Raw genomic sequence first — 115,343 nt, 5'->3', positions numbered from 1 at the left:
GTTCGCCTGGGCCTCCATGCTGTTCGCGGCCGGCATCGGGACCGACCTCATGTTCTTCGCGGTGGCCGAGCCGGTCACCCAGTACCTGGCGCCGCCCTCGGGCGAGCCCGAGACCGTCGACGCCGCCCGCGAGGCCACGGTGTGGACGCTCTTCCACTACGGGATCAGCGGCTGGGGCATGTACGCCCTCATGGGCGTGGCCCTCGGGTACTTCGCGTACCGGATGAACCTGCCCCTCGCGGTTCGCTCGGCGCTGCAGCCGCTCATCGGTCGTCGCACCGAGGGCTGGATGGGAGACACGGTCGACCTCGCCGCCGTGCTCGGCACGATCTTCGGCGTCGCCACCACGCTCGGGATCGCGGTCGTGCAGCTGAACTTCGGCCTGAACATGCTCTTCGACGTGCCGATGGGTCTCACGGCGCAGATCACCTTGATCGTGGTCGGGATCTCGATGGCGACGCTGTCGGCTGTCTCGGGCGTCGACAAGGGCATCAAGTGGCTCTCGCAGGCGAACGTCCTGCTCGCCGTCGGCCTGGCCGTGTGGATCCTGGTGACCGGCCGCACGGCCTACCTCCTCAACGCACTCGTGCTGAACGTGGGCGACTTCGTGCGCCTGTTCCCCGACATGACCCTTCAGACCTTCGCGCACGAGGACACCGGGTCGTGGATGGCCGACTGGACGCTGTTCTTCTGGGCGTGGTGGATCGCGTGGGCGTCGTTCGTGGGGCTCTTCCTGGCGCGCATCTCGCGTGGGCGCACCATCCGTCAGTTCGTGCTCGGCACGCTCATCATCCCGTTCCTCTACATCCTCATGTGGATCTCGATCTTCGGGAACGCATCGATCGACCTGGTGCGGCAGGGGAACCAGACGTTCGGCGAGCTGACCATGAACACGCCGGAGCAGGGCTTCTACACGATGCTCGCCGAGTACCCCGGCTTCACGTTCCTCGCCTCGATCGCGACGTTCACCGGCCTGCTGTTCTACGTGACGTCGGCCGACTCGGGCGCACTCATCATGGCCAACCTGTCGTCGCGGATGCGCGACGTCCACGCCGACGCCGGCGCGCCGCTGCGCATCTTCTGGGCCGTGGCCACAGGAGCGCTCACCATCGCCCTGCTGGCGGTCGGCGGCATCGCCACCCTGCAGTCGGCGACGATCATCATGGGCATCCCGTTCGCGCTCGTCATGGTGGCGGTGATGGTCGGTCTGCACCGAGCACTGCAGGCCGAGGCCTGGATCGTCGACTCCCGCGACGGCGCCCTCCACGGGGTGCTCTCCGGGCGCAGCGGCAGCTCGGACCGGTCGCAGGGCGGTCACTGGAAGGCGCGCCTGCGCCGGGTGATGTCGTTCCCCAGCGCGACGAAGGCAGACGAGTTCCTCGACCGAGTCGTGGCCCCGGCGCTCGAGGAGGTCGCGAGCGAGCTCACGACGTCCGGGGCGAACGCCTCCACGCGACGCTGCGTCGACGAGGACGGCAGGCCCGGCGTCGAGCTGCTCGCGGAGGTGGCCGACGGCACGACACCGTTCTGCTACCGCGTCACCCGGCGCGACGTGCCCATCCCGGTGTACAGCTCCTCGCTCGTGCCGAAGGGCGACGACTACTACGCCCGGCTCGAGGTGCACCTGCGCCACGGCGGCCAGGGCTACGACGTCATGGGGTACACGCACGGTCAGCTGATCGACGACGTGCTCGACGCCTACGAGGGACACCTGGAGTTCCTGCGGCTCGAGGACGGCACCACGCTGTAGCCGGGACGGGAACGACGGAGCCGGCCCAGGGGAAGTGATCCGGCCCCGTCGTCCATCCCGAGAGAAGGTCGTTCTCCCATCGCCCGGGCGGTGAGGTGCCCGAGCGTCCCTCCATCAGAACCGAAGGTCAACGACAGGTCAAGGGTTGACGGGCGTCGATGCCTCGTCGGTGGGCCAGCGGTTCTCGCCGAGCAACGCGGCGAGCGGCCGCGGCGACGTCCAGTGCTCCTGCTCGAGCATCGGACGCTCGTAGAAGGCCTGGACCGGGCCCAGGCAGAGGATCGCGATGGGCTCCGCACCGACGGGCATCCCGATCTCGGCGGCAACGACCTCCGGGTCGAACAGCGAGACCCAGCCCATGCCGTAGCCCTCGGCCCGCGCGGCCAGCCAGAGGTTCTGGATCGCGCAGGAGGCGGAGGCGAGGTCCATGTGCGGCATCGTGCGTCGACCGAACACGTGTCGGTCACGGTCGTCGGTCAGGGCCACCACCAGCAGCTCCGCGCAGTCGAGCACGCCCTCGACCTTGAGCCGCATGAACTCCTCGGAGCGCTCCCCCATCGCCTCGGCGGTGAGGCGTCGCTCGGTCTCGACGTGGGCGTGCAGCCGCAGCCTCAACGAGCGGTCCGTGACCCGGACGAACCGCCACGGCTGCATCAGGCCGACGCTGGGAGCGCGGTGCGCGGCCTCGAGCAGCCGGGCCAGCACGTCCGAAGGAACCTCACCTCCGGCGAAGTGGCGCATGTCGCGACGTTCGGCGATCACCCGGTGCACGGTCGCCCGCTCGTGGTCCGGATAGGCGTGCTCGGTCACGGCCGCGACGCTAGCAAGCCCCTGGCACGATGAACCCATGGGGCGAGAGCGGGTGCTGGCCGACGCGGAGCGCCGTGGGCTGGAGGTCGAGCTCGTCGAGCGCCCTGCGGCCGGGAGCCTCGAGGAGGCCGCCGCCCTGCTCGGCGTGCCGCCCGCCGACATCGTCAAGACGCTCGTGGTGCAGCACGGCGACGCGTTCGTGCTCGTCCTCGTGCCCGGCGACCGACAGATCTCCTGGCCGCTCCTGCGCACCGCCCTCGGCGTGAACCGGGCGCGGATGCCCGACGCCGGCGCCGCGTTCGACGCCACCGGGTACGAACGCGGGACCATCACACCGCTCGGCACCACCTCCGCTCTGCCGGTCGTGGCCGACGCCTCGGTGCTCGGACGGCGCATCGCCCTCGGCGCCGGTGAGCACGGGTGGAGCGTCTGGGTCGACGCCGACGCCCTCGTGACCGCCCTCGACGCCCAGGTCGCCGACGTCACGACGACCTGACCGGCGCGGGTGCCTCCGCCCAGCGAGCCTTCCACGGCGGATCGTGCACGAAAGCGACCACGCCGACCGTCACCCGCCCGTAGGATCTCGCCCGTGGAGGGAGCCACGCGACGTCTCAGGCTGCCCGCGACCGCCCGGTCCGGGCTGCTCGCGGTGCTGCTATGCGCCGTCCTGGCCGCGCTCGTCGCCGCGACTCCGGCGTCCGCGACCAAGGCCGACCCACGCCTCACCCGCCCGGTCTACGTGGACCCGACGGGCGCGGCCGCGAAGGCGGCGGCGAAGGACAGGCGCTTCGCGAAGATCGGCTCACGGGCCCAGGCGTTCTGGGTCACCGACGGGTACTCCGCGTCGACCGTGCGGTCGAAGGTCGAGGCCTACGCGAAGCGCGCGGTCAAGGCCCGCCGCACCCCGCTCGTGGCCGTCTACGCGATCCCCGGCCGCGACTGCGGCCAGCACTCGGCAGGTGGCCTGAGCCCCGCGCGCTACAAGGCCTGGGTCACGCAGGTGGCGGCGGGCCTGAAGGGCCGCCAGGCCATGGTCGTGCTCGAGCCCGACGCCGTCGCGCTCATGGGCGCGTGCGGTGGTCAGGGCGACCGAGCCGCGCTCCTGCGCCACGCCGTCTCGAGACTGACGTCGGCCGGCGCGTGGGTGTACCTCGACGCCGGGCACAGCAGCTGGCAGTCCCCCGACGTGATGGCCGACCGCCTCGTCTCCTCCGGTGTCCGGACCGCGCGCGGGCTCGCCGTCAACGTGTCGAACTTCCGACCGACGAAGGACGAGACCGCGTACGCCTCCCAGGTGCTGACCGCGCTGCGCAAGCGCGGCGTGACCGGGAAGCGCTACGTCCTCGACACGTCCCGCAACGGTGCCACGACGCCTCCTGACGCATGGGACTTCTGCAATCCCCGGGCTGCTCGGATCGGGCGGGCTCCGGCCGTCGTCAACCGGTCCGGACTCGACGCGTACCTGTGGGTGAAGCGGCCGGGCGAGTCCGACGGCACGTGCCAGGGTGGCCCGACCGCGGGCCGGTGGTGGGCCACCGGCGCGCTCCGGCTGCTCGCACGCTGAGGTCCGAGCCCTCAGACCACGAAGGTGGCGGCGAGCACGAAGTAGACCGCCGCGCCGGCCGCAATCATCAGGCACAGGAACGACACCGTGATGGCCCCCAGACGCATCCGCATGCCCGTGACGCTGCGCACCCCGAGCACGACCGCGACGAGCGGCGCGAGCACCCACAGCGTCGTCCAGACGTCCGCGTAGGGGTCGTCGGGGGCACCGAAGCCGCTCGCGGTCAGCAGGGCGAGCAGCCCGAGGACGTACCACGGAAGCAGCAGCGGGAGGCTGCCCTTCACCGCCGCTCCGAACGCCATCGCGATGCCACCTCGGGCGCTCGGTGCGAGCGGACCGTCGGGCAGGGGCGCTCCGACCGGAGGGCCCGCCAGCCGGGGGAAGAACCGCTTGCGCCTCAGGACCAGGAGCACGAGAGCGATGCCGACCGAGATCATCCACCACGCGTCGGCCGAGAGGTCGTCCATCGCGCGGGGCCGGGTGGACGACGGGACGAGGTCGAGGCTCGCCCACGCGACCATCGGCACCACGGCGAGCACCGCAGCACTGGCGCCGAGACCGAGCAGCAGCGACACGAGACGGGTCCAGCGCGTGACCGACGGTCCGGCGTGCCCGAGCGCCTCCGGCGCGGCTTCCTGCTCCGGAGGACGCCGCCGGTCCCCCAGCTCACCCGGACGCGACAACGGTCGGATCATCGGCTCGGCCACGGGGTCCGCGGCGGGTCGCGGTGCCGGGCCGGTGGGCAGCACCGCGGCGGGCTGGGCCACGGGTTGGGGGAGGGAGCGAGCCGCTGCGTCGGTGTCGACGTCCGCGGCCGCGGCCGACAACGCGGCCGCCATGGAACCGACCCCGTCGTACCGGTCGGCCGGGTCGATCGCCATGGCCTTCTGGACGACCGCCGCCAGCGAGGCACCCACCCAGGGGGCACTCGCACGCGGGTCGGGCCGGGCCTGCGTGCGGTGCGCCATCAGCTGGGTGGCCATCGTGCCCTCGAACGGCGCCCGGCCCGTCAGGCACTCGAACAGCAGGCAGCCGACGGAGTAGACGTCGCTGCGCTCGTCCGCACGGCCGTCGTACTGCTCCGGCGCCATGTAGTGCGGCGTGCCGGCGACGGTGGCCGTCGCGTCGGAGGCCGCGCGGGCGATGCCGAAGTCGACGATCTTGATGCCGCCGGCGGGGGTGACCAGCACGTTGGCCGGCTTGATGTCGAGGTGCAGGATGCCGGCTCGGTGGCAGGCCGCGAGCCCGTCGAGCACGCCCAGGACCACGACCACGGACCTCGGGCTCGGCCCGCGCTGGGCCAGGAGGTCGCGCAACGAGGTGCCCTCGACGAGCTCCATCACCAGGTGCGGGACCACCTCGCCGTCGCCGTCGGGCATGCGCACCAGGTCGTGCACGGTGACCACGTTCGGGTGCGACACCCGCGCCAGCGTCTCGACCTCGCGGGTGATGCGCCGCATGGCGCGGGGGTCGTCGGCGAGGAAGTGCGAGAACCGCTTGATCGCGACCTGGCGGCCGAGGTGGCGGTCGACGGCGCGGAAGACGACCCCGTGGTTCCCCGCCCCGATGCGTCCCTGGAGCGTGAAGCGGCCGGCGTCCACCTGGGGCTCCACCGTGTCGCGGCCGTCCGTGCCCGACGACGGTGACGACGACACGGGACCGTTCGGCGCCGGCACCACCGGCGCCACGACGGGGACCTCGGCGGTGACGGCGTCGTCCCGCGGGACCGTGCGGCCGTGGCTGGACCCGTGCGGGCGGTGGTGCCCCGGGACGTGCCCGTGCGCGTGCCCCTCGGCGGACGGCACGAACCAGCTCGTCCACCGTCGGCGACGGCTCCGCTGATCAGCCATGGGCACCATTGTCACGTGGCCCGCGAAACGCCACCGAGCGCCACGGTCCCGTGCGAGTCCGAGCCGACCGTGACGCGCACGCCTGCCAGGGCCAGGACCACGCCGTCCCGCAGCGGCGACCAGGTGTCACCGATGCGTTCGCCGTCGACCGTGGTGCCGTTCGTGCTGCCCACGTCCATCACCTGCCAGGTGGCACCGTCGAGCCGGATGGCGGCGTGACGGTAGGAGATCTCGGGCTCGTCGAGGCGCAGTGGTGAGTCGGGGAGGCGTCCGAGCGTCGTCACGCCGTCACGGGGCACCCGCACCGTTTCGCCACCGCGGTGCAGGAACAGGTCGCCGGCCACGTTGACCGTGGGCATGGGGTCGTGCGGCACGAGGACCGGGAAGGCCATGGTCTCCTGGCTCGCGACGGCGGGGTGGGAGGGCCGCGAGCCCGAGCCCCCGGCGCGGCCGTCGGACGCCGTACGGGCCGGGTCGACCAGCACGTCCCAGTCGAGTCCGGTGTCGGGCTCCTCGCGGTCGGAGCCGCCGGCGCTCGGTGTCTGCTCGAGCGGTCGGCGCAGGGAGGACCCAGAGCGGCTGCCGCGGGCCGGCGGGACCCAGCCGGACCGCAGACCGGGGTCGACCTCGACCTCGACGTCGACGTGGTCGGGAACGGCCCATCCCTCGCGCTCGGCGTGCGTGCGGTAGAGCTTGGCAGCGTCGTCACCCAGCCGATCGGTGTCGCCGTCGGGATCGAGGCGCTCGAGGTCCTCGGGCGCGATCCGCACGACCAGCTCGCTGAAGGCCACGCGGTCACCGCTCGGCATGACCACGTGCTGGCTGGTGAGCGCCTTCACGAAGCGACGGCGCAGCACCGCGGCCGAACCGGTCGGGTAGGCGACCAGACGGGCGGCCGCCTCGGTGGCGGCGGCCTTCTTCGAGCCGGTGCCGAAGATGCTCTGCGCGACCCGCAGGGCGACCACGACGACGCCGACGAAGGCGGCGAGGATCAACAGGTTGGTGGTGAGCGAGCCGAGGGTGGTCATGCTCGCCATCGTCGTTGCGGAGGCACGAAAGAGTCGAGCCGCGGTGGAACATGTTCCACCGCGGCTCCTCCCAAGGCAGGACGCACCAGCGACAGCGCGGCCTGCGGGCTCTCAGTCGTCGGTGACGACGATCGTGACCTCGATGTTGCCGCGCGTCGCGTTGGAGTACGGGCACACCTGGTGGGCCTTGTCGGCGAGGGCCTGGGCCTCGTCGTGCGGCAGGGTCGGGACGGTGACCTCGAGGGTCACGGCGAGGTCGAAGCCGCCCTGGCCGTTCGACCCGATGTCGACCTTCGCGCCGACGGTGGAGTCGCTGACGTCGGCCTTGGCCTGGCGAGCGACCAGCTGGAAGGCGCCGTGGAAGCAGGCCGCGTAGCCGGAGGCGAACAGCTGCTCGGGGTTGGTGCCCTCGCCGTTGCCGCCCATGGTCTTCGGCAGTGCCGTGCGCACGTCGAGCTGGCCGTCCGAGGTGACGACGTGACCGCCGTCGCGCCCTCCGCCGGTGGCGAGTGCCTCTGCCGTGTAGATCGCGTCCATGCGTCCTCCTGAAGTCGTGGGTGCGGCGCCGTCTCGCGCCTCGTCGATCATTGCACACGATTACATCGTGCACAATGCTTCGGTTGTGTCGGGTCCTCCTCCGGGTTTGGCATGATCGTCCTCGACCGACCTCCTCGGCCGCTCCCCTCACCCGCTCAGACCCATCGACCCAGCGAAGGACGTCCCGTGCTGCGCATCGCCTGGTCCGTCGGCCCCGACGTCGGCGGCAGCACGGTCGTGGAGCCAGGCGGCAAGCTGGTCCTCGCCCGGCGCATGACGCTGCCGGAGCAGCGGCCGGTGGCCGTCGAGGAGATCGGGGGGTCGGCGTACGTGCTCGTCCGACTCCCCTACCTGAGCGACCCTGCCGTGGTGGTGCAGTCCGGGCCCGGCCATCCGGTGCTCCACCGCGGCCAGCGCGCGAACGGCGTGGTCATGGAGGTGGTCACCCCCGACGGCGACGCGTCGACGCCGGTGCCCGGCCAGCGGATGTCACTCACCGCCCCCGGCACGCGCATCTCGCTGCGCTTCCCCGACCAGACCCTGGAGCTGGTGGTCGACTTCGATCCCCCGACGCTCCGTCCGTCGGGCACCGGCACGGTGCAGCTCGACGTCGATGCCCTGCAGCACGACGACGCCTGGCTCGTGGCGGCGATCGCCGTGGCGATCTCGCCCGACAACGGGGTCGTGGCACACGCCCAGCTGAAGGAAGCGTTCGCGCGATGGCGCGACGAGCCCGAGCGCAGCGACGGAGCCTTCGACCGCAACGTGCTCCGTCCGGCCCTGGAGGCCCGCGGCGTGGAGCTTCCCGGCCCCCGGCTCAACAAGATCCTCTACCTGGTGGAGCGCTGCCGACGCACCCACGAGTTCCCCCCGCGCGTGCTCGAGCAGGTCCGCTCCCGCCTCGGCGCCTGACCGCCGCTCTCCCCCTCATCGGTGGATCCTCGACATCAGTGGTCGAACAACCCCCTCATCGGTGGATCCTCAACCGCAGCAGACGCGCTGCGGTTGAGGATCCACCGATGGGGGCTCGGGGCCGGACCGGGACCGTGTGACCCGGCGTGAAGCCGGCGGTCAGCTCTTGTCGTCGGGTCCCGTGGTGAAGACGACCTCGTCCTCGGGCTCGGCGATGTGCTCGTCGGGGTGCGGGGGCCAGGTCTCGCCGTCGGCGTCCGCGCCACCGGACTCGCCGCGCGCCTCGTCGGCCGCCGCCTTGATCTTCCGCGTCGCCTCCGAGGCCGACTCCTCGGCGACCTTCTTCGCGTCGCCGGCTGCGTCCTTGGCCGTGCCGACCGCGTCCTCGATCGCACCGTCGTCGGCTGCATCCTTGACGCTCTCGCCGACGTCCTTCGCCGCGTGCTTGGCCGTGTCGACGACGTTCTTCACTCCGCCGCCGTCGGCCGCGGCCTTCGCGCTGTCGGCGACGTCCTTCGCTGCACCCTTGGCGGTGTCGACGACGTCACCCACGACGTCGTCGTCCTCCACGCTCTGGCGCACCGACGAGACGACGCCGACGGCCTGCTCGCGCACCTTCTGCGCCGAGTCCTTCACGCTGTGCGCGAGGTCGGCGAGGCGCTCGTCGTCCTGGGCCAGGGTGACCGCGTCCTGCGCCATGCCCTCGGCCTTGCGGACCGCGTCCTGCACGCGCGGGTCGGTCTGGACCTTCTCGGCGGCCTGGCGGATCTGCTCGTACCGCTCACGGCCGGCCCGGGTGCCGAGCACGTAGCCGATGCCGAAGGCCGTCGCGTAGATGAGCTTCTTCATGGGGGTGTCCTCCCGGGTCGTTGATCGGTCCCGGCCAGCCTGTCAGGGACACCCTCACCCTGCATCTTCGAGGACGGTCTAGGTGCGCACCGGCGTGACGGTCTCGCGCTCGCGCTCCCGCTCGCGGACCACCGCGCGTCGGTTCTCGTCGAACCCCTCGATGCGTGCCACGAGCTCCGTGGCGGTCTTCTGCGAGATCGTCTCGGCCTCGAGGCGGGCGAGCCAGGTGCGGAAGCCCGATCCGCGGACGATGGCCACGCCGTCGACGACCTCGTCGTCGCGCACCGACGACTGCGCGGCACCCCACACGACCACGACCGGCGTCACCGTCAGGGCCTTGCGCGGGGCGCTGTGCCGACCGTGGCTGCGTCGAGTGACGGTGTTGACCAGAGCCTGACCTCGCTTGGCTGCCCGACGTGCTGTGAAGGCAAAGACCGCACGCTTCTCGTCGTCGAGGTCGCTGCACCACTTGGAGTCGACCACGACGATGCCGCCGCGACGGGTGACGACGAGGTGGTCGATGTCACCGTTCTCGAGCGCGATGCTGTCGACGGAACGCCAGATGAGTCCCTGACGCTTCGCGGCCTGCAGTTCGGTGCTCGTGTTGTCCTCGCCCCACGCACCTCGAAGCTGGTGGATGGCGCCACCCTCGTGGGTCAAGAAGGCGGTGTGGACGATCCAGCAGAACACGACGAAGGTCGCCGGCAGGAGCGCCCATACGGCTGTCGTGGCGTAGTCGTGCGACGGCAGCAGGCGCAGCAGCGCAATCTCGAGTGCCACGACCCCGGCGAAGATCGCCGCCACCGTGGCCACCGCGCGCTTGTTCCGCATGAGCCATCTCCGCAAAAGCTGGCGGTACTGCTTCCTCGGGTACGACGTCTTCTTCCACATCGAACGCTCCCTCGTCCTCGTGCTCCCAGCACGAGGGTGCCCGAACGTCGGCGCGGACGGGTGGAAACGGACGAACTACCCAGAATTCCTGAGCGCAGCCAGCCGGCGGGCGACGCCGCTGGCGCGTGCGGTGCGGCGCTCGACGGCCGCGCGCACGACCTCGGGCGTGGCCACGACCGTGAGGCTGGTGCGGGCGCGAGTGACCGCGGTGTAGAGCAGCTCGCGGGTCAGCACGAGGGAGTCCTCGTCAGGGAGCACGAGGGTGACGTGCTCGAACTCGCTGCCCTGGCTGCGGTGCACGGTGCTCGCGTAGGCGCTCTGCACCGACGACAGCCGCGACGACGACACCTCGACCTGCGTGTCGAGGTGGACGACGAGCCGGTGTCCGTCGTCGACGACCACCCCGACGTCGCCGTTGTTGACCCGCAGCGAGGGGTCGTTGCGCGTGACGAGAACGGGACGGCCGGCGAACCACGGTCGCGACGGGTCGGGGAAGGTGCGGACCTCGCGCTCGAGCCGTTCGTTCCAGTGGCTCACCCCGAACGGGCCGTCGCGGTGGGCGCACAGCAGCCGATGCTCGGCCAGGGCCGCGAGGGCAACGTCGACGTCGCCCTCGAGCGCGGCCCGGGCGACGACGCGGGCCTGGTCGGCCGGTCGTTCTGCCACCACGGCGTCGATCTCGTCGGGAGCGCGCAGGGTCAGGCCCTCTACTCCCCCGGTGAGCACGTGGAGGGCGGCGTCGGCGGCGCCCTCGACCACGGCGGCGGCCAGGTCGCCGATGCCCCCGTCGAAGCGGTGCCCCTGCGTCAGGTGGGTGACGGCCGAGTGGCCAGGGCCACCCAGTCCGTCGACGACGTCGCGCAGCACCGCTCCGGCCTCGACGGAGGCGAGCTGCTCGGAGTCGCCGACGAGCACCAGGCGGCAGGTGGGGGGCACGGCCTGGACCAGCCGCTCCATCATGAGCAGCGAGACCATGGAGGTCTCGTCGACGACGACCACGTCGTAGGGCAGCTTCTGGCCCGCGTGGTGGCGGAACGCGGTGCGGTGGTCGGGTCGGGCGCCGAGGAGCCGGTGCAGCGTTACGGCGCGCAGCGACTCCAGCCAGGTGCGTTCGTCGGCCGTGAACACGGTGCCGGAGGCGGCGCCGACGATGGCCTCGCGCATGCGGGCGGCCGCCTTGCCGGTGGGTGCGGCGAGGCCGACGTTCAACGGTCGGGCGTGACCGGCCGATGCGTGCTGGGCCGCGAGCGCGGCCAGCAGGCGGGCGATCGTGGTGGTCTTGCCGGTGCCCGGTCCGCCGGTGAGGATGCTCGTCCAGGAGCGCGCGGCGCGCTCGGCCGCCGCTCGCTGCTCGTCGAAGCCGGGCTCACCGAACAACCGGTCGAGGTCGCTGCCGAGCGCCTCGTCGTCCGTGGCGGGAGCCGGCAGGGCCAGGCGGGTGGCGAGCCGGTCGCAGAGGGAGACCTCGAGGGCGTGGTAGCGGGCGAGGTGCAGCAGCGGCTCCTCCGCGACGAGCACCCGGTCGCGGCCGGTTGCCAGCGGACTGGCCACGATGCGCGCCCACCAGGCGGGGACGTCGTCGGCGAAGGACGGCCACGACAGGTCGGGCGCCTCGACCCGCAGGTCGGCCACCACCGGCGCGAGCTCGATGCACGACGACCCCAGACGCACGCCGCGCACGGCCAGGGCGACGGCCAGCAGCACCGCCTCGTCGTCCTCGCTGCCGAGACGGCCGACGGTGCGGGCCACGTGCAGGTCGGCCGCCGCGAGCAGCCCGGCGCGGTTGAGCACTGCCAGGACGCCATCGTCGGACGTCTGGACGACCTGGCGGTCGAACGGGTCGAGCCTGTCGTCGCCCACGACGATCGGCTGTTCGCTCATCGTGCGAGCCTCCCGTCGAGCAGGTCGCTGAGCCCGAGCACGAGCGACGTGGGCGGGCGCCACGCGAACACGCCGTAGGGCGCCCCGTCGGTGCCACGCGGGACGTCGGGACCGGTCATGCCGCGCACGAAGAGGTACAGGACGCCCGCCAGGTGCTCGTCGGGGTCGTACCCGCGCAGCCGCCACCGCAGGAACCGGTGCTGCGCGACGGCGTAGAGCAGGGCCTGCAGCGGGTAGGTGGTGTGCAGCATCGCGCCGGCGAGACGGTCGGGGGCGTAGGCCTCGAGTCCTCCCCCGGCCTCGGTGAGGTCGGGGCCCTCGAGCCGGTTGGTCTTGTGGTCGACCACGAGCGAGCGGTCGCCGTCGAGTCGCAGCAGCAGGTCGATGGACCCGGTGAGGTAGCCGCGCAGGGTGCGGCCGCGCAGGGACGCGTCGCGCAGCTCGGCCGCGAAGGGCCGCAGCGGGTCGGCCGCCGCGAGATGCTGCTCCATCAGGTCGGCGACGTCGGCGAGGGTGCCGGGTCGGTCCACCCGACCGCGACGGTCACCGCCGGCGAGCGGCAGCTCGAAGTCCATCTCGCGGAACGGGCGTCGGGCGAGCGCCTCGGCGAGGGTCAGGTCGTCCGCGAGCGCGCCGAGCGGGGTGCGCAGCGCGCCGACGAGGGCGGGCACGAGTGCCTCGACGTCGACCGCGATCGGTCGGCGGGCCAGCTGCTCCTCGACTCGGAGCCTCACCTCGCGCTCCATGGCATCGGTGCTGGTGGCCATGACGTCGGCGTCGACGTCCTCGAGCACCCCGTGCACGAGGGTGCCGAGCGCAGCGCCTCCCACGAGGTCGGCCCAGGGCGACGGGCCGAGCGTGGGCGCGACCCCGACGTCGGCGACCACGTCGACCTCGTCGTCGGGGCCGACGGTCTCGGGCTCGCTGGCCACCGACCGTCCGTCGTCGCGGCGCACGAGCGACGTGTAGGAGGTGCGCGTCCAGGTGGTGTCGACCTCGCGCCCGAGCCGGCGGAGCACGAGCTCGGTGCCGTCGGCGGGTGCGGGGTCGAGCGGCAGCGTCTGGGTGACCATCTGCTCCACGACCGGACCTCCGCGGTCCTGCCAAGCGCGCAGCCGCGCGACGGCGTCGTGGTCGGACGCGACCGGTTGCGTGTCGGGCACGACCGGGTCGTCGGGGTCGGGACGGAACAGGGCCCGGTGCAGGGCGGCGTGCTTGCCGTTGAACGTGGGCGCCCAGTGCATGACCAGACGGGACTGCGCGCGGGTCATGGCGACGTACAGCAGGCGGAGGGCCTCGCCGGCCCGCTCGGCGTCGGAGCGGGCGGCATGGATGCGCCACGAGGGTCCGTCACCGCCGACGTCGAGGCAGCGGCGGCCGTCGGCGTCGTGCAGGCGCACCATCGTGGGCGTGGGGACGTAGCGGTCGAACAGGAACGGCACGTAGACGACGGGGTACTGCAGCCCCTTGCTCACGAAGGTGGTGACGATCTGCACGGCGTCGGCGTCGGTGTCGAGCCGACGGGTGCGGTCGGCTGACGGAGCGCTCTCGGACCGTCGGTCGAGCAGCCAGCGCAGCAGGCCCGAGAGGCCGAGCCCGTGCTCGCGAGACGCGCCGGCGAGCACGTGGCCCACGTGCTCGAGGTCGGTGAGCTGACGTCGGCCGCCCTCGTGGCGCAGCAGCCGCTCCACGACCGCCGGGTCGCCGGTGAGCGCCTCGACCATGCCGGCGGTGCCGCGCTCGCGCTGCAGGTCGGCGAGGTCGCGCAGCTGGGCGGAGACCCGGTCGGTGAGGCCGTCGCCATCGGGGTCCGCTCCCCCGGTGGCGAGGTCGGCGGCCGTGAGGCCGAGGAACGGTCCGAGGGCCGCAGCCCGCACGTAGCCGCTGCGGTGCGGGGACTCCAGCGCCGTGAGCAGCGTGACCCACTGCAGCCCGGCGTCGCTCTGCAGCACGTCGGGGCCGCCGCTGCGCACGGCGGGAACACCCAGTCGGGCGAGGGCCTCGTGCAGCAGGTCGGCCTCGAGGTGACGCTCGACGAGGATCGCGACGTCGCCGGCGGTGAGGGGGACGGGTCCCGCACCGTGGTCGTAGGTGGCGCCGCTGCGCAGGAGGGCGGCGATGTCGCCGGCCACGTCGGCGGCCACCCGCGGGCGCACGTCGCCGATCTTGAGGGGCGCGTCGGACTCGTGCTGGGCGTCGCTCCGCAGCAGGGCACGGAGCCGGAACGGCGCCTCGTGCTCGGGGTCGTGCAGGCGTGAGCCGGTGAGCGCGGCGCGGGCGGGGCGCACGAGGATCTCGGGGTCGCCCAGTGCCGCTCCGCGCAGCACGGTGTCGACGGCGGCCACGAGCGGTGCGTCGCTGCGGTGGTTCTCGACGAGGGTGCGGCGGGTGTCGGCCTGGGCGGCGGCGCGCAGGTAGGTGTCGACGTCGCCGCCGCGGAAGCCGTAGATGGCCTGCTTGGGGTCTCCGACGAGCACCATCGTGGCGTGGCCGAGGAAGGCCCGCTCCAGGATCTGCCACTGCACCGGATCGGTGTCCTGGAACTCGTCGACGAGCACGAACCGCCAGCGGTCGCGCATGACGGTGCGGGCGGGTGAGGCCGCGGGCTCGAGCGCCTCGGCGAGTCGCTGCAGCAGGTCGTCGTAGGACAGGGTGCGGGCGGCGAGTCGACGTCGGGCCGACTCGTCGCGGACGGCCCCGGCGAAGCGACGGCGCAGGTCGGGCGGTGACCCCTGCGGGGCGTCGGTGGGCAGCAGGTGGGCGGACGGGTCCTCCACGGCGCGACGACCGAGCTGCCCGGCCTCGGCGTGGTCGAACGGCGGTGTGGCGCCCATGCCGACGGCGCGCAGGTAGAGGTCCGCGACGACCTGGTCGACGATCTCGGTGTCGTCCTCGATGAGCGCCGACCCGGGCTCGACGTCGCCGGTGGTGCCGAGGCTGCGCAGCACGGCGTGGCAGAAGCCGTGGGTGGTGGTGATGGTGGCCTCGTCGAAGCGTGCGACGGCGCGCCGGAGCCGACGTCGGCGCTGGGCGCGCTCGGCCTCGGGCGCGTCGAGCAGGAGGGTCAGGAGCGCGTCGGACTCGGGCGCGCTCCCCGTGGTGAGGGTGGTGTCGGCCTCCACGAGGCGCTCGCGCACGCGGTCCTTCAGCTCGGCGCTCGCGGCGCGGCCGAAGGTGACGACCAGGAGGTCGTCGAGCTCGGCGTGACCTTCGGCGACCAGTCGGGTGACGAGCGCGGCGATGGCCCACGTCTTGCCGGTGCCGGCGCTGGCCTCGAGCAGCGTGGTGCCGGTGGGCAGCGGGTCGGTGATGTCGAACTCGGCGACGTCGACGACGGCAGGGCGGCGCTCGCTCATCAGGCACCGTCCAGCCGGTCGAGCAGCGGCGTCCAGAGGGTGACGGCGTGCTGGTCGAGCCCGCGCGTGACGAGCGCGGAGAACGGAAGTGAGGGCCCGTAGACCAGCCGGTGGTAGGCGTCGGCGTCCTCACCGGGGATGTCGCGGCTGCCGACCCACTCGCGCTCGGCGAAGACCTCGGCGATCTGCGGCTTCCCACGACGGATGCCTGAGGCGTAGGCCTGCGACGTCTTGACCGGGAGGGGCAGCGGGCGCTTCGTCCCGAGCGTGTGGAGGTCGAGGACCTCGGCGAGGATCGCGCGCGCCTCGTCGGCGGTGGGCGGCGCGATGGTGGCGACGCCGGGCGCCTTGCCGCGTCCGGCCGACACCCGACCGACGAGGTGCATCGGCAGCCCCTGGCCTGCGGCGGCGAGCGCGAGCACGTCGACCCAGGCCTCCACCAGCTGGCGTCCCTGCACGGTCGAGGGCGTGACCCGCAGGGCGTGCGCGGGGTGCACGTCGGCGACGGTGCCGACCACGCGACGCCCGTCGGCCAGCTCGACGTCGACGTCGACGCTGTGGGCGGCCTCGGTGCGCAGCGGTGCGGCGAAGGCGAAGAGGTCGCCCACGAGCCTGCGGCTCTTCTGCAGGGTGGCGGCGGCGAGCGGTCCGGGAGGGAGCAGACCGCGACGCAGCTCGTCGGCCTCGGCCTCCTCGCCCGGGGCGCCGGCCAGCACGGCCTCGAGCACCCGTCGGCTGACGCCCCACTGCTCGAGGTGGCCGACGTCGAGCGGGATCGCGTCGTCGACCGGGTCGTCCTCGTAGGGCAGGCGGACGTCGAGCCTCCCGGTGACGAAGGCCTTGACGGGGTGTCGCACGAGCTCGCGCAGCTGGTCGAGGGTGACCACGTCGGCGCGCTGCTCGGGCAGGCTGTCGGGCAGGAAGAGCGCTGCCGGCTCTGGCTCGCGGGTGGTGGCGCGGGCACCGGCGTAGGCGGCGGCGTCGAAGCTGAACGCCGTGCCGGGCAGCAGGGCGCCGGGCGTGAAGGACCGCACGTCGAACGACTGCAGGGGGTGGTGGACGGTCACGTGGGCGCGGACGTCGGCGCCCGGGACGGTCCGGTCGAGCTGATCGAGCAGCTCGCCGACGGGCGTGGCGGGCGGCAGCGGACGGCCGGTGTGCTCGCTGGCGCCGGTGTAGGTGATGACCAGGTGCTCGGTGGCCGAGAGCACGGCGTCGAGGAAGAGCTGCCGGTCCTCACCGGCGGCGTCGCGCTCACCGACGAGCGGGGTGCGGGCGAGCACGTCGTCGCCGAGCGGCGTGGGGGTGCGCGGGAAGGCGTCGGCGTCGACGCCCAGCAGGCAGACGACCCGGTGCGGCACCGAGCGCATCGGCACCATCGTGCAGACGGTCAGCGACCCGGTGCGGAAGCTCGTGCGGGTGGGGCGGGGCGCGAACGCGTCGGCCAGGAAGGCCCCGACCTCGACGACGGTGAGCGTGCCACCTGCTCCGTTCTCGCCTCCCACCTCGGCGGCACCGACGGCCGGCGCGGCGAGCTCGGCGAGGATGCGCAGCACCTGCTCCTTCTGCCAGGCGTCGCGCGGGGGCACGTCGGTGAGCATGTGCACGGTGCGGGCGAGCAGGTCGGACCAGTCGGCGATGGGCTGCGGCTCGGCGTCGGCGAGGACGGAGCCGAGCCGGGCGACGGCCTCGTCGAGGCGTCCGACCAGGTCGACGGCGGTGCTGCCGAGGTCGTCGAGCGGAAGCACGCCGCCGAGCCGGTTTCCGGGCTGCCCGTCGTGCCGCTGGCCGTCGGTGGCGACGCCGAGTGCGAGTCGGTCGAGCCCGGACCGCCAGGTGTTCTGGGCGAGACCGGCGAGGTTCCAGGCGCCGCGGGCGTCGGCGTCGACGCCCCAGCGGATGGCGGTCTGGGCTGTCCAGGTGTCGACCTGCTCGAGGTCGTCGTCGCTGAGGCCGAAGCGCCGGCGCACGGGAGCGAGGCCGAGCAGGTCGCGCACCTCGGTGGCGGTGGTGCGGCGGGCGGCGGCGATGTCGACCACGCGTTGGAGCACCTCGGCCACGGGGTTCACGGCGCCGGTCGCGCGGTCGGCGAGCCGCACCCGCAGGCGGTGGCCGGGGTGGTCGACGCCTGCCACGTCGTCGAGCCCGAAGGCGGCCTCGACGAGCGGGGCGAAGGTCTCGACGTCGGGGCACATGACGAGCACGTCGCGCGGCTCGAGGGTGGGGTCGTCGGCGAGCAGGCCGACGACGACCTCGCGCAGCACGTCGACCTGGCGGGCAGGTCCGTGGCAGGCGTGCACCTGGACGGAGCGGTCGAGCGGGTCGAGGGTGCGCGCTCCCCCGTCGGCGGGCTCGTCGGTGGGTCCGTCGTGGTCGGCGGCGAGGTCACGCTGGAGTGCGCCGAGCAGGGTGGTGGGGCGTTCGGGCGCGGGCAGGTGCTCGACGTGCGCGTCGCCGGGCAGGGCGAGCAGGGCGTGCTGCAGCTCGCTGACGTCGCGTGCGCAGGCGGTGAGGAAGGTGCTGCCGGTCTCGAGCGTCTCGACCTCGTCGCGCCGGGGCGCGTGACCGTCGCGAGAGCTCCCGGCGGTGGCGGCGACGGCGTCCCAGCGGGCGCGCGAGGGGTGCGGAAGCCAGAGGTGCACGTCGCGCACCTGGGCGAGCGCGTCGACGACGTCGAGCTCGGCGTGCGGCATGCGGGTGTGGCCGAAGAACGAGAGCCGTTGCGGCAGGTCGGGGTCGAGGTCGCCGCTGCGCAGGCGGGCGGCGGTCTCGGCGAGCCGTCGGTCGGGCGAGGGATGGCCGTCGAGCCGGGCAGCGACGCGCCGCCACACCTCGGCCTGCCAGCGGCTCTCGGGGCGCAGCGGAGCACCCAGCCCGTCGACGTCGTCACCTGCGCCCCAGGCCTGCACCATCCACGGGCGCTGGACCGCGTAGCCGTGCAGGAACGACGCGACCCGACGTGCGGTCGGATAGCGCCGGCTGCGGCGCAAGGCCTCGTCGGCGGGCGCCATGCCCCGCCCCACGTGGCGGGCGACGATCTCGAGCCACGGCTCGTCGAGGTGCGCGTCGAGGACGTCGAGCACGGTCCACGCAAGCCGGCCGCTGGCCCACGGGTCGTCGCGGTCCTTCTCGGTGAGCTCGGACAACAGTTGGACGGGACGGACGAACTCCACACCGGCACAGATGCCGTCGTCGCGCCCGCCACTGGCACCGAGCGAGTGGCTGATGGTCTGCGCGAGCCACCGCTCCACCCCGTTGGCGGCGACCACGACCACGTCGCGCTCGAACGGGTCCGCGGGCGGCTCCGCGAGCAGCCGCGCCAGCCCATTTGCGAGCACGTCAGCTCGCTCCGCGCGATGGATCGTCAAGGCCACGCCCCGAACCTAGCCGCCCACCCGGACACCCCGCTCCCACCCGTCCCCACCCGTCCCCCAAGAGGTAGGTGGCCCGCGGAACGGCGCGTCGCGGTAGGTGGCCCGCGGAACCCGAGCCCCGGAGGTAGGTGAGCCGCGCTTAGCGGACCCGTATCCGCGGCAGACCTACCGCTTGTCCAGGAATTGCGCGCGTCACCTACCTCGGACGTCCCACCGGAGCTGGGGACAACGGTCTTCACGTCCCCGAGCGATTTCGCTAGGTTCGGACCGTCAGATCGGGGGATCCACGTTGTCAGCCATCACCAGAACCGCCGCCATCGCGGCCCTTCTCCTCGCCTCCGCCTGCTCAGGCCAGCCCGAGGTCCTCGAGCCTGACCCAAGGGCGACTGCCGCGCCCTCGTCCTCCTCTAGCCCTCCTCCGATATCTGGGCAAGCATCCGAGGCCACACCCGAGGGCGCAGTGGCCTTCGCAAACAGTTGGGTCGCCTCTCTGAATTACGCAATGGAAACCGGCGACACCACGCAGCTGAGTGACATGTCATCCGATGGGTGCGGCGGCTGCGACTCCTACATCGGGAAGGTCGACGGGATATACGGAGCAGGGGGTCGTCTGACTGGGGGTGGCTGGAGCGCCTCGGATTTCGAAGTCGAGGTCAAGCAGTCGCGTGCGATTGTCTACTTCAAAGCATCTTGGGACGAAGGGAAGTTCACAGAGGAGCGCGGAGCGGCGGAGCAAGTAAGTCCGTCCGGCAGTGACCAACTGTTCCTGGAGCTTGGCTTCGCTGACACCAAGTGGGAAGCGCTGGCCCTTGAGCGGACGGCAGACTGATGCATGCCGTCGCACTACTCGCAGCGTTCCTACTGCCAGCCGCCTTCCCCGGTGACACCTCTGTGAGGCCGGGGGGCCCGCTTGACCCAAAGGTCGTCATCGACCAGAGCGATCGTTCCCGTCCCTCGACGCGGCCAGGCAGCGATGTCAAGAAGACCAGCTCGCAAGACGGTCCCGACCGGACTGGATGGGTGGTGCTCAACTGTGTGATCACCCAAGACGAAGTGAATTGTCCCGACGCCCAACCTGCCGCCGCCCCTCAAGTCACCGAGGGCGACATCCGCCGCGCCGTCAGCGAGATCCCGATGCCGTCATTGCAGATCCAGGTGCAGCCGGGCGAGCGGACCCTCGTGAACGTCCCGACGATCTTCCACACCGACCCGCGGACGCTGCGCGAGAGCGTGACGCTCCTGGGCTTCGACATCGACGTCGAAGCCACTCCCACTCGCTACACCTGGCACCCGGGCGATGGGACCTCGAAGACCACCACCAAGCCCGGCCGCCCCTACCCGGCGAAGGACGTCACCCACACCTACCGCCGTGTGGCCGACGAGGTCCGGCCTCGCGTCGACACCACCTATTCGGTCCGGTACCGCGTCGACGGCGGCGCCTGGACTCCCCTCGGCCAGACCCTGACCGCGACCGGCGAGTCCACGTCGCTCGAGGTCGAGGAGGCCGCCCCCGTCCTCGTCGCCCGTTGAACGCGCGAGACCGTCCCGGTCGACGGAGACTAGGACGGTGCCACCCGAACCGAAGACCTGCGCCTCCTGCGGACGGACGATCGAGTGGCGCAAGAAGTGGGAGCGCGACTGGGACCAGGTGCGCTACTGCTCCACCGCCTGCCGCAAGCGCGGGGTGACCAAGACCGATCAGGCATTGCAGGACGCGATCCTCGAGCTGCTCGACCAGCGGGCCGCCACCTCGACAATCTGCCCCTCCGAGGCCGCGAAGCAGGTCGACTCCGAGGGCTGGCGCGACCTCATGGAGCCCGCCCGGCGCGCCGCCCGGCGTCTGGTCGACGAGGGCATCGTCGAGATCACGCAGGGCGGTCACGTCGTCGATCCGTCGACCGCGAAGGGGCCGATCCGGGTGCGAAAGACGCGCGGCTAGTCATCTCGCTGGCACCAGCCGACGCCCCGTCAGGACCGATCGTCTAACGTCGGCAGACGTGGCCAAGATCCTCCCCCAGTTCGCCCGGTGGACCCCCGTAGCACTCGACGTCCTGCGCGAGACCGCGTCGCGCTACGGCGCCGTGATCACCGTCTCCGACCTCGCCGACGAGGTACTCAAGCGCACCCGCGTCGAGAGCCCGACGTCGCGCCGCACCTGGCTCGGTGACCTCATGGAGATCACCGCCCTCGCAGCCGCCCGCGCGGGCGACCCGCCCCTCACGTCGCTCGCCGTCCAGCGCGACGGCACGGTGGGCGACGTCTACGGTCGCGCCGTGCTGGCCGCGACCGGCGACGTCGTGAAGAACGTCGAGCAGCGCGCCGCCGAGGACCGCCTGCTCTGCTACCAGGCCCTCGCCACCGACCTGCCCGCCGACGGCGGCACTCCCCGACCGGCCCGCGTTCGCACGACGCGCGCAGCGTCCGGATCCACCACCACCGTCAAGCGTGCAGTGAAGCCGGAGGACCGGCCCGCGAAGATTTGCCCCACCTGCTTCATGGCGCTGCCTGCGACGGGCATCTGCGACAACTGCGACTAGCTCAGGGCGTCTTCTTCTCGAAGGTCAGGTGTGTGACACCGCTCGGCGACGCGACGACCTCGACGTCGTAGTCGGCCTCGAGTCCCTCGAGGCCGCTCCACAAGTGCGCGCCGCGGCCAAGCACGATCGGCACCTGCACCACGTGCATGTGGTCGACGAGTCGCGCGGCGAGGAATTGCCGGACCACGTCGGCACCGCCGCCGATCCTGACGTCGAGGTCGCCGGCCGCCTCCTTCGCGAGAGCGAGAACCTCCGCAGCTGACGCGTCGACGAAGTGGAACGTCGTGCCGCCGTCCATCTCGATCGAGGCCCGCGGCCGGTGCGTGAGCACGTAGACCGGCGTGTGGAAGGGCGGGTTGCCGCCCCACCACCCACGCCAGTCCGCGTCGTCCTGCCAGCCGGGTGACCCGAACTTGTTGGCACCCATGATCTCCGCACCGAAGCCATGCTCGTGCTGCTGCGCGAAGGCGTCGTCAATCCCCGTGCTGCCGGAATCGCCGCCCATCATCGCGGCACCGAACCGAGTGGCGAACATCCACGCGTGCAGCCGCTGACCGGCGTGCCCCATCGGCGTCTCGAGCGACTGCGGCTCCCCCGCGGCGAACCCGTCGAGGGAGATGGACAGGTTGTGGATGCGGACGCGGGTCATGGCGTGATCATGGCCGCATCTCGTCGTGGGGCGCCACCCTCGACAGCTGCACCTGGGTGCCCCGTCGCCAGAAGTGCAGACGCCGCGCACTCGGGGTGTGCTGCTGCAGCGCCACTCGCCAGCAGTACTCCCCCGGGTGCCGCTCCACCCACGGGTCGTCGCCGCCGGGCCCCATTCGCAGACGATGCATGTCGCGGCCGGGCATCGAGTCGGCGAGTCCGGTGAGCACGTGGACCACGACCTCAGCGACCTTCGATCGCGCCACTCCGTCGACTGACGCCAGGGAGGCGAGGAAGTCGGGCCCGAGCGTCCAGTCGTCCGGGAGTGGGCGCTGCGCCTTCTCCGCGGCCGGTATTACCTCGACCCAGGCGACGTAGACGTCGTGACGGAACGCCGACTCGGCGTCGACGAAGCGTCCTTCGCTGCCGGAGTCGCTGCGCGACGCCGGACGGGACCTCTGCAGCTTCTTGCGCAGCTCCCTGGTCTCCGTGCGCTTGCGCTCGACGTCGGCGACGGCGCGATCCCGCTCCTGCTCCAGTCGCCCGAGCCGCGAGACCAGCTGGGCCATCTCGTGCCTGAGGGCCTCGGCCTTCCGCTGGATGTCGGCACGTGCCGCTCGCTCCAGGTGAAGCTCCTTGACCGACGCCGGCGTGGCGACAGGGTCGACGACCGTGGGTGAAGGCTGGACCGTGCGCGCGCCATCGCCGGTCTCTCGCCGCCGAGGGTCGAGATCCAGAGGTGAGGGCCGCGCCGGCCTGGGTGACTCCGTCGTCGCGGCCACAGGGGCCCTGACGACTGGGGCGTCCGCATCGTCCACCAGCGCCGGAACCGTCATCTCGGCGGCATCGACCTGCGGCGGTGACCACGGCGGAACCGGTACGTGCGCCGGCGTGGACTCCGCCTCCACCACGAGCCAGGCCGGCCCACCTGGAAGCAACGCGGGCACCTCCCGCACCGGTTCGTCGTCGTCGACGTCGACGAGCGAGAGGAGCCACCTTCCGGCGCGCACCACATGCGCCACCACCACCTCACCGACCGTCATCAGGTCGCGCGGGTCGTCCAAGGGATTGCCGGTGATGCCGTGGACCCCGATCTCGACGCGCACGCCCGGGTACGGCTCGACGACGGCGCGGTCGCGCCCCACGTCAGCAACGCGGACCAGCACTGCGTCTCCGGGCGCATAGTGCTCGAGCGCTTCGATGGCGGGGCGCACCTGGTTGCGCACGTCGAGCAGACCGTCGGCCGTGACCCACTCTCCCGTGACCTCCTGACCAGTTCGCACGACCCGTTCGATCGGGACCCCTGGGACTGCGAGCTCCTCGCGCAGCGCTGCTCGGCCGAAGTCGCCCTCGACGATGCCTCGACCAGCCAGCACCCCGACGACACGTCCCGTGACGGTTCTGCGCTGCACGGCGCGCCGTTCGAGCAGACCGGCCTCGAGTGCAGCCTGCATGGCGTCGGCCTCGAGCAGAGCCTCGATCCGTGCGCCCTGGTCCGGGCCGAAGCACAGGTAGAGCCGGGACGAGCGAGGTCGCGACATCCACGTGAGATCGGTGGAGTAGACCCGTGCTGCGTCACCGTAGACCTGCGTCTCGGGCGGCAACGACGAGCTCAGCGCCCAGGTGACCTCACCCGTGGGCACGACGTGGACCTCGGCGTAGTCACCGACGCCGGCAGCGACCTGTTCGGCATCGATCCACGGCTGGTCGCCACGTCCGACCCCGTGGGACACGACCACCACAGGATGCGTGCGACGCGCGTCGAGCAGGTGGGAGGCGAGGAGCTGCGCGGCCTCACGTGTCTCGACGAACGTCACCGCGCCCACGGCTGCTCCTCTCGGTCGTTCCGGCCACCTTGCCACCGAGGGGTGACAAGGGTGGCCGGAACGGTTGACTCGGTCAGAGTCCGAGGTCGACGTACGCTTCGCCGCGACCGAACAGGTCGCTCACCTCGAGCTGTCCACCCTCCACGGCGGCCTCCGGGACGTCGAACACGAGGATGCCGGTCTTCGGGACGTCAGGCTGCATGTCCTCGAAGATCAAGGTCTCACCGTCGTCGCCGCTCGCCGCGATGGTGCCGTCGCTGTCGGTCGAGTACTTCTTGCCGTTGGATCCCACGAAGACCGCCGCGGAGTCGAGGAAGGTCTTCGTCTCGTCCTTCGTGTTCTCGATCGTGACCTCGACGATGACGTAGGTGCCGCCGGCCTCCTCGGAGAAGAACTCGCTGCCGACCGACCCCTGCGTCTTCGCGCTGTTGACCGTGTAGGTCGTTCCCTCGAGCTCGACCGACTCGCCGATGGCCACGGGGTTCGCCTGCGTCACCTTCGCGCCGTCGTCCGAGCCGCCGGACCCGCCACCGCGGGTGGCTCCTTCCTCACCGCCGCTGCCGAGCGCCGCGGCCACGATGATCACGCCGACGACGATCGCGGCGATCCAGCGCTTCTTCTTGTACCAGGGCCGCGAGGCCTTCGCATAGGCCTTCGCCGCCTTGGCTGCGGCCTTCGGGTTCTGCTGCTCGTGCTGAGTCTCGGACATGGTCGATCCCCCGTCTTCGGTGATGTGGAGTCGTCACCGTAGGGCGGATCGGCCTGTGCTCTCAGCGATTCCCGTGGCTCGATGTGACCACTCGACCTGACTCGGGAGCATGGCTTCCCCTGTGCTCGTCCGTGACCGCTGGACGTCGGACCCGTAACCACGAAGTCGCACCCTGCACAGACGCTCCAGGGAATGTCAGCGCGGCTGTCCAGCGACGATCCGCCCAGGTCCCGTCCCCAGGAATGCGCTCAGTCTGGCGGGCGCGGAGTGCCGGCGGAGTACGTTCAACGAGCTCAGGCCCGTCGCGAGATCGACTGGGCCCACGGTCACCAGGCGATCGCCAAGGAGCATCTCCGGTTCTGCGGCGACGAGGTCGAGGTGCGGGACGCCCACGACGACGGCCGTCCGGCGAGCACGGGCACGGTGACGGACGGCCGTGAGCCAGTCATCCCGGTGGTCCACCAGACCGTCCGCTCCGTCGATCACCAGGAGGTCCAGGACCTCGAGATCCGATTCTCTCGGCTCCGTCAGCAGCGCCCCGAGGCCGTCTCCCGCCCCCATGACTCGGAACGTGCCCTCCACGCCACCGGCATCGCACACCGCGATCCCCAACGTGTTCCCATCGACGTGCCGTGACGCCACGAGCGTGGAGCGGCCGGCAGCGGACGCTCGGGCGGCGATGTCCGTCATCACGACGCCTCGTTCGATCAAAGGGCCGCAGACGACCCACACGCAACCGAGCCCGAGCTCGCCGGCCAGCTCGCCGATCACCCCGTCGAGCTTCACGGAACGACTTTCGTAGAAGTCCCGCGCCCCCATGGCGTCAGCGAGGCGAAAGGGCGGAAGACCCGACGGTGCGGTACTCACAAGGATCGCTGAAGCTTCCAGATCGCGTGGTCGAGCTCGGTGACGTCGTCGAAGGGGTGCGTCGACGCGATCAACAGGTCGCGAACGTACTCGCTGCTGAACCGATCGCCCGATCCATCGCTCCTGGCGGCTCGACCCGCGTACCTGATGACGTGCACGTCGGCCTTCACGTCCGGATGACCGAGCAGCATCGAGAAGTAGGACCAGGTCACCGGGCCCAATCCCTTCGTCCCGATGTAGGCCCACTTCGCCGCGAGTCGACGCTCGGGATCAGCGAGGTCGATGGCGTGCACGACACCTTCCTCCACCAACCGACCGGCAGCTTCGTCGACCACGTCCACCTTGGGTCGGCCACCCGTGGTGGACCGGTTCGAGGCGACTGCGCCGAGGCTTGGGCCGGCCTGGCCCGCCAGGAACGTCAGGTCGTCGGGCCGGTCCACCCCTCGCGCCTCGCGCCAACGTGCGACGACACGTCGAACTCCGACGTCGGGAGTGGCGCCGTACTTCGCGCGGATCGAGAACACGGCATCGATGAGCGCTGACTCGATCTCCTCCGGGTAGCCCCCAGGCCAGCCCGGGTCCTCCCTGGTGGGGAAGTCCTTCAGTATCGCAGCGTTCAGCGCTGCGAGGTCGTCACGAAATCCGGGCACGGTCACGCTCCCCTGATCTTCCTCAGAACCGCAGGTCCCCCGACCGCCTCGATGTGCTCCGGGTCCCCGCACACGACGAGCAGGTCTCGTGCCCGGGACAGGCCGACGTAGAGCCGCTCCATGGCGCGCTCACGGTCGGGCTGCTCGTTGAGCGCGAGCACGACGGCGGGGCGCTCGAGGCCCTTGAAGCCCATGACGTGCCCGTAGAACACCTGGTCCTTGTCCCAGAAGGAGTCCCAGTAGGCCTGCCAGCCGTCCTCCTGCCGTGCCTTCTGCTCGGGGTGGCGCGGGCCGGTGGCGACGAGCGCGAGATCCGAGGGCTGCCAGCCCTCCTCGAGCAGCTGCTCGACGACGTCGTCGGCGTGCTCGATGGCCTGCTCCCAGTCGCACGGGACGAACCGCACCTCGGGACCGTCGTGCTGCGAGATGCGCATCTTGTTGGGCGCCATGGACGAGAACGTCGACGAGATCTGCTTGGTGTTGCGCAGGTTCTGGTCGAGCACGAGCGTCACGAGGTCGGCGGGCGGGCCGCCGAAGCGGGAGAACACCCGCTGGCCCTCGTCGGAGAAGACGTAGAGCCCGTCGTCCTCGTACTTCAGCGCCTCCATGACCACCGGCCACCAGAGGTCGGCGAAGTCCTGCGCCTCGTCGATGACGATGGCGTCGTAGAGGTCCCCCGTCGCCTGCTTGCAGGCGAGGTCGAGCATGATCTCCGGAAGCTCGACCTCCCAGAAGTTCGAGTCGTCGTCGCTGCCCTCGGGCGCGCCCCACTCCTGACCGATGCCGTGGAAGGTGCCGACGTAGGCAGGCTGCTCGCGGTGGTCGAAGGTGGCCACGCGCCGCTGCATCCACTGGGAGAGACCCCGGGAGTAGCAGATGAGGGCGACGCGCTTGCCCTGCCGCGCAAGACGACGCGCCTGCTCCACGGCCAGCCACGTCTTGCCGCTGCCGGCTCCCCCACGCACCTCCACGCGCGTGATGAGGCTCGTGACGTCGAGGATCCGACCTTGCTCGGCGCTGAGCCGCTCGACAACGTCGTCGCGCTCGGCGATCCGCGCCTCGATGGACAGTTGCCCCTCGCGCTGCGGGAGGAACCGACCGCTGAGTGCCGCGTGGATCGCGACGGCGTCGTCGGCGTCGCTGGCCCGCTTGTCGTTGTCCTGCACGTCGAGCAGGGTCCGCAGCCGATTGCCGATGTCGGCGAGGTCGCCTGCGTCGACGACCATCGACCGCTCGCACTCGGGGTGGGAGAACTTGGGGTCGACCTCGCTCACCGGCAGCACGATCGCGTGCGCCCAGCGGATGGGCGTGCGTCCGGCCCAGGCCATCGACTCCTCGACCCACTCCTTGAGGACGTACTTGTTGTTGAGTGCCTGCTCGACGGGACGGATCTTCTTCGGCGCCGGGTTCCACTCCTGCCACCACGTCTCGCCGTCGTGCCAGACCTTGTTGCCCTTGACCTCCAGGACGACGACGCCGTGCCCGTGCAACACCACGGCGAAGTCGAGCTCGTGGTCGGCGCCGCGCTTGGTGAAGCGCTGGTTGGCGATGATCAGGTCGCGCTCCCCCAGCTGCGCGACGAGGGCGGCCCACACCCGCCGTTCAGAGGCGTTGACGAACGACGGCTCGGACGGCCAGGTCATGGGGGAAGTCGACGACATGGGTCGGATCCTCTCAGCGTCCTGGATCATCGTCCAGGTCTTCCGGCGTGTCGATCCAGCGGAACTGACGCAGGTCCTCGGCGTCGAGCACGACGTCGCTCATCACCCGTGCACCCCACAGGTCGCGCAGCACCCGAACGATGCGGTCGACGCCCGCCTCCGCCCAGACCATCTCGACGTCGAGGCACCAGTTCGGAGAGGCGGTGGGATCGTCCGGATCCGGGCGCAGCCAGCCCATCGCGACGAGGAGGTGCTCCTCGGACGCGGTCCAGTGGTGCCCCTCGGGCAGGTAGGTGTTCGAGACAACCTCGCAGCGCAGCATCGCCGCGTCCCAACGGCACACCTGCACGTACTTCGGTGTCCTTGGAAGGTCGAAGTCGTCTCGCTCCCCCTCGTCGCGGTGGAGGATGAACGACCCGTCGGCCGGCAGCCGCCGCGCCATGTCGGCCAGAGAGGCCGCGAAGGACGCCCACGGGATCGCGGCGGAACGCCCCGTGGTCATGAGGCCTCCTGGCGCCGAGCCCCGTCCGCGGACTCGCCGAGGACGGTCTTCAGTGCGGTCACCGTCCGACGCCAGCGGCGCCAGTCGTGCATGTGCACCGCACGCATGGAGCCCTCGCTAGCTCGAGCAGCGACGAGCGCAGCGTCCCGTGTGAGCCTGGCAGTGCCCAGCCACGTCACCGCCACCGCGCGTGGCCCTGCAGCCTTCTCCAGCAGGGTCACGAGGTCCTCGAAGGGCAGGCGCGCTGCGTCCGCGACCAGCGCGGAGAGCACGGGGTCGACGGGCTTGAGCTTCGCCTCGGGCTGAGGGAGACGGCGACGCTTCAGCTCGTCGTCGAGGTGAGCGAGCCGACCACGCAGGGTCGACAGGTGGCCGACGGCCTCGTGGAGGTGCTTCGCCACGAACGGATCGGCGTGGACCGCGACGACGGCGAGCAGCGAGTCGCGCTCGAGGAAGAAGCGGACCCGACGGTGCCGACGGCTCAACCGGTCGATCTCGCGGTGTGCCTTCTTGAAGCGCACCTCGGTCGCCAGGACGGTGTAGACCTCGACGAGCCCTCGATCCCGCGCCGACACGACCACCACCCCGCGGCGGTCCCGGATGCGGATGGATCCGTCGGGGGCCACCTTGAGCGGAGCGGTCACCCGCTCCTGCATCGTCACCTCGACGAGCTCCTGGAGGTGCTCGACCGACGTGGGCTCGGCGACGTCCGGGAGCGGCGGCGGGGCGAAGTGGACGTCGACGTCCTCGACGGGGTGGAGGTCGGTCCACTCGAGCAGCTCGGCCTCCTCGTCCTCCGCGAACGTGTCGAGGCCGAGGAACGCGGGCGACACCACGCCCCACAGCTCGTGCAGCACCACGGCTGCGGCGTGGGCCAGCCGATCGACCTCGCTCTCCTCGACCGTGAGCACCGGGTTCCCCCCGCCCTTAAGGGGCGCGAAGCCCAGCTCCGTCAGGCGTGCGGCGCCCGCCGGGCTCAGGGCGTAGGGAGGGCGGAGGTCGACGGCGTCGTCCTCCGCGTCCATCACGCTCTGCACCAGACCGAGGAACCGGACGCCGAGGTCGACGCTGACCTGCAGCGTGGGCGCGCGGGGGTCGTCGAGGTCGGGGTCGATGACGAGCACGTTGTCGTCGGGAGCCTCGATCATCCACTCGGCGAGGTCCAGCCGGAATCCCATCCAGGCGTTCTCGACCCACTGGTCGACCACCTGCTCCTCGTCACTGCTCATGGTCACGACCTCCGTCCCGCCGGCCTGTCGCCGACAGGCCCCACGCTAGGAGCGGACACCGACAGAAACCAATGCACCATGCATAGACAATCGATCAGGCCTCGCGCGAATGCTCCTCCAGCATGCGCTTCAGCACGAGCTTCTGCACCTCGCCGAGAGCGTCGAGACGCTCCTCCGGTGGCAGCTCCTCGATGAGGTCGACGGCCTGGCCGACGAGGTCGTCGCGGCCGGTGCGCCGGGGTGCTGACCGACGGGTCAGAGCTCCCCCCATCGGCACGTCGTCGAGAGGCTCCATGGCAGAGACGATCTGACCCTCCCCCGACAACAGTGCAGCCTGAGCAGCCAGCGAGCGCTGAAACGACGGAGAACTGATGTCATCGGGCGGAAGTGCAGCCTCGAGCGCCAACGGCTCGATGCCCAGCGCCTCCGCCAGCTGCGCCGCGGCCTTGCGCGACGGCTTGCGCAGGCCCGTCTCCAGCTGTGACACGTAGGGGTAGGACAACCCCGACCTCTCAGCCAGCTGGGACCGCGACATGCCTTGCCGCTTGCGGAACTCCGCCAGCACTCGTCCAAAAGAGGAATCCGTCGACATCTCAATGCTCCTTGCATAATCTGTCTGCAGTCTGCATTATGCTCATTGCACACCCTACCTGAGAGGAGATGATCATGAAGCTCTCGACACACCTGAGCCGCGATCGCTTCGACTGGATGCAGGACTCCCTGCGCCGTCGCGACCACGCCGTCATGCTCGTCCGCGTCGCCGGCACCCTGCCCGAGGGATACGCCGTCCGCCCCACCGACCGCGCCGCGTCGCACCTGGTGGTGGTGCTCGACCGCAGCGGCTCCATGTCCGGCGGACGTCTCGAGCACGCCAAGCGGGCGCTGGTCGACGTCGTCGGCAGGCTCTCCCCCGACGACTCGTTCGGGCTCGTCACCTTCGACAACCGGGTCGAGGTGGTGGTGCCCGCCGGACCGGTCACCGACCCCGCCGCCGTCATCCGGCACATCGAAGGGGTGCACGCCGGCGGCAGCACCGACCTCGGCGCCGGGCTGGTGCGGGGGCTGGAGGAGGCACGCCGGATCGACGTCGGTGCGGGTGTGCGGGTACTGCTGGTCAGCGACGGCCACGCCAATGTCGGCGTCACGGACCCCGAGGCGCTCGGGGGGCGCGTCGGGGCCATGCGGGCACGCGGCATCACGACGTCCACGCTCGGCGTGGGGCTCGGGTACGACGAGACGCTGCTCTCGACCATCGCCCGGGCCGGTGCCGGCAACGAGCACTTCGCCGCCGAGGCCGACGCCGCAGCAGCAGCGATCGGCGAGGAGTGCGGGGAGCTGGCCGCCCAGCGGTTCCTTTCGGTCCGCCTCACCATCGCGGCTGCGTCCGGCATCCGCGGACTCGACGTGGTCAACGACCTGCCCGTGGTGCCGGTGCCCGGTGGGATCCAGGTCGACCTCGGCAGCATGCGGGTCGACGAGACCCGCTCGCTCGTGGTCGAGTGCGCACCGCACCCGGCCACCCGGCCGGGGCGGCGCAAGATCGGAAAGCTCCGCGTCGACTACGTGCTCGCCGACGACCTGAGCGACCAGCACACGTCCACCACGGTGTGGACGCACGTGAGCCGGCCCGACGAGCGCGAGGCGGGATCGGACCGCCAGGTGCTGGGTGAGTGGTACGTGCAGCGGGTGCTGCGACGCCGGCGCAAGGCCCTGGCGCTGCTGGCCCGCGGCGACGACATCCGCGCGGCTCGCGAGTTCGCGAAGCTGGCGACGCTGGCGCACTCTGCGGCGTCGAAGGTGCCGGCGGCGTTCCGCGCCGAGCTGCTCCGCGAGGCCCAGGAGGCCGAGCGGATGGCCGAGCCCGAGCTGTTCCTGGCGATGGCGCCGGACGACCGGCAGTTCATCAGCAAGAACATGACGGCCGATGGTGGTCGCCGTTCCCGGAGGCGCTCGTGAGCGCCGAGCAGACCGGCCCCGAGGGGCAGGAGGAGAGCCGCATGAGGCGAAAGGTGATCGTCGTGCTCGTCACGACGCTGGTGGTGGCTCTCGGCGCCACGGGGACGGTGCTGTTCGTGCAGCACCGCGCCGAGGCCGAGCGCGTGGCGGCAGCTGCCGCCGAGGAGCGCGCAGCCGAGAAGGAGCGGCGCGAGGCGATCGCCGCGGCCCAGGCCGCGCACGAGGAGTGCGTGACCGCCACGGCCGACTACCTCGCGGCGGTGCAGGACATCGACGCCGTGGTCTCCGTCGGCGTCAACTACGAGGACTACAGCGACCTCGTGCGCGACGCTGCCATCTCCCAGCGGCGTCTCGGCGACGTCTCGGCGCGATGCGCCGGCGGTGTCGTCGAGCCGCTCGACGAGGCGCTCGGCGAGTACACGGACGCCTCGACGAAGTGGGACGACTGCATCTTCGACGACACGTTCTCCTGCGACGTCGACGACCTCGACCTCTCCAGCGGATGGCTGCTCGCCGGTGCGTCACTGATGACTGCAGAGGAGTTCGTCGACGGTGCCGGCGGTGACGCGGCGTGAACACCTCGCACTCGGGGCAGCTCTGTCGGAGCCCGTGGCTAGCGTCGGGGCAGGTCAAGAGAGCCACCCACGCCTTCGGACAGTGGTGGCCGGCAACCGCGTCGCCCGACACGGTGCCTTCCGGAGAAGACCTGGGCTGCACCGTCCGGTGCGGTCAAGCGGGCACTCGCGGTGCCCCTGAACCCTCAGGAGGGCCCATGGACGTCGATCTCGCTGCGTACGCGCACCACCTCGACCCGGACGACCTGCGGAAGCTGTTCCACCACGGTCACTGGATCCCCGTCCTTCGGGGCATCACCCAGGCGTACGTCGAGCGCCACTACCCGGGCTGGTCGTGGAATGCCCGCACGGCCGTCCTGGAAGAAGCCGGCGTCGCGCACCGCCTCGGTACGCGCAACATGCACCCGCACTTCGTCCCGGACCGGTTCGTCGAGAGCGTGCACCTCAACAGCCCAGACGATCTCTGCATCGTGTGGATCGACGGGTCGGTGACCGTGCGATGAGCTTCCAGATCGTGCCCGGCGACCCTCGGTCGACCGTCATCGTCCACGTGCCGCACGCCTCCCGCGAGATCCCGGACGAGGTCCGTGCCGGTCTCCTCCTGGACGACGAGGCCCTCGAGCGAGAGCTCGACGCCATGACGGACGCCTTCACCGACGTCGTCGCTCAGCTCGCCGCGGACTCCGCAGGGGTGCGCCCTTGGCTGTTCGTCAACAGGTTGTCGCGCCTCGTCGTCGACCCTGAGCGTTTCCCGGACGAGCGGGAGGAGATGAACGCGGCTGGCATGGGTGCGGCCTACATTCGCACCTGCGAGGGATTCAACCTCCGGCACGACCCGACCAGACTCGTCGAGACGTACTTCGACCCGTACTCCCGCGCGTTCGCGGAGCTGCTCGACGAGCGCATGGACGCCGTGGTCTCGGTGACGATCATCGACCTGCACTCGTTCCCCGTCGAGGCGCTCTCCTACGAGCTGCACCGCGACGGCCACCGACCCGAGATCTGCCTCGGCACGGACCCCTTCCACACTCCGCGTGCGCTCCTCGACGAGGCCCGCCGAGCCCTGTGGCCAGTGGGCATCGAGGGCGACATCGCCGTCGACACGCCGTTCTCGGGCAGCTACGTGCCCCTGCACGTCTACCGCGTCGACCGCATGGTGCAGGCGATCATGGTCGAGGTTCGGCGGGACCTGATCACGCTCTCGCCTGCGGAGCGCGACGACCGAGGCATCGGCCGCGTCGCGCGCGGCCTGGCCACGCTGATCGACCGTGCCGCCACCTTGGCACCGACCTTCGAGCACCCGCACGGGGTGAGCCTCGCCCGCGCGGTCGGCGTGTCCGACCCGTCGATGCTCAGCGACACGTTCCGCGTCCGCTTCGGAGGCGACCTGGCAGCGCCGCTCGAGGTCGTCGACCAGGGCGACCATCTGCTGCTGCGCTACGACGACATGACGTCGCGCCACCCGTACCCCATCAGCGTCCACGAGATCGAGAACGCCATCGAGCTCCTCGACGACCCCACGCTTCACACCGACTGAACCGGAGGTCCGCCATGAATGCCATCCTTGATCCCTCGTCCCTGTCCGACGAGTACGCCGCCGTCCTCGCCCGTCTCGACGCGCTCGCCGCCATCACGGCCGAGTACACCGAGCGCCGCCTCCTGCTGGAGGGGCTGCTCGACGACGAGCGCCTCCCCGCGTTCATGGCGCACCCCTACGCCCTGCTCTCCGCCGAAGAGGAGGTCGAGCTGGCCGGCTACGTCGTCGCCGGGCTGGCCGCCGCAGGTGACGTCGGCCCCGATGCCACCCGCGCCGTGCGGCTCGGCTCGCTGGCGCGCGAGCGGTTCGTCCTCGCCAATGTGCGCCTCGTGATCTCGATCGTGCGGGTGACGAACCGGGAAGGTCTCCCGTTCGACGACTGCATGCAGGCCGGGCTGATGGGGGTCATGCGCGCCGCCGAGAAGTTCGATCCCTCGTTCGGCACGAAGTTCTCCACCTACGCCACCTGGTGGATCCGCCAGCACGTGCAGCGCTCGATCGCCGACACGGCGCGCGTGGTCCGACTCCCAGTGCACGTCCACGAGGACCTGCGACCGGTCCGGGCGGCGCGGAGGGCGCTGCGCGAGTCCCTCGACCGCCTCCCCACCCTCACGGAGATCTCCGACGCGACCGGCCGCCCCGTCGCCAGGGTGGAGCAGGTGCTCGCGTTCGACCGCGACGTCATCGATCTCGACGCCGCCGCCGAGATCACCGGCGACGACGTCCGCTGGGCCCACCGCCCAGACGTCGACGTCGAGGAGTCGCTGGACCGCGCACGCCTGTGCGACCAGGTGCTCTCGCTCCTCACCGACCGCGAATCGGCAGTCCTGCGCCGCCGCTGCGGCTACGACACCGGTCGCGAAGAGACGCTCGAGGAGATCGGCCAGTCGTTCGGCGTGACGCGCGAACGGATCCGCCAGATCGAGGCGAAGGCGAAGCGCAAGATCGTCGAGGCGCTCGCCGAGCAGGCGGGCTGACGTGGCGGACACCGCGAAGCCTCTCTGGTTCCTCGACATCGACGGCGTGGTCAACGCGCTGCGGCCCCGCGACGGACTCTCTGCGACGAAGGCCCGCACCAGCGGCGAGACGTGGCCGATCCACTGGTCGGTCGAGGTGGTCCAGCTGATCAACACCTGTCACCGGTCCGGGTTGGCCGAGGTGCGATGGCTGACCACCTGGGAGCAGGACGCCCACCTCTCTCTCGCCCCGGCAGTCGGCCTCGACCCGTTCCCGTCCTACAACATCCCGCTCGAAGGCTCGCGACACGGCTGGTGGAAGGCCGACATCGTGGCCGACGTCATCGGCGCCGAACCACGTCCGTTCGTCTGGGCCGACGACGATCTCGCGGTCCAGGACGTGGAGGAGATGGTCGACCGTCTCGGGGTCGACCATCTCCTCGTCGCGCCGGATTCGGAGCTGGGACTCACGTCGGGGGATCTTCGGGGAGTGGTCGACTTCCTCTCGGCGTTCGCACCCGGTCGCCCCCCGGGAGAGGCATCATGACCATCGTGGGCAGAACGTCCAAATCCAGTTCTAGGGGGCTCTCATGGTGATGCTCGTCGACGACGGCTCGTTCGTCCTGAGCCCGTCTGACCTGACGGCGTCGGCCGGCTGCGAGTTCGGCTGGCTCCGCGCGCTCGACGTTCGTCGCGGCCTTGTGTCGCCACCGAAGAGCGAACCCGACCTCATGATGGACCGGTTGGCCGAGCTCGGGGACGAGCACGAGCGTCGCTACGTCGAGCTTCTCCGTTCCGAGGGCAAGAACGTCATCGAGATCGAGCGTCCGGACCCGTACAACCCCGCGACCCTCGCTGCCGCGATGGAGGAGACGCTGGACGCGCTGCGGGCAGGTGTCGACGTCGTCGCCCAGGCGGTGCTGACCGACGGAGGTTTCGGCGGCCAGGCCGACTTCCTCGTCCGCGACACCGACGGCCGATACGAGGTCTGGGATGCCAAGCTGGCCCGGCACGCGAAGGTGACGGCTCTGCTGCAGATCGCCGGCTACGCCGACCTGCTCGACCAGCAGGACATCCCCCGGTCCCCCGTCGGACGCCTCATCCTCGGCAACGGCGAGCTTCACGACCAGGAGCTCGACGACGTCGTCGCCGTGTACCGGCACCGCCGCAGCCACCTCGAGGCGCTGCTGCGAAGCCACCTCGACTCGAAGTCTCCTGCCGAGTGGAACGCAGCAGGCACCACGCAATGCGGATCCTGCGAGCACTGCGCCGCCGAGGTCGAAAGTCGTCGCGACCTGCTGCTCGTCGCGGGGATGCGTCGGTCGCAGCGTGAGCTCCTGCGCGCGGCAGGCGTCGAGACCATCGACCAGCTCGCCGCGACGACGATCACCGTCCCTGGACTAGCCGAACGCTCTTGGCAGAAGCTCCAGGCACAAGCCGCTCTGCAAGTCGCGCCGGCGACTGCAGATGGCGTGGTGCACCAGGTCTTCGACTCCACGCCGATCCGCCAGCTGCCAGCACCCAGCGCGGGGGACATCTTCTTCGACTTCGAGGGAGACCCGCTCTGGGTCGACGGCACCAGCCACGATGCCGGACTCGAGTACCTCTTCGGGTGGGTCGAGGACGACGGGACCGCCGACGGTGCGTTCACAGGCCTGTGGGCGGACGACCGTGCAGAGGAGAAGGCGGCGCTCATCGCGTTCCTCGACTTCCTCGAAGACCGGTGGACACAGCACCCCGACCTGCACGTCTATCACTACGCGCCGTACGAGGTGACCGCGCTGAAGCGACTGACCGTGCGGCACACCGTCGGTGAGGACTTCCTCGACGAGCTGCTCCGGGCGGGAGTCTTCATCGACCTCTACGCGACCGTCCGGCAGTCGGTGCGCGTCTCCCAGCCGTCGTACAGCATCAAGTATCTCGAGCCGCTCTACATGGGGGCCTCGCTGCGGAGCGGAGTCACCAGTGCGACCGACTCGATCGTCCAGTACGAGCGCTACCGCGTACTGACCGAAGGCGGCCAGGACGATGAGGCCGCACTCGTCCGCGCGAGCATCGAGGACTACAACGCCTACGACTGCATGTCGACGATGCGGCTGCTCGGGTGGCTGCGTGACGTGGGCGGATGGTCGCCGGCAGCACACGACCAGGCCTCCCGGACGACCGACGACGAGTCCGCCGCACGGGAGACGACTCTCGGCGACGCTGCAGTCGTCGCGGCGGAGCTCCTGGCCCACCTGCCCGATGCCGACCGCACCGCCGAGGAACAGGCCGTCGCGCTGCTCGCTGCGGCCTTGGGCTATCACCGCCGCGAGAAGAAGCCGTCCTGGTGGGTGTACTACTCCCGACTCTCCGAGCCGGTCGACGAGTGGATGGATCTGCGCAGCACGCTCGTGGCCGAGGGACCGGTCGAGCTGGTCGAGGACTGGGCACCGGTCAAGAACAGCGTCGGGCGGGTGCTGCGCATGCGCGGACGGCTAGAGCCGGGAAGCACGATCGTCGAGGGCGCCTCCGTCGCTCTGTTGTTCGACGAGCTTCCTCCTGGCGTCGAGTTGGGCCCGGGCGCCGTGCGCGCGTATTGCGGGAAGGCGGACGTCCTGTCTGTCGAGGCGGACCTCGACGGCGTTGTCGACGTGATGCTGCTGCACAAGCACGGCAAGTCGGTGCCGACGTTCTCCCAGCTCCCGATGGCTGCCGTAGAGCAGGGCTTCGTTCCCGACGGGCCACTGGAGAAGGTCATCCAGGCCTTGGCGACGTCCATCGATGCGTCCGATCCAGTCCCTCTGCCCGCGACGGCCGCTCTGGACGTGCTGGTGAGGCGCTCGCCTCGACTCGTCGTCGGGACGTTCGTCGGCGGCCAGGCGACGTCCAGCGACATCGACCTCGTGCTCGAGTCCATCCGTCGTCTCGACCATTCCTACCTGGCCGTCCAGGGCCCTCCCGGCACGGGGAAGACCTACCTCGGCTCACAAGTCGTGCGTCAGCTCGTCGAGAGCGGGTGGAAGGTCGGCGTCGTGGCACAGGGCCACACCACGGTCGAGACCTTCTTGCAGAAGACGATCGATGCGGGACTGCATCCTTCCTTCATCGCGAAGGAGAACAAGAACGCTGACACGTCAGACAAGCCCTGGACCGTGCTGAAGGACAAGCCTGGGCACGCCAAGTTCGCCGCCGAACAGGATGCCGGGTTCCTCGTCGGAGGCACCGCCTGGGCCTTCGCCAACGACAAGGCGTTCGACGCCGCAGAGCTCGACCTGCTCGTCATCGACGAGGCCGGCCAGTTCTCTCTCGCCAACACGATCGTCGTCGGTCGAGCCGCCAAGTGCCTGCTGCTGCTCGGCGACCCTCAGCAGCTCCCACAGGTGAGCCAGGGCACTCACCCCGAACCCGTCGACGGCTCCGCCCTTGCGTGGCTCACGGAGGGTTTGGCGACGATGCCGCCGGAACGCGGCTTCTTCCTGGCGCAGACCCGGCGGATGCACCCGGTTCTCACGACCGCCGTCTCACGTCTGTCGTACGCGGGTCGTCTGACGTCGGTCGCCGAGGTCACGACCGACCGCGACCTGCCGGGTCTTCACCCAGGCATCCACCCGATCCAGGTCGAGCATGTCGGTAACAGCGTTCACGCGGTCGAGGAGGCCGATGCGATCCTGGCCAGCGTCTGCGAGCTGATGCGGCTCCGGTGGCGGCCCAGCGGATGGCCGGGCGCGAGGCCCATGGTCCCGCAAGACGTCATCGTCGTCGCGCCCTACAACAGCCAGGTCGCGATCATCCGACAGCGGCTCGACTCCGTGCAGCTCTTCGATACTCGCGTCGGCACCGTGGACAAGTTCCAGGGTCAGGAGGCACCCGTCGTCATGGTCTCGATGACTGCGTCGTCGCCTGCAGATGCACCGCGCGGCATGGACTTCCTCCTGAACCGCAACCGCCTCAACGTCGCCGTGTCTCGAGGTCAGTGGGCGGCCTACGTCTTCCACTCTCCTCGTCTGGCCGACCACCTGCCGACCACACCTGCCGGCCTCGCCGAGCTCGGCTCGTACCTCCGCCTCATTGCCGACTGAAGGACCACATCGTGCTCACCGTCGAACAGCTCACCTCGGCCACGCCCGAGCAACTCCTTGCCGGCTACGCGGCAGTTCTACGAGAGCTACGCTCACGCGAGATCGTCCGGACCAACAACGCGCCTGCAGGTGACTACGCCGAGTGGCTCGCTCAACGTGCTCTCGGCGGCGTACTCGCTCCCAACTCGGTCAAGTCCTACGACCTGACGCTCGACGACGGTACGCGGGTTCAGGTCAAGGCACGTGTGGTCGGTCATCCGATCTTGAATTCCCAACGACAGATGTCGCCGTTTCGGTCTTGGGACTTCGGCCTCGGCGCCCTCGTGCAACTGTCGTCTGTCGACTACAGCGTGCTTCGAGCGACACTCGTTCCGACTTCGGAGATCCGCAGCCGTGCCACATATCGTTCACACGTCAGCGGAGACGTGGCCTTCATGACGGACGACCTACTCGGCGCTCCGGGCGCGCGGGACGTGACGGCTGCGTTCCGAGCGGCGGCGCAGGACGGCCCTCGAGCTCCTGACTCGGAGAGGTTGAAGCACGTGTGACAACGAGTCCGAGACCATCCGAGCACCAAGATCTACCCAGCAACCCTCTACCCGCGATATCGGACCAAGGATCGTCGAGTCGACGATCGGGAGGAACCTCCATGACGCTGTCCATCACCGTTCAGGCCAACGACTGGGCGAGTTACGCGCTCGTCTACAACCGCATCCCCTTCGTGCACTCCGTGCGTGTGGACGGGATCGGCCACGAGGTGCCGGCGGTGTTGAAGATCCGATTGGACGATCGAGGGACATCGTTGACTCATCCTTTCGCGGTCGAGCTCGAGCCCGAGGCCGACGGCAGCGCGGCAATCGACCCTGTCTCGCTCCAGGTCGATCTGGCAGCCATGAGCCAGCTGAGCGAGGACACCACGGCCGAGCTCGTCCTCGAGGTTCACCAGAACGACGAGGTCACCAGCCTCCGCCAGGATGTCCTGCTCGGCTCGGCACGGACGTGGCGGACCATCTTCTCGACCGATGGCTCTGGTCGCTCCGCACTCAACCCGCTCGCGACCGAGACACTCGCGGCCTTCGTCCAGCCCAACGATCCCAGCATCGGATCGTTCCTCGACGCGGTCCGGGTGCGCCTCGAGAGGACCACTGGCTCCGGTTCGACCCAGGGGTACCAGGCCGGACCGGAACGTGCCGACGCCATCGTGCAGGCGATCTGGGACGAGGCACGGGGACGCAACATCACCTACAGCAACCCACCCGCTAGCTGGGCAGCCGGGCAGAAGGTCCGCACACCGAGCGAAGTCCTCGAAGGAAGAGTCGGCACCTGCCTGGACACGACGGTCGTCCTGGCGGCCGCGATCGAGCACGCCGGACTTCACCCCGTGCTGTTCGTCGTCGAGGGGCACGCCTTCCTCGGCTACTGGCGAGACGAGGACCTGGGCATCGCGTCGGTCGAGTCGATGGAGCTCGCTGCCAACGCCGTCGACAGCGGCAGGCTTCGGGTGCTGGAAACGACTCGTGTCGCCGGCGGCGACGCGTCTGCCGCCTTCGACGACGACGCGCACGAGAGCACGCGCGGTAGTTACCTCACGGGGACTCTCTCGCGCTTCGAGGGCGTCGTGGACGTTCGAGTCGTCCGGCGCCAGAGTCAGGTGCTCCCGCTCCCGGCCATGCGCGTCAGCAGCACTGGTGACACCACGCTCGTCGAGTACGTCCCGACCGTGCACTCCGGCCACACGGTCGTGTCGACGACTCCGCAGGTCGACGGTCGCTCTGGTCAGGCCGCGCCGTCCGTCCCGCCGCGCGTCCAGTCCTGGAAGAACTCGCTGCTGGACCTGAGCCTGCGCAACAAGCTCATCAACTTCACCGGGCGGTCCGCCATCCAGCTCGCCGTGCCGCCGGGGAGCATCGCCCACGTGGAGGATCTGCTGAACGCAGGGCAGTCGCTCACGCTGCTGCCGGGCGACCAGATTCCCTCGACCAGCGAAGCGCAGGGTGTGCGCTTCGGCGCGGATCTCCCCGTGTCCCAGCTCAAGGAGATCCTCGACGCCAAGCGCATCTTCACCGACGTCCGGACCGGTCAGACCCTGGACTCCTACCTCCGGAAGATGCGCAACTTCGCCTACAAGGCGCGGACCATCGAGGAGGAGACCGGTGCCAACAACCTCTACCTGGCCCTGGGATCGTTGCACTGGGAGGTCGACGGCCGCGCGCTCAAGTCACCGTTGATCCTGCTCCCGGTCACGCTCGTGCCCGGGTCACGCCGCGGTCTGTACCGCCTGCAGCTGGACGAGTCTGGTGCCAGCACGCCGAACTACTGCCTGATCGAGAAGCTCCGGCAGGCGGAGGGGATCACGATCCCTGGGCTGGAGAACCCCCTAGAGGACGAGCACGGCATCGACCTCGCTGCCACCTTCGCCGCCGTGCGCGACGCTCTCGCCGAGAAGGAGATCCCCTATCGGGTCGACGAGTCCGCCGACATCGCCGTGCTGCAGTTCGCCAAGTTCAGGCTCTGGAAGGACCTCGACGACGACTGGCAGGGTCTGATGAGCGCTCCCCTGGTCCGGCACCTGGTCGAGGACCCGACGGGCGAGTTCCGCGATCCCCTCATCGACGAGTCGATGGACGACCTCGACGACCTCGACGCTCACTGCCCGATCCCGGCCGACGCATCCCAGCTCGAGGCGGTGGCCGCCGCGGTGGCCGGCCACACCTTCGTGCTCGAGGGCCCGCCTGGCACCGGCAAGTCGCAGACCATCACGAACCTGTTGGCACGGGCCATCGCGGCAGGCAAGCGGGTGCTCTTCGTGGCGGAGAAGCGCGCCGCTCTCGACGTGGTCTCGTCCCGCCTCGAGTCGGTGGGCATGGGGCCGTTCTCGCTGGACCTGCACGACAAGTCCAGCAAGCCTGCGATGGTCCGAGACCAGATCAAGCAAGCGCTCGACCTGCACCTGGAGTTCGACCGGCAAGGCCTCACAGCCGAGCAGGAGGCGGTGAGCAGTGCGCGGCGGGCCCTGCAGAGGTACGCGACTCGACTTCACGAGACGAACGCGGCAGGCCTCTCCTTCTACTCGGCCCGAACCCAGGTCCTTGCCTATCCTGACGAGCTGCCGGCACTGCCGATCACTACGGAGGAGCTCATCTCGCTCGACGCCGAGGCACTGTCGAGGCTTCGCACGTCGCTGAGGAACTTCGAGGATCCTGCCGACCTCGCCCGCCCTCAGCCTCACCATCCCTGGGGCTTCATCCGCGGGGTCATCGATGACCGTCGAGGCGTCCTCGCTGCCGCCGCAGAGCTGGACAGAGCCGTGGCTGACCTGCCACCGGCCGGACCGTTGAGGGACGCTGTCGACCAGGCGACGACCCCGGAGGACGTGACGGCCCTGGTGGCCCTGACACACGGTCCAGCCGTCACGACTGCCGAGCTGGACCAGGTGCGAACTCGTTCCTGGACCGAGCGGCGCGACGCCTACGTCAACTCCCTCAACGCTCTCAGCAGCGCGAGCCCCGCCGTGCTCGAGCGAGCGAAGCCATCGGCGCTCGACCAGCCATTGTCGAGCATCCGCGAGGCCGTGGCCGCTGCCTCGACCTCCGGATTCTTCGGTCGCAAGAAGCGGATCCTGGCGGCGCTCTCACCCCTGGACGAGCACCTGACGAGTCCGGTGCGCCCGAAGGAGGCCGTGTCCGTGCTCGACCAGCTCGTCGAGCTTCGCACGAACGCGGATGCGATCGCCCCCGACCGCTCCGGCATCCCAGGGACCCGCCCAGTGCTGGGGTGGAACCCCTACACGGATGCCTCACTGGAAGCTGCGGAATCCCAGCTCGAGTGGCTGGAGAACCAGGCGGCCCGCATCGCGCCATCGTCGGACGGAACCTTCGACGCCTTCGGCCAGGCGCTGCGGGCACTGATCGACGCAGACCTGGTGCTGAGCGAGCGCGAGAGCACGGCGCTGCGAGCGGTAGACACGGCCTCGCAGGCACTCTGGACGGCGTCCAGGGCCAGTTCTGACGATCTCAGCGACTGGCTCGACGGGGCTCCCCTCGTGCCCACCTGGGCGTCCGGGACGGCCGCGCGCGGTGCCCCGGCCCAGGCGGAGCGGACACTCGACCGGTGGCTCGACTTCGTGTCCGCAGCTCGAGTGCTGCGCGACCTCCACCTCGAGTCCGCCTTCGACGCTGTTCTCGAGGGCCGCGTGGGAAGCACCTCCGCCGTGGCATCGATGGAGAAGGGCTTGGCGCTCGCCTCGATGGAGGAGCGAATGCTGGCCTCTGGTCTCGACGGCTTCGATCCAGAGGCCCACGACAAGGTCGTCCAGCGCTTCGCGACGTCCATGTCCGACCTGCGCGCGCATCTTCAGTCCTCCGTCGCCGCCGACGTGCTCGCTGCCCGACCCTTCCGATCCGGATCGGAGAGGGGCCAGGTGGGAGAGCTTCGACGTCAGCTCGAACGACGCCGCGGCGGGATGAAGGTCCGCGAGCTGCTCGCGACCTACGGCGACCTGATCACGCAGGTGATGCCGTGCGTCCTCGTCAGTCCGGACTCGATCGCTCGATTCTTCCCCGTCGGCTCGATCACGTTCGATCTGGTCGTGTTCGACGAGGCCTCCCAGATCCGTGTGGCGGACGCCGTGGGTGCCATGGGTCGTGCAACGTCGGCCGTGGTGGTCGGTGACAGCAAGCAGATGCCGCCCACGTCCTTCGCGGAGCCGTCTGTCGATGACTCCGGGCAGACCGACGAGCTGCTGGTCCAGCCCGACGAGGAGAGCATCCTCACCGAGGTCGCTCAGGCGGGCGTCGGCCGTCGGGCTCTCACCTGGCATTACCGGAGCAAGGACGAGTCCCTCATCGCCTTCAGCAACGAGCACTACTACGAGAGCCGACTCTCATCCTTCCCAGCACCCGACCCCGGAGTGGACGACGAAGGCCACCCCGTTGCCGGCGTCAGCCTCGTCAAGCTCGACGGCACCTTCGTCCGGACACCCGGACGGGACAAGGGGACCAACCGTGTCGAGGCCGAAGCCATCGTCGCCGAGATTCGACGGCGCTTCACCGCCTCACCCGAAGTCCTTCCGTCCGTCGGCGTCGTGACCTTCAACATGCCGCAACGGACCCTGGTGGAGTCGATGCTCCGCGACCTCGACGACGCTCGAATCCTCGAGGCCATGGACGGGACGAACGGCGAGGGACTCTTCGTCAAGAACCTGGAGAACGTGCAAGGCGACGAGCGGGATGTCATCCTTTTCTCCACCGCCTTCAGCAAGCAGAACGGCAAGCTACCACTGAATTTCGGGCCGCTCACCAATCGCGGAGGCGAACGCAGGTTGAACGTTGCCATTACCCGGGCCCGAACCCAGGTGATCATCTTCACCTCCTTCGACCCGAGCGAACTACGCGTGGAGGAAACGTCATCCGTTGGCATCAAGGATCTTGCCGCATATATGAAGTCGGCTGCTGCCCGAGGGGCCGGAAGTGGACCGACCTCCGCCCGACCGGTGGTCGACCGCCACCGCGACGAGATCGCCGAGGCGTGCCGTGAGGCCGGTCTGGTCGTGACGACGGACCTCGGTCTGTCCGACTTCAAGATCGACCTCGCGCTGGCGCACCCGTCGGCACCCGACTCGCCTCTGGTCGCCGTGCTCCTCGACGGGGAGGGGTGGGCTTCCCGCCGCACGGTGGGTGACCGTGACGGCCTGCCCGTGTCGGTCCTCGAGAACCTCATGGGCTGGCGGTCGGTGGAGCGGGTCTGGATGCCCGAGTGGCTGAAGGACCGGGGGTCCGTGTTGCGACGGCTTGTCGATGAGGTCGACACCGCGCGCAACGCACCGCGAGTCTCCCATGCCTCGCAGCCCGCATCGTCGACGTCTGCTGACGTTAAGCCGGACCATCCGCAGCAGGGCGTCTCCGGGCAACCCGAGCGTGCAGCATCCGCAGCCGCTGGCGTCGTGACAGACCCGCACCCCGCGTCCCACTCGTTCGCCTCGGCGGCCCCGGCGAGCTCCCTGGCTGACCAGCAACTGACCGACTCAGAACCCTTCCGTCCCTGGGCACCGCGCAAGGCCGGTGCCAGGTCTACCCTCGACGCACTCCCGGGGCACCAGGCCACGCAGAAGGTCGCACAGGTGCTCCGTGGCATCGCCCAGCAGGAAGGTCCGGTGTCGTCCGAGCGAGCCGCTCGGCTCGCCGCGGGAGCGTTCGACCTGACGCGCCTCAATGCAGCGAGAATCGAGTCCATCGTGCGCTGCATCCCGCGGGAGATGCGCGACGACGAGGGCTTCGCCTGGCCGGTGGGCGTCGACCGCACGTCGTGGACCACCTTCCGGACGGCGACGCTCGACGATCCGCGACCCATCGCCGACATCCACCCGGTCGAGATCGGCAACGCCATCGTCGCCCTATGCCGCGATGCGCACGGCATGACCGAGGACGAGCTCCTCAAGGAGACGCTGCTGCTCTTCGGCTGGCGCCGGCGCACCGACGCCCTGACGGCCCCGGTCCTCGCTGCACTTCGACGTGCACAGGACGCAGGACGCGTCGTCGTCGGGGCGGACGAGATGGTCCGGGCGGTCCACTGACGACCCTTCAACCACAGGCCCACGTCGGGAGCAGACACGACGCCTGTTGGTTCGGTGAACGTCGCCCCGAACCAACAGGGCGCCGTCGACGTCGCCCCGCAACCCCGGGTGTCTCGGGTCAGGCGTTGCCTCGCCCGTCTGCGGCACCCGGCTCGGCCTCGGCAACCCGGAGCTCGGCGAACTTCGCAGCCATCGTGGGATTTCTCTTCGTCAGACGCTTGATCGTGACATCCTGCGCCTTGTCGTTCGCTAGGCGAAGGTTGTTCTCCGACCCCAGCAGCGCTTCCTTGGTCTTCTCCAGGGACTTGATGGTCTTGTCGATCTCGTTGATGGCCGTGTCGAACTTGCGCTTCGCCAGGTCGTAGTTGCGCGCGAATCCGGTCTTGAACGTTTCGAGCTCTACCTCGAACGTCGTGACGTCGACGTTCTGCGCTTTGACGAGCGCGAGCTCGGACTTGTACTCCAACGTTCGCTGCCCAGCGTTCCGCAGCAGTGTGATGATCGGGATGAAGAACTGCGGGCGGACCACGTACATCTTCGGGTAGCGATGCGAGACGTCCACGATTCCCCCGTTGTACAGCTCGCTTTCCGGCTCCAGCAGCGAGACCAGCACGGCGTACTCGCACCCCTTCTCGCGACGATCCTTGTCGAGCTGCTTGAAGAAGTCCTCGTTCCTCTTCGCGGTTGTGGTGCCGTCGGACTCGTTCTTCATCTCGAACATGATGGAGATGAATTCGGTCCCGGCGGCGTCGCACTCCTTGAAGATGTAGTCGCCCTTGCTCCCGGTGCTCGCGTCGTTGTCCTTCTCGAAGTACGCGGTGGGGAACGCTGTGGCGCGAAGCTTGTCGAACTCGATCTCGCAGTGCCTCTCAAGGGTCTCGCCCACCATCTTCGTGGACAGCCGTGCCTTCAGGTCCTTGAGCCGCTCGATCGCCTCGTCGCGGTCCCTCAGCTGCGTCTCGTACTTCTCCTTCAGGGAGGTCTCTCGGACGAACAGCTCCTGTCTCGACGCCTCTAGGTCGCGGCGCAGGTCGTCCCGCTCCTTGGCCACCGGCGCCAGGGCTTCACCCAGCTCGAGTTTCTGGCCGATCGCGGCTCGCTCCAGGTCGGCCTTGAGCTTCGCGATCTCGGCTTCCCTCTTGACGAGCTCGGCTTGCGCGGCGGCGGCCGACTTCGCCTCGGCGAGCGCTCCAGCGTCCTTCGCCTGCTGGGTCAGCCGCTCGACCTCGGCCTGCATCGTCGCCGCTTGCTGCGACGCCGACGCCTTGGCCTCGGCAAGTGCCAAGGCGACCGCGTTCGTCTTGTCCTGCTCCGCGAGGTCCAGTCGGTCGCGCACGGCCTTCTCGAAGGCGTCGTCCCTGACCTGGCTGAGCAGCTCTGCGTGGTCTGCCTCGTCGATGCTGAAGTTCTTCCCGCACCCCGGACACGTGATCTCGTGCACCCTGGACCATCCTCCTGATCGTCGTGGCCCTGAATGGCCCCCGTGCCCGCCACGGTTGCAGGACCTGCGCGGCTCGGACACCTCTTTCGGCTCCAGGCCGCGTGGTTCATCCCATCGAGCCACGCGCGCCTGCCTCGACAGCATGAGGTCGTCACCCAAGCGTCCCGGATGGAGCGCCTTGCCACGATCCGCACGCGACGACACCCTGGTCCTGTGAAACTCGTCGATCAGGGTCGTCTCTTCGTCGTCCACGGCAGGCTCGAGAGCGTGACATGCGATGTCGCGGTCGTCGTCACGGACGATTCCGGCTTGCTTGGCCAGCACTGGTCCGATGTGGCGGGACCGCGGAACGAGCCGCTCGACATGACGCGCGGATGGGCGACCGTGCCGTTGACGACTGATCCGGGCGCTCCAATCGTCCTGGCGGTGAGCATCGAGACGACGTATGACGAAGTCCTGCGAAGGCTCGACGCAGTGTTGCGCGAGACGGTGCGTGCCGTCACCCTGCCCACCCGCGGTGCCATGAGCCCTCCCCTGGTCGCGATGCCAGTCGTGGGCATCGGAGCGGGTGGCTTCTCCGAGCGGCGGGGCGATGTCGTCCGAGCCCTCGTCGACCATCTCTCGTCGGCGTGCCCAGAGATCGGCGTCGACGTCGCGCTCGTTACGCCGGACCCGGCCGTGCATGCGGCCGCGCAGCATGCACGACGGTACCTGCCGTCGCCGGTGACAGAGGAGCTCGAGGACCACGCGCGTCGACTCGGCGCACTTGCGCGCCGCGGGCGGCTAGCCGTCTTCATGGGAGCGGGAGTGTCCATCCCGAGCGGGCTGCCGAGCTGGCACGAACTGTTGGGGACGTTGGCGAAGCGCTACAGCATGGTCGACGTGCTGGCGGCTGCCGGCGACTTCTCCGCGACCGACAAGGCGGGGCTGATCGAGAAGTCGAGTGAGGGCGGCTTCCGACGAGTGGTGGCCGAGTCGTTCAGCGGTGAGCACCGGCCATCCTTGCTGCACGCCATGGTGGCCGCCCTCGACCCGCACGAGGTGATCACCACCAACTACGACCTGCTGTACGAGGAGGCGGTGGAAGCAACCGGACGGGGCATCGCGAGCGTGATGCCGTGGGAGTCCGCCCTCGAGAGTGACCGATGGATCCTCAAGCTGCACGGGGACGTCGCGCATCCCGATCAGATCGTGCTGACCCGCCATCACATGGTGCGCTACGACGCAGTCAGCCGTCCCTCAGCCTCGATGCTGCAGTCGCTCCTGCTCACGCGCCACACCCTCTTCGTCGGTGTCTCGATGACGGACGACAACGTGCTTCGGCTCATGCACGAGGTCGAGGCGTACCTCACCGCGAACGAGGTGGAGTCCGCCGGCACCTTCGGCACGGTGCTCGACGTCGCGGGCGACAGCGCCAGGGCGCGCCTGTGGGCAGATCAGCTCACCTGGCTCGACCTCGACTCGGGCGTCCTGTCTGGCACCAGAGCCGTCGAGATCTTCCTTGACCGTGTCGCGCTCCACGCGTCGCGGAACTCGTCGTGGCTGCTAGACGAGCGATTCGCAGGCCTGCTGGAGCCCACCGACCAGGACCTGGCCGAGCGGGCCCGGTCCTTGTTTCAGCTCCTGTCATCCCGCGAGTCCTCTCCTTGGGCACCTCTCGAACGTCAGCTCCGCAAGTTCGGAGCTCGGACGGTCCCTGACGACGGGTGATCACCTGACACGCGGCAACCTCACGTGCCGCGGCGCCTTGTTGACGGTCGCGACCGTCCACGTCCGCGCCGGCCGACCACCGCTGCTGCGCGACGTTTGACGCCCGCCCTGGACGTGCGGCAACAGCAGCGGCTCCATGCGTCGTCGGAAGCTGTCGCGTTGCAGCGGTTCGCCTAGCACCGCCTGGTGGACCTCGCGCAATTCGGCGAGCGTGAACGGATCGGTGAGGATCCCGTCCGGGTCTGGTCGCAGCTCGTAGCGGAGCCGCACCCGCCGCACCGCCTCCTCGACGATCGCCGCATGGTCGAAGAGGAGTTCAGGTAGCTCCCCGACGGGGACGGTTCGCCCCTGAACCTGCCGTGTGGGCAGCACCACCGCGTGTCCGAGCGAGACGGTCCAGCCGCGCAAATCGCGCCCCGGGGCGTCGAACACGCCGACCAGCTCGGGGCGACGTTCGCCGACATCGACGGCCGCCTTGGCGCGCAACGCCGCTCTCAGCGTCTCGACCACGGACTCGTCCGGTCGGATGAATCGGCCGGGCAAGGCCATGCCAGCAGGGTCGTCCGCCCGCTCCAGGACGAGGGCGTGCAGTTGCATTCCCTTCAGCGTCAGGACGGCGACGTCGACGGCGACGTTGGGTCTCGGAAAGCTCGCCAGATCGGTCACGAGCACCAACTTAGACGGTTTCTGCTGAAAGTGTCCGAGTCGTGTCGTAGTCTCACAACATCAGGTTAGCGCAGTTACGCGCAAAGAGGAGATGGTGAGCATGAACGAGCTGCACGTGGGACACGGGACAACCCGGGACGCGATGACGATCTTCCCGATCTGGGGCGAGTTCACCTCAACGCTGTCGAGCACTGCCGACGTGGTGGTTGGCGAATGCACCAGAGGCGCGCAGGTCGGCACCCTCCAGGTTGTCAACCGCGGCGCGGGACCCGCCCTCCTGCTGGAGGGGCAGGTCCTCGTGGGCGGCTGGCAGAACCGGATGCTCGCCCGATCCGTCGTGGTCGAGCGCCACGCGCGGGCGGACGTCGACGTCGTGTGCGTCGAGGAACAGCGCTGGAACGGAGACGCGACGCACCGTCACGCCGACCGACGCGCGAGTCTGCGGATTCGCGCCGGCCTGCGCCAGGACGCCGACTCCCAGTCCGCGGTCTGGGAGCGAGTTCGCCACTACGAGGAGCGGCACGGCGCCACGCGCACGCGGTCGTTCACCGACCACGCTGACCGGCGCGCATCCCAGGTCGAGTCCCTGATCGCCGATCTCCGACCGCTGCCTGGTCAGCTCGGCGTCCTCGTCGCCCTAGCCGGCCAGCCGGCCGTGACCGAGGTGTTCGGCAACGACCACCTCCTGCAGCGCGATTTCGACTCGATCCTGCGGGCGGCCGCGCTCGACGCTCTCGACCTGGCGCCGACTCCCACACCGTCACGACGCGCCCGCCGCTTTCTCGAACGGGCCGCGGTCACGTCGGTCCGGCGCACTCGGCCCGCCGGGGACGGTTGGTCCGTCGAGGGCGTGAGCCAGTACGTCCACATCAGCGGCCTCGATCACGGCGGCGGCGCCGTCCACCGGGTGCTCACCAACCCCCGCCACGAGCTCGCGCTCGCCGGCGCCTGAACCGCTTAGCGAAAGGACACGACATGACCCTCCACCTCACCCACGCCCAGGTCGACCGAGCCTGCGGCGTCATCCTCGGCGCCGCCGCCGGCGACGCTCTCGGCGCCGGCTACGAGTTCGGCTGCACTCCCCTCTCCCCCGACGAGCCGCCACAGATGATCGGCGGCGGCCTCGGCGACTTCGCACCCGGCGAGTGGACCGACGACACGTCGATGACGCTCGGCGTCCTGCGCGTCGCCGCGACCGGGCAGGACCTGCGCAGCGACAACGGCCTCACCGCCGTCGCGCGCGAGTTCGCGGCCTGGTTCGCGACCTCCCCGCCCGACGTCGGCATCAACACCCGCGCGGTCCTGCGGGCCGCGGGGTCGCACCCGACCGGTGAGGCAATGACTGCTGCCGCGCGCGACCGCCACGAGCGCACAGGACGCACCGGCAGCAACGGGTCGCTCATGCGCACCTCCCCCGTCGCACTCGTCTACTTGGACGATCCCGACGGGCTCGTCGAGGCGGCGCGCGCCGTCGGCGGCCTGACCCACCCCGACCCCGAGGCTCAGGACGCGTGCGTGCTGTGGTGCCTCGCGATCCGCCACGCCGTCCTCACCGGCGAGCTCGACCTCCGCGCCGGCGTCGCCCGCCTCCCGGAGGACCGACGCGATCTCTGGTCGGAGCGCATCGACCGCGCCGAGTCGGAGCACTCGTCGACCTTCCGCCCGAACGGCTGGAGCGTCGCTGCGCTGATGGCGGCGTGGGCGTCGATCGTCTCGACGCCCGTCCCCGGCGGTGATCGCTTCGCGTGCGAGCACCTCGTCGACGCACTCGGCACAGCCATTCACGTCGGCGACGACACCGACACCGTCGCCTCCATCGCCGGCGCCCTGCTGGGTGCACGCTGGGGCCTGAGCGCGGTCCCTGCCGAGTGGCGACGGATCCTGCACGGCTACCCGGGTCTGGACTCACGCGACCTCGAGCGCCTCGCCTTCCTCGCCGCGCACCGCGGCGAGACGGGCAAGTACGGGTGGCCGCTGGTCGAGCACATCGATTACACGCCGCTGCAGTACGGCCGCTCGGCGCTCGCGCGCCACCCGTTCGACGACGGCGTGTGGATGGCCTCGGCCACCGAGCTCGACCGACTGCCCGACGACGTCGACGCCGTCGTCACGCTGTGCCTCACCGGCACCGACCAGGTGCCGGACGACGTGGAGCAGGTGACGTTCCGCCTGCAGGACCTCCCCGACCCGGCCGCCAATCCCAACCTTGACTTCGTCATCGTCGACGCGGCCCGCACCGTCGCGGCGCTGCGCGCGGAGGGCAAGCGAGTACTGCTGCACTGCGTCGCCTCCCACTCCCGGACGCCGACCGTCGCGATCGCCTATGCGCTCACGCTCGGCGTCCCGCTACAGCAGGCCCTCGGCGCGGTCCGCGCACCGCTCCCCTGCGCACGCCCGAACCGCGGCTTCCGCGCAGCACTCGTGCGGCTCAACGCTGTAGACGTTCTCGGTCCCGACGGGGACATCACGAGAGGCCTGCGGATCCTGAACCCACGTCCTAGTACGAACCCGGCATCGACTTTCGAACGGACAAGGTGAGTTACTACTGGTAAGCGTGGCGATGCTCCCGACCCGAGTCAGCGACTGCATTCGGACGAATCTGAGGCTGCACTCTTGGTAGCGCGCCGAGGTCGCGCCGAGCCGCTTAGGGCGAAACTCCAGGCGCGGAAGAAGACGAGTTTGGGATGAGAAGCGCCTCCACGACATGCTGTCGCGCCTGCCGCTGCGCTTCAAGTTCTTCGCCCCGATGCGCCGGGAGCTCAAATTTTTCGCACGATGCAGGAGCCTTCTAGCGAGGCCGGGAACACGTCGGCGAGCCGGTTTCCATAGGCGTTGCTCGTCTCGCCCACAACTTCTCTCGAGGTCCGCGGGCGAGTGCCCCGGCCCGGTAGGTCATGGCTTCGACAACGCAATCATTCCCAGTGCACGAGCATCTACCTGAGACTCAGCGAAACGCTGTCACACATGCTCACCGTTCGCGCACCGAATCCCAGTGCCCGTCGCTTTCGGGCCATAGGCTCGCCAAGCGGTCCGAGAGATGGGGAATCTGATGCTCGAACAACGATCGATCGGCCCACCCGGCACAGTTGGCGCCCCGATCAGCAACATCGATACGATCATCGATCTTCTGCGGATGAATCCCACAAATTTTGACGCAGCCGTCGCGTACGTCACCGACAGCGGCGTCGACACCCTGATGTCGAACATCGTTTCGCTGGGCGCCGAGGCGCCCTGGAGCCGAGTGACCAAGCGGTTCCTTGCGAGCGTTGATTGGCATCGGTCGGATCCAACAGCACTCGAGCGTCTTGCCGCCCTTCCCGCCTCTGTTGAGGTCCACGACGGGATCCGCGTCCCGGAACGACGGGGCTGCGTGCCGTACGTGCCCTGGCACCCGAAGTGGTTCGCAGCCCGCGGCTCGACTTCCCGAGGCATCTCATCGGGTCCGGCAACATGTCGCGGAATGGCCTAATCGCTGGCCATGAGGCAGGGACCCTGCAGATGGTCCGGAATCCCACGACGAAGGCCGAAAAGACCGTTGACCTAGCCATGCGAGCAGGCGAGGCATGGTTTGCGGATGCGTGGGCCCAGGCGACATCGTTGATCGATCGCTATCGCCACGGCTTCGAAGCCTTCCCGAAAGACCAGGTCGGCCGCAACGACGATGTCGCGGGCGGCTCTGGCCGCATCGGCGCTCGCCGCGGACTCAGCGCAGAGCAGCTCGCTGCACTAACATCGGCGACGAACTTTTGGATTGTAGGCGGCGTGCCGAGCCGAAACAGGGGTCCAGCAAGGCCTGGAAATCAACTCATGATGTCAGCGCTGATGCGCTTGTTCTTCGGCGCGTCAGCCGAGGAGGTGCCACGCAACACGGCGCTCGGTACCGTCGCGATCGAGCATCCGAATGATCCGTCCCTGGTCGCGCCTCCGCCGATCCGATTCAGCGATAATTCGATGGACGTCATTTCGCTACTTGTCCCCGAAGCACCGTAGCCCACCACGTACGACAACCGTGTCCTAAAGTTTACGAAGGTGAGCCGCGGAGAGGAACTTCGCTACGTCCTCAGCACTCGCTCGCTCACTGGAGCGAAGTCCTGGCGCAGCAGCTCCGTTGGCCAAGGGACCAGATTCGCCATGCGAAGCGGACGACTCTGGGGCGTATCCGGCTAGGTGATCACACCAAGCCTCTTGTCTCGCGAACATAAGAGTCAAACAGGACGCTCTGACGCTCCTGTTCCGTCGCCGGGAGCCTCTTCCCACCCCAGATCCGGTCGACCAAGCGATCCAACTCGCGGTGTGCCCGCTCAAGTGCTCCGGTGAAGTTTTCAGGAAGATATTGTTGAGCAAGAGTGAGTCCTGGACGCTCCTCACGAGCGGCCTGCACAGTGCGACCAGCTCCGGCGATCTGCGCGCGCAGGTCCGGCTCAACACTCGGCAAAGGCAAATTGTTCCAGACGATGGTGTTCGAGAAACGGAGGTCAGACTTTAGCCGCCCGCCGACTGCTCGCTGCCAAGCGATGAACATTGCAGAGCTAATCATTCCGAATAGGAAACCGTCCGGATCCGAGGCAGTGAAGGTGGCGTCACTTGCGATCACGTCGGGAGAGACATGCATCGCCGCAAAGTAGGGGCGCCGATCACTTGAAACCCGTGGAATTGCCACATACGGCTTCGAGTGAAGGCCGGGCCGTTGTCCGAAGAGATGAGCAGTCTCCGCCATTTGACGTGTGCTCGCGGCCGAACTCCGCTTCCGAAATTCACGGACCGCTTCTACACGCTCGCTGAGTACGTCGCTTCGGTGAATGTCTTCCTCAGCGCCCACAAGCCACAAGCACCACCGTTGACGTCCGTTGAGAAGTTCATCTGCCCCCAGGAACGGACGAAGATACTTGGAAGCAACCGCGTCGGCTTCCACCTCAGCGAGTTCATCGGTGGTCACGATCAAATTTCCGTCGTCGCGCGGCATGTTGCCGAATGTTGTCTCGGGGAGTCCCACCCCGAGCGGCGCCATCCTCTTGGTGATGAAAGCGTCCGGGGCGTCAGCCAGATACGCGTTGATGGACTTCACCACACGTGAACTTCCCCCTGCCTCGACCTCGTCGAAGAGAACTGGGTTCTTTACGTCCCGTCCGAAGCCCACGATGACGCAATGCACCGCCGCTTTGCCAGCCGCGTCCGACGTCCATGGAAAGGTTCGATGCGCGAACTTGATTCGCCATCCCTCGTCGAAGATCGGGCCGAACAACAGCGGGACTGGATCGCCCTGGGTGATCGAGTTTGTAGTTACGAACGCCCAGTGACCGCCGCGTCCCTTGAGGTAACGCAGCGCTTTGGCGTGCCAGCCAGTGACGTAGTCAAGACGACTAATCTCGTCACGTCCCCACGCCGCACGCAACTCCTCCGCCTGCGCTTCGGAGCGCGTCGCGTGGCCGAGGAACGGCGGGTTGCCCGCCACGACGACGGTGGCCGTTGCCGGGCAGATGGCTGCCCAGTCAAGAGCCAGGGCGTTCCCGACCACGATCCGAGCCGCTCGCTGGATCGGAAGGCGCTCCGGTGCGACACCGAAGCGCTCCTTCATCTTGAGGTCGGACTGGCGATCGATGAGGAACATGGCCGTCTCGGCGATCCGAGCGGGCCACTCGTCGATCTCGATGCCGAAGAAGTGGTCGAGCGTTACCTTCAGGCTCAGCGTGGGGTCAAATGCAAGTTGCGCGTAGCCGCTGAGGTCTTGGAGGGCCTCCATCACGCGAAGTTCGAGATCCCGAAGCTCGCGGTAAGCCACGATGATGAAGTTGCCACACCCACACGCGGGGTCCAAATAGCGGATGTCACCCAGCTTTGACCACAGTGTTTGGAGCGCGTTCTCCTTTTTCCGGTCGGTGTCGCGCGCGACCGCGGCATCAAACTCTGCACGCAACTCGTCAAGGAAGAGTGGGTTGAGCGTCTTGAGGATGTTCTCCTCGGACGTGTAGTGCTCACCAAGCTCACGTCGCGTCTGCGCGTCACGCACCGACTGGAACATGGAGCCGAAGATCGCCGGGCTGATGGTCGACCAGTCGACTGCGCTGGCATCGAGGATGGCCTTGCGGAAGTCGTTGTCGAGATCCGGCAGGGTGATCTTCTCGTCGAAGATTCCACCGTTGACGTAGGGGAACACCGCAAACTCGGGCGCGAGGCCATTGCGCTCGCTAGGCGCTGCGTCTAGGGCACGGAAGAGTGCGTTGAGTCGGGCGGCGATGTCGGAACCGTCGCGCTCGGTGTGGTCCTTCATGAAGTCCTGGAACAGGTCGGGCACCGGCTCGCCCGACGAGTCCTTCCACATCTCGGTGTCGTCACCGAAGAGCAGGAAGAGGACACGAGCCAGGGTTACCGAGATCTCATGATCCCGCTTCTTCGGGTCCACGCTGGGCGGATACCCCTTCTCCACTGCCGCGTACATCCGCGCCATGAGCTTCGATGCGCGCTTCGTCTCGTTCTTGGTCTCAACGTCGAAGGCCCCTCGGACGCGGGAGAGCAGATCGTTCACGTCGATCTGGACGTCAGTGGGGAGCCGGATCGCCTCGAGCTTCGCCAGGAACTTGGGATCGTTGCTCCCCGCCTTGTGGACGTGACGAGCTGGACGAGAGATGACGCCGGAGCCCTTGGTGGTGCGCGAGGGCCACCGCCAAATCTGCTTGTCCCCATCGTGAAAGATCACGAGACGGTTGGTCGAAGTCTTAGCGATGGCGTGGTCGATCTTGGCCTCGGCAGAGGAGCCAGGAAGTGCAGGAACCTCCCAGACACGGACCCCCTGGTAGGAGGAGACGTTGGTGGCGATGAGCTTGAGACCGTCACCCAGGTCGACCTCGATGGGCGGATGGTTCGGAGCACCCCAGAACAAGTCGAAGCGGAACAGGTCGCCGTACTTGGCTTCCTCGGCCCTGGCGATGAGCTTGTCGGTCATTGCGGCGTCACCCCGATCGAGCACACGATCTTGATCTCATCCTTCTCGGTGGTCCCAATGACGAGGCGCTCCTCGTCATGCAGTTGCTTGATCAGATCGGCGAGGTCCTGGTCGGCGTACTTGGCTCGACGCGCCTGGCGTAGCCGGATGTTGGCGTATTCCGTGAGGGGCCGGTCGTTCATGACAACGAGGGCCTCGCTGGCGTCTGCGCCGAAGATCGTTCCGCCCAGGCGTTCGACGGCCCACTTGCGTGCGCCCTTGAGGTTGCCCGCGGTGACGATCTCTGTCGTCAACTTTTCCCTGACCAGCTTCACCTCGCGCTCGAAGTGGTCCGCACGGAGTGGTGCGGTAGGGGTCGACTCCTGAGCGCAGAAGATGCGAAGAGCCTCCAGCGGAGTGAGCAGTCGCTCGACGGGGTCGCCGTCGCCGTTGTCGAACGATGCGGCGAACGCGTCGATTCCGGAGGTGGTGCTCGCGAAGGTGGCGATGCCGGAATTGGTCTCGTGGTCGTAGGGGTCGCGGGTGCTGTGGAGCATGTCTTGCATCTTGAGCACCCGGGTAGCGAGGTCGGGCTTGTGTTCCTTGACGGTCGACCAGACAAGCCACGCCTCGCTCACCGCATCGGCCTCGCTCTCGTCCTGGTCCAACTCCTCTTCATCCGGCACCACGCCCTTGTAGAGGTCGTCGAGAATGTTGACTTCCTTGTCGTCGCCGAAGAAGCGCTCGTCGGAGCCGAAAGCGGCCGCATTGTCGCCAAGCCGACGGCGGATGCGCTGCCGCAGCTGGATCGCGTCCTCGACCTTCTTGTGCGAGATCAGGTAGATGTTGACGGTGTCGGACTTCTGCCCGACGCGGTCGACGCGGCCGGCCCGCTGGATGATCCGAATGATCGCCCAGGGCAAGTCGTAGTTGACTACGACGTGGGAGTCCTGGAGATTCTGGCCCTCGGAAAGCACGTCGGTGGCGATGAGGATGTCGATGGGATCGTCGACCGGGGTTGCGTCCTCCTCGTCGCCGGGGAGCTTGTTGCTCTCGGGCGAGAACCGACGAGCGAGTGCAGACGGGTCTTCGGAATCACCGGAAGCCAGTCCGACATTGGCGATTCCGGCGGTCTTGAGCGCCTCGGCGACGTAGACGGCGGTGTCGGCATACTCGGTGAAGACCAGGACCTTGTCGCCCTTGTGCTGGCCGCGGAGCAGGTCGACGAGGGCATCGATCTTCGAGTCCTTGGCCGGGTCCCAGGTACCGAAGCTGTCAAGCAGGTCGGTGATGATGCGGTTGTCTCGCTCGAGGTCCTTGCGCAGCGTCTCCTTGAAGACCCGGGTGCTCAGCCACTTCGTCGATGCAGGGAGACGACGCTTCAGTTCCTTATACTGCGACTCCAGACTCCCGTAGCCGTCCTGGTCCTCTTCCACGTCCTCGTCCGTGACCATGAACTGGTGGTCACTGAAGCTGCCGAGCGGCACATCAAGTTTGTTGTCGATGGCATAGAGGAAGAGTTGGTTGCGCGCACGCTGCCTCTGGAGGCTCAAGATGAAGGAGTGTCCTGACGACGAGAGGCGCTTGAAGAGGCCGATCCGTACGAACCCGCTGACGTTGCCGCGACCGGAGCGGATGTCGGCAAGGATCTTGGTGTCAGAGTCGCTGTGCGGCGCCTTCGGGTCGTCGTAGTCTGCCAGGCGGTAGCGCGGCAGCGTGAGCTCTCGTACCGCGTCGAGAGTGGTCTCGTCCTCCATGAGAAGCGCGGGGTCGTCCTCGGCGAACTCGTGCCACAGCGGGCTGGGCACACGCGTCGGAAAGTGGAACCGCGTGCCGTTGGCGAACTCCAGGTATTCACGCTCGATGACCTTGCCGTTCGGAAGCGTCACCGGCTCCCTCTTCGCGGTGCGCTTGATGAACGAGCGGGTGCGACGGACCAGGTGGTCACTCATGAGGCGCTTCCAGTCTTCTGGCTCCTCCGATCGACGGAAGGCCGCAAGGGTCGTGATCTTGCCGTCGACCTTGTCGACGATTGTTGGATCCTTCGCCATCGCCGCCGTTGGTTGGATGCCGAGATCGTCGTCGTCCTCGATGTATAGACCGATCTGATTGGCCACGTCGGCGAACGCGAGGTTGTACGGGGTCGCGGTGAGCAGCAGGACCTTGGAGCTGTTGCGGCGGACGTAGTCCTTGATTGCCTCCGACGCCTTGGTGGTGTTGTTCCGCAGGTTGTGCGACTCGTCACAGATGACGAGGTGGAAGCGCTTGAGCTCCGGAAGGATCTTGTCAGCCATCGAGTAGGGAACGACGCGAGCGCCCACGAGGCCATAGCGGTCCAGGTGCTCTTCCCACATGTGTTGCAGGTTCTTCGGGCACAGCACCAGGGTCGTGTAATCCTCGGCAGCTTCGAGCATCAGCGCGGTCGCTACGGCGGTGAGGGTCTTGCCGAGACCGACGACGTCGCCAAGCATCGTGCCGCCGCGCCGGACGATTCGCCGTGCGAGCGTGCGGACCGCGGTCATCTGGTAGTCAAGGAGCAGGTTCTCCATCGATGGAGGAAGGACGTACCCCATCCCCTCGCGCGCGTCTTCGGAAAGCGCATGACAGACCTTGATGTAGACCTCGTAGGGAGTCGGCTGATCTTCAGACGCCCAGGACTCCTCGATGAGCTCGATGATCTCCTTCGTGATCTCGAGAGAGAACGGGTCGTCCCACCGACCCGTGAACCACTCCGAGAGTTTTGCGGTGGCGTCTTCATCCGTCACGTCGATGTTCAGTTCGAGGTTCCTGAAGAGGCCCGCATTCGTGAAGTTGGATGACCCGACGTACGCCCTTCGCTTGGCGAGAGAGCTCTTCGGCGCGTGGAAGATGTACGTCTTGCCGTGCAGTGGGGCCGCAGTGAATACCTTCATCTGGACCGTGCCCGATTCCAGCTGAGTCTTCAGCGACTGCAAAGTCCTCCGCTCGGCAGCAGACGGAAGCCCGCGCATCAGCTGGGTACGCAGATGGTTCACGAGTGAGGCCTTCGCCGTTTGCGCCTTGGGCATGTCACTGAGGTCCGATCCGAACGGTGGCGGTTGCACCGTCTCCTGCAACGCCGAAAGCATGGCAGCGGCGTCCGCCGGCATCACCATTCCAACGAGCACCCGCACGAGCGCGGGATCGTCCGGCTGCCCCTCCGCGCTCTTGTCATCCACGATGTCAGCGAAGTTCGACCAACCGCGAAGGTCGAAGTAGCCGGTCGCTACGTCGCAGGTCTCGAAGGCACTCAGCGCAGACTGAAGAGCCGGCCCGATCGCTGATTCATCGGACAGATTGTCGAAGATGCCTGGCACTTTTCCTCCACCACGTGGGAACTGGGATAGCGGACCGACGAGTGACTGAGGATCCAAGGGGCGAGACCACCATCATCCCGCCACCTCGCGTCCCAGATCGTCCAAGGAACCGAGATACACGTACTTCGCACCGACGAGCGAACACGCTTGACCTGCCTCGTTCAGGTGGACCACGCCGCCGTGCGGGATGAACTGCCGCCACAGAACGACCGCGTCGATCGACGCTCGACCGACCGAATCGGAGAGCAGTTCCTCGCTGGCGGGATCGTAGAGGTCGCCGACGTGTGGCATGAGCCTCAAGATCCTCGATCCAGGGGGCGCAGGCCAATCATCGCCAGGCTCCAGACCCTGTACCTCCTCGTCGGACTCGTCGCGCAAGGTCGCGGATGTCACCTGCAGAGCCATCGACGTCGCCGTGACGTTCTCCGCAGCCAGGACCTTCTCGGCCTCCGCGACGACCACAGCGGCTCGCAATCTCTCGAGTTCGCCCCGAAGCGCCTCTTCGTCGGATTCCTTCGACGTCGACTCGGCCTCCGACAGGCTCTTGCGAAGTTCGGCTACCTGGACCGCCAGATCCTTCGCGGCTTCCTTCTCCGCGTCCAGTCGACTCCGGAGCTCGGACAGCAGCTGTCCTGGATGCACGACCTTGCCTTGTCCGATGGCGTTCAGTCGAGCGAGAAGGGCCTTGCAGTCCTCGGCCACCGAGAGTCCGGCTTGGTGCGCGAGGTTCCCGAGTGTCTTCGTGCGGCCGTGCAGGAGCTCGGCCGTCATCGGCGGGTCGAAGTGCTGGGCGGAGTTGCGGATCTTCCAGGCAGTCTCGAGCAGGTCGTAGAAGCCGACATTCGTCGGGAGGCAAGCACGAAGTGGGGAGCCAGAGTTCTTGAGCGGCTCGGTGATGACGAACGAGGGATCCACCAATGTCAGCTTGAACTTGTAGAGACTCTGATGGGTCTCCTCCCAGCGCTTCTGTCTGAGGTCCTCCAACCAGTGACCGCCATGGCGAGGTCGCATGTATGCGTCGTACTTCATCCCGAGATCCCAGCCGAGCGCGGCAAGGACGGTCGATTGAGCGGCGATCAGTTCCCCCATGCCGAAGGACGTCGGCAGCTGGATCTTGATCGGCCGGTTCATCGAACGGCTCGATCCACTGCTGCGAGCACCGGCAACACGCGGGTCAGGACGTAGATGGCCAGCGGAGGAACGGGATCGTCTGGATCGAAGTGTGCCTCGAGATAGTTGCGACGCTTGCTGGTGTCGCTCCACAGTTGCTCGCGAGTCGCAATTGCCTCGACGCCGAGGCCGAACAACAAGCGTTCGGCATCCCCTCCGAGATCCTGATCCAGGTCAGAGACCTCTGCCTTTTTCACTGTCGACCACTCGCGATCCGTGTCCCACACGACATGTCCAAGCGTTGAAGCGCCGGGTCCTCCGTCACTCCTCTCTACGACACCCAGGCGGCAACCCTGAACGAGGCGTTGGAAGTACGGATGACTGTCGCCCCGACTGCTCGCCACGACTTCGCCGGCTGTCTTCCACCGCCGAAGCTCGACCTCTAGCAGCGTCTGGTGTGGACCGACTACAAGAGCAGGCACGATCCACGCTTCATGCTCAGCACGATCCATGCCCGTGACCACCTGCTCCCGACTCCCGAGCTGGGAGATCAGAAGCCTGGTCGCGCCTATCGCCGTGTTGACCACGAGCCCTCCTCGACAAGAACAGACGGAATCCACCGAGCGCATCCGTTCAGGGAGCCTAGTCGGGACGAAGGACCAGACGGCAGCAACTCGGAACATACGCCTAGTTTTGACCTGCGAAGCATGTACGGTTTTGTCGATGACGGACGCGACGCGGATGCTGCACGAGATGGGAGCTACATGACCCAGAACCCAGCGTGGAGCAAGGATGAACTGATCCTCGCGCTCGACCTCTACCTCTACCTCGGTGGCACGAACGGCCTCAACGCATCACACCCGCACGTCATCGGTCTCAGCAACGTTCTTCGTCACCTTCCAGTCCACGGAGCAACCACCCGCAACGGTGTCAGCTTCCGGACACCCGCGAGCGTCGCGCTCAAGCTGCACAACTTCGCGTCCATTGACCCGGACCACGAAGGAGTCGGGATGTCGAACGCGGGTGGCGGCGACACCTGGGCCTGGCGAAGGTGGCGGGACGACGAGGAAGGTCTCCGACACATCGCTCGAGCCATTCTGGTCGTAGCCGATCTCGACCTAGTCCCGTCAGCTGATCCAGCTGAGTCTGAGTTCGACGGTGGTCGACTGCTCTTCCGGTACATAGCGACTGCCGACCACAGGACTGATATCCCCGACGACGCCAGAGCCGAGATCCAACGTGCACTGGATACGACGAGCCTGACGACTAAGCTTCCCGAACAAGAGAAGGGTTGGCCCTCCCAGATGGCATCCACTGACGAGTCCGACACGTACGCAGAAACGGGGCGTCACCGAGGCGCCGACGACGCCGACGCTGCTTTCGACCTTCATGAGGACGTGGTGCAGCTCGTCGTCGAGCTGTCGCGCCCCAGTCCCTGTCCTATCGGGATCGTGCCCGCACATCCCGTCGAGATGACGAGAGTCGACTTCGAGTCGAACGGGTGGCTCGCCTCTATCTACCTGGTCCAAGGATGGCTGAACCTGGGCGTGCAAATGATCAGCAGTCCCCCGCGAGCCGGACTGGAGTCACTTGCCTCCGCACTCGATCCTGTCCAGGACCTGATCGATCAGGACGCGACGGAGGACCGGCCGCGTCTGACCTCTGTCGGGCTCGAAGTGCTCCACGCACGTCTGGAACGCGCAGTCGACCTGAAGCAGACGTTTCTCGCTGATCTGGAGGCGGAAGGAACCTCGCTCGAAGTGGCAACTGCTCAGTGGGTCCAAGCGTGGGACGACATCGCGAACGACGAGGATGAGGAACCAACCGGTCCATTCGTCGCCAAGGCAAACCAGTGGTCGATCAACACGTTCGCGTCGCGTGCAGCTCGTGGAGAACTCGACCTTGCCCCGTCCTATCAGCGGGCGGACGTATGGCCGACTGCAGACGCCCAGCTCCTCATCGAGTCGGTGCTGCGTGGCATTCCCCTTCCTTCAGTGATCGTGCTGACTCCCACCGAGGCGAGCGGAACCTACGAGATCGTTGACGGTAAGCAGCGGCTGACTGCAATCCTGAGATTCATGGGGCGCCACCCCACGGCGCTTCGTCACGTCGAGGAACTGGACGACAAGTACCCGACAGTAGGTTTCTCTCAGCTGTTTCGCAGTGACTATCCGGCCTTCAGGAAGGCGTACAACAAGCACACCCCATGGCGCCTCTCCGGAGGACGAGAGCGTGAACTACAGCTTCCCTATCGTCTTCGTTCTGACAGCAAGGGGGCGCTCGCCGGCGACCTCAAGGAGCTCGAAGGCAAGTACTACACACAGATCAAGCAACAGAGGATCTGGATCGCGGGACGACACACGACCGTCGAAGATCTCTTCGAAATCGGCAATGAGTATCAGATCCCCGTGCTCGAGTACTCGAACGCGACGCGGAGGCAGATCCACGAGGTCTTCAACCTCTACAACAAGCAGGGCAAGCATCTGAACGCCGAGGAGATCCGCAACGCGGTCTACCACAACTTGGACCTGATGCGCGGGCTCCTCGTGGCCTCCGGCGACAACCCCAACCTCGGTGTCGTAGCCCCCTTCCTCACGCCCGTCTCGACGAAAATCGCAGTGCTTCCGGAGGTTCTGGAGGACTACAACATTGGAACAACCCGCTACAAGCGCACCAAGCTGCTCAGCTGGATCGCAGCTTCTTTGCTCGTGGACTCCACGACGGTGAAGGGATCCCCTTTCAGGGACGACGATGTCACCCCGAGCGCCGTCGACCCGAACTCTGCGAGTGCCAAGTCGACCGCCAAACTCATCACGGACATGTTCGACAGGGTCGACCGGGACGACCGGCAGGCGCTTCGCCGCTCCGGCGCCGTCGTGGCCCTCGTCGAGCTGATCGATCGGGCGGTCACCGCTCACGCGGCGTGTGATGCAAAGGATGGCGGCGTCTGGGCGTCGATCTCGCCTGGGGCCAAGTGGCAAGAGCTCCAGCTCGTAGCCACCATCACCGGTGTCGCGCTAGCGACACTGGTGAGAGACGAGGACCTGACGGACGACCTTGAGGACATCAGCAGCCAGCTGCATTCATCGGTCGAATCCGACGAACATCGGTGGCACCGTCCCAAGAAGACTCAGAGCCGTTCGCAGGCCTCGTACATCGGCTTTGTCGCACTCAACGTCATGGAGATGTTGGGCGTGAGCGCACCCGAAGCCGACGCCGCCCTCCGACAGCGATTCGGCATGTCTGGAGTCAAGGGACACGAGGTAGCGCGCCAACTCCACGTCTGGGGCGAGTAGCCGCGATGCGGGAAACGGTCTCACTCGTCCCCTGGGACGAGATCCACCCGCCGAAGGACGAAGCAACCACATGGTGGGCGCGGTACTCCAGGCACTTGAAGAACGGGGTCTCGGCAACCGCCTTTCACGTTGTCGCAACCGACTGCGACTACCTCGTGCACGCGGGGGTCCTAGGTGCGGGGGCCCCTGGATCCGCTACCTGGCCTGCGAGCCGCGTACGTCGAGGACTCGTCATGGGCTCCATTCAGTCCGGAAAGACCGCGTCGATGCTAGGCGTGGCGTCGATGGCTGTCGACGCCGGAGTTGACGCCGTCGTGCTCCTCGGGGGCACTCAGGTCGGGCTTTGGAGGCAAACCTTCGAGCGTGCCTTCTCTCAGCTTGACCTGCGGGAGGGTTCAGCCCGCGAGCGAATCCTCCTTCCCTCCCCCCGTGCCCTGGAAGGCCTGGCGGGCTATAGAGGATCACCTGCAGACCTCTACCAGCTGAACGTCGCGTCTGCTGCGCGAACCATTTCCAAAGGGCGGCCGATCCTGGTCGTAGCCCTCAAGAATGTTCACCACCTGGATGCTCTGGCTGCGACGATCAACGAGAGCATCGTGCCGGGAATAGCAGAGGCTGGTCGTCCGTTCCATCTCCTCGTCCTCGACGACGAGGCAGACGACGGGTCCATCGACGACTCCGGTCCTACCAGTGGCGATGCCCGGCAACTTCCGGACGCCATCGTCGACCTGTGGGATGGACGCCCACGTACAGGCACGACTCGGAGCGACAACCTGTTCGTGACATACCTTGCCTACACCGCCACTCCGCAAGCCAACTTCTTGCAGCGACAGTCCAACCCGCTCGCCCCGTCCCACTTTATCGCCAGCCTCAGGACGCCCGGTCCGACAGGCGAACTCGTCCCTCGGTCGGCGACGTTCGAGGACGTCGCTGGGCCAGGCGCTCACTACGTTGGTGGATCACTCTTCTACCGGCAGCTTGAACGAGCACCGCTTGCGGTGCCGCTTACCCGCCTCAACGACCCCGTCGCTGATGCGGTCCGCGCCTTCCTCGTCGCCGGAGCCGTCCGGTTATGGCGCCGCGGTGACCGTTTGCTACCTAGCGAAGCTGCAACAAGAACCTGGACGACCCTTGACGAGGCTGATCGCGCTTCACCGCTGCCCCACTCAATGTTGTTCCACCCGTCGGCGTCGATGCAGGATCACTTCGAGGGCGCAGCTCGCATCTTGTCGTGGGCTCACGACGAGACTCTTGAACAAGGACGCCAGCGAGTTGGCTCGGGCGAGCGTGCGCTCCCCGTCGACCGCATCACCGAGGACATCAGGACGCATGAATCTGAGTGGTCAGCATGGATCTCGGAGTATGCGCAAACCGCCTCTGAGCTGACTGATGCGCTGGGGGAACTGGGTTACCCCACACCTGAGTTGCCTGACTGGCCGGAGATCAAGAGACTTCTTGTCGAGGAGCTGGTGCCCGCGGCTCACATCGCGGTGGTCAACAGCGACCCGGCGTCAGACGACAGGCCTCGCTTCTCACCGATCCTGGGGGCCGACGGCTGGCAGTGCTCACCGAACAGCGTGACCATCTTCGTTGCCGGCAACGTGATGTCTCGAGGGCTTACCCTTGAGGGGCTCACGACCACGTTGTTCCTCCGACCGAGCGACAACCCCGTGGCTGACACTCAATCACAGATGCAGCGCTGGTTCGGCTTCCGCGGCGGCCATCTTGACGTGGTCCGGCTGTTCGCCGAGCAGACTCAGATCAACCTGTTCCGCGCCTACCACGACGCCGATGAGGCCCTGCGCCGTCAGGTCATCAGCGAGATGGGCAAGCAATCAGCAGCGCCGCACCCGGTCGTTCTCGAGGCGGAGGACTTCAAGGCCACGAGCAAGATCGCAGACGTACGGAGCGTTTCCGCCTGGCCCGGGTCGCGGCCCTTCATCGACTTGGTCAATCGCGGCGTTACGCCTGACCCGAATACTCGCCTGGCAGTGGACGTCTTCTCGACGCGGACCTCCCATCACGTGGAGGTTCACGGTCCACGCGGACGAATGCTCGACACTCCGATTTCTCTCGCGGAGGCGGCGGACCTGCTGGACCGACTCCGCTACGACGACTACGTTCCCAGTCCTGACGGCTGGCAGGGCGCTCGGTGGCGTGCTGTGGAGTCACAACTGTTCACAGACAGCTCCGACCCGGGCGGCCTGCGGCCGTTCTTCAGGACACCCGCCAAGGACTCCGCGACCGTGGATTTTGCAGCCGAGCGTCCGCGCTGCCCCTACAGCACGGCTGCATACTTGCGCCTCTGGGCAGCAGCACTTTCGACTCGTTCGAACTATTTCGTTGCGACTGGATCCACTGGTGAGCACTGGTCGATGGTCGATCTTTCAGAGAAGAGAGCGCAGCAGCCGAGGTTCAACATTGGACTCCGGTTTGGCGGGGGGGCACCGACCTCGGCGCCGCCCTTCAACGAGCTCGACTTCCCCGTGCCACTCATGACCCGCGCCGTGCGTGACGGAGTTGTGCCTGGAGGCTGGGGAAGTCATAACGCCGGAGAATGGGCAGGTGACGAGTGGTTCGACCTCTACGCCCTGAAGGAGTCCCCGTCGCACGACGAACTGCGGACAGGGACCAGAGCACCTGGTCGCCCCGGTTTGATCCTTTTCAACATCACTCGCCCCGAAGGACTGGAGCACCCGGTAACGGCCGTAGGAATTGCTCTACCGCTCGGTGGGCCTAATCAGGTAGCCGCACGGGGGCCGTCGTGACCATCGAACTGCGCGCCAATCCTGAGTACGCCGACCTCGTGGCGTTGATCAGAGCTCTCGCGGCGAACCCTGAGGAGGACCAACTGGACGTCGAGTGGATGATTCCAGGGACTCTCGGAGTTTGCCGGCTCCCCTCGAGCGAAGCAGTCATCATCTTTGCCGGGGACGAACTTTCGTCTCGGTCACGGATAGTCTCGCGGCACCTCCACGATCGACCGATCTACCGCCATGGGATGACCGAACCACTCTCGACAACGATGCTGACTTTGCCGTCGATGCCTCACTTCGATCAGTTCGCCGCCTTCATCGTCGCTGAACTGGTCCGTCAAGATGCGGAGAAGGATCTTGGACGGGCCTATCGTCTGAGCGAGCCACTTATCGAGCTCGCTTTTGCCCAACACACAGCCGCCCTTCGGACCTTGTACGCCCTGGCGGCTCGTGTGGCTCTTCTGGCGGAGATCGTTGATCTGTCGGACGACGAGGCGCTGCCTCGAGTAGTGTCCGCATGGTGCTCCGACGTGCCCTTCCGCGACCTTGCGGCTTTCGGCGTCGGCGTGGTCGTGCGGGGAGCAGACTCTTCATCTCCGTCGATACCAATCAATCACGTTGCTGAGGTCTCGCCTGCTTCAGGCGAATCGTCTCTTCTTCTGTTGAGCGTCGCGCTGACGGACTCCCGGACCAGCGGAGACTTCACCTTGCCGGACCTTGTCGACCGCATCTTTGATCGTCTGCGATCAGCAGCTCCCGACCACATCGAGCCGTTGTCGACCTGGCTTGCAGGATTCCGTCGGTCAGATGCCTTCGAGTACAGGCACGACACCGCTGCCGCGGACTCGTTCTACGGCCGCGCCATGTCAGTCGATAACTCAATGGCGATCGACCTCATGGATCCCGCACTCGGCGCGCTTCGGCAGCAAAACTTGGAGGACTACCCGGCGGTGGTCCCCGGGAGTGTTCGTTACAAGCTCTACAACACCGGCGGGATTGTCACGCCGAGCCCTCGCGTCGGACTAGAGACAGTCGCCACTGCCATCGCCCATGCCCTCCGGGACAGCTGACAGTCAGCACCCACCGATGGTTAGGAACGCAGGTCGACGCCAGTAGTGGTCGCTCCTTCATATCGCTCGCGTAGAGCCCCTCGATCAGGCTGCAGATTCGACTTCACCGGGACTCGGAGGCGTCGGCCGTCGAAGGGCTCGTACTCCGTACCAGACAGTTTCTCGTCGACCTCGATCGAGAGGTCCGGACGAACGCGAATCACTCCGAGATCGAACAACGTATGGACGTCTGTTCTCAACAACACCCCGTTGGCTACCCGTGGTTCCCCTCCCTCCGCGAATGGCTTGATGTGGGCCGCCTCGAGAACAGGCAATGACGTTGAGCCGGTCACAGCGCACCGAGCTCCGTATGCCTCCACGAGGGCTTCGCGGAACTGAGCCTGACCCCGACGCGCACGGATCGCCTGCATCGTCCAAGAGTCGATCGGTCCTGCATCATCAGTCTTTACCAACTCGATCAGTGCAAGGTACAGATCCAGATATGCCTCGCGCTTGAGGTTACCTCCGCCCTCGCTCGGGGCGTTTGCGGATGAGTGCCGTTCGCTGTCCCATTCAACCCCGACGTCCACAAGCAACTCGCTCATGTGGCGCTGTTTCGTCGGCTTGTAAGGGACGCCGCAGGCCCTTCCGACATCCACATGCCACTGAACCTCCACGGTGTCGCCGTCCGAGACCCACGCGTGCGCCTCACCTGTCCCGATCCCGAGAAGGTCGCCAATGAGGAAGGGGAGGTCACGCTTCCGCCAACCTGCGGGTTTCCTGTCAGGCACGACGGACCTGATCGAAGGTAGCCATCATGGCAGGATACGAGAGGTGCGCGGCCCGCCCGTCCATGGTGCGTTCCGGTGGAATCGCTGACCAGGGCTAGGATTCACACTATCCTTTCGCAATGAGCAAAGCATCTGAGATCACTTCCATCGCTGCACTCGTGAGCATCCCTGACCCGGGGCTGGGCGTTGGCTCGTCGGTTCCGAAAGCGCTCTTCGACGGCATCTGTCACCGGTTTGGCATCGACCCAGGCGGGACCATGCCCCAGCAGGCGCAGCGCATCATTACTGCTGCAGATCTGCCGTACAACTCCAACATCTTCGACAGTCGTGACACGCCGTCCATGGGTGGATCGACCGTAACTCTGGACGGCCTCCAGCGGATCAAAAAGGCTGTCCAGATCCTTCTTGGTTAAGGACGAGGGGCGACGCTCTCCACGAAGAGGCTCAGAAGACTCCAGGGAGCCCGATCGCGTGTCTCCCGGCTCTGCACTTTCGGCGAAGATGTCGAACCTGGCCCGAACCGACACGGCGCCGGAACTGGCTCTGCGTCGCGAGCTCCATCGCCGCGGACTGCGGTACCGCGTCCAGTTTCATGTGCCAGGCAACCGTCGTCGACGAATGGACGTGGCATTCACCAGGGCGAAGGTCGCGGTGTTCGTTGACGGCTGCTACTGGCACGGGTGCCCGGAGCACGGAACCCGACCGAGGACGAATCGCGAGTGGTGGGACTGGAAGATCCAACGAAACCGCGACCGGGACGCTGACACGAACCGATTGCTGGACGAGCAGGGCTGGACCGTTGTTCGGGTATGGGAGCACGAAGACCCCGCCACTGCGGCTAACCGGATCGAGCAACTTGTGCGACCGACGGTCTAGTCACGCGTCGTCGATCGACTCCGGAGTCGCGTCGAGGACGCTGGCCCAACGATCGCCAGCGCGCGTCATCTCCACGCGGGCCACGTGGTAGACCACTCCCGCGTTCACGCCGTTGCCCAGCTGCTTGTAAGACGCCGAATCAGGCTGTCCGGGGAACTCGAAGGAGTCGGGGAGGCCTTGCAAACGGGCCGCTTCACGCGGCGTGATACGCCGAAGCGGGCGCCCAAGGATCGTCGTTTGCGTTATGGCGACCAAGGCCGGCACGTACGACGGCTTCTTGACTCGGATACCCGACGGCCTGAAGTGCATGATGCAATCCTCGAGCGAGACTGCGTCTTGCGCCTGCCACTCGAACTTGCGGCGGGACGCGGGCATGTCCGCCAGCTCGTCGAAGTCGGCGAGCCACTGGTTGAGCAGATCCTCGTGCTTCGTATAGAACTCTGCGTTCTTCCGAAGGAAGTTGGCCTTCCAGGCCGGGGTTCCCTCGGGGATGAAGAGACTGTCGATGTGTCGGAAGTGATCGACCCAGATCGGGAAGCCGGGCAGCTTGTCGACCCCAGCGGCGCGGAGTCGCAGCACGAACTCGGACCACACGTGGACCCAATGCTGCTCGCTCGGCGTCAGCTCGTAGTTCGCCCGGTCGGCGATCTCGTCCTCGTCCTGCAGGTAGTCCTGCAGGACCCAGTCCTGCGGGTTCCAGCCGTCGATCGGGCGGTTGCGGACGACCGGCTCGACCTCATCGTGAGAGTGCTCCGGGCCCACGTAGGTTCCGACGATGAAGACCCGCTCACGAACCTGAGGACGTCCGCCCATCGAGGGCGGGAGGAGATGGGGAGAGAACACCGCTGGCGTGGAGCTGACCCGGTAGCCGAGCTCTCGCAGCGAACGGATGATGACGTCCCACTCGTGGGTGTGGCGCGGTCCCGCAATGTTGCGCACGTTCTCGAGGAGCACCAGCGAGGGCCGGTGCTCCTCGAGGATGCGCAGGATGTTCCAGAAGAGCGTCCCCCGCGCCTCGTCCATGCCGCGCTGGAAGCCGGACTTGCTGAACGGCTGGCACGGGAAGCCCGCCGCGAGCACGTCGTGCGATGGCACCTTCACGACTGGGTCGGTCTCCGGGACGATGTCGCCGGCGACCTTCATGTCCCAGTTGTGCTGGTAGATCTTCGCCGCGGCCTCGTCGATCTCCGAGGCGTAGACGCACTCCCCACCGAGCGCCGACAAGGCCGCGTGGAAGCCGCCGATGCCGGCGAAGAGGTCGATGAACGTGAAGGCCGGCTCCGCTGCTGCCGTGTTCGAGCTCATGTTCGACATCCTAAGTTCGCATTCGGACACGACTGGTGATTGACGGGGTGTGTCTGTGGACGAGCCCCCCGATCCAGTCGGATCGGGGGGCTCGTCCTCGGACCTTCGATCAGCTGCAGCCGCTGGTGCTGCCGCAGCCCTCGCAGACATGGCAGGAACCGGCGGGGCGCATCTTGGTGCCGCAGGTCATGCACAGGGGCGAGTCGACCGCGGAGCCGGTGATGGCCTCGAGGAGCTCGGCCGACGTGTGGGCCTGCTTGGGGGCGGGCTTGGCCGTGTCGGCCTGGGCCTGCTCGGCGGTCACGTCGTCGGCGACGGGCGTGGTCGCGGCCTCGGCGGTCGCGGCCTCCTTGAGCGTCTCCGGCTCGGTCTCGATGAGCTCGGCGGCCGTCGAGCCCTTGCTGATCGGCTGGTGGCTGCCCGTGTCGAGGTAGCGCTGACGCTCGTCGGCCGAGTGGATGCCCAGAGCCGAGCGCGTGTCGAAGTCGATGTAGTCCAGCGCCAGGCGGCGGAAGACGTAGTCCATGATCGACTGCGCCATGCGGACGTCGGAGTCGTCTGTCAGACCCGCCGGCTCGAACTTGAGGTTCGTGAACTTCTGCACGAACGTCTCGAGCGGCACGCCGTACTGCAGACCGATCGACACGGCGATCGAGAAGGCGTCCATCACGCCGGCCAGGGTCGAGCCCTGCTTGCCCAGCTTGAGGAACAGCTCGCCCAGCTCGCCGTTCTCGTGCGCACCGGAGGTCATGTAGCCCTCGGCACCGCCGACGCTGAACGACGTGGTGATCGACTGGCGCGACTTCGGCAGACGACGACGGATCGGCTTCTCGACGACGACCGTCTTGACCTCGGCCGCACCCTCGGCAGCCTTGGCCGACGTCTTGTCGTCCTGGCTCTTCTGCGAGGACAGCGGCTGGCCGACCTTGCAGTTGTCGCGGTAGACCGCGAGCGCCTTCAGGCCGAGCTTCCAGCCCTGGAAGTAGACGTCGGCGATCTCCTCGACCGTGGAGGTCTCGGGCATGTTGACCGTCTTGGAGATGGCGCCGGACAGGAACGGCTGGGCCGCCGCCATCATCCGCACGTGACCCATGGGCTTGATGGCCCGGTCGCCCACGGCGCAGTCGAAGACCTCGTAGTGCTCGGGCTTCAGGCCGGGCGCGTCGACGACGTGACCCTTCTCGGCGATGAACTCCATGATCGCCTCGATGGTCTCGCCGGTGTAGCCGAGCTTCTTGAGCGCGATCGGGACCGTCTGGTTGACGACCTGCATCGAGCCGCCGCCGACCAGCTTCTTGAACTTGACCAGCGAGAAGTCCGGCTCGATGCCGGTGGTGTCGCAGTCCATCATGAAGCCGATGGTGCCGGTGGGCGCGAGCACGGACGCCTGGGCGTTGCGCCAGCCGTTCTTCTCGCCGATCTTCAGGTTGTCGGCCCACTGCTTGGTGGCCTCGCGCTGCACGGCAATGTCCATCGAGTGCAGCGTGCGGATGTCGTCGTTGGCGGCCAGGTGCTTGCGCATGACCCGCGTGTGCGGCGTGGCGTTCTGCTTGAAGCCGTCGTACGCACCGACGACGCCGGCCAGCTCGGCCGAGCGACGGTAGGAGGTGCCCGTCATGAGCGACGTGATCGAGGCTGCCAGAGCGCGGCCACCCTCGGAGTCGTACGCCAGGCCCGAGGCCATGAGCATCGCGCCGAGGTTGGCGTAGCCGATGCCCAGCTGGCGGTAGGCGCGCGTGGTGTCGCCGATCGCCTCGGTCGGGAAGTCGGCGAAGCAGATGCTGATGTCCATCGCGGTGATGATCAGCTCGACGCTCTTGACGAACTTCTCGACGTCGAACGTGGTGCCGTCCTCGGACAGGAACTTCATCAGGTTGAGGCTGGCCAGGTTGCAGCTGGAGTTGTCCAGGTGCATGTACTCCGAGCACGGGTTGGACGCGGTGATGCGGCCCGTCTCCGGCGTGGTGTGCCAGTCGTTGATCGTCGAGTCGTACTGGATGCCCGGGTCGGCGCAGGCCCAGGCGGCCTTGGCGACCTTGCCCCACAGCTCGTTGGCGTCGATCTCCTCGATCACCTCGCCGCTGGTGCGGGCCCGCAGGCCGTAGGAGGTGTGCTCCTCCACGGCGCGCATGAAGGCGTCGTCGACACGGATCGAGTTGTTGGCGTTCTGGTACTGGACGCTGGTGATGTCGTCGCCACCGAGGTCCATGTCGAAGCCGGCGTCACGCAGGACGCGGATCTTCTCCTCCTCGCGCTCCTTGGTCTCGACGAACTCGACGATGTCGGGGTGGTCGATGTCGAGCACGACCATCTTGGCCGCACGGCGCGTGGCGCCACCGGACTTGATGGTGCCGGCGGACGCGTCGGCGCCGCGCATGAAGGAGACGGGGCCCGACGCGGTGCCGCCGGAGGAGCGCAGCAGCTCCTTGGACGAGCGGATGCGCGACAGGTTGAGGCCGGCACCGGAGCCGCCCTTGAAGATCAGGCCCTCCTCGCGGTACCAGTTGAGGATCGAGTCCATCGAGTCGTCGACGGCGAGGATGAAGCAGGCGCTGACCTGCTGCGGGCTCGACGTGCCGACGTTGAACCACACGGGGCTGTTGAAGCTGAAGACCTGGTGCAGCAGCATGTGCGTCAGCTCGTGCTCGAAGACCTCGGCGTCGGCGTCGGTGGCGAAGTAGCCGTGCTCCTTGCCGGCCGCGGTGTACGTGAGCACGACGCGGTCGAGCAGCTGGCGCAGGCTCTGCTCACGCTCGGGCGAGCCGACGGCGCCGCGGAAGTACTTGGTGGTGACGATCGTGGAGGCGTTGACGCTCCAGAAGTCGGGGAACTCCACACCGCGCTGCTCGAAGACCGTCTCGCCGGTCTTCCAGTTGGTCTGCACGACGTCGCGACGCTCCCACGTCACGGCGTCGTACGGGTGCACGCCCTCGGTCGTGTACACGCGCTGGATGCTCAGGCCCTTGCCGGCCTTGCTCCCGCGCGTCTTGCCGGACTGTGCCCGGCCCGTCGATCCGTCGACCGTCTCCGTCATGTCGTGCTCCTGTGTCGCTGCTGGTGTGTGAAAGGTCGTGCGTCCCGCCCCGTGGCACGGGACGAGGTCGTTCAGGGTGCCGGTGCCGCCCGTGGGCGGCGGGTGGTCAGGGAAGCTGTCGTGCGGTGTGCTCGGCCAGCTCGCCGTCTGCGGCGCGGGCCATGAGGACGGCGATCTCGGCGGCGAAGTCGTCCACCGAGTCGAACGCCTTGTAGACACTCGCGAAGCGCAGGTACGCCACCTCGTCGAGGCTCTTGAGCGGGTCGAGGATGGCCAGGCCGACCTCGTGGGCCGCGATCTCGGCCGCCCCGCTCTCGCGCAGTGCGTCCTCGACCTGCTGGCCGAGGCGTGCGAGGTCGTCGTCGGAGACCGGACGGCCCTTGCAGGCCTTGCGGACGCCCGAGATGGCCTTGTCGCGGTTGAAGGGCTCGGTGGCCCCCGACCGCTTGAGGACCGTCAGCTGCATCTGCTCGATGGTCGTGAAGCGCTTCTCGCACGCTCCGCAGACCCGACGACGCCGGATGGCGCCGCCCTCCTCGGCCACCCGGGAGTCGAGCACGCGGGTGTCGGGGTTCTTGCAGAACGGACAGTGCACGGTGCTCTCCTCTCGGGCTGATTTCTTCGCGGGATCTGGGGACAACCTGGGGATGCAGAGGTGGATGGCCCGGGATTCCTGTGGGTAAGTCCCCCGTCCCTGTGGGACTAGATGTGGAGAACTACATCGGTGTAATCACTAGATATAGTGGCTACCGTACGCCTGCCCACCAGGTCATGCAAGCAAGTCTGACGAGTTGCTCAGACAAATCTGGGAGCTCGATGTTTGCGCAGGTCAGCGGCCTCTCGAGTCACACGGGCCTCAGGTGTCACGGCGTGTCCCGGCCCGTCGGACGGCTCACGAGCAGCCCTCTCGCGCGCCCCTGCACCCCTACCGCGGCACGACCTTCGCCTCTTCCACTCTGGAACAAACAGGAGGATGATGGCGCGATGACCATGCGACTGAACCCCTACCTGAACTTCCGCGACGAGTCCCGCGAGGCGCTCGAGTTCTACCAGTCCGTCTTCGGCGGGACGATCGAGGCGATGACCTTCGGCGAGGCCGGCATGAGCGACGACCCTGCCGTGGCCGACCGGATGATGCACGGGCACCTCGTCACCGACGCCGGCTTCGACCTGATGGCCTCCGACACTCCTCCGGGCGGCGACCAGCCGTCGATGGGCACGGCCATCAACGTCACCCTCAACGGCGACGATCCTCGCATCCGCGACTACTGGGCCGGACTCAGCGAGGGCGCCGAGATCGTGGCACCGCTCGAGCGTGCACCGTGGGGCGACGAGTTCGGCCTGCTGAACGACCGCTTCGGCGTGGCCTGGCTGGTCAACCTCGCCGCGAGCCAGTAGCGGCCGACCCTCACACGGGGCGGGGCACCGACACGCCGAGGTGGTCGAGCGCGGCGTCGACGAGCGCGAACGCGGCGAGACGGCTGCGCGTCGCGTTCGCGAGCGCCTGACGCTTCAGCTCGCTGGGCTCCGACCCGCTCACCCGCACGAGGTCGGCGCTCTCGTCGACCCAGCGGCTGAAGGTCTCCGGAGTCACCTCGGGGTGGAACTGCCAGGCGATCACGCGGGCGCCGAAGGCCTCGTCGACGAAGCACTGCGGGCCGAACCACGAGCTGCCGATCACGCGCGCCGTGGGCGGCGGGCTCAGCACGTCCTGGTGGAACTGCCCCCACGGCCCCTCCGGGCAGAGGACGTCGTCGAGCGTGTCGACGCGGCGCCACCCGATCTCGGCACCGTCGCCGCGGTACGACGTGCCGCCGAGGGCACGGGCCACGAGCTGGGCGCCGTAGCAGATGGCCATCACGGGGACGCCCGACCCGAGCGCCACCCGCACGACGTCGGACTCCGCCTCCACGACGTGGGCCCAGCGGGGCTCGTGCGCCGAGCGCTCCGATCCGAGGCTGAGGACCAGGTCGACACCGGTCGCCGACCACGGGGAGTCGAACGTGTCGCGGTCGATCCAGGTCAGCTCGGCGCCGTGCTCCCGCAGCCGCTCCGTGACGTAGCCACCGGAGCGGTCGGTGTCATCGGCCAGCACGTGGACCTGCAGAGGGCGGTCCGCCGGCGTCGGGCCCGGGTTGGTGGAGGCGTCGTTCATGCCCCCATGGTGCCGGACGGGCCCGTCACTCGTAGACGGGCACCGCGAGGTCGGAGCCGAGCTGCAGCGCACCGGCGCTCGGCAGCGAGTTCATCCGCATGATGTCGTCGACCGTGTCGCGCACGTCGCCCTCGGGGTTGGCGTCGGCGGCGATCTGCCAGAGCGTCTGCCCCTCCTGCACGGTGACGACCGTGGTGGCGGGAACCGCGCCCGCGTCTGAGGTGGCGACGGTGGAGGAGCCGAGAGCGACGACCGTGACCGCCAGCGCCGCGATCACGGCGAGCAGGAGCACGAGGCGGCCCCGACGGGTCAGCCGGACCGCAGCCGGCTCGGTGGTGCTGCGCGGAGCCGCGGCGATCCCACGGGAGAACGACGGGGCGAAGCGGCTGGTCTCGTAGACGGTGATGGTGCTCATGGTGACCTCCGGGGAAGGGAGAGGAAGGAGTCTTGGTGTGTCGATCGAGCACCTGCCGATGTCATTCGAAGGTCGATGCTCCGGGGGCGGTGGTGCTCCGCGGATCCGACGAACAGATGTTCGATCGAACACGTGTACGACAGTAGGGGAAGGCGCCGACAAAAGCAGCCCCCTTTCGAACAGGAATCCGAACGGACAGCAGGATTGCCCGTCATTCCAGTGAAAGAATCTTCGACACCATGTTCGACTGTGACGCGTCGCACGCGCCTGACGGCGTCCCGAGCGCCGTCGCGGAACCATCGAGCGCGCCGTTCGAACGCGCGACACGCTGTCGAACATGTGTTTGTAAACGTCCGCGCAGAGGTCTAGCGTGGGCATCATGAGCGACGACAGCACCCTCGACCCCTCCGCCGACGCGCCGCGTCGGGGCCGCCCGAAGGGTTCACGCAACTCCGTGCGTGAGCTGCCCGACGGTCCCGTCGACGAGATGACCGGCCTCACCGGTCGGCAGCAGAAGATCCTGCACTTCATGCGCGACCAGATCGAGCAGCGCGGCTACCCGCCCAGCATGCGCGAGATCGGTGGCGCCGTCGGCCTGGCCAGCACCTCCTCGGTCGCCCACCAGCTGCGGGTCCTCGAGCGCCTCGGCTACGTCAAGCGCGACCCGAACCGCCCGCGCGCGATCGAGATCTTCCTGCCCGAGGTGGTCAAGGCGCGGCGCACGCTCAGCTCGGCCGACGACTCCGAGGTCGACGAGACCGGCTTCGGCGACCAGCGCCCCGAGGCCACCTACGTGCCCATGCTCGGTCGCATCGCCGCGGGCGGTCCGATCCTGGCCGAGGAGCAGGTCGAGGAGATCTTCCCGCTCCCCCGCTCCCTCGTCGGCGACGGCACGCTGTTCCTGCTCGAGGTGCGCGGCGACTCCATGGTCGACGCGGCGATCTGCGACGGCGACTACGTGGTCGTCCGCCAGCAGCCGGTCGCCGAGAACGGCGAGATCGTCGCCGCCATGCTCGACGGCGAGGCCACGGTCAAGACGTTCCAGCGCAAGGACGGCCAGATCTGGCTGCTGCCGCACAACGACGACTACTCCCCCATCGACGGCAACCACGCCACGATCCTGGGCAAGGTCACGACGGTGCTGCGCCGCCTCTGACACCCGCCGTCAGCGCTCATCACCCACGAGGCCCTCTCCCGTTCACGGGAGAGGGCCTCGTGGTGCGTCGGCGCACGAGCGGTGCCGGGCGAGCTGTGCTCAGCTGCGGAAGTTAAGCGTGCCCACGCTGTAGGACTTGCCGGCCGTGACCCGCTTGGTCTGCGTGCCCTTGTGGGTGCGACCGATGCCGCGCCACGAGTCACCGTTGACCAGGACCCGGTAGTTGCCCGACTCGAGGCCGCGGATGACGAAGCGGCCCGAGGAGCTCGTGTACGCCGAGCGCATCACGAGCACGCCCTGCGTGGAGTACACCGAGACCAGCATCTCCTTGTTGCTCTTGCCGCCGATCCGCGAGACCTTGCCCGAGATCGTGGCGCCCTTGCGCAGCTTGGAGGTGTTCGACGTGGCGTCGCCGTTGTTGATGGTGACGAGCTTGTAGTCACCGGCGCTCTGCGCCACGCAGGCGTCGCGGTACATCCAGCCCTTGTAGCCGCTCGGCGGCTTCTTGGCCTTGAAGCCGTAGCGGTACGACGTCTCGTACTCGGGGTAGGCGCCGTTGACGGTCTTCCAGCGCTCGCTGCCGCGCTCGCCACCCTTGTGGTAGAGGTAGTTGTCCTTGTAGATGCTGGGGTACCAGGCAGAACAGCTCGTCCGTCGCCCGACCTCGACCCAGTACTTGCCGTTGCGCAGACCCTCGAACTGCTTGAAGCCCGAGGAGTTCGCGTGGCCGGCCGTGATGATCGGGCGGTCCAGGATCTTGGTGCCGGGCACGTACTCGCGGACGGTCGTCCAGGTGTCGTGCGGCTTGATCGACGACGTGTAGGTCGCGTCGGTGTCGAAGCCGAGCGCGTGCTTGCCGGAGTCGAGGTTGGCGGAGATGGTGGCCGACAGGCCGCCGGTGCCGTAGGAGATGAGGTCGTCGTCGCTCGCGGAGTAGGTGTACTTCGTGGCGGCGTTGCAGCTGGCGTACTGGCGCCCGCCCGTCGTGATGACGCCGGCCCGGTTGGTGCCCTCGTGCGAGACGAGGTAGCGGGAGTCGCCGTTCTGGCTCACCGGGAGAAAGGTGATGTCGTAGCCGCCGGAGCCCGACGTCGTGTCGGCGCCGTACTCGTTGGCGCAGAAGGGAACATCGAGGCCGCGCAGGTCCGAGGCGCGCGTCGGCCGGGTGACGGGCGGGGCGATCACGCGCACGTCGGTGCCGGTGGACCCGGCCCCGCTGAGCGTGCCGGCGATCCGGCCGAACCGGAAGTCGGCCACGAAGTCGTTGTACTTGGTCACCGAGGCCGCGTGCGCCTCGCTGACGCGCTTGCCGCCGCCGGTGGGCCGTCCGTCGGTCCCGCGCCAGAACCACTCGCGGACCGTGCCGTCGACCCGCGCCCGGATGCTCAGCCGGTAGCCGTAGGACGCGGCGTTGTTGGTGCCGAGCGAGACGGCACCGAAGTCGTAGGTGCCGTTCGACGCGACGTCGACGGTCTTGAGACGACGCGAGACGAGTCCGCTGACGTTCCAGCTGGTCACCTGCACGTCGGTCACGCGGCTGCCGAGGCCGGGGCCCGACACGGTGCCCTTGAGGTTCCGGCTGGCCTGGGTCCGCTCCAGCGTGATGGTCTTGTCACGCGCCGAGGCACCCGAGGGGTAGACCCGCAGCGTGCGCTCGAAGGTGGTCCCCTGCTGGCCGGGGGCAGAGCCGAGGCCCGTCGGAGCCGTGTTGCCCTCGTCGCCCAGCCAGTAGACCGTGATGTAGCCCGCACTGTTGCCCTTGATGCTGTACGGCCAGTTGACGTACCGGGTCTGGCCCAGGATCGCCGCACGACCGGAGCAGGTCTTCGACCCGTTGCAGCGCGCGTAGATCTTGACCGGACGGTGTCCGGCCGAGTTGGGCGAGCCGACAGCGACGATGTTCGACCGCGCCTCGATTCCGGTCGCGGCCTGGGCGGTGGAGGCGCTCAGCCCGACGAGGGCGCCCGTCGCGACGAGCACGGCAGACAGCAGGACGGCGGTACGACGGAACATCAATTCCCCGAGAACTTCGATGGCAGGACCGCTGCACTGTACCAAGCCCGGGCCTGGTAGCCCGGTTCCGTCGTCAGCCCTTGAAGCGCAGCGTGCCGGCCGAGACGTTCTTGCCCGCCTTGGCCTTCACCGACTTCTTGCCGGAGAACGAGCGGCTGATGCCGCGCCAGGAGTCCGCGTTCACGACGATCTTGTAGGAGCCGCTCGCCAGGCCGCGAATCACGAAGCCACCGCTGCGGCTGCTGTAGGCCGAGCGCAGCACCTTCTTGCCGTCGGTGGAGTACGCGGTCACGAGCATCTCCTTGTTGGACTTGCCGCCCACCCGGGTGACCCGCCCGGAGATGGTGCCGCCGCGGGGGTTCGTGACGTCGACCGTCCGGTCGCCCGCACCCACCGTGATCAGCACGTACTTGCCCGCGCCCACGGCCTTGCACACGTCGCGGTACATCCAGCCCTTGTAGCCCTTCGGGGGGTTCCGCTTCACGTAGCCGTAGCGGTAGGACGTGGAGTACTCCGGCACGCTGCCACCCACGGTCTTCCAGCGCTCACTGCCTCGCTCGCCACCCTTGTGGTACAGGTAGTTGTTGGAGTAGATGCTGGGATACCAGGCCGAGCAGCTGGTCCGGCGACCCACCTCGACCCAGTACTTGCCCGGGCGCGCGGCGAACGTCTTGTTGCCGCTGCTGTTGGCGTAGCCCTCGGCCACGATCGGCGACTCAAGGATCTTGCGGCCCACGGAGTACTCGCGCAGCGTGGTCCAGCGGTCGTGGACCGAGCCACCCTTCAGCGTGTTGCCGTTGATCGTGAGGCTGCGCTGGTCCGCCGACGTGCTCACGTCGCCCACCGGGAGCGTCTCGGATCCCGAGGGGAAGCCGAGCAGGTCGGACATGTCCCGCGTGTACTTGATGGCGGCCTGGCAGCTGTCGACGACGTTGCCGTCAGAGATGATCACGGCGCCGCGCAGTGCGCCGGCCGGCTCGAAGTCGACCATGTAGCGGTACCGCACCGCGTCGGGGCGCGGGACGAACGTGACCGAGTAGCGGCCGGCGTCGTCGGTGCGCACGCGCCCGAACTCGTTGGCGCAGTAGGGCACGTCGAGACCGCGCCGGTCCGACGAACGGCTCGGGTAGGACGGCGGCGGGGTGAGCACGCGGACGTCCGCACCCGCCGAGCCGGTGCCCGTGAGGCGCCCGCTGACCGTGCCGTAGGCGAAGTCCGCCTGGAAGTCGCCGGCCTTCTGCACGCGCACGACGGCGGCGTCGCGGATCCAGCCGCCACCGCCGTCGGCGAAGCCGGACCCCGTGGTGCTCCCCCGCCAGAACCACTCGCGCTCGGTGCCGTCGACCACGGCCGAGACGCTCAGGCGGTAGGCCGCACCGGGACTGTTGTTGCGGCCGAGGGCCGAGGAGCCGATGTCGAAGCGCCCGTCGGAGCCGACGGCCGCCGTGCTGACCCGGCTGCTGCGCAGGCCGCTGACGACCCACTTGGAGACCTGCAGGTCCTTGATGCGCGACGACGCGGGACCGCGAACCTGGCCCTGGATCCGACGGCTGTAGATGCGCGGCTCGAGCCAGATCGACTTGCTCTTCTTGGACGCACCCTTGGGGGTCCAGGTGAAGGTCCGCTTGAACGCGTCGATCTTGCCGAGCTCGGTGGGCTGGGCCGCCGCCTTGTTCCAGTAGGCCTTCAGGTAGCCGCTCTTGCCGCCCTTGATCGAGTACGACGTGGTCTTGGCCAGTCCGTCCTGCACCAGCGTGGCCGTGCCCGAGCAGGTCTTGGAACCCTTGCAGACGGCGTAGAGGTAGAGGGGGTGGTGACCCGTGGAGTCAGGGCGCTCCACGGCCACGACGTTGGAGCGGACCTCCAGACCGGTGGCGGCCTGGGCCGTCGACGGCACCGCCACGACGAGGGTGGAACTGACGATCAACGCGACAGACGCGGCAAGACGGCGCATGGAGCCCCGAGCCCTTCATACGTGGGAATGACGGCTCAGCGTACCCCGCCCGGACCGTCTGCGGTTGCCATCTGGGCGAACGGCCGACGCGTCGTCAGTCGTCGAGCCGACGGAGCGCCCCGAGCACGGCGTCGCGGTCGGTCGTGCGCCACAGCGGAGGCAGCGAGGCGGCGAGGAACGACCCGTAGCGTGCCGTGACGAGTCGAGGGTCGAGCACGGCCACGACGCCCCGGTCGGTGGTGCGTCGGATCAGCCGCCCGGACCCCTGCGCCAGGAGCAGTGCGGCATGGCTGGCCGCCACGGTCATGAACCCGTTGCCGCCGCGCTTCTCGACCAGACGCTGCCGTGCGCTCATGAGTGGGTCGTCGGGCCGCGGGAACGGGACCCGGTCGATGATCACGAGCCGGCAGGTGTCGCCCGGCAGGTCGATGCCCTGCCACAGGCTGAGCGTGCCGAACAGGCTGGTGCGCTCCTCCTCGGCGAAGCGTCGCGTCAGCTCGGACAGCTGCGCGTCGCCCTGGCAGAGGATCTCGTGGTCGGGAAGGCGCGTGCGCACCCCCTCGGCTGCAGCCTCCGCCGCACGTCGCGACGAGAACAGCCCCAGCGTCCGGCCACCCGCGGACTCCAGCAGGGCGGCGATCTCGTCGAGCTGGGCGTCGGTGATGCCGTCGCGACCCGGCGGCGGCAGGTGCTTGGCGACGTAGAGGATGCCTTGGCGTCGGTAGTCGAACGGTGAGCCGACGTCGAGGCCGGTCCACACCTCGGTGTCCCCGGGGCGGAGCCCGACGGCCGCGGCGACGGGGTCGAATCCACCGCCGACGGTGAGCGTGGCGCTCGTGAGCACCACCGTCTTCTCCTCGAAGAGCTTGTCGCGCAGGCTGGCCGAGACGTCGACCGGAGCGACGTGAAGCACCGGACCGCGGGTGTCGGAGAGCCACAGCACCTCCGTCTCGCGCAGGCTCGCCATGCGGTCGGCGACGAGACGAACCTCCTCGAGCCCGGCCTTCGCCTGCTGGCGGGAGGCGTCGGCCTCGCCGTCGGACTTCTCTCGCGGGAAGGCGGACAGGCAGGCGCGGGCCATGTCACGGACCCGCGCGAGCGCCTCGGCCAGCTCGTCGTCGAGCACGTCGATGCGTCCGACGTCGACGCGGGCCAGGGCGGCCGCCAGGGCGTCGGCAGCCTCGTTGAGGTCGTCGGTCTCCCCGTCGGTGTGGGGGCGGGCGCGCCGGGCGGCGCGCTCGATGCCCGCCGGGTCGAGGTCGGACGTGGCGGCCTGCGTGACGCGGGCGGCGAGCTCGTGCGCCTCGTCGACCACCACGGCGTCGTACTCGGGGAGCATCGGCACGCCGTCGATCGCGTCGATGGCCAGGAGCGCGTGGTTGGTGACGACGACGTCGGCGTGCTGGGCGGACTCGCGGGCCAGCTCCGCGAAGCACTCCGCGGCGTGCGGGCAGCGCGTGGCACCCACGCACTCGCGGTGGTTGACGCTGACCTGCCGCCAGGCGCGATCGGTGTGCGACGGCGCGGACTCACGGTCGCCGTGCGCACCGTCGCCGCTTCCCGGCTTGCCCGCAAGGTCCTCGGCCCACTCGCGCAGCGCCAGCACCTCTGCGCCGAGGCTTCCCTCGGGCAGGTCGACGAGAGCACCCTGCTCGTCGGGCACGCCCTCGCGCACGCGGTGCAGGCAGGCGTAGTTGGCGCGACCCTTCACGACGGCGTACGACGGCGTGGTGCCCATGGCCTCGCGTGCACCCGCGACCAGGGCCGGGAGGTCACGTTGGACGAGCTGGTGCTGCAGTCCGAGCGTCGCGGTGGAGACCACCACGCGGTCCTGGTGGAGCAGGCTGGGCACGAGGTAGCCGAGCGACTTGCCGGTGCCCGTCCCGGCCTGGACCAGCAGGTGTCGACCCGAGCCGAGGGACTCGGCGACGGCCTCCGCCATGGCCACCTGACCTGGGCGTTCCGTGCCGCCGAGGGCGCCGACCGCGGCGTGCAGGACCTCGCGGACGCTGGGCTCGGCGGAGGGGCTGTCGGGCATGGTGGCGAGCCTAGACGGACGCCCCGCGCCGGTCCGGCCCCCGTCCACAGCCGAGTGCGCCGGCGCCGGCGTCGCCCGGCCTCAGAGCTCGTTGAGCTGGTGCGCGAGCTCGTCGGAGACGCGGGCGACGAGGTGCGTGCCGTCGGACGCGTGGTCGAGGGTCTCGATCTCGCCGGTCTGGTGCACGAGGCTGAGCAGGTCGCCCCGGTCGTAGGGCACCACGACGTCCACCCGGGCCACCGGGCGAGGCAGGTCCGCCTCGACCGCCGCGAGCAGCTCGTCGATGCCCTGGCCCGTGCGGGCACTCACCAGGACCGCGTGCGGCTCGCGGGCGAGCAGCTGCTTGACCATCATCGGGTCGGCGGCGTCGGCCTTGTTGAGCACGATGATCTCCGGGACACCGGTCGCGTCGATCTCGGCGAACACCTCGCGCACCGCAGCGATCTGCCCCTCGGGGTCGGGATGGGACGCGTCGACGACGTGGAGCACCAGGTCGGACTCGGCCACCTCCTCCAGCGTGGAGCGGAACGCCTCGACGAGCTGGTGCGGCAGGTGGCGCACGAAGCCGACGGTGTCGGACATCGTGTACACACGTCCGTCGCTGGCCTGGGTCTTGCGGGTGGTGGGGTCGAGGGTGGCGAACAGGGCGTCCTCGACGAGCACGCCGGCGCCGGTGAGCCGGTTGAGCAGGCTCGACTTGCCCGCGTTGGTGTAGCCGGCGATGACGACGGCGGGCACGGCGTTGCGCCGACGCTGGGCCTTCTTGATGTCGCGCGTGGTGCGCAGCGCCTTGAGCTCACGGCGCAGCTTGGCCATCTTGGCCTGGATGCGGCGGCGGTCGGTCTCGAGCTTGGTCTCACCGGGGCCACGGCCACCGATGCCCTCACCGCCGGCGGCACGGCCACCGGCCTGGCGCGACAGGTTGCCACCCCAGCCGCGCAGACGCTGGGTCTGGTACTGCAGCTGGGCCAGCTCGACCTGCGCCTTGCCCTCCGCCGACTTCGCGTGCTGGGCGAAGATGTCGAGGATCAGGGCGGTGCGGTCGACGACCTTGACCTTGGTGCGGTCCTCGAGGTTGCGCAGCTGGCTGGGGGCGAGCTCGCCGTCGCAGATGATCGTGTCGGCGCCGGTGGCCTGCACCGCCGCCGTGAGCTCCTCGACCTTGCCGCTGCCGATGAAGGTGGCCGCGTCGGGCCGCTGACGACGCTGGAGCAGCGCGTCGAGCACCTCCGAGCCCGCGGTCTCGGCGAGCAGCTTGAGCTCGGCCAGCGAGTTCTCGGCGTCCTCGGCCGACCCGTCCGTCCACACACCCACGAGGACGACGCGCTCGAGCCGCAGCTGGCGGTACTCGACCTCGGTGATGTCCTCGAGCTCGGTGCGCAGACCGGCGACGCGGCGCAGCGACTGGCGCTCCGCCAGCTCGAGCCCCTCGTGTGCGCCCTCGGTGGCCCGCTGCGACTCCGCGTCGACGTCGGGTCCGGGGGTGGGGGTAGATCGACTCATGCCATCCATTCCATGTCGCCACGGGCGACGATCTCGGCGGGACCGGCCAGCAGCACGCGGCCGTCCGCGGTCCAGGTGACGCGGACCGTGCCGCCGGGCACGTCCACGCGATAGGTCGTGGGCAGGGTGTCGGCCTGCACCGAGGCGGTCGCGACGGCTGCAGCACAAGCACCGGTGCCGCAGGACCGCGTCTCGCCGGAGCCGCGCTCGTGCACCCGCATCGCGATGTGGTGGTCACCGCGGACGTCGACGAACTCGATGTTCACGCCGTCGGGGTACACCCGCGAGTCGTACTCGGGCTCGGTGAGCAGGGAGCCCGCGTCGTCGAGCCGGTCGACGAAGGCGACGGCGTGCGGGTTGCCGGTGCGGACGCCGACGGCCTCCCAGGCGCGCCCGTCGACGACGACCTTGCTGCCCTCGACGAACGTCGCGCCGCCCATGTCGACGACGTAGTCGTCGCCGTCGAGCGTGACGATCTTGTCGCCGTCGCGGGTGCCGACCACGACCGGCTCGCCCCCGGGCACGAGTCCTTCGTCGAGCAGGTGCCGGGCGAACACGCGGACGCCGTTGCCGCACATCTCGCTGACGGTGCCGTCGGCGTTGCGGTAGTCCATGAACCACTCCCCTGCGCTGCCGGCGGCCTGGGGCTCGTCGAGCGCGGCCGACCGCACCACGCGAAGCACGCCGTCGGCGCCGATGCCGGTGCGTCGCGCGCACAGCGCCGCCACGAACGCGGGATCGAGGTCGCCGTGCACCGTGCCGTCGTGGTCGGGGAGCAGGACGAAGTCGTTCTCGGTGCCGTGCCCCTTGAGCCAGGGGAAAGTCATGACACCAGTCTACGGCCGCGGGCCCGACGGATCCGCGGCGTCGCCGGGCTCCCCACCCCGTGCCACGTGGTCCAGCGCGCGGGCCAGCAGGTCGGGCTCGTCGTGGGGCAGCCAGTGCACCCGCGGGTCCTGGTGGAACATCCGGTCCTGTCGCCGGGCGAACGCACGGGTGCCCCGCACGGTCTCGGCGCGGGCCTCCTCGTCGCTGGCCTCCCCACGCAGCAGCGCGAGCACCTGCTGGTAGCCGATGGAGCGCGACGCCGTGGGCGAGCCGTCGATCCCGGCATCGAGCAGGCCGCGCACCTCCTCGACGAGTCCTTGCTCCCACATGGCATCGACCCGACGCGCGATGCGCTCGTCGAGCACCGGACGCGGGACGTCGAGGCCGAGCAGGGTCACGTGTCGGTAGATCGAGCGGTGAGCCGGAAGACTCGCGACGAACGGTCGGCCGGTCATCTCGGTGACCTCCAGCGCGCGCACGAGCCGGCGGCCGTTCGAGGGGAGCACCTGGTCGGCAGCCTCGGGAGCCACCCGCCGCAGCTCGGCGTGCAACGCCTCGGCCCCCTCGGTCTCGAGCCGACGCTGGTAGCGCTCGCGCACCTCGGGGTCCGTGCCGGGGAACTCGAAGTCGTCGATCACGGCCCTCACGTACAGCGACGACCCGCCGACGAGCACCGGCGTCACGCCGCGACGCAGACAGTCCTCGATCGTGGCGCGGGCGTCGCGCTGGAAGGTCGCCACCGACGTCGCCTCGTGCACGTCGAGCACGTCGAGCAGGTGGTGCGGGACGCCGCGCCGCTCGGCCTCGGTGACCTTCGCGCTGCCGATGTCCATGCCACGGAACAGCTGCACGGCGTCGGCGTTGACCACCTCGCCACCGAGGGCGAGCGCCAGGTCGACCGCCAGCGCCGACTTGCCCGACGCCGTCGGACCGACGACGACCACGATGCGATCGAGGCTGCTCACCCGTGGAGTCTTTCAGTAGCCTCGGGGCAAGCGGGGCAGTGCGCCCCTGGACCAAGGAGAGATCTGATGGGCTTCCTGGACAAGCTGAAGAAGAACGCCCCCGAGCTCAAGGCGAAGGCCGCCGAGCTGGCGAAGACCCAGAACGACAAGATCGACCAGGGCATCGACAAGGCCGCCGGTCTCGCCGACAAGGCGACCAAGGGCAAGTACACCGGAAAGATCGACGGCGCGGCCGGCAAGGCGAAGGACGCCGCCGACAAGCTCGCCGAGGAGGACCGGGGCGGCGGACCAGCCGGACCCCGCGGCCGCGCCTGAGCCTGCGCTAGGAGACGTTCCACTCGGCGACGAACCAGCCGACGCCGAGCGGCGCGTCGTCGAGGTGCAGGCGAGCCTCGACCCCTGAGCCGTCGACCGGCGCACCCTCGGTGGCGTGCAGTCGAGCGGACACGGCGTCGCCCACCGTTCGCCATGCCTGTGCACCTGCGCACAGCAACGAGTCCGCGAGCTCGAGGTCGATGCCGCCCAGCGCATCGGCGTCACCGTCGGCCAGTGCCGCGGCGATCGTGGCGTCGAACGGCTCGGCCCGGTCGTCGAGGTGTCCGGGCGCGCGCTCGGAGCGCCGGGCCGAGCCGTCGGCCATGACCAGCACGGCGGCGTCGTCGAGGTCGGACGCGTGAACCTCGTGCACGTACGAGCGCGAGCCCGTCCAGCCTGCTTCGTCGAGCAGCCACGCACCGATGGTGTGGGTCAGCCCGAGCCCGCCGTCGGGGCCGCCTGCGGTCACGTCGATCCCGTGCGGCGACAGCGAGCCACCGGCTCGCTCGTCCGCCGGAGCCGGCGGTGCGTCGGACCCGACCACGAGCACGCGGGCCGGGGCGTCGTCGACGAGCCTACGGACGGCCGCGAGCGCCTCGACCCGCACCGCGTCCATCTCGCTGACGTCACCGACCAGAGCACCTGCGGCGACCAGGGGTGAGCAGGGGCAGAACACGACGCTGGGCACGGGGCGAGCGTAGGCGGTGCGCGCTCGACCCGCCGGACGAGCGCCCCCGTGGCACCATGACCTGGTGCCCGCCTACCTGCCCGACGAGGACGCGTGGCGGTACGACCTGCCGCCGGTGTCTCCCGGGTGGCGGTGGATGGCTCTCCTGGCACCACTGGTGGCGCTCGCCGTGGCTGCGGCCGCCACGTTCTCCCTGCTGCACTCCCTCGAGGAGGACGAGCGCGGCTACCTCGACGACCCCGAGGTGACCGGCGTCGTCACCATCGCCTGCGCGATCATGACGTCGACCGTGGACGGACTCCGGGTCGGTGGGCCGCCGCGACGACAGGCCGCCGTGCTGGCCGACCAGAACCTCGCGGTCGAGCGGATGATCGACACGGTGCGCCGGATCGACGCCGCAGACCGTCGGTCCGACCGCCCACTGGACGCGTGGCTCGAGGACTGGGACAGCCTCCTGCGTGCACGTGACCGCTACGCCCGTCAGGTGAGCACCGGCTTCGACGCGACCTTCCGCGTGCCCACCGGACCCGACGACCGTCCGGTCGTCGAGCGGATGGACCGCGCCGCCGAGGGCACCTGCCGCGTGCCCGACGTGCTGGTCGACCCGTTCTCCGCCGGAGACCAGGACGTCTGATGCCGCAGCGCTCGAGCGTGCCCGCGCCTAGGCCTGAGCGGCCTTGGCCTCGGCCTTCTTGGCCTTCTTGAACTGCCGGACCTTCTGCAGCGAGTCGGCGTCCACGACGTCGGCGACCGAGCGGTAGCCCTTCTTGGCGTAGTCGCCCGAGGCCTTCGTCCAGCCCCGCGGCTTCACGTCGAGCTGCTTGGCCAGCAGGGCGGTGAAGATCTTCGCCTTCTGCTCGCCGTAGCCCGGGAGCGCGGTGAGCCGCTTCATGAGCACCGGCGCGCTGCCGACGTCGGACCAGATGCGCGAGGCGTCGCCGTCGTACTCGTCGACCACGACCTTGGCGAGCGCCTGCACGCGCCCGGCCATGGACCGGCCGTAGCGGTGGATCGCCGGCGGGGTGGCGCAAAGGTCGGCGAAGGCGTCGGGCTCGGCGTCGGCGATGGCGGCGGGGTCGAGCGTGCCGAAGCGCTCGAGGATCTTGGCCGGCCCGCGGAACGCGTGCTCCATCGGGTACTGCTGGTCGAGCAGCATCCCTACGAGCAGCGCGAACGGGTCGTCGCTGAGCACGCGGTCGGCTGCGGGGTCCTGCGCGATCGTCACCATGCACCCATCATCCCAGGTCGAGCGGACCGCGACGGGGCGTGGCGGGTCAGACCGGCTCGGTGAGGGCGAGGAGCATCCGGGGCAGGGTCGTGCGCAGCGTGTCGATGTCGACCGGACGGTCGTCGACGAGCGAGCTCAGCACCATGGCGTCCCACATGCCCATGAGGATCACGCTGACGTCCTTGACGTCGAGGGTGAGGCGCAGTCCCACCGCGTCGAGCGCGACGGTGAGGACGTCGGAGATGCCGTCGATGACCTCGTGCCACCAGCCGACGAACACGTCGCCGCCGACGTCGCCGCGCAGTCCGCGCGTCTGCAGCTCGAGATGGAGCAGGAACATGTCGAGGTCCGGCGGCTGCAGCAGCACGAAGCGCTCGAGGATCGCGCCGGCGGCTTCCTCCGGCTGCAGTCCCGCGAGCGTGGAAGGGTCGGCCGCCTCCTTCAGGGTCCGGAGGATGGCCTCCTTCTCGCGCATGACCAGGGCGACGACGAGATCGTCCTTCGAGTCGAAGTTGGAGTAGAACGCGCCGCGGGTGTAGCCGGCCTCCTCGCACAGCCGCTCCACCGAGACGCCCTGCAGACCCTCGCGGACCAGGAGCGTGCGCGCGGCGTCGAGCAGACGCTCACGCGTGGCGGCGCGGCGGCGCGACACGGGATCCGGGCTCGAGGCAGACGTGGTGGACACGACACTCAGGATACATTGCTGTATCGGATACAGAAACGTATCGTTGCTCTCATGTCCACGTACCTCTACGAGCTGGGGCGCCGCTCGTTCGTCCACCACACGCGCGTCCTGCTCGCGTGGATCCTCGTGGTGATGATCGGCGCCGGCGCCGCCCTCACCCTCGGCGACGGCACGCGCGACGAGTTCGACATCCCCGGCTCGGAGGCCAACGACGCCTTCGCCGACCTCGGCCGCACCTTCCCCGAGCTGGCCGGCCTGTCCGCCTACGTCGTGGTCGTGGCGCCCGACGGCACCTCCATCGACTCCGAGCGGTCACGTGCCCTCGTGGAGCGGACCGTCTCCGACCTCGAGCGCGTGGACGGCGTCACCGACGTGACCTCGCCGTACGACGAGATGGCCCGCGACGCCTCGATCTCCAAGGACGACCGCGCGGCCCAGGTGCAGGTCCAGCTCTCCGGCGGCTTCGAGAACGTGACCGAGAAGCTGAAGACCGACCTGCAGGACACCGGCTCGAGCCTGGAGGACTCCGGCTACACGGTGGCCTTCGGCGGTGACGCCTTCTCCAACACCGGGCCCAAGCTCTCGATCATCGAGATCATCGGCGTCGTCGTCGCGCTCTTCGTGCTCTACCGGATGTTCCGGTCGTGGCGTGCGGCGTTCCTGCCGATCATCACCGCCCTCGTGGGCGTGATCGTGTCGATGGAGCTCATCTGGACGGCCACGGGCTTCCTGTCGGTCTCGTCGACCGCTCCCCTCCTGGCGCTCATGATCGGGCTCGCCGTCGGCATCGACTACGCCCTGTTCATCCTGTCGCGGCACCGCGAGCTGATGAGCGAGGGCGTGCCCGCGGAGGAGGCGGCCGCCCGGTCCGTCGCCACCGCCGGCTCCGCCGTGGTCTTCGCCGGCGTGACCGTCATGATCGCGCTCGTGGGCCTCGCCGTGGCACGCATCCCCTTCCTCACCGTCATGGGCATCGGCGGGGCGCTGGCCGTGGCCGTCGCGGTCGCCGTGGCGCTCACCCTGCTCCCCGCGCTGCTCGGCCGCGCCGGCGACCGCCTCAAGGCGAAGGAGGGCGAGCGTCCCCCGGGCGGGTTCTCCCGACGCTGGGTCCTGCTGACCACCAAGTTCCCGGCCGTGGCCATGGTGCTCGTGGTCGGCATCCTCGCCATCGCCACCCTGCCCGTGAAGGACCTGCAGCTGGCCCTGCCCGACAACGGCACCGAGCCGGTCGGCACGCCGCAGCGCGACTCCTACGACCTGGTCGACGAGTACTTCGGGCCGGGGTACAACGGGCCGCTGCTCGTGACCCTCGACGTCATCACCTCGCGCGACCCGCTCGGCGTCGTGGCCGACGTCGAGAAGGACCTGCGCGCCACGCCGGGCGTCGAGCAGATCGGCCTGGCCACGCCCAACCGGACCGCCGACACCGCCGTGGTGCAGGTGATCCCGTCGACCGGACCGGCCGACGCCGCCACGGCGGACCTCGTGGACCGCATCCGTGCGGAGGCGCCGCGCTGGGAGAAGGAGCACGGCGTCGACGTCGCCGTCACCGGTCTGACCGCCGTCGGCATCGACGTCTCCGAGCGCCTGCAGGGTGCGCTGCTGCCCTTCGGCGTCCTCGTGGTGGGTCTGTCGGTGCTGCTCCTCATGGTGGTGTTCCGCTCGGTCCTCGTGCCGGTCAAGGCGACCTTGGGCTTCATCCTGTCCACCGGTGCAGCGTTCGGGGCCGTGGTCGCGGTGTTCCAGTGGGGCTGGTTCGCCGACCTGGTGCACCTCGACCAGACCGGTCCGCTCATCTCCTTCCTGCCGATCCTGCTGATGGCGGTGCTGTTCGGCCTGTCCATGGACTACGAGGTCTTCCTCATGTCGCGCATGAAGGAGGAGTACGTGCGCACCGGCGACGCCGACCGCGCGATCATCGACGGCTTCGTGGGCAGCTCACGTGTGGTCACGGCCGCGGCGGTGATCATGCTGGCCGTGTTCGCCGCCTTCGTGCCCGAGGGCGACGTGAACATCAAGCCGATCGCTTTCGCGCTGGCCATCGGTGTGTTCGCCGACGCCTTCCTCGTGCGCATGCTCTTCGCCCCGGCGGTCATGCGCTACGCCGGCGACCGGGCGTGGTGGATGCCTGCGCGGCTCGCGAAGGTCCTCCCCCACGTCGACGTCGAGGGCGAGGCCCTGCACCGCAGGGTCGAGCTGGAGTCGTGGCCGCGCCGCGACTCCACCGCGGCCGTCTCCGCTGCCGGACTGACGCTGCAGACGCCGGAGGGCTTCGTCTACAACGACGTCACCCTCGAGGTGCCGGCCGGCGACTGGCTGGTCGTGCACGGCCCCAGCGGCAGCGGCAAGACCGCCCTCCTGCTCACGATCGCGGGCCGCATGGCCTTCGACGAGGGCCGGCTGCGCGTCGCCGGGCACCTGCTCCCGCAGGAGTCGCCGGCCGTCCGCGAGGCCGTGGCCCTCGCCGAGTTCCGCGACGTGAACGACCTCGACCCCAACCTGACCGTGGACCAGCACATCGCCGAGCGGCTCTCCATCCGCACGTTCGGGCTGTGGGTCTCGCGGTCGAAGGTGACACCCGTGCGGAACTCGATGAACCGCGCGCTGGAGGCGGCCCACGACGAGGCGGGCCTGCCCTTCCAGGAGGTGGCCGGCACGAGGCTGGTGTCCGAGCTGACCCGCCTGGAGCGCAAGACGCTCGGGGTCGTGCTGGCGCTGCTGGCCGACCCGCAGGTCGTGGTCGTCGACGACGCCGACGACCTGCGCGCCACCGAGCACATCGACCTGCTGTGGTCGACGCTCGCCCATCTTCTGGAGCACCGGTCGACGGCGCTCGTCGCGGGCGTCCAGGCCGCATCGTCCGCCCCGGCCCAGAACACCTCGACACCCTCCCCCCGGCTCCACCTGCTGGAGCTCGACACCCGTCGCACCCTCGATGAGCTGATGATCTGATGTTCCCCTCCCCGTCCCTGCCCTGGTTCGAGCTTGCGCGGTTCCGCCGCAGCCGGATCACCCGTGCCGCCGTGCTCGCGGTGGCGATCGTGCCGCTCTTCTACGGCGCCCTCTACATCTGGGCGAACCTGGACCCCACCGGGCGGCTCGACAACGTCCAGGCCGCCGTCGTCAACGAGGACGAGATGATCGAGGTGGCCGGTCAGGACGGTGAGAAGCAGCCCGTCGCCGTCGGCCGCGAGCTGGCCGCGAACCTCATCGGTGACGACTCGAGGAACAACTACGACTGGCTGCTCACCGACGCGGCCGACGCCCGGGCCGGGCTGGCGGACGGCACGTACAAGGCCGTGCTGACCATCCCGAAGGACCTGTCGAAGGCGGCCACCTCCACGAGCGGGGACCCGTCCGCGGCGGTGCAGGGTCGGCTCGACCTCAAGACCAACGACGCCGTGAACTTCGTCAACGGCCAGATCGCCGACCGCATCCTCGACGCCGCCAAGTCGTCGCTCAACGCCCAGGTGACCGAGACGTACCTCGGCAACCTCTACCTCGGGTTCACCGACATCAAGGCGTCCCTGGAGGAGGCCGCCGACGGCGCCGGGCAGCTGGCCGACGGCGCCGGAGAGCTGACCGACGGCGCGAACCAGCTGAGCGACGGCACGGCACAGCTGGCCGACGGGGCCACGACGCTGGCGGACGGCACGCGTCGGCTCGCCACCGGGGCGAACCAGCTGGACGACGGCGTCGGACAGCTGGCGGGCGGTCTCGGAGAGCTCGAGGACCGCACGGCTCCCCTGCCCGGCCAGACCGAACGGCTCGCCGACGGTGCCGAGCAGGTGGCCACCGGCGTCGCCGGGTTCGACCGGATCGTGCAGCAGGTGGCGGGTGCCATCTCCGGCAGCACCGACGAGATCGACCAGCGCCTCGGGACGCTGGAGCAGAGCCTGCGCGACGCGGCCACCACGTGCCGCGAGAGCGGTGCACCCGCCGCGCAGTGCTCGGACCTCGACGCCGCGGCCGACTCCGCCGCCACGGCGCGCACCCAGCTCGACGGACTCGTCGGGCAGGCAGGGACGATCGGGGAGCAGTCGGCGGCACTGAGCCGGGGCGCTCGCCAGGTGGCCGACGGCAACCGCGAGCTCGCCGACAACGTTCCTGCCCTCGTCGGGGCGATCGGTGACGCCGCCGACGGCGCCGACCGACTTCGCTCCGGCACCTCCCAGCTGGCCGACGGCGCCGACGATGCCGCCACCGGTGCCGATCGCCTGGCCGACGGAGCCGGCCAGCTCACCGACGGGGCCAACCAGCTGGCCGACGGCGCGGGCGCGCTGCGCGACGGTGCACTGGAGCTGCAGTCGGGGCTCAGCGACGGCAGCGAGCAGGTCCCGGACTACACCGAGGACGAGCGCGACCAGCTGGCCAAGACCGCGGCCACGCCGGTGACCGACGCCGCCGACCGTCTGAACAAGGTCTCGTCCTACGGCGAGGGACTCGCGCCCTACTTCATGGCCCTGGCGCTGTGGGTCGGTGCGATGTCGATCTACCTGCTCCTGCGGCCGCTCTCGGCGCGTGCCGTCGCCTCGGCCGCCGGCAGCGTGCGCACGGCCCTGGCCGGGTTCGTCCCCGGTGCCGCGCTGTCGCTCGTGCAGGCCGTGCTGCTGGTGGGCGTGCTGCTCGGGGTCGTCGGCGTCGGGGCCTCGCAGCCGTGGCTCCTGCTCGGTCTCGCCGTGCTCACCGGTCTGGTCTTCACGGCCATCAACCAGACGTTCATCGCCTGGTTCGGCGGGGCTGGACGATTCCTCGCGATCGTCTTCGTCTGCCTGCAGCTCACGGCCGCGGGCGGCACGTACCCGATCGAGACCTCACCGTCGTTCTTCGGGTTCCTGCACTCCTTGCTCCCGATGACCTATGCGGTCCACGGGTTCCGGGCGGCCACCGCCGGTGGGACGCAGGGCGTCGCCTTCGACGCGTTCGTCCTCGTGGTCTTCGCACTGCTGGCCCTGGGTGCCACGGCGCTGGCCGCGAGGCGGCGGCAGCGGGTCTCGATCACCAGGCTGCACCCGACGCTCCAGGTCTGATCGGTCCGCGAGGCACGGTCTTCTCAGCCGCGCACGGGTTGCTACCCGTGCGCGGCTGAGGTCTTCGTGCGCCGTGGGAGATTCCCAGGTCGACCTGGGAATCTCGGTGCGGGAGCGCCGGGAGGGTTCAGCGGGCGCAGGCGGGCGCGTCGACGACCGGAAGCGGGGCGGGGACGCCCACCGCGGGCATGCCGAGGGAGACGGCGGGGCGCACCTCGGTGCGACCCTGACGGGCCTCCCAGGCGTCACCCGCACGCGTGCGCCGGTACGACACCGGCTCGGCGTCGCTGACGAGGTGGTGCGGGGCGGCGTGCGTGACCGTGACCTCCACCAGGTCGCCCGGGCGCACGGCGTGGTCGCCCGGCACGAAGTGCACGAGGCGGTTGTCGCGCGCGCGGCCGGTGAGGCGCTTGGTCTCGTGGTCCTTGCGGCCGCCGGCGGCGCTGTGGTCGGAGACGAGCAGCTCGACGGTCCGACCCTCGAGCCGCTGGTTCTCCGCCCACGACGTCTCCTCGACGAGGGCCGCCAGGCGCATGTACCGCTCCTGCACGACCTCCTTCGGCAGCTGGTCGGGCAGCATCGCCGCGGGCGTGCCGGGGCGCTGGGAGTACTGGAACGTGAAGGCGCTGGAGAACCGAGCCTGACGGACGACGTCGAGCGTGTGCTGGAAGTCGTCCTCCGTCTCGCCGGGGAAGCCGACGATGATGTCGGTCGTGATCGCGGCCTCGGGCATCGCCTCACGGACCCGGTCGAGGATGCCGAGGTACTTCTCCTGGCGGTAGGAGCGACGCATCGCCTTGAGGACGCGGTCCGAGCCGGACTGCAGCGGCATGTGCAGCTGCGGCATCACGTTGGGCGTCTCGGCCATGGCGGCGATGACGTCGTCGGTGAAGTCCTTCGGGTGCGGGCTGGTGAAGCGCACGCGCTCGAGGCCCTCGATCTCGCCGCACGCGCGCAGCAGCTTGGCGAAGGCCTGGCGGTCGCCGAACTCGACGCCGTAGGCGTTCACGTTCTGGCCCAGCAGCGTCACCTCGACGACACCGTCGTCGACCAGCGCCTGCACCTCGGCGAGGATGTCGCCGGGCCGACGGTCCTTCTCCTTGCCGCGCAGGGCGGGGACGATGCAGAACGTGCACGTGTTGTTGCACCCGACGCTGATCGAGACCCAGGCGGCGAACACGGAGTCCCGCTTGGTCGGCAGCGTGGACGGGAAGACCTCGAGCGACTCGAGGATCTCGACCTGGGACTCCTCCTGCACGCGTGCGCGCTCGAGCAGCACCGGGAGCGACCCGATGTTGTGGGTGCCGAACACGACGTCGACCCACGGCGCCTTGTCGGTGATGGTGGTGCGGTCCTTCTGCGCCAGGCAGCCTCCGACCGCCACCTGCATGCCGGGGTTCTTGGCCTTGAGGCTCGCGGCGTGCCCGAGGTTGCCGTAGAGCTTGTTGTCGGCGTTCTCGCGCACGGCGCAGGTGTTGAAGACCAGGAGGTCCGGGATGCCCGCTCCGTCACCGGCCTTCTCGTAGCCCGCCGTCTCCAGCAGGCCCGACAGCCGCTCGCTGTCGTGCACGTTCATCTGGCACCCGTAGGTGCGCACCTCGTAGGTCTTCGCCCCTGGCGACGTCGCTGCAGTCATGACCGCACGAGTCTACGCGGCGGGCACCGCGCCTCGTCCCGCACCGAGCCGTCCCGTGCGTTCGGCGGAACGACCGGCGCATCTGCGGCACCATGGCGCCATGGGTCGTCTCAAGCGTCTGCTGCTCGTCGCTGCAGCACTGGCCGTCGCCGGATTCGTCGTGGTGGCGGTCGGGCAGAGCTCGTCCGACGCCGACGAGGCCGAGCCGTTCGGCTGGTACGCCTACCCGCCCTCCGGCACCGAGACGACGAACGACGAGGCGTCGGCCGCCTACTCCTCGAGACTGCAGACCACCGTCGACGACGAGCCACGCCTCGGTGCCGTCACCCTGGTCGGGTTCGGCCTCGTCGGCCTCTCGTTCCTCATGACCGCCGGCATCGTCGGCACGTGGGCCGCCCGGAAGCCTGAGTAGTCGTCCGCGGTTTCAAACCCGCGGCCTGGTCGATGCCGTGAGAGCACCCCACCGAACCAGCCCATCAGCCGGGGCCGCCGTCAGGCTGCAGGGGCAGTGATCTCCAGGGCGATGCCGTCGGGGTCGCGGAACTCCAGGATCAGCTGGCCGCCGAGGTCCTTGACGTCCTCGTGATCGATGCCGAGGTCGTCGAGCACCGCGACGGCGTCGTCGAGGGCGGCGCGGTCCGCGACGGCGAAGCTGAGGTGGTCGAGGCCGGTGCGGTCCTCGTCGAAGGAGTCGTGCCCCGGAGCCACGGGACGCAGGCCGAGGAGACCGCCGGGGAACTGGTAGATCACGCCGCCGAAGAGGAACGCCAGCTGCTCGCGGGTCTGCTCGTCCGGGTTCTCCGGGAGCTCGAACGCCACGTCGAAGCCGAAGACGGAGTCGTAGAAGCGGCGCGAGGCGTCGATGTCGCGGACGGTCAGGCGGACGTGGGCGTAGTCGGTGGCGGCGATCGGCACGGGGTCTCCTCGGGTGCGGTGGGGTGTGCCTCCACGCTCACACGTCCCCTGCTCCCCCGCAGGCCGAGTCGACCCGCTCAGAGGTCGGCGAGGAGCTGACGCATCCGGTCGATCTCGGCGGTCTGGTCGGCCGCGATGCTCGTGGCCAGCTCGTTGACCTGCAGGTCCGCACCCTGACGGACGACGTCGCCGACCATCTCGATGGCGCCCTGGTGGTGCATGACCATCAGCTCGAGGAACTGGCGGTCGAACTGCGCACCCTTCGCCCTCGCGAGAGCGGCCATCTGTGCCTCGCTGGCCATGCCGGCCATCTCGTGCACGTCGCCGCCGTGCGACCCGTGCCCACCGTGGCGGCCCATCGGGATGTTGCCGCCCTCGATCTGCTCCTTCGTGGGCGCGTCGAGACCCTGGTCGGTCAGCCAGCCCGCCATGTAGACGATCTCGGGACGCTGGGCGCCGTCGATGCGGTCCGCCATCGTGCGCACCGCCTTGCTGCCCCCGGCCTTCGGGGCGAGCTGCGCCATCTCGAGCGCCTGGGCGTGGTGCGGGATCATCATCTGCACGAACTCGATGTCGGCGTCGTTGGCCCGCGCCCGCTCGATCTCCGGGGCCTCGTCGAGCTCCTCGGAGTCCTCCCCCGGCATGCCGGGCTGGATGATCGTGCCGTCGACCTTGCGCGACGGATCGTCCCCGGAGCACCCGGTGGCGAGCACGGCAACGGCCACGAGCACGGCGGCTGCTCCGCGGCCGAACGTGGGACTCCGACGACGCATACGTGGTTCCTTCCCCCGAAGTGTCGCCGTCACGGGAACGTCACGAACGAGTCCGCGCGTCGCCCTTGTCGTCATGACGGCTTTCAGCGAGGATAGCCACACTTCGGGGGAAGGACACACCTATGCGTATCTCGCGCAGACGGGCCACCACGGCCCTGCTCGGAGCCGCCGCCACCGGCGCGCTCACCGCGGCACTGCTCTCACCCATGGCCGCCACGGCCGAGGTGCAGGCCCGCGACACCACGTCCGACGAGTGCGACGGCGAAGTCGTGCTGTCGGAGGCGGACCGCCTGGCAGGCAACTGCCTCCCGGGCAACGACACCGCTCGGATGAACGCCAGCGGCGCCGACCTGGCACCCGGCGAGGAGGCGAACAGCAAGAACGTCGAGCGCATCGCCACCATCGCCAAGCAGGGCGCGTTCGCCACCGAGGACGCCCTCAACAGCGACCTCGCGTTCCAGGGCAAGTACGCCTTCGCCGGCAACTACAACGGCTTCATGGTCTACGACATCTCGAAGCCCGCGAGGCCGAAGGTCGTCACGCAGGTCGTGTGCGCGGGCTCGCAGAACGACATCTCCGTGTACGACGACGTGCTGATCCTCAGCACCGACTCCTCGCGCAGCGACGCCTCGTGCCAGAGCACGGCGCAGTCGGCCACCATCAAGGACTCGTGGGAGGGCGTCAAGGTCTTCGACATCTCCGACCCGCGCAAGCCGAAGTACGTGTCGGCCGTCGAGACACCGTGCGGCTCGCACACCCACACCCTGGCTCCCGGCAACGGCAAGCCGGGCAAGGGCAAGGGCGGCAAGCCGGGCAAGGGCTCGAAGAACGACCTGTACGTCTACGTCTCGTCGTACGCGCCCGATGCCGCGTTCCCCGACTGCCAGCCTCCGCTGGACTCCATCAGCATCGTCAAGGTGCCGCTGAAGAAGCCGTCGGCCGCGACGATGATCGCCCAGCCCGTGCTGTTCCCCGACGGAGGCAACCCGGCCGGCGGCTACTCGCGAGAGACCAGCGGCTGCCACGACCTCACGGCCTACCCGAGCAAGGACATCATGGCCGGCGCCTGCATGGGCGACGGCATCCTGCTCGACATCGGTGACCGTGAGAAGCCGAAGGTCACCGAGAACGTGCGCGACACCGAGAACTTCGCGTTCTGGCACTCCGCCACGTTCAACAACGACGGCACCAAGGTCGTCTTCACCGACGAGCTCGGCGGCGGCGGCGCGCCCACCTGCAACCCGACCGTGGGCGACACCAAGGGCGCGAACGGGATCTACGACATCACCCGCAAGGGCGACCTGGAGTTCAAGAGCTACTACAAGATCCCCCGCACCCAGGCGAACACCGAGAACTGCGTGGCCCACAACGGCTCGCTGGTCCCGGTGAAGGGCAAGGACATCATGGTCCAGGCCTGGTACCAGGGCGGCTGGTCGATGTTCGACTTCACCGACTCGGCCAACCCCAAGGAGATCGCCTGGCACGACCGCGGCCCCAACGACGCACAGCGTCTCGTGGTCGGCGGCCCCTGGTCGACGTACTACTACAACGGCTACGTCTACTCCAACGAGATCCAGCGCGGCTTCGACGTGTTCAAGGTCGACGACCGTCGGATCAAGGGTGCGGAGCGGATGCGCTTCGACGAGCTGAACCCGCAGAGCCAGCCGCGGTACCGCGAGTAGGGCTCGATCGCACGACCGCGAGCCGGCACTCCCACCCTCGCGGCCCCGAGACGTCGGCCGTCGATGCAGCTCCCTGCGTCGGCGGCCGACGTGTGTTCCCGTGCGTCTTCCGGCGGTGTGTCCACGGCGTTGCCGCGTCCCCGGCGCAGGTGACGATTCGGTTGCGGACTTGCAAGGACGACCAAGGACGCCGATAGGTTGTCCCGCATGGCTGACACACCCATGGTGGCCATGCAGGGGGTCCAGAAGCACTTCGGCTCCTTGCATGTGCTGCAGGACATCGAGCTCGACGTCGCCCAGGGCGAGGTCGTCGTCGTGATCGGGCCGTCGGGCTCGGGCAAGTCGACGCTGTGCCGCACGATCAACCGGCTCGAGACGATCGACGAGGGCCAGATCCACGTGGACGGCCAGCCGCTCCCCGCCGAGGGCAAGGCCCTCGCGCAGCTGCGCGCCGACGTCGGCATGGTCTTCCAGTCGTTCAACCTCTTCGCGCACAAGACCGTGCTCGAGAACGTGACGCTCGGCCCCATCAAGGTCCGTGGCCAGGCCAAGGTCGACGCCGAGAAGCGTGCCATGGAGCTGCTCGAGCGGGTCGGTGTCGAGTCGCAGGCCAGCAAGCTCCCCGCCCAGCTCTCCGGTGGCCAGCAGCAGCGGGTGGCCATCGCCCGCTCGCTCGCGATGGAGCCCAAGGTCATGCTCTTCGACGAGCCGACGTCGGCGCTCGACCCGGAGATGATCAAGGAGGTCCTCGACACCATGATCGACCTCGCCAAGGGCGGCATGACGATGATCGTCGTCACCCACGAGATGGGCTTCGCTCGCACCGCCGCCGACCGCGTCGTGTTCATGGCCGACGGACGCATCGTCGAGCAGAACACCCCCCACGAGTTCTTCAGCGCTCCGTCGTCGGACCGCGCGAAGGACTTCCTGGGCAAGATCCTCAACCACTGATCCACCTGTTCGAACCCAACCAACCGATCGAGGGGAAGCTCCCATGAAGGTGCGCAGCATGAAGCTCGCGGCAGTCGCCGCAGCGGTCGTCCTGGCCGCCTCGGCCTGCGGCAACGCAGGCGAGGACGACGGCACGGCGGCGTCCGGCAACGAGTACGAGGTCGTCGACAGCCCCGACTTCGAGGCGGGCTCGCGCATGGCCGAGCTGGCAGAGGCGGGCAGCGTCAAGATCGGCGTCAAGTACGACCAGCCCGGCGTCGGCTTCAAGGCCGCCGGCTCCGAGGCGCCCACCGGCATCGACCCCGAGCTCGGCAAGATCATCGCCGGCCAGCTGGGCATCGAGCCCGACAAGATCGAGTGGGTCGAGGCGATCTCCGACAACCGCGAGCCGTTCCTGCAGAACGGCACGGTCGACTTCGTCATCGCGTCGTACTCGATCACCGACGACCGTCGCAAGGTCGTCGGCCAGGCCGGTCCGTACTACGTCACCGGCCAGAGCCTGCTCGTCGCCGCCGACGACGACTCCATCAACGGTCCGGACGACCTCGAGGGCAAGAAGGTCTGCTCGGTCACCGGCTCCACGTCGATCAAGACGGTCGAGGAGGAGTACGGCGCGACTCCGGCCGGCTTCGACACGTACTCCGAGTGCGTCGACCAGCTGAAGAACGGCTCCGTCGACGCCGTCACCACCGACGGCGCGATCCTGCTCGGCTACGCCGCGCAGGCGCCCGACGAGCTCAAGGTCGTCGGTGAGCCCTTCTCCGAGGAGCGCTACGGCGTCGGCTACAGCAAGGACGCCCCCGAGCTGTGCCAGTTCCTCAACGACACGATCGAGAAGGCGTACGACGACGGCGACTTCGAGAAGGCCTTCGACGCGACGCTCGGCAAGTCGGGCAACGACGTGCCCGAGAAGCCGATGCTCGACGCCTGCGCCTGATCCGACCGACCGACCGGTCGCCGGGCCTCATCGCCCGGCGACCGGCCGACCATCCTGCGACTGTCGCTCGACGACGGAGGTGACGTGGAAGCCCTCAGCGAGAACTTCGGCCTGGTGCTCTCCGGTTTCGGTGAGACCCTGAAGCTGCTCGTCGCGTCCGGCGCGCTCGCGCTGGTGGTCGGCACACTCGTGGCCGTCGCCCGCGTGTCGCCGGTGCCGGTGCTGCGCGGCGTCGGGATCGGCTACGTCACCATCTTCCGCAACACCCCGTTGCTGGTGCTGATCCTGCTCACCTACTACGGGCTGCCCGAGGTCGGCATCGACTTCGGCTTCTTCGTCATGATCACGCTCGCGATGGGCCTCTACACGGCGGCCTTCGTCACCGAGGCGATCCGCTCGGGCATCAACGGCATCGGGCTCGGCCAGGCCGAGGCCGCACGGTCGATCGGGATGCCCTTCTCCCTGACCATGACGCAGGTCGTGCTCCCCCAGGCGTTCCGGCTCACGGTTCCGCCGCTGGCGAGCGTGTTCATCGCCCTGACCAAGAACACCTCGCTCGCCGCGGTGTTCGGCATCGCCGAGGCCACCTTCCGCATGAAGGGGCTCAGCAACGACTACGCGAGCGAGCGCATCGTCATCTTCCTCGGGATCGCCCTCGGCTACATCGTCATCGTCGAGCTGATCTCCTTCGGCGCGTCCCGCTTCGAGAAGGCCTGGAGGGTCGCATGAGCCAGGCATCCGTCCTCTTCGACGTCCCCGGACCGAAGGCCGCCCGCCGCTACCGGCTGCTGGGCATCGCCACGGTCGTCGGCGTCGTCGCGCTCGCCGCGCTGGTCGTCTGGAAGCTCTACAGCGAGAACCAGCTCACCGCCCAGCAGTGGGAGCCGTTCGTCACCCCGCGGATCGTCGACGTCCTCGTCCAGGGCCTCATCGACACCCTGCGCGCCGCCGGCATCGCCATCGTCGGGGCTGTCGTGTTCGGCGTCCTGCTGGGGGTCGGCAAGCTGAGCGACAGCCGGCTCGTGCGGTGGCCGTCGTGGACCGTCGTGGAGTTCTTCCGCGCGGTGCCGCTGCTGCTGCTCATCATCTTCGTCTGGGGGCTCGCGTCGTACCCGAACGGGGTGCTGTTCCCCCTCGTGATCGGCCTGATCCTCTACAACGGATCGGTGCTCGCCGAGGTCTTCCGCGCCGGCATCAACGCCGTGCCGAAGGGACAGGCGGAGGCGGCCTATGCGCTCGGTCTGCGCAAGAGCGCGGTCACGCGCATCATCCTGCTGCCGCAGGCCGTGAAGATCATGTTCCCCTCGATCATCAGCCAGTGCATCGTCGTGCTGAAGGACACCAGCCTGGGGTACGCGATCCTCGCGCCGGGCCTCACCGTGGCAGGTCGCTCGGTCTGGAACACCTTCGACAACCGGCTGGCCACCGCCATCGTGCTCGCGGTCGTCTACATCGCGATGAACCTGCTGCTCACCTGGCTCGGTGGGTGGGTGCAGCGGCGCTACATCGGTCAGCGAAAGTCGTCCGACCAGGTCGGTGGCGTCGTGCAGGGCCAGCCCGACGGTGGTGCGGGCGGCACCGGCGCACCGGGTCCGGCCTGAGCCGGCTCAGCGCTTCTTGGGGGTGACCCAGAGGTGGATGGTGCCCTCGACCGTGACGGTGCCGTCCTTCAGCGCCGCCTTCACGCGGATCGGGACGTCGGGACCGTTGGCCCAGTCCTCGGGGCTGGACTCGGCGGTGCAGTAGAGGTCGCCGGCCGACTTCGCCAGGTACTTCACGTCCATGCCCTTGGGCAGCCAGCGGGAGTCGCTCGGACAGGTGGCCTCGGCGAGCAGGCCCATGGCCGCCTCGAGACCGTTGCAGGCCGCGATCGCGTGCACGGTGCCGATGTGGTTCTGCACGCTGCGCCGCTTCGGGATCGTGATCTCGGCGAAGTGCGGCCGCATCTCGCGCACGGCGAGGTGGATCGACGCGAAGTACGGCGCCTTCTGGCCGTAGAAGATGGAGAACAGTCGCTTTCCCTGCGGGAGGGCCGACATCTTCCGGTACACATCGAGGGTGCTGGGCATGCGCGTGAGTCTAGGACCCTGACAGCGACGCTGTCTGCGTCGGCGCGGGCGATGTGGCGAACGGCTCAGTAGGGTGAGCGACGTGAACCTGTCGATGACCTCGTACGCCATCTTGGGGCTGCTGGCCTTCGACGGGGAGTCCGAGACCAAGGGCCTCACGGGCTACGAGCTGAAGCAGCGCGCCGACCGGACGCTGCGGTTCTACTGGACGTCGCCGGCGATGAGCCAGATCTACACCGAGCTCGACAAGCTGCTCCAGGGCGACCTGGTGCACGCCGTGGAGCAGACCGAGGGACGACGCACCACGCGCCGCTTCAAGATCAGCGACGAGGGACGCACCCAGGTGGAACGGTGGCTCTCCGCACCCGTGGACGACCCGTTCCCGGTGCTCAAGCACCCGGTGGCTCTGCGTCTGCTGATGGGTCGGCTCACCTCGACCGAGCACGTGCAGGAGATGCTCGACGACTACCTCGAGCGGCTCGCCGTGCAGCGCAAGGAGCTGGAGGCCGTGCGCGAGATGCTCGGAGACGTCGAGGAGCTCCGCTACGCGGCCCGCGTCGCCGACTGGGGCATGTCGTACTACGACAGCGAGAAGGACATCGTCGAACGGATCCGACGCGACGTGGAGGAGCGCGGCTGATCCGCACTCCCCCACACCACACCCGTTGCTGCCACCAGCTCAGGTGGAGACGAGCGGCTCCACGTCGGCCTCGAGCTCCTCGCGGACCACGTCGAAGGCGACCTGGGGCGAGTAGCCCTTGCGCGCCAGCATGCCGGTGAGCCGACGGATCCGGGTGGTGTCGTCGAGGCCGCGCATGGAGCGCAGCTTCTTCTGGACCAGCCGGTGGGCCGCCTCACGCTCGGAGTCGGGATCGACGTCGGCCAGGACCTCCCGCGCGATCTCGTCGGCGATGCCCTTGCGCCGCAGCTCGAGCGCCAGCACCTTGGTGGCCAGGCCCTTGCTGCGTGAGCGCGACTCGACCCAGGCCCGCGCGAACGCGGCGTCGTCGATCAGACCGACCTCCTCGAACCGGTCGAGCAACCGCGTCGCGACGTCGTCGGGCACGTGCTTGCGCGCCAGCGCCTCGGCGAGCTCGGCCCGGCTGCGCGGCGAGTCCGTGAGCTTGTTGAGCAGGATGGTGCGAGCCACCGACTCGACGTCGGCATCGGGATCCTGCGCGGTGTCGCGCACCGGCTCGTCCGAGCCCACGGGCGGCTCCTGCCCTCGCGCCTGTCCCCCGGGCACGCTCAGAACTCCGTCGCGGGCAGGTCGATGTCGTCGTCGGCGGCGACCTCGTCGTCGATCGTGGCGCCGACTCCCAGGTGCTCCTTGACCCGCTTCTCGAGCTCCTCGGCGAGGTCGGGGTTGTCCTTGAGGAACTGGCGGGCGTTCTCCTTGCCCTGGCCCAGCTGGTCGCCCTCGTACGTGTACCAGGCGCCGGCCTTGCGGACCATGCCCGTCTCCACGCCGACGTCGATCAGGCTGCCCTCCCGGCTGATGCCCTGGCCGTACATGATGTCGAACTCGGCCTGCTTGAACGGCGGGGCGAGCTTGTTCTTGACGACCTTGACGCGTGTGCGGTTGCCGACCATGTCGGTGCCGTCCTTGAGCGTCTCGATGCGGCGCACGTCGAGCCGGACGGAGGCGTAGAACTTGAGCGCCTTGCCGCCGGTGGTGGTCTCGGGCGAGCCGAACATGACGCCGATCTTCTCGCGCAGCTGGTTGATGAAGATCGCCGTGGTGCCCGAGCCGTGGATGGCGCCCGTCATCTTGCGCAGGGCCTGGCTCATGAGGCGAGCCTGCAGACCGACGTGGCTGTCGCCCATCTCGCCGTCGATCTCGGCGCGGGGCACCAGGGCCGCCACGGAGTCGATGACGATGACGTCGATGGCGCCCGAGCGGATCAGCATGTCGGCGATCTCGAGGGCCTGCTCACCGGAGTCGGGCTGGGAGATGAGCAGCGCGTCGGTGTCGACACCCAGCTTGCGGGCGTAGTCGGGGTCGAGCGCGTGCTCGGCATCGATGAAGGCCGCCACCCCACCGGCCTTCTGGGCGTTGGCCACCGCGTGCAGCGCGACCGTGGTCTTGCCCGAGGACTCCGGACCGTAGATCTCGACGATGCGCCCGCGCGGCAGACCGCCGATGCCGAGCGCGATGTCGAGCGCCGTGGCCCCAGTGGGGATGACGTTGATCGGGACGCGGCCCCGCTCACCGAGGCGCATGACGGCGCCCTTGCCGTAGTTGCGGTCGATCTGGGCGATCGCGTTGTCGATCGCCTTCTCGCGCTGGTCGCTCGTGACGGCGGTGACGGGGGTCAGTGGTGCCTTGGAAGCCATGGGCTGGTCCGTTCTGCTCGGTGGGGGCCGGTCATCTGCGACGCTAGGGGCCGCCTCAGACATCTGGGGCCTCGTCGACCCCGCCTGTGGACAGCGACACACCTTCGCGTCAACCGTGTGGACAACGCTAGTACGAACACCTGTTCGATCGGATGCGACACGCCGTGTCGACCTCGTCGGTGCCGGCACGCTCACGACTCCCCCACGATCGGTGGATCCTCAACCGCAGAACGCCCGCTGTGGTTGAGGATCCACCGATGAGGCTCCAGATGTTGAGGATCCACCGATGGGGGAAGGGGCGGGCGGTCAGCGCTCGCTGGCAGGAAGCTCCAGGCGGGCGTGCACGGCACGCCACACGGTCTTGGGGTCGACCCCGGCGTCGAGCGCCTCGCTGGCCGTGCGACCACCCAGGTCGGACATGACCTGCGACTCCGCCCACGAGCGGGCGTACGCCGGGCCGAGGTGGATCCGCATCCGCTCCCAGAACTCGCTGTGCCTCATCGCGGCCAGCATGCCACGGGGCGCACAGCCGTCGGCGACGGCCTCGGGCGACCTCGGAGCCGCTCGGGCCGTCCGTCGACCTCAGCCGAGCGCGACGATCGCGTCGAGCAGACCGGGCTCGAGCGGCCGGTCCGCGTGCACGATGCGGTCGAGGCCGTCGGGGAACGGGGCCCGGTGCACCAGCTCGAGCCCGGCGAGCTCGCTGACCCGGCCGGAGGCGGGGTTCGACGACAGTGACCGCGCCACGACGGGCCAGTCCTCGCGCGTGCGGTGCGCGGCGCCCACACCCACGCTGGCCACCCACGTGCCGAGGCCGTGGCCCCACACCCGGGGCGAGAGGCGGAAGCCGAGGTTCCACCAGCCGTCGCGGGGCATGGCGCCTCCGGTGCCGACGACCTCGCCGGCCACCAGGACCGCCCACTCCCCCAGGCCGACGTCGCGCCAGTCGCGCTCCGCACGCTCCGCCAGCCCCACGCTCTGCGCGCGGTCCGTGAAGACGCCCGCGGGCAGGTGCCGCCAGGTGCCGGGGTCGGAGTAGACGGCGTGGACGGCGTCGACGTCGTCGAGGACGAGGGGTCGCAAGCCCCAGTTACTGGGATTCACCGGTACCCCCGCCTCGTCGTCGCTGGTCGTCCGTCCGTGACACCGCGGGACGGGCCGTGCCTCGGTCCTTCGCTGCCGTCGGCCAGCATGCCAGGACCGTGACGCCGATCGCCTGGCAGGCTCGACCCCCACGCGACGTGAGGCCCCAAGCCGTGGGTCCAGGGTCGCCGGGCCCACGGTGTGGGGCCGGCGGGTCAGGCCGCGGAGACCTCGACCTCGCCGGGGGCGATGGACGACACGCTCGCGAGGTCGGTGGCCTCCTCGATGGCCAGCAGCGTGCTGACGTCGAGGAGCACCTTGCTCAGTGGCACCTCCAGGGCGGCGGCGAGCGCAGCCAGCAGCTCCGAGCTGGGCTCCTTCTGGCCGCGCTCGACCTCGGAGATGTACCCGAGGGAGACCCGTGCCTTGGCGGAGACGTCGCGGAGGGTGAGCCCCTGGGCCATACGGCGGGCGCGCAGCACCTCACCGACCAGCTGCCTCATGGCCGTCATGGTCCACCTCCGTCCGCCGTGCTCCGTGAGAGATCAACGCATTCCTGCGAGGGTCAACGCGATGGGCTCGGGTGTGATTCCCGACTCTCTGGATCCAGCCTAGCGACCAGGTGCGACAGCGCCGCAGCGACCGTCGCCGCGCGGACCTCGTCGCGGTCGCCCGAAAGTGCGAGCGGCATCGACACCTCCCGCGACCCCGGTCCGACGATGCCGACGTGGACCGTCCCGGCGGGCTTGCCCTCGCTCGGACCCGGACCGGCCACGCCGGTGGTCGAGACGCCCCAGTCGGAGCCCAGCAGGTGGTGCACCGACGCGGCCATCGCGACGGCGACGTCGGGATCGACCGTGCCACGCGCGGCCACCAGGTCGGGGTCGACCCCCAGCACGTCCGTCTTGACCTGCGTGGCATAGGCGACGAGACCGCCGACGACCACGTCCGACGCCCCTGGCACGTCCACGAGGGCCGCGCACAGGAGCCCTCCCGTGAGCGACTCGGCGGTGGCGATCGTCTCGCCCCGCTCACGGAGCAGGCGCACGACCTCGACGGCGTCGGGGCCCGGTGTCACGACTCCGGGCTCACGACTCGGGGCTCGGGGCCGACGCCTTCGCGTCCCGCCGCAGCACGATCGCGTCGCGCACGTACTGCACCGCCGTGACGATCGTGATGGCCAGGGCGGCCGCCATGATCACGTGCGTCGCCCATCGCAGCACGTCGCTGGCGGTGTTGTCCCACAGCTCGAAGGGGAGCACGTAGCCGCCGATCGCGAGGGCCTGGAGCGTGGTCTTGATGCGCCCGCCCTGGCTCGCCGGCATCACGCCGTACTTCTTGACCACGAACCGCATGAGCGTGATGCCCCACTCGCGCACCAGCAGCACGATCGTGACCCACCACCAGAGCACGCCGATGATCGACAGGCCGACGAACGCCATGCCGGTGAGCGCCTTGTCGGCGATGGGGTCGGCGAGCTTGCCGAAGTTGGTGACGAGGTTGCGGCTTCGCGCGAGGTCACCGTCGATGCGATCGGTGATCATCAGCAGCGAGAAGGCCACGAACGCCCAGACCCGCGTCGAGACGTCGGACCCGTCCTGCGTGAGCAGCAACCAGCCGAAGAGCGGCACGCCGACGATCCGCAGGACCGTGAGGGCGTTCGCGATGTTCAGGTTGCTGGGAGCGTGCTCGGGCGTCGGATCGTGGCTGGCGTCGGCCGGCTGCATGCATGCCTCTCGGTGGCGGGGCGGACGTTTCAGTATGGAGCAGGGCTCCGGCGCCTGGCCACCTGGACCTCGGCCTCCTCGGCCGAGACGGTCGTGCCGAGGCCCAACGGGGCGGTGTAGATCTTCTGGCCGTCGGGGCTCACGACCTTGACCCGCGCGTCGAGCAGCCCCTCGCGCGGCTCGACGCGGATGTCGGCCATCTCGCTCCACAGCAGCCCGACCCAGCCGTCGCCGTCGCGCATCCTCACCCCGTGGGCGTCCGCCACGAACAACGGGGTACGCGCGTCGCGGACGCCTTGCAGCACCGCGAGGGAGAGCAGCGCGAGCACCGCGGCAGGCACCCACAGCAGCACGTCGTCCCGGTCCCAGGCCAGCCAGGCGAACCCGGCCGCGACCCCGAGCGCGGCCAGCCCCAGGAGCGCGAACAGGGCGATCCGTCGACGGATCTCGAACGGCTCGTCGGAGGCGGGCTCCCCGGATCCTGGCGCGTCGGCACGCTCGTCGACCATGGGCACGCTCAGCCGACGCTGATCGAGGCGAGGACGTCCTCGAGGTCGTCGGGCTTGATCAGCACGTCGCGGGCCTTGGAGCCCTCGCTCGCGCCCACGACGCCGCGGCTCTCCATGATGTCCATGAGCCGGCCGGCCTTGGCGAACCCGACGCGCAGCTTGCGCTGCAGCATCGACGTCGAGCCGAACTGCGTGGTGACCACGAGCTCGACCGCCTGGATGACCAGGTCCATGTCGTCGCCGATGTCGTCGTCGAGGTCGCGCTTGGCCTGCGCGGGTGCCGTGACGTCGTCGCGGTAGCTCGGCTGCAGCTGCTCCTTGCAGTGCTTGACCACCTCCGCGATCTCCGCCTCGGTGATCCAGGCGCCCTGCATGCGCATCGACTTGTTGGCACCCATGGGCAGGAACAGTCCGTCGCCCTGCCCGACGAGCTTCTCGGCGCCCGGCTGGTCGAGGATCACGCGGCTGTCGGCGAGGGAGCTGGTGGCGAAGGCCAGACGGCTGGGCACGTTGGCCTTGATGAGCCCGGTGACGACGTCGACGCTGGGTCGCTGGGTGGCGAGCACCAGGTGGATGCCGGCGGCGCGCGCGAGCTGCGTGATGCGCACGACCGAGTCCTCGACGTCGCGCGGGGCGACCATCATGAGGTCGGCGAGCTCGTCGACGACCACCAGGAGGTAGGGGTAGGGGGTGAGCACGCGCTCGCTGCCCGGGGGCACCTTCACGGAGCCGGCGCGCACCGCCTTGTTGAAGTCGTCGACGTGCCGGAAGCCGAAGTTGGCGAGGTCGTCGTAGCGCTGGTCCATCTCGCGCACGACCCACTGGAGCGCCTCGGCCGCCTTCTTGGGGTTCGTGATGATCGGCGTGATGAGGTGCGGGATGCCCTCGTAGGCCGTCAGCTCGACCCGCTTGGGGTCGACCATGATCATCCGCACCTCGTCGGGCGTCGAGCGCATCAGCAGCGACGCGATCATGGAGTTGACGAAGCTCGACTTGCCGGAGCCGGTGGCGCCGGCCACCAGCAGGTGGGGCATCTTGGCGAGGTTGGCGACCACGAACCCGCCCTCGACGTCCTTGCCGAGGCCGATGACCATCGGGTGGTGGTCGCCGCGGGCCTTGGCCGAGCGGAGCACGTCGCCGAGGGAGACCATCTCCTTGTCGACGTTCGGGATCTCGACGCCGATCGCGGACTTGCCGGGGATCGGGCTGAGGATGCGGACCTCGTTCGAGGCCACGGCGTAGGAGATGTTCTTGCTCAGCGCGGTGACCTTCTCGACCTTGACGGCCGGTCCGAGCTCGACCTCGTAGCGGGTGACCGTCGGTCCGCGGGTGTAGCCGGTGACCTGGGCGTCGATCTGGAACTGCTCGAGGACCTCGGTGAGCCGCTCGACGACCTCGTCGGAGGCCGCGGAGCGCGCCTTGTGCGGGCTGCCCTCGCGCAGGACCGTGGAGTCGGGCAGGGAGTAGACGACGTCACCCGAGAGTGCGAGCTGCTCGGCGCGTGCCGGCAGCGGCTCCATGGGCGGCAGCACGACGTCGGTGGTGTCCTCGGTCTCCGGCGCGGCGTCGACCTCCATCGCACTCGCAGCCGCGGCCGCGGCGTCGGCCTCGGCCTTCTCGGCCTTGCGGCGACGTCGGGCCGAGACCTGGCGGTCCTCGTCGGGACCGTCGACGAGCGGGTTCTCGTACGGCTCGTCGGCCACGGTGCGGGGGTGACGCTTGCGCGGGCTCGCCTCCGGCTCCGCCTCGGCGTCCTCGACGTGACGTCCGAGGGCACGATCGCGGGCCTCCTGCAGTCGCGTGGGCACGGCGTGCAGGGGCGTGGCGGTGACGACGAGCAGGCCGAACAGGACGACGAGCACGAGGATCGGGGCCACGACGTACTCGGTGCGCAGCAGGTCCATGGGGATGGCGGAGAACAGGAACCCGACCGCTCCCCCGGCGTCGCGGACCTCGACCATGTCCTCCGGGCGCGGCACGCCGTGGGCGAGGTGCACGAGGCCGAGCACGCCACCGCAGATGGCCGACCAGCCGATGACCTGACGGCCCACGGGGCCGTTGCGGTCGGGGTGGCGCAGCGTGCGCCAGGCGATGACGACGAACAGGATCGGCACGGCCCAGGCCAGCAGACCCACCGTGCCCGTGGTGGCGGCACGCACCGCGTCGGCCACCGGACCGGGGACCTGCCACCAGACGGCGGCGGCCACGACGATGGCGAGCGCGACGATGCCGAACCCGACGCCGTCACGGCGCTGCTCGGGCTCCAGCTCGGCCGCGGAGTGCCCGATGCTGCGCGCGACCGCGCCGACGGCTCCGGCGATGCCCAGCCAGACGGCTGCGCAGGCACGGGCGAGCCCGCCGAGCACCGCGGCCACGGGACCGGGTCCGGTGCGCCGCGGGGCAGGCTTGCGCGCCGCGGGCTTGCGCTTCGCGGTGCTGCGGGAGGCAGGCTTCTTGCGGGCCTGGCTGCCGGACGGCCGCTTGCGCGGCGGGGAAGACGTTCGGGTCGCCATGGCGAGAGCCTAAACCAGAAGTCGAGGGTCGGCGTGCACCCACGCCGTCGACCCGGCGGGGATTCCCGGCGTGTCAGAGGTAGGCGTCGCACCTGTCGAGACCGCCCTTCGGTGCGAGACCTACCTCTGACGGCGCGGATACGTGCGTCACCTACCTCTGACGGCCCGAGCACGGCCCGAGGACAGCCCGCTAGAGCGGCCCCGCTCGAGGCCGGGGCAGCGCAGCCGCAGGTCGTCGTGGAGACCGGAGGCAGCGCAGCCGCCGGACGACCGACCTCAGAGCGCTGCGACGCCGAGACCGAGGGCCTGGTGGAACCGAGCGAGCACGAGGTCGACGACCCGTCGGTCGGGCAGCCCGCCGTCGAGCACGGGTGCCGTCACCAGGTCGGCACCGCAGTGGCGCAGCATGTCGGCGTCGCGACCCGGGGTCAGCACGTAGGACGAGACCACCACCCGCTGGCCGTAGGCCCGCGCGATGTCGACGGCGTCGGTGAGCGGCGTGTCCTTCCCGCCGATGGAGCCGATGTGCACCGGCCCGCCCCACACGGCGCTGACCAGCCGCGCCATCCGGGAGTAGCCCGTGATCGCCGCGTCGTCATGGGCTCCGGAGACACCCAGGACGATCGTGTCGTCCTTGCGGGCCCCTGCCTCGATCAGTCGCTGCACGCACAGCTCGGCCAACGTCCAGTCCGGGCCGATCGGGTGCGCGACCACGAGGGACGGGTCGTGCCGGGAGGCGGCCGACAGCGCGCCCGCCACGGCGGTCCCTCCGGTCAGCGTCAGCGGCACCGCGACCCGCACGGGCGGCCACGCGTCGTCGAGGGCCATCAGGTCGACCGGGGTGTCGCGCACGTCGACCGACGGAGCGTCGCGTCGCACGGCGTTGACCAGGCCCTGGAGGGCCACCCGTTCGGCCGGATCGGCATGCCCGGATGAGCAGGCGAGCAACACCTCGTCGGACCTGCGTGACGTCACTGACCAACCCCCTCGTGCGGGGAGATCGGCGTACGGCCGGCACCGTCGTGCGTAACGACGCTGCCGGCCGCAACCGGTGTCCCACCACGGTTCGGCCCCGCGCCGAACTCTTGATGACGACGTTAGTCAGCGCGTGTTTCGGCACCACCGCCCACAGGTTTCACCTGCGTAACAGTCCGAAGGTCTTCGATCGGACCGGGTCGGACGGCTCAGGCCTCGAGCACGATGGGGATGATCATGGGCCGACGCCGCAGCTTCCGGCCGGCGAACGAGCCGAGCACACGGCGCACGACCTGCTGCAGCTGCTGCGTGTCGTGCGTGCCCTCGCGCAGCGCCTGCTCCACCGCGTCGACGATCTTGGGCGTGATCTCGTCGAAGACGGAGTCGTCCTCGGCGAGACCGCGCGCGTGCACCTCCGGGCCCGTGACGATCTTGCCGTTCGTGGAGTCGACCACCACGACGACGGAGATGAAGCCCTCGTCGCGCAGGATCCGACGGTCCTTGAGCTCGCTGTCGGTGATCTCGCCGACCGAGGAGCCGTCGACGTAGACGTAGCCGCACTCGACCGCGCCGACCACGGACGCGTGCCCGTCGACCAGGTCGACGACGTACCCGTCCTCGGCCAGCAGCACGTTCGGCACGCCCGTCTGCGTGGCCAGCGCGGCGTTGGCGTGTAGGTGGCGGATCTCCCCGTGCACCGGCAGCACGTTGGTGGGCTTGACGATGTTGTAGCAGTAGAGGAGCTCGCCGGCCGACGCGTGCCCGGACACGTGCACCAGGGCGTTGCCCTTGTGGACCACGCGCGCGCCGATCTTGGTGAGCCCGTCGATGACGCGGTAGACGGCGTTCTCGTTGCCCGGGATGAGCGAGGACGCCAGCAGGACCGTGTCGCCCGGCTCGAGGCTGACCTGGGGGTGGCTGCGGTTGGCGATGCGCGACAGGGCGGCCATGGGCTCGCCCTGGGAACCGGTGGACATCAGCACCATCTTCTCCGGCGGCGCGGCGTCGATCCGGTCGACGACGACCCCGTCGGGCACGTGCAGGTACCCCAGGTCGCGGGCGATCTGCATGTTGCGCACCATCGAGCGTCCGACGTAGGCGACCTTGCGGCCGTGCTTGGCGGCGGCGTCGAGGACCTGCTGCACCCGGTGCACGTGCGAGGCGAACGAGGCGACGATGACGCGCTGCGTGCTGGACGCGAACACCGCGTCGATCGCCGGGGTGATGTTGCGCTCGGCCACCGTGAACCCGGGCACGTCGGCGTTGGTGGAGTCGGTGAGGAAGAGGTCGACACCGGCCTCGCCGAGCCGCGCGAAGGCGCGCAGGTCGGTGATGCGGCCGTCGAGCGGCAGCTGGTCCATCTTGAAGTCGCCCGTGTGCAGCGCGACGCCCGCGGGCGTCTTGACCGCGACGGCGAGGGCGTCGGGGATCGAGTGGTTGACGGCCACGAACTCGAGCTCGAACGGCCCCAGGTGCAGCGTCTCGTTCTCGGCCACCACGTGCTGCGGCACGTCGCGCAGCCGGTGCTCGCGCAGCTTCGGCTCGACGAGGGCCAACGTCAGCCTCGAGCCGACCACGGGGATGTTCCCGCGCTCGCGCAGCAGGTACGGCACACCGCCGATGTGGTCCTCGTGGCCGTGGGTCAGCACGACGGCGACCACGTCGTCGAGCCGTTCCCGGATGGGGCCGAAGTCGGGCAGGATCAGGTCGACGCCCGGGTGGTGCTCCTCGGGGAACAGCACGCCGCAGTCGACGATCAGCAGCTTGCCGCCGAACTCGAAGACGGTCATGTTGCGACCGATCTCGCCGAGTCCGCCGAGCGGGGTGACGCGCAGGGTGTTCGAGCCCAGGGCCGGGGGCGGGCCCAGCTCCGTGTGCATGTGACTCAAGGAGTTCGTCCGTTCAGTCGATCAGGTCTGGTCGATCAGGTGGGAGGCAACGAGGGCGTCGCGCAGCATGGCGACCTCGTCCTCCGTGGCCTCGGGCAGGGGCGCGCGGGTCGTGCGGTTGTCGAGCACGCCCAGGATCTGCAGCACGGCCTTGGCCGTGATGACGCCCTGGGTGACGGTCATCATCGCCCGGTCGATGGGCAGGAGCTGCCGCTGGATGGCGCGAGCCTCGTCGAGGTCGCCGGCGTCGACCGCGGCGACCAGGTCGGCGAGACGACGGGGCGCGGCGTGGGAGACGACGCTGACGATGCCGCTGGCTCCGTACGCGAGCCAGCCGAGGTTCAGCGAGTCGTCGCCGGAGTAGATCGTGATGCCGGTCTCGCGCATGAGCCACGCACCGCGGTTGAAGTCGCCGACGGCGTCCTTGACCGACAGCACGAGCGGGTTCTTGCGCAGCTCGACGTAGGTCTCGGTCGCCAGCATGACTCCGCTGCGTCCGGGGATGTCGTAGAGCATCACCGGGACGTCCTCGCCGGCCTCGGCCACGGTGTTGACGTGCGCGACGATGCCCGACTGCGGCGGCTTGGAGTAGTAGGGCGTGACGACCAGCAGGCCGTGGGCGCCGGCCTTGCGGGCCTGCTGCGCCAGCTGCACGGAGTGACGGGTGTCGTTCGTGCCGACACCGGCCACCACGGTGGCACGGTCACCGACGGCCTCGACGACGGCGGCCAGCAGCTGTCCGTCCTCCTCGACCGTGGTGGTGGGCGACTCGCCGGTGGTGCCGCTGACGACGAGGCCGTCGTTGCCGTGGTCGACCAGGTGCTTCGCCACCTTCTGCGCCGCAGCGAGGTCGAGGTCGCCGTCGGGCGTGAACGGCGTGACCATGGCGGTCAGGACGCGCCCGAACGGCGCGGCGTCGCTGGCGAGCGGGGAGGTCATGGACCGAGGTTACCGCTCGACGCTGCGGCGTCCGGTCCGGCCCGCTGAGCACGCAGGAGG

General features: G+C 69.1%; 94 protein-coding genes and 1 riboswitch (1 of these 95 running past the window's edge). Of the genes, 39 read left to right on the top strand and 55 right to left on the bottom strand.

Annotated features, from left to right (window positions below; genetic code table 11):
• Window positions 1-1,750: the 3' portion of a choline BCCT transporter BetT gene (gene betT, locus ASF35_RS12130; RefSeq protein ID WP_055967745.1), read on the top strand. It extends 305 nt beyond the left edge of the window; 1,750 of the gene's 2,055 nt are visible here — the last part of the coding sequence; its start codon lies off the left edge, out of view; its stop codon occupies window positions 1,748-1,750.
• A gap of 138 nt (window positions 1,751-1,888) precedes the next feature.
• Here the strand turns inward: betT and bluB are convergent, their stop codons facing one another.
• Window positions 1,889-2,560, bottom strand: coding sequence for a 5,6-dimethylbenzimidazole synthase (gene bluB / locus ASF35_RS12125; RefSeq protein ID WP_055967740.1), 672 nt, complete (start codon window positions 2,558-2,560; stop codon window positions 1,889-1,891).
• A 37-nt stretch (window positions 2,561-2,597) separates the two neighbouring features.
• Here bluB and ASF35_RS12120 point away from each other — a divergent pair, with 37 nt between their 5' ends.
• Window positions 2,598-3,056 (top strand): aminoacyl-tRNA deacylase, encoded by a 459-nt coding sequence (locus tag ASF35_RS12120; RefSeq protein WP_055967739.1) that lies wholly within the window; start codon window positions 2,598-2,600, stop codon window positions 3,054-3,056.
• A 93-nt stretch (window positions 3,057-3,149) separates the two neighbouring features.
• Window positions 3,150-4,124 carry a glycoside hydrolase family 6 protein gene (locus tag ASF35_RS12115; RefSeq protein WP_055967736.1) on the top strand — a complete coding sequence of 325 codons (975 nt, stop codon included), beginning with the start codon at window positions 3,150-3,152 and terminating at the stop codon, window positions 4,122-4,124.
• Between the two features lie 11 nt (window positions 4,125-4,135).
• Here ASF35_RS12115 and ASF35_RS12110 read toward each other — a convergent pair whose 3' ends face one another.
• From ASF35_RS12110 to ASF35_RS12100, 3 genes are all read right to left on the bottom strand, one after another.
• Entirely contained in the window at window positions 4,136-5,974 is a 1,839-nt protein-coding gene (locus ASF35_RS12110) for a serine/threonine-protein kinase (RefSeq protein WP_162239316.1), read from the bottom strand.
• Window positions 5,975-5,985: 11 nt separating this feature from the next.
• Window positions 5,986-7,002 (bottom strand): FhaA domain-containing protein, encoded by a 1,017-nt coding sequence (locus tag ASF35_RS12105; RefSeq protein WP_162239315.1) that lies wholly within the window; start codon window positions 7,000-7,002, stop codon window positions 5,986-5,988.
• A 111-nt stretch (window positions 7,003-7,113) separates the two neighbouring features.
• Window positions 7,114-7,539, bottom strand: coding sequence for an organic hydroperoxide resistance protein (locus tag ASF35_RS12100; protein WP_055967727.1), 426 nt, complete (start codon window positions 7,537-7,539; stop codon window positions 7,114-7,116).
• A 186-nt stretch (window positions 7,540-7,725) separates the two neighbouring features.
• Here ASF35_RS12100 and ASF35_RS12095 point away from each other — a divergent pair, with 186 nt between their 5' ends.
• The gene (locus tag ASF35_RS12095) at window positions 7,726-8,451 is read left to right on the top strand and encodes a hypothetical protein (protein ID WP_055967725.1); all 726 of its coding nucleotides are present in this window, start codon (window positions 7,726-7,728) and stop codon (window positions 8,449-8,451) included.
• A 159-nt stretch (window positions 8,452-8,610) separates the two neighbouring features.
• On the opposite strand, the gene ASF35_RS18365 is transcribed toward ASF35_RS12095, so the two are convergent.
• From ASF35_RS18365 to recC, 5 genes are all read right to left on the bottom strand, one after another.
• On the bottom strand, window positions 8,611-9,300 hold the full coding sequence (locus ASF35_RS18365) for a hypothetical protein (RefSeq protein WP_055967720.1): 690 nt from the start codon (window positions 9,298-9,300) through the stop codon (window positions 8,611-8,613).
• A 78-nt stretch (window positions 9,301-9,378) separates the two neighbouring features.
• Window positions 9,379-10,131 (bottom strand): nuclease-related domain-containing protein, encoded by a 753-nt coding sequence (locus ASF35_RS12085; RefSeq protein WP_055967717.1) that lies wholly within the window; start codon window positions 10,129-10,131, stop codon window positions 9,379-9,381.
• Between the two features lie 135 nt (window positions 10,132-10,266).
• Window positions 10,267-12,072 (bottom strand): exodeoxyribonuclease V subunit alpha, encoded by a 1,806-nt coding sequence (recD, locus tag ASF35_RS12080; RefSeq protein ID WP_200931760.1) that lies wholly within the window; start codon window positions 12,070-12,072, stop codon window positions 10,267-10,269.
• Complete coding sequence (locus ASF35_RS12075) at window positions 12,069-15,428, bottom strand: UvrD-helicase domain-containing protein (protein WP_055967714.1); 3,360 nt, start codon at window positions 15,426-15,428, stop codon at window positions 12,069-12,071. Before ASF35_RS12075 ends, recD begins: the two co-directional genes overlap by 4 nt.
• Window positions 15,428-18,802, bottom strand: coding sequence for an exodeoxyribonuclease V subunit gamma (gene recC / locus ASF35_RS12070; protein ID WP_082495491.1), 3,375 nt, complete (start codon window positions 18,800-18,802; stop codon window positions 15,428-15,430). Before recC ends, ASF35_RS12075 begins: the two co-directional genes overlap by 1 nt.
• A gap of 97 nt (window positions 18,803-18,899) precedes the next feature.
• Here recC and ASF35_RS18525 point away from each other — a divergent pair, with 97 nt between their 5' ends.
• The 4 genes from ASF35_RS18525 (at window position 18,900) to ASF35_RS12050 (ending at window position 21,339) form a co-directional block, all read left to right on the top strand.
• Window positions 18,900-19,631: a DUF6318 family protein gene (locus ASF35_RS18525; RefSeq protein ID WP_255354067.1), complete on the top strand. Its 732-nt coding sequence runs from the start codon at window positions 18,900-18,902 to the stop codon at window positions 19,629-19,631.
• A 206-nt stretch (window positions 19,632-19,837) separates the two neighbouring features.
• Window positions 19,838-20,332 carry a hypothetical protein gene (locus ASF35_RS12060; protein ID WP_162239314.1) on the top strand — a complete coding sequence of 165 codons (495 nt, stop codon included), beginning with the start codon at window positions 19,838-19,840 and terminating at the stop codon, window positions 20,330-20,332.
• Window positions 20,333-20,369: 37 nt separating this feature from the next.
• Window positions 20,370-20,741 carry a DUF2256 and DUF3253 domain-containing protein gene (locus ASF35_RS12055; protein ID WP_055967704.1) on the top strand — a complete coding sequence of 124 codons (372 nt, stop codon included), beginning with the start codon at window positions 20,370-20,372 and terminating at the stop codon, window positions 20,739-20,741.
• 58 nt (window positions 20,742-20,799) lie between these two features.
• Window positions 20,800-21,339, top strand: coding sequence for a hypothetical protein (locus ASF35_RS12050; RefSeq protein WP_055967701.1), 540 nt, complete (start codon window positions 20,800-20,802; stop codon window positions 21,337-21,339).
• A 1-nt stretch (window position 21,340) separates the two neighbouring features.
• Here the strand turns inward: ASF35_RS12050 and ASF35_RS12045 are convergent, their stop codons facing one another.
• The 9 genes from ASF35_RS12045 to ASF35_RS18570 all read right to left on the bottom strand — a co-directional run bounded on the left by ASF35_RS12045 (window position 21,341) and on the right by ASF35_RS18570 (window position 30,023).
• Window positions 21,341-21,988 (bottom strand): dihydrofolate reductase family protein, encoded by a 648-nt coding sequence (locus tag ASF35_RS12045; protein ID WP_055967698.1) that lies wholly within the window; start codon window positions 21,986-21,988, stop codon window positions 21,341-21,343.
• 7 nt (window positions 21,989-21,995) lie between these two features.
• A complete protein-coding gene (locus ASF35_RS12040; RefSeq protein WP_055967695.1) occupies window positions 21,996-23,813 on the bottom strand; it encodes a hypothetical protein in 1,818 nt (605 codons plus the stop codon).
• A 73-nt stretch (window positions 23,814-23,886) separates the two neighbouring features.
• A complete protein-coding gene (locus ASF35_RS12035) occupies window positions 23,887-24,522 on the bottom strand; it encodes a DUF4352 domain-containing protein (protein WP_055967691.1) in 636 nt (211 codons plus the stop codon).
• Between the two features lie 195 nt (window positions 24,523-24,717).
• Window positions 24,718-25,308, bottom strand: coding sequence for a hypothetical protein (locus ASF35_RS12030; RefSeq protein ID WP_156368031.1), 591 nt, complete (start codon window positions 25,306-25,308; stop codon window positions 24,718-24,720).
• A gap of 77 nt (window positions 25,309-25,385) precedes the next feature.
• Window positions 25,386-26,045 carry a hypothetical protein gene (locus ASF35_RS12025; protein WP_055967685.1) on the bottom strand — a complete coding sequence of 220 codons (660 nt, stop codon included), beginning with the start codon at window positions 26,043-26,045 and terminating at the stop codon, window positions 25,386-25,388.
• Entirely contained in the window at window positions 26,042-27,700 is a 1,659-nt protein-coding gene (locus ASF35_RS12020) for an NERD domain-containing protein (protein WP_200931759.1), read from the bottom strand. The genes ASF35_RS12025 and ASF35_RS12020 overlap by 4 nt, the downstream gene beginning before the upstream one ends.
• A gap of 13 nt (window positions 27,701-27,713) precedes the next feature.
• Window positions 27,714-28,202: a hypothetical protein gene (locus ASF35_RS12015; RefSeq protein WP_055967678.1), complete on the bottom strand. Its 489-nt coding sequence runs from the start codon at window positions 28,200-28,202 to the stop codon at window positions 27,714-27,716.
• On the bottom strand, window positions 28,199-29,431 hold the full coding sequence (locus ASF35_RS12010; protein WP_055967674.1) for a hypothetical protein: 1,233 nt from the start codon (window positions 29,429-29,431) through the stop codon (window positions 28,199-28,201). Before ASF35_RS12010 ends, ASF35_RS12015 begins: the two co-directional genes overlap by 4 nt.
• A 94-nt stretch (window positions 29,432-29,525) precedes the next feature.
• Window positions 29,526-30,023, bottom strand: a complete 498-nt coding sequence (locus ASF35_RS18570) for a helix-turn-helix domain-containing protein (RefSeq protein WP_082495490.1) — start codon at window positions 30,021-30,023, stop codon at window positions 29,526-29,528.
• A 74-nt stretch (window positions 30,024-30,097) separates the two neighbouring features.
• On the opposite strand from ASF35_RS18570, the gene ASF35_RS12000 reads away from it, so the two are divergent.
• The 9 genes from ASF35_RS12000 (at window position 30,098) to ASF35_RS11960 (ending at window position 45,087) form a co-directional block, all read left to right on the top strand.
• Window positions 30,098-31,387: a VWA domain-containing protein gene (locus tag ASF35_RS12000; protein ID WP_162239313.1), complete on the top strand. Its 1,290-nt coding sequence runs from the start codon at window positions 30,098-30,100 to the stop codon at window positions 31,385-31,387.
• 41 nt (window positions 31,388-31,428) lie between these two features.
• On the top strand, window positions 31,429-31,962 hold the full coding sequence (locus tag ASF35_RS11995; protein ID WP_156368030.1) for a hypothetical protein: 534 nt from the start codon (window positions 31,429-31,431) through the stop codon (window positions 31,960-31,962).
• 52 nt (window positions 31,963-32,014) lie between these two features.
• Window positions 32,015-32,129: riboswitch (SAM riboswitch) on the top strand.
• A 30-nt stretch (window positions 32,130-32,159) separates the two neighbouring features.
• Complete coding sequence (locus tag ASF35_RS11990; protein ID WP_055967662.1) at window positions 32,160-32,465, top strand: hypothetical protein; 306 nt, start codon at window positions 32,160-32,162, stop codon at window positions 32,463-32,465.
• Complete coding sequence (locus ASF35_RS11985; protein WP_082495489.1) at window positions 32,462-33,499, top strand: N-formylglutamate amidohydrolase; 1,038 nt, start codon at window positions 32,462-32,464, stop codon at window positions 33,497-33,499. Before ASF35_RS11990 ends, ASF35_RS11985 begins: the two co-directional genes overlap by 4 nt.
• A gap of 14 nt (window positions 33,500-33,513) precedes the next feature.
• Complete coding sequence (locus tag ASF35_RS11980) at window positions 33,514-34,476, top strand: RNA polymerase sigma factor RpoD/SigA (RefSeq protein ID WP_055967659.1); 963 nt, start codon at window positions 33,514-33,516, stop codon at window positions 34,474-34,476.
• Between the two features lies 1 nt (window position 34,477).
• Window positions 34,478-35,002 carry a hypothetical protein gene (locus tag ASF35_RS11975; protein ID WP_055967655.1) on the top strand — a complete coding sequence of 175 codons (525 nt, stop codon included), beginning with the start codon at window positions 34,478-34,480 and terminating at the stop codon, window positions 35,000-35,002.
• Between the two features lie 43 nt (window positions 35,003-35,045).
• Window positions 35,046-38,516: a bifunctional RecB family nuclease/DEAD/DEAH box helicase gene (locus ASF35_RS11970; RefSeq protein WP_055967651.1), complete on the top strand. Its 3,471-nt coding sequence runs from the start codon at window positions 35,046-35,048 to the stop codon at window positions 38,514-38,516.
• 11 nt (window positions 38,517-38,527) lie between these two features.
• The gene (locus ASF35_RS11965; RefSeq protein WP_055967649.1) at window positions 38,528-39,064 is read left to right on the top strand and encodes a hypothetical protein; all 537 of its coding nucleotides are present in this window, start codon (window positions 38,528-38,530) and stop codon (window positions 39,062-39,064) included.
• Window positions 39,065-39,165: 101 nt separating this feature from the next.
• Window positions 39,166-45,087, top strand: coding sequence for a DUF4011 domain-containing protein (locus ASF35_RS11960; RefSeq protein ID WP_055967647.1), 5,922 nt, complete (start codon window positions 39,166-39,168; stop codon window positions 45,085-45,087).
• Between the two features lie 118 nt (window positions 45,088-45,205).
• Here ASF35_RS11960 and ASF35_RS11955 read toward each other — a convergent pair whose 3' ends face one another.
• Entirely contained in the window at window positions 45,206-46,528 is a 1,323-nt protein-coding gene (locus ASF35_RS11955; RefSeq protein ID WP_055967644.1) for a DUF2130 domain-containing protein, read from the bottom strand.
• 213 nt (window positions 46,529-46,741) lie between these two features.
• On the opposite strand from ASF35_RS11955, the gene ASF35_RS11950 reads away from it, so the two are divergent.
• On the top strand, window positions 46,742-48,238 hold the full coding sequence (locus tag ASF35_RS11950) for an SIR2 family protein (RefSeq protein ID WP_055967641.1): 1,497 nt from the start codon (window positions 46,742-46,744) through the stop codon (window positions 48,236-48,238).
• Here the strand turns inward: ASF35_RS11950 and ASF35_RS11945 are convergent, their stop codons facing one another.
• Window positions 48,239-48,904: a hypothetical protein gene (locus ASF35_RS11945; RefSeq protein WP_200931758.1), complete on the bottom strand. Its 666-nt coding sequence runs from the start codon at window positions 48,902-48,904 to the stop codon at window positions 48,239-48,241.
• Between the two features lie 100 nt (window positions 48,905-49,004).
• Here ASF35_RS11945 and ASF35_RS11940 point away from each other — a divergent pair, with 100 nt between their 5' ends.
• From ASF35_RS11940 to ASF35_RS18070, 3 genes are all read left to right on the top strand, one after another.
• Complete coding sequence (locus tag ASF35_RS11940) at window positions 49,005-49,856, top strand: ARPP-1 family domain-containing protein (RefSeq protein WP_156368028.1); 852 nt, start codon at window positions 49,005-49,007, stop codon at window positions 49,854-49,856.
• A gap of 23 nt (window positions 49,857-49,879) precedes the next feature.
• Window positions 49,880-51,442, top strand: a complete 1,563-nt coding sequence (locus tag ASF35_RS11935; RefSeq protein ID WP_082495487.1) for an ADP-ribosylglycohydrolase family protein — start codon at window positions 49,880-49,882, stop codon at window positions 51,440-51,442.
• A 1,059-nt stretch (window positions 51,443-52,501) separates the two neighbouring features.
• Entirely contained in the window at window positions 52,502-52,894 is a 393-nt protein-coding gene (locus tag ASF35_RS18070) for a hypothetical protein (protein WP_162239312.1), read from the top strand.
• A 181-nt stretch (window positions 52,895-53,075) separates the two neighbouring features.
• Here the strand turns inward: ASF35_RS18070 and ASF35_RS11930 are convergent, their stop codons facing one another.
• From ASF35_RS11930 to ASF35_RS18245, 4 genes are all read right to left on the bottom strand, one after another.
• Window positions 53,076-55,844, bottom strand: a complete 2,769-nt coding sequence (locus ASF35_RS11930; RefSeq protein WP_055968562.1) for a DNA methyltransferase — start codon at window positions 55,842-55,844, stop codon at window positions 53,076-53,078.
• The gene (locus tag ASF35_RS11925; protein WP_055967633.1) at window positions 55,841-59,158 is read right to left on the bottom strand and encodes a helicase-related protein; all 3,318 of its coding nucleotides are present in this window, start codon (window positions 59,156-59,158) and stop codon (window positions 55,841-55,843) included. The genes ASF35_RS11930 and ASF35_RS11925 overlap by 4 nt, the downstream gene beginning before the upstream one ends.
• A gap of 72 nt (window positions 59,159-59,230) precedes the next feature.
• Window positions 59,231-60,289 carry a hypothetical protein gene (locus ASF35_RS11920; protein WP_055967630.1) on the bottom strand — a complete coding sequence of 353 codons (1,059 nt, stop codon included), beginning with the start codon at window positions 60,287-60,289 and terminating at the stop codon, window positions 59,231-59,233.
• The gene (locus ASF35_RS18245; RefSeq protein WP_162239311.1) at window positions 60,286-60,855 is read right to left on the bottom strand and encodes a hypothetical protein; all 570 of its coding nucleotides are present in this window, start codon (window positions 60,853-60,855) and stop codon (window positions 60,286-60,288) included. Before ASF35_RS18245 ends, ASF35_RS11920 begins: the two co-directional genes overlap by 4 nt.
• A gap of 177 nt (window positions 60,856-61,032) precedes the next feature.
• Between ASF35_RS18245 and ASF35_RS11910 the strand changes: the two genes are divergently transcribed.
• From ASF35_RS11910 to ASF35_RS11900, 3 genes are all read left to right on the top strand, one after another.
• On the top strand, window positions 61,033-63,564 hold the full coding sequence (locus tag ASF35_RS11910; protein ID WP_055967624.1) for a DUF262 domain-containing protein: 2,532 nt from the start codon (window positions 61,033-61,035) through the stop codon (window positions 63,562-63,564).
• 233 nt (window positions 63,565-63,797) lie between these two features.
• On the top strand, window positions 63,798-66,332 hold the full coding sequence (locus ASF35_RS17740) for a Z1 domain-containing protein (RefSeq protein ID WP_162239310.1): 2,535 nt from the start codon (window positions 63,798-63,800) through the stop codon (window positions 66,330-66,332).
• A complete protein-coding gene (locus tag ASF35_RS11900; protein ID WP_055967617.1) occupies window positions 66,329-67,390 on the top strand; it encodes a hypothetical protein in 1,062 nt (353 codons plus the stop codon). The genes ASF35_RS17740 and ASF35_RS11900 overlap by 4 nt, the downstream gene beginning before the upstream one ends.
• A 20-nt stretch (window positions 67,391-67,410) precedes the next feature.
• Here the strand turns inward: ASF35_RS11900 and ASF35_RS17735 are convergent, their stop codons facing one another.
• Complete coding sequence (locus ASF35_RS17735; protein WP_082495484.1) at window positions 67,411-68,160, bottom strand: HNH endonuclease; 750 nt, start codon at window positions 68,158-68,160, stop codon at window positions 67,411-67,413.
• A gap of 119 nt (window positions 68,161-68,279) precedes the next feature.
• On the opposite strand from ASF35_RS17735, the gene ASF35_RS11895 reads away from it, so the two are divergent.
• Complete coding sequence (locus ASF35_RS11895; RefSeq protein ID WP_055967614.1) at window positions 68,280-68,573, top strand: hypothetical protein; 294 nt, start codon at window positions 68,280-68,282, stop codon at window positions 68,571-68,573.
• A 58-nt stretch (window positions 68,574-68,631) separates the two neighbouring features.
• Window positions 68,632-69,036: a very short patch repair endonuclease gene (locus tag ASF35_RS11890; protein WP_255354065.1), complete on the top strand. Its 405-nt coding sequence runs from the start codon at window positions 68,632-68,634 to the stop codon at window positions 69,034-69,036.
• Here the strand turns inward: ASF35_RS11890 and ASF35_RS11885 are convergent, their stop codons facing one another.
• The 3 genes from ASF35_RS11885 to nrdR all read right to left on the bottom strand — a co-directional run bounded on the left by ASF35_RS11885 (window position 69,037) and on the right by nrdR (window position 73,970).
• Window positions 69,037-70,341 carry a DNA cytosine methyltransferase gene (locus ASF35_RS11885; protein WP_055967608.1) on the bottom strand — a complete coding sequence of 435 codons (1,305 nt, stop codon included), beginning with the start codon at window positions 70,339-70,341 and terminating at the stop codon, window positions 69,037-69,039. It abuts the gene before it with no gap.
• A gap of 109 nt (window positions 70,342-70,450) precedes the next feature.
• The gene (locus ASF35_RS11880) at window positions 70,451-73,375 is read right to left on the bottom strand and encodes a vitamin B12-dependent ribonucleotide reductase (RefSeq protein ID WP_055967605.1); all 2,925 of its coding nucleotides are present in this window, start codon (window positions 73,373-73,375) and stop codon (window positions 70,451-70,453) included.
• Window positions 73,376-73,481: 106 nt separating this feature from the next.
• Entirely contained in the window at window positions 73,482-73,970 is a 489-nt protein-coding gene (gene nrdR, locus ASF35_RS11875) for a transcriptional regulator NrdR (protein WP_055967602.1), read from the bottom strand.
• Between the two features lie 389 nt (window positions 73,971-74,359).
• Between nrdR and ASF35_RS11870 the strand changes: the two genes are divergently transcribed.
• Window positions 74,360-74,773: a VOC family protein gene (locus ASF35_RS11870; protein ID WP_055967598.1), complete on the top strand. Its 414-nt coding sequence runs from the start codon at window positions 74,360-74,362 to the stop codon at window positions 74,771-74,773.
• Window positions 74,774-74,783: 10 nt separating this feature from the next.
• Here the strand turns inward: ASF35_RS11870 and ASF35_RS11865 are convergent, their stop codons facing one another.
• Together ASF35_RS11865 and ASF35_RS18240 are read right to left on the bottom strand one after the other, a co-directional pair.
• Entirely contained in the window at window positions 74,784-75,530 is a 747-nt protein-coding gene (locus tag ASF35_RS11865) for a type 1 glutamine amidotransferase (protein WP_055967595.1), read from the bottom strand.
• Window positions 75,531-75,555: 25 nt separating this feature from the next.
• Entirely contained in the window at window positions 75,556-75,945 is a 390-nt protein-coding gene (locus ASF35_RS18240) for a LysM domain-containing protein (RefSeq protein WP_082481901.1), read from the bottom strand.
• A gap of 379 nt (window positions 75,946-76,324) precedes the next feature.
• Here ASF35_RS18240 and lexA point away from each other — a divergent pair, with 379 nt between their 5' ends.
• Window positions 76,325-77,101 (top strand): transcriptional repressor LexA, encoded by a 777-nt coding sequence (gene lexA / locus ASF35_RS11855; RefSeq protein ID WP_055968558.1) that lies wholly within the window; start codon window positions 76,325-76,327, stop codon window positions 77,099-77,101.
• A gap of 99 nt (window positions 77,102-77,200) precedes the next feature.
• Here lexA and ASF35_RS11850 read toward each other — a convergent pair whose 3' ends face one another.
• From ASF35_RS11850 to miaA, 6 genes are all read right to left on the bottom strand, one after another.
• A complete protein-coding gene (locus ASF35_RS11850) occupies window positions 77,201-79,114 on the bottom strand; it encodes a hypothetical protein (RefSeq protein WP_055967592.1) in 1,914 nt (637 codons plus the stop codon).
• A 73-nt stretch (window positions 79,115-79,187) separates the two neighbouring features.
• On the bottom strand, window positions 79,188-81,041 hold the full coding sequence (locus ASF35_RS11845) for a carboxypeptidase-like regulatory domain-containing protein (protein ID WP_162239309.1): 1,854 nt from the start codon (window positions 81,039-81,041) through the stop codon (window positions 79,188-79,190).
• Window positions 81,042-81,162: 121 nt separating this feature from the next.
• Complete coding sequence (locus ASF35_RS11840) at window positions 81,163-83,106, bottom strand: ATP-dependent DNA helicase (RefSeq protein WP_055967588.1); 1,944 nt, start codon at window positions 83,104-83,106, stop codon at window positions 81,163-81,165.
• Window positions 83,107-83,187: 81 nt separating this feature from the next.
• Window positions 83,188-84,609 (bottom strand): GTPase HflX, encoded by a 1,422-nt coding sequence (hflX, locus tag ASF35_RS11835; protein WP_055967586.1) that lies wholly within the window; start codon window positions 84,607-84,609, stop codon window positions 83,188-83,190.
• Window positions 84,606-85,436 (bottom strand): diaminopimelate epimerase, encoded by an 831-nt coding sequence (gene dapF, locus ASF35_RS11830; protein WP_055967583.1) that lies wholly within the window; start codon window positions 85,434-85,436, stop codon window positions 84,606-84,608. Before dapF ends, hflX begins: the two co-directional genes overlap by 4 nt.
• Before the next feature lie 9 nt (window positions 85,437-85,445).
• Window positions 85,446-86,402, bottom strand: a complete 957-nt coding sequence (gene miaA / locus ASF35_RS11825) for a tRNA (adenosine(37)-N6)-dimethylallyltransferase MiaA (protein WP_055967580.1) — start codon at window positions 86,400-86,402, stop codon at window positions 85,446-85,448.
• A 66-nt stretch (window positions 86,403-86,468) separates the two neighbouring features.
• On the opposite strand from miaA, the gene ASF35_RS11820 reads away from it, so the two are divergent.
• Window positions 86,469-86,717 (top strand): antitoxin, encoded by a 249-nt coding sequence (locus tag ASF35_RS11820; protein ID WP_055967578.1) that lies wholly within the window; start codon window positions 86,469-86,471, stop codon window positions 86,715-86,717.
• 7 nt (window positions 86,718-86,724) lie between these two features.
• Here ASF35_RS11820 and ASF35_RS11815 read toward each other — a convergent pair whose 3' ends face one another.
• The gene (locus ASF35_RS11815; protein ID WP_055967575.1) at window positions 86,725-87,405 is read right to left on the bottom strand and encodes a hypothetical protein; all 681 of its coding nucleotides are present in this window, start codon (window positions 87,403-87,405) and stop codon (window positions 86,725-86,727) included.
• Between the two features lie 64 nt (window positions 87,406-87,469).
• On the opposite strand from ASF35_RS11815, the gene ASF35_RS11810 reads away from it, so the two are divergent.
• Window positions 87,470-88,039 carry a hypothetical protein gene (locus ASF35_RS11810; RefSeq protein ID WP_055967572.1) on the top strand — a complete coding sequence of 190 codons (570 nt, stop codon included), beginning with the start codon at window positions 87,470-87,472 and terminating at the stop codon, window positions 88,037-88,039.
• 27 nt (window positions 88,040-88,066) lie between these two features.
• Here ASF35_RS11810 and ASF35_RS11805 read toward each other — a convergent pair whose 3' ends face one another.
• Together ASF35_RS11805 and ASF35_RS11800 are read right to left on the bottom strand one after the other, a co-directional pair.
• Window positions 88,067-88,633 carry an HhH-GPD-type base excision DNA repair protein gene (locus ASF35_RS11805; protein WP_055967569.1) on the bottom strand — a complete coding sequence of 189 codons (567 nt, stop codon included), beginning with the start codon at window positions 88,631-88,633 and terminating at the stop codon, window positions 88,067-88,069.
• Window positions 88,634-88,679: 46 nt separating this feature from the next.
• Complete coding sequence (locus ASF35_RS11800) at window positions 88,680-89,318, bottom strand: TetR/AcrR family transcriptional regulator (protein WP_162239308.1); 639 nt, start codon at window positions 89,316-89,318, stop codon at window positions 88,680-88,682.
• A gap of 51 nt (window positions 89,319-89,369) precedes the next feature.
• On the opposite strand from ASF35_RS11800, the gene ASF35_RS11795 reads away from it, so the two are divergent.
• Both ASF35_RS11795 and ASF35_RS11790 read left to right on the top strand, forming a co-directional pair.
• Entirely contained in the window at window positions 89,370-92,270 is a 2,901-nt protein-coding gene (locus ASF35_RS11795; protein WP_055967564.1) for an MMPL family transporter, read from the top strand.
• Window positions 92,270-94,348 carry a YhgE/Pip domain-containing protein gene (locus ASF35_RS11790; protein WP_055967561.1) on the top strand — a complete coding sequence of 693 codons (2,079 nt, stop codon included), beginning with the start codon at window positions 92,270-92,272 and terminating at the stop codon, window positions 94,346-94,348. Before ASF35_RS11795 ends, ASF35_RS11790 begins: the two co-directional genes overlap by 1 nt.
• A gap of 127 nt (window positions 94,349-94,475) precedes the next feature.
• Here ASF35_RS11790 and miaB read toward each other — a convergent pair whose 3' ends face one another.
• The gene (gene miaB, locus ASF35_RS11785; RefSeq protein ID WP_055967550.1) at window positions 94,476-95,984 is read right to left on the bottom strand and encodes a tRNA (N6-isopentenyl adenosine(37)-C2)-methylthiotransferase MiaB; all 1,509 of its coding nucleotides are present in this window, start codon (window positions 95,982-95,984) and stop codon (window positions 94,476-94,478) included.
• A gap of 100 nt (window positions 95,985-96,084) precedes the next feature.
• On the opposite strand from miaB, the gene ASF35_RS11780 reads away from it, so the two are divergent.
• On the top strand, window positions 96,085-96,396 hold the full coding sequence (locus ASF35_RS11780; RefSeq protein WP_055967547.1) for a hypothetical protein: 312 nt from the start codon (window positions 96,085-96,087) through the stop codon (window positions 96,394-96,396).
• Window positions 96,397-96,476: 80 nt separating this feature from the next.
• Here the strand turns inward: ASF35_RS11780 and ASF35_RS11775 are convergent, their stop codons facing one another.
• Complete coding sequence (locus ASF35_RS11775; protein ID WP_055967544.1) at window positions 96,477-96,899, bottom strand: VOC family protein; 423 nt, start codon at window positions 96,897-96,899, stop codon at window positions 96,477-96,479.
• 77 nt (window positions 96,900-96,976) lie between these two features.
• On the bottom strand, window positions 96,977-97,672 hold the full coding sequence (locus tag ASF35_RS11770; RefSeq protein WP_055967540.1) for a DUF305 domain-containing protein: 696 nt from the start codon (window positions 97,670-97,672) through the stop codon (window positions 96,977-96,979).
• A gap of 122 nt (window positions 97,673-97,794) precedes the next feature.
• Here ASF35_RS11770 and ASF35_RS11765 point away from each other — a divergent pair, with 122 nt between their 5' ends.
• The 5 genes from ASF35_RS11765 (at window position 97,795) to ASF35_RS11745 (ending at window position 102,843) form a co-directional block, all read left to right on the top strand.
• The gene (locus ASF35_RS11765; RefSeq protein ID WP_055967538.1) at window positions 97,795-99,354 is read left to right on the top strand and encodes an LVIVD repeat-containing protein; all 1,560 of its coding nucleotides are present in this window, start codon (window positions 97,795-97,797) and stop codon (window positions 99,352-99,354) included.
• Window positions 99,355-99,576: 222 nt separating this feature from the next.
• Window positions 99,577-100,305, top strand: coding sequence for an amino acid ABC transporter ATP-binding protein (locus ASF35_RS11760; protein WP_156368047.1), 729 nt, complete (start codon window positions 99,577-99,579; stop codon window positions 100,303-100,305).
• 58 nt (window positions 100,306-100,363) lie between these two features.
• A complete protein-coding gene (locus ASF35_RS11755; protein WP_235499151.1) occupies window positions 100,364-101,242 on the top strand; it encodes a glutamate ABC transporter substrate-binding protein in 879 nt (292 codons plus the stop codon).
• Between the two features lie 84 nt (window positions 101,243-101,326).
• Entirely contained in the window at window positions 101,327-101,971 is a 645-nt protein-coding gene (locus ASF35_RS11750) for an amino acid ABC transporter permease (protein WP_055967528.1), read from the top strand.
• The gene (locus tag ASF35_RS11745) at window positions 101,968-102,843 is read left to right on the top strand and encodes an amino acid ABC transporter permease (protein WP_055967525.1); all 876 of its coding nucleotides are present in this window, start codon (window positions 101,968-101,970) and stop codon (window positions 102,841-102,843) included. Before ASF35_RS11750 ends, ASF35_RS11745 begins: the two co-directional genes overlap by 4 nt.
• Window positions 102,844-102,849: 6 nt before the next feature.
• Here the strand turns inward: ASF35_RS11745 and ASF35_RS11740 are convergent, their stop codons facing one another.
• Window positions 102,850-103,311, bottom strand: a complete 462-nt coding sequence (locus tag ASF35_RS11740; RefSeq protein WP_055967522.1) for a hotdog fold domain-containing protein — start codon at window positions 103,309-103,311, stop codon at window positions 102,850-102,852.
• 82 nt (window positions 103,312-103,393) lie between these two features.
• Between ASF35_RS11740 and ASF35_RS11735 the strand changes: the two genes are divergently transcribed.
• A complete protein-coding gene (locus tag ASF35_RS11735) occupies window positions 103,394-103,951 on the top strand; it encodes a PadR family transcriptional regulator (protein ID WP_156368023.1) in 558 nt (185 codons plus the stop codon).
• A 39-nt stretch (window positions 103,952-103,990) separates the two neighbouring features.
• Here the strand turns inward: ASF35_RS11735 and ASF35_RS11730 are convergent, their stop codons facing one another.
• The 12 genes from ASF35_RS11730 to dapA form a co-directional block, all read right to left on the bottom strand.
• Window positions 103,991-104,521, bottom strand: coding sequence for a regulatory protein RecX (locus tag ASF35_RS11730; RefSeq protein WP_235492950.1), 531 nt, complete (start codon window positions 104,519-104,521; stop codon window positions 103,991-103,993).
• Between the two features lie 38 nt (window positions 104,522-104,559).
• A complete protein-coding gene (gene recA, locus ASF35_RS11725; protein ID WP_055967511.1) occupies window positions 104,560-105,648 on the bottom strand; it encodes a recombinase RecA in 1,089 nt (362 codons plus the stop codon).
• A 306-nt stretch (window positions 105,649-105,954) separates the two neighbouring features.
• Window positions 105,955-106,149 carry a DUF3046 domain-containing protein gene (locus ASF35_RS11720; RefSeq protein ID WP_055968556.1) on the bottom strand — a complete coding sequence of 65 codons (195 nt, stop codon included), beginning with the start codon at window positions 106,147-106,149 and terminating at the stop codon, window positions 105,955-105,957.
• A gap of 81 nt (window positions 106,150-106,230) precedes the next feature.
• A complete protein-coding gene (locus ASF35_RS11715; protein ID WP_055967508.1) occupies window positions 106,231-106,731 on the bottom strand; it encodes a GNAT family N-acetyltransferase in 501 nt (166 codons plus the stop codon).
• A 215-nt stretch (window positions 106,732-106,946) separates the two neighbouring features.
• The gene (locus ASF35_RS11710; RefSeq protein ID WP_055967504.1) at window positions 106,947-107,243 is read right to left on the bottom strand and encodes a helix-turn-helix domain-containing protein; all 297 of its coding nucleotides are present in this window, start codon (window positions 107,241-107,243) and stop codon (window positions 106,947-106,949) included.
• 53 nt (window positions 107,244-107,296) lie between these two features.
• Window positions 107,297-107,809 (bottom strand): CinA family protein, encoded by a 513-nt coding sequence (locus ASF35_RS11705; protein WP_055967501.1) that lies wholly within the window; start codon window positions 107,807-107,809, stop codon window positions 107,297-107,299.
• A gap of 10 nt (window positions 107,810-107,819) precedes the next feature.
• Window positions 107,820-108,458, bottom strand: coding sequence for a CDP-diacylglycerol--glycerol-3-phosphate 3-phosphatidyltransferase (gene pgsA / locus ASF35_RS11700; RefSeq protein WP_055967498.1), 639 nt, complete (start codon window positions 108,456-108,458; stop codon window positions 107,820-107,822).
• Between the two features lie 29 nt (window positions 108,459-108,487).
• Entirely contained in the window at window positions 108,488-108,967 is a 480-nt protein-coding gene (locus ASF35_RS11695; protein WP_156368022.1) for a hypothetical protein, read from the bottom strand.
• A gap of 8 nt (window positions 108,968-108,975) precedes the next feature.
• Window positions 108,976-111,480: a DNA translocase FtsK gene (locus ASF35_RS11690; protein WP_082495482.1), complete on the bottom strand. Its 2,505-nt coding sequence runs from the start codon at window positions 111,478-111,480 to the stop codon at window positions 108,976-108,978.
• 276 nt (window positions 111,481-111,756) lie between these two features.
• The gene (locus tag ASF35_RS11685) at window positions 111,757-112,386 is read right to left on the bottom strand and encodes a sirohydrochlorin chelatase (RefSeq protein WP_055967492.1); all 630 of its coding nucleotides are present in this window, start codon (window positions 112,384-112,386) and stop codon (window positions 111,757-111,759) included.
• Between the two features lie 278 nt (window positions 112,387-112,664).
• Window positions 112,665-114,344, bottom strand: coding sequence for a ribonuclease J (locus tag ASF35_RS11680; RefSeq protein ID WP_055967488.1), 1,680 nt, complete (start codon window positions 114,342-114,344; stop codon window positions 112,665-112,667).
• Window positions 114,345-114,365: 21 nt separating this feature from the next.
• Window positions 114,366-115,283: a 4-hydroxy-tetrahydrodipicolinate synthase gene (gene dapA / locus ASF35_RS11675; protein WP_055967486.1), complete on the bottom strand. Its 918-nt coding sequence runs from the start codon at window positions 115,281-115,283 to the stop codon at window positions 114,366-114,368.
• Between the last annotated feature and the right edge of the window lie 60 nt (window positions 115,284-115,343).

Source organism: Aeromicrobium sp. Leaf291 (assembly GCF_001423365.1).
In the GTDB taxonomy this organism is placed as follows: Bacteria; Actinomycetota; Actinomycetes; order Propionibacteriales; family Nocardioidaceae; genus Aeromicrobium.
Note: the sequence above shows the minus strand (reverse complement) of the source record. Positions and strands in the feature narration are given on the sequence as shown.

What these genes read in the sequence shown, in the direction of transcription:
- ASF35_RS12120 (WP_055967739.1), top strand. Translation starts at nt 2,598, where the DNA reads ATGGGGCGAGAGCGGGTGCTGGCCGACGCGGAGCGCCGTGGGCTGGAG.
- ASF35_RS12110 (WP_162239316.1), bottom strand. Translation starts at nt 5,974, where the DNA reads ATGGCTGATCAGCGGAGCCGTCGCCGACGGTGGACGAGCTGGTTCGTG.
- ASF35_RS12105 (WP_162239315.1), bottom strand. Translation starts at nt 7,002, where the DNA reads ATGACCACCCTCGGCTCGCTCACCACCAACCTGTTGATCCTCGCCGCC.
- ASF35_RS12100 (WP_055967727.1), bottom strand. Translation starts at nt 7,539, where the DNA reads ATGGACGCGATCTACACGGCAGAGGCACTCGCCACCGGCGGAGGGCGC.
- ASF35_RS18365 (WP_055967720.1), bottom strand. Translation starts at nt 9,300, where the DNA reads ATGAAGAAGCTCATCTACGCGACGGCCTTCGGCATCGGCTACGTGCTC.
- ASF35_RS12085 (WP_055967717.1), bottom strand. Translation starts at nt 10,131, where the DNA reads ATGCGGAACAAGCGCGCGGTGGCCACGGTGGCGGCGATCTTCGCCGGG.
- recD (WP_200931760.1), bottom strand. Translation starts at nt 12,072, where the DNA reads ATGAGCGAACAGCCGATCGTCGTGGGCGACGACAGGCTCGACCCGTTC.
- ASF35_RS12075 (WP_055967714.1), bottom strand. Translation starts at nt 15,428, where the DNA reads ATGAGCGAGCGCCGCCCTGCCGTCGTCGACGTCGCCGAGTTCGACATC.
- ASF35_RS12045 (WP_055967698.1), bottom strand. Translation starts at nt 21,988, where the DNA reads ATGACCCGCGTCCGCATCCACAACCTGTCCATCTCCCTCGACGGGTTC.
- ASF35_RS12035 (WP_055967691.1), bottom strand. Translation starts at nt 24,522, where the DNA reads ATGTCCGAGACTCAGCACGAGCAGCAGAACCCGAAGGCCGCAGCCAAG.
- ASF35_RS12020 (WP_200931759.1), bottom strand. Translation starts at nt 27,700, where the DNA reads ATGTCGTCGACTTCCCCCATGACCTGGCCGTCCGAGCCGTCGTTCGTC.
- ASF35_RS12015 (WP_055967678.1), bottom strand. Translation starts at nt 28,202, where the DNA reads ATGACCACGGGGCGTTCCGCCGCGATCCCGTGGGCGTCCTTCGCGGCC.
- ASF35_RS12010 (WP_055967674.1), bottom strand. Translation starts at nt 29,431, where the DNA reads ATGAGCAGTGACGAGGAGCAGGTGGTCGACCAGTGGGTCGAGAACGCC.
- ASF35_RS18570 (WP_082495490.1), bottom strand. Translation starts at nt 30,023, where the DNA reads ATGTCGACGGATTCCTCTTTTGGACGAGTGCTGGCGGAGTTCCGCAAG.
- ASF35_RS12000 (WP_162239313.1), top strand. Translation starts at nt 30,098, where the DNA reads ATGAAGCTCTCGACACACCTGAGCCGCGATCGCTTCGACTGGATGCAG.
- ASF35_RS11995 (WP_156368030.1), top strand. Translation starts at nt 31,429, where the DNA reads ATGAGGCGAAAGGTGATCGTCGTGCTCGTCACGACGCTGGTGGTGGCT.
- ASF35_RS11990 (WP_055967662.1), top strand. Translation starts at nt 32,160, where the DNA reads ATGGACGTCGATCTCGCTGCGTACGCGCACCACCTCGACCCGGACGAC.
- ASF35_RS11985 (WP_082495489.1), top strand. Translation starts at nt 32,462, where the DNA reads ATGAGCTTCCAGATCGTGCCCGGCGACCCTCGGTCGACCGTCATCGTC.
- ASF35_RS11980 (WP_055967659.1), top strand. Translation starts at nt 33,514, where the DNA reads ATGAATGCCATCCTTGATCCCTCGTCCCTGTCCGACGAGTACGCCGCC.
- ASF35_RS11970 (WP_055967651.1), top strand. Translation starts at nt 35,046, where the DNA reads ATGGTGATGCTCGTCGACGACGGCTCGTTCGTCCTGAGCCCGTCTGAC.
- ASF35_RS11960 (WP_055967647.1), top strand. Translation starts at nt 39,166, where the DNA reads ATGACGCTGTCCATCACCGTTCAGGCCAACGACTGGGCGAGTTACGCG.
- ASF35_RS11940 (WP_156368028.1), top strand. Translation starts at nt 49,005, where the DNA reads ATGAACGAGCTGCACGTGGGACACGGGACAACCCGGGACGCGATGACG.
- ASF35_RS11935 (WP_082495487.1), top strand. Translation starts at nt 49,880, where the DNA reads ATGACCCTCCACCTCACCCACGCCCAGGTCGACCGAGCCTGCGGCGTC.
- ASF35_RS11930 (WP_055968562.1), bottom strand. Translation starts at nt 55,844, where the DNA reads ATGACCGACAAGCTCATCGCCAGGGCCGAGGAAGCCAAGTACGGCGAC.
- ASF35_RS11920 (WP_055967630.1), bottom strand. Translation starts at nt 60,289, where the DNA reads ATGAACCGGCCGATCAAGATCCAGCTGCCGACGTCCTTCGGCATGGGG.
- ASF35_RS11910 (WP_055967624.1), top strand. Translation starts at nt 61,033, where the DNA reads ATGACCCAGAACCCAGCGTGGAGCAAGGATGAACTGATCCTCGCGCTC.
- ASF35_RS17740 (WP_162239310.1), top strand. Translation starts at nt 63,798, where the DNA reads ATGGGCTCCATTCAGTCCGGAAAGACCGCGTCGATGCTAGGCGTGGCG.
- ASF35_RS11895 (WP_055967614.1), top strand. Translation starts at nt 68,280, where the DNA reads ATGAGCAAAGCATCTGAGATCACTTCCATCGCTGCACTCGTGAGCATC.
- ASF35_RS11885 (WP_055967608.1), bottom strand. Translation starts at nt 70,341, where the DNA reads ATGAGCTCGAACACGGCAGCAGCGGAGCCGGCCTTCACGTTCATCGAC.
- ASF35_RS11880 (WP_055967605.1), bottom strand. Translation starts at nt 73,375, where the DNA reads ATGACGGAGACGGTCGACGGATCGACGGGCCGGGCACAGTCCGGCAAG.
- ASF35_RS11870 (WP_055967598.1), top strand. Translation starts at nt 74,360, where the DNA reads ATGACCATGCGACTGAACCCCTACCTGAACTTCCGCGACGAGTCCCGC.
- ASF35_RS11865 (WP_055967595.1), bottom strand. Translation starts at nt 75,530, where the DNA reads ATGAACGACGCCTCCACCAACCCGGGCCCGACGCCGGCGGACCGCCCT.
- ASF35_RS18240 (WP_082481901.1), bottom strand. Translation starts at nt 75,945, where the DNA reads ATGAGCACCATCACCGTCTACGAGACCAGCCGCTTCGCCCCGTCGTTC.
- lexA (WP_055968558.1), top strand. Translation starts at nt 76,325, where the DNA reads ATGAGCGACGACAGCACCCTCGACCCCTCCGCCGACGCGCCGCGTCGG.
- ASF35_RS11850 (WP_055967592.1), bottom strand. Translation starts at nt 79,114, where the DNA reads ATGTTCCGTCGTACCGCCGTCCTGCTGTCTGCCGTGCTCGTCGCGACG.
- ASF35_RS11840 (WP_055967588.1), bottom strand. Translation starts at nt 83,106, where the DNA reads ATGCCCGACAGCCCCTCCGCCGAGCCCAGCGTCCGCGAGGTCCTGCAC.
- hflX (WP_055967586.1), bottom strand. Translation starts at nt 84,609, where the DNA reads ATGAGTCGATCTACCCCCACCCCCGGACCCGACGTCGACGCGGAGTCG.
- dapF (WP_055967583.1), bottom strand. Translation starts at nt 85,436, where the DNA reads ATGACTTTCCCCTGGCTCAAGGGGCACGGCACCGAGAACGACTTCGTC.
- ASF35_RS11820 (WP_055967578.1), top strand. Translation starts at nt 86,469, where the DNA reads ATGGGCTTCCTGGACAAGCTGAAGAAGAACGCCCCCGAGCTCAAGGCG.
- ASF35_RS11805 (WP_055967569.1), bottom strand. Translation starts at nt 88,633, where the DNA reads ATGGTGACGATCGCGCAGGACCCCGCAGCCGACCGCGTGCTCAGCGAC.
- ASF35_RS11795 (WP_055967564.1), top strand. Translation starts at nt 89,370, where the DNA reads ATGTCCACGTACCTCTACGAGCTGGGGCGCCGCTCGTTCGTCCACCAC.
- ASF35_RS11790 (WP_055967561.1), top strand. Translation starts at nt 92,270, where the DNA reads ATGTTCCCCTCCCCGTCCCTGCCCTGGTTCGAGCTTGCGCGGTTCCGC.
- miaB (WP_055967550.1), bottom strand. Translation starts at nt 95,984, where the DNA reads ATGACTGCAGCGACGTCGCCAGGGGCGAAGACCTACGAGGTGCGCACC.
- ASF35_RS11780 (WP_055967547.1), top strand. Translation starts at nt 96,085, where the DNA reads ATGGGTCGTCTCAAGCGTCTGCTGCTCGTCGCTGCAGCACTGGCCGTC.
- ASF35_RS11770 (WP_055967540.1), bottom strand. Translation starts at nt 97,672, where the DNA reads ATGCGTCGTCGGAGTCCCACGTTCGGCCGCGGAGCAGCCGCCGTGCTC.
- ASF35_RS11765 (WP_055967538.1), top strand. Translation starts at nt 97,795, where the DNA reads ATGCGTATCTCGCGCAGACGGGCCACCACGGCCCTGCTCGGAGCCGCC.
- ASF35_RS11760 (WP_156368047.1), top strand. Translation starts at nt 99,577, where the DNA reads ATGGTGGCCATGCAGGGGGTCCAGAAGCACTTCGGCTCCTTGCATGTG.
- ASF35_RS11755 (WP_235499151.1), top strand. Translation starts at nt 100,364, where the DNA reads ATGAAGCTCGCGGCAGTCGCCGCAGCGGTCGTCCTGGCCGCCTCGGCC.
- ASF35_RS11745 (WP_055967525.1), top strand. Translation starts at nt 101,968, where the DNA reads ATGAGCCAGGCATCCGTCCTCTTCGACGTCCCCGGACCGAAGGCCGCC.
- ASF35_RS11740 (WP_055967522.1), bottom strand. Translation starts at nt 103,311, where the DNA reads ATGCCCAGCACCCTCGATGTGTACCGGAAGATGTCGGCCCTCCCGCAG.
- recA (WP_055967511.1), bottom strand. Translation starts at nt 105,648, where the DNA reads ATGGCTTCCAAGGCACCACTGACCCCCGTCACCGCCGTCACGAGCGAC.
- ASF35_RS11720 (WP_055968556.1), bottom strand. Translation starts at nt 106,149, where the DNA reads ATGAGGCACAGCGAGTTCTGGGAGCGGATGCGGATCCACCTCGGCCCG.
- ASF35_RS11710 (WP_055967504.1), bottom strand. Translation starts at nt 107,243, where the DNA reads ATGACGGCCATGAGGCAGCTGGTCGGTGAGGTGCTGCGCGCCCGCCGT.
- pgsA (WP_055967498.1), bottom strand. Translation starts at nt 108,458, where the DNA reads ATGCAGCCGGCCGACGCCAGCCACGATCCGACGCCCGAGCACGCTCCC.
- ASF35_RS11695 (WP_156368022.1), bottom strand. Translation starts at nt 108,967, where the DNA reads ATGGTCGACGAGCGTGCCGACGCGCCAGGATCCGGGGAGCCCGCCTCC.
- ASF35_RS11690 (WP_082495482.1), bottom strand. Translation starts at nt 111,480, where the DNA reads ATGGCGACCCGAACGTCTTCCCCGCCGCGCAAGCGGCCGTCCGGCAGC.
- dapA (WP_055967486.1), bottom strand. Translation starts at nt 115,283, where the DNA reads ATGACCTCCCCGCTCGCCAGCGACGCCGCGCCGTTCGGGCGCGTCCTG.